This window comes from Humibacillus xanthopallidus, from assembly GCF_006717145.1.
Taxonomy (GTDB): Bacteria; Actinomycetota; Actinomycetes; order Actinomycetales; family Dermatophilaceae; genus Humibacillus; species Humibacillus xanthopallidus.
On record NZ_VFQF01000001.1, the window covers coordinates 572692 to 687059 of the forward strand.

The 114368-nt window shown below is 70.5% G+C and carries 103 protein-coding genes, 1 tRNA gene, 1 other RNA gene and 1 riboswitch (1 of these 106 running past the window's edge); of the genes, 62 read left to right on the plus strand and 43 right to left on the minus strand.

The annotated features are described in order from the left end of the window. Positions 1 to 210 precede the first annotated feature (210 nt). Positions 211 to 2982 carry a pyruvate dehydrogenase (acetyl-transferring), homodimeric type gene (gene aceE / locus FHX52_RS02580; RefSeq protein WP_141819646.1) on the minus strand — a complete coding sequence of 924 codons (2772 nt, stop codon included), beginning with the start codon at positions 2980 to 2982 and terminating at the stop codon, positions 211 to 213. 298 nt (positions 2983 to 3280) lie between these two features. On the opposite strand from aceE, the gene FHX52_RS02585 reads away from it, so the two are divergent. The 8 genes from FHX52_RS02585 to FHX52_RS02620 all read left to right on the plus strand — a co-directional run bounded on the left by FHX52_RS02585 (position 3281) and on the right by FHX52_RS02620 (position 8730). After that, the gene (locus tag FHX52_RS02585) at positions 3281 to 3697 is read left to right on the plus strand and encodes a DUF3052 domain-containing protein (protein ID WP_141819648.1); all 417 of its coding nucleotides are present in this window, start codon (positions 3281 to 3283) and stop codon (positions 3695 to 3697) included. 77 nt (positions 3698 to 3774) lie between these two features. Continuing rightward, on the plus strand, positions 3775 to 4236 hold the full coding sequence (locus tag FHX52_RS02590; RefSeq protein WP_141819650.1) for a peroxiredoxin: 462 nt from the start codon (positions 3775 to 3777) through the stop codon (positions 4234 to 4236). 108 nt (positions 4237 to 4344) lie between these two features. Further along, positions 4345 to 4417, plus strand: a tRNA-Val gene (locus tag FHX52_RS02595). 1 nt (position 4418) lies between these two features. Next, positions 4419 to 5372, plus strand: a complete 954-nt coding sequence (locus FHX52_RS02600) for a Nif3-like dinuclear metal center hexameric protein (protein ID WP_141819652.1) — start codon at positions 4419 to 4421, stop codon at positions 5370 to 5372. A gap of 44 nt (positions 5373 to 5416) precedes the next feature. Beyond that, on the plus strand, positions 5417 to 6109 hold the full coding sequence (locus FHX52_RS02605; protein ID WP_425460099.1) for a zinc ribbon domain-containing protein: 693 nt from the start codon (positions 5417 to 5419) through the stop codon (positions 6107 to 6109). Next, complete coding sequence (locus FHX52_RS02610; protein WP_141819655.1) at positions 6106 to 7113, plus strand: reverse transcriptase-like protein; 1008 nt, start codon at positions 6106 to 6108, stop codon at positions 7111 to 7113. Before FHX52_RS02605 ends, FHX52_RS02610 begins: the two co-directional genes overlap by 4 nt. Positions 7114 to 7138: 25 nt before the next feature. Continuing rightward, positions 7139 to 7552 (plus strand): rhodanese-like domain-containing protein, encoded by a 414-nt coding sequence (locus FHX52_RS02615; protein WP_141819657.1) that lies wholly within the window; start codon positions 7139 to 7141, stop codon positions 7550 to 7552. Beyond that, the gene (locus tag FHX52_RS02620; RefSeq protein ID WP_185747045.1) at positions 7549 to 8730 is read left to right on the plus strand and encodes an O-succinylhomoserine sulfhydrylase; all 1182 of its coding nucleotides are present in this window, start codon (positions 7549 to 7551) and stop codon (positions 8728 to 8730) included. The genes FHX52_RS02615 and FHX52_RS02620 overlap by 4 nt, the downstream gene beginning before the upstream one ends. Positions 8731 to 8897: 167 nt before the next feature. Here FHX52_RS02620 and FHX52_RS02625 read toward each other — a convergent pair whose 3' ends face one another. The 3 genes from FHX52_RS02625 to FHX52_RS02635 form a co-directional block, all read right to left on the minus strand. Continuing rightward, a complete protein-coding gene (locus FHX52_RS02625) occupies positions 8898 to 9989 on the minus strand; it encodes an SLC13 family permease (RefSeq protein WP_141819659.1) in 1092 nt (363 codons plus the stop codon). Next, a complete protein-coding gene (locus tag FHX52_RS02630; RefSeq protein WP_141819661.1) occupies positions 9986 to 10783 on the minus strand; it encodes a YaaA family protein in 798 nt (265 codons plus the stop codon). Before FHX52_RS02630 ends, FHX52_RS02625 begins: the two co-directional genes overlap by 4 nt. An 86-nt stretch (positions 10784 to 10869) precedes the next feature. Continuing rightward, on the minus strand, positions 10870 to 11880 hold the full coding sequence (locus FHX52_RS02635; RefSeq protein WP_185747046.1) for a polysaccharide deacetylase family protein: 1011 nt from the start codon (positions 11878 to 11880) through the stop codon (positions 10870 to 10872). A gap of 117 nt (positions 11881 to 11997) precedes the next feature. Here FHX52_RS02635 and FHX52_RS02640 point away from each other — a divergent pair, with 117 nt between their 5' ends. Continuing rightward, positions 11998 to 13434, plus strand: coding sequence for an RNB domain-containing ribonuclease (locus FHX52_RS02640; protein ID WP_141819665.1), 1437 nt, complete (start codon positions 11998 to 12000; stop codon positions 13432 to 13434). 57 nt (positions 13435 to 13491) lie between these two features. Here the strand turns inward: FHX52_RS02640 and FHX52_RS02645 are convergent, their stop codons facing one another. Further along, positions 13492 to 14298: a hypothetical protein gene (locus FHX52_RS02645; RefSeq protein WP_141819667.1), complete on the minus strand. Its 807-nt coding sequence runs from the start codon at positions 14296 to 14298 to the stop codon at positions 13492 to 13494. Positions 14299 to 14448: 150 nt separating this feature from the next. Here FHX52_RS02645 and FHX52_RS02650 point away from each other — a divergent pair, with 150 nt between their 5' ends. Then, entirely contained in the window at positions 14449 to 15618 is a 1170-nt protein-coding gene (locus FHX52_RS02650; RefSeq protein WP_141819669.1) for an RtcB family protein, read from the plus strand. Positions 15619 to 15657: 39 nt separating this feature from the next. On the opposite strand, the gene ppc is transcribed toward FHX52_RS02650, so the two are convergent. Next, complete coding sequence (ppc, locus tag FHX52_RS02655) at positions 15658 to 18339, minus strand: phosphoenolpyruvate carboxylase (RefSeq protein WP_141819671.1); 2682 nt, start codon at positions 18337 to 18339, stop codon at positions 15658 to 15660. Positions 18340 to 18498: 159 nt separating this feature from the next. Here ppc and FHX52_RS02660 point away from each other — a divergent pair, with 159 nt between their 5' ends. The 3 genes from FHX52_RS02660 to rnpB all read left to right on the plus strand — a co-directional run bounded on the left by FHX52_RS02660 (position 18499) and on the right by rnpB (position 21336). Continuing rightward, a complete protein-coding gene (locus tag FHX52_RS02660; protein WP_141819673.1) occupies positions 18499 to 20139 on the plus strand; it encodes a peptide chain release factor 3 in 1641 nt (546 codons plus the stop codon). Between the two features lie 4 nt (positions 20140 to 20143). Then, the gene (locus FHX52_RS02665) at positions 20144 to 20872 is read left to right on the plus strand and encodes a polyamine aminopropyltransferase (protein WP_141819675.1); all 729 of its coding nucleotides are present in this window, start codon (positions 20144 to 20146) and stop codon (positions 20870 to 20872) included. A 68-nt stretch (positions 20873 to 20940) separates the two neighbouring features. Continuing rightward, positions 20941 to 21336: RNase P RNA component class A (gene rnpB, locus FHX52_RS02670), an RNA gene on the plus strand. Between the two features lie 299 nt (positions 21337 to 21635). On the opposite strand, the gene FHX52_RS02680 is transcribed toward rnpB, so the two are convergent. From FHX52_RS02680 to FHX52_RS02700, 5 genes are all read right to left on the minus strand, one after another. Next, positions 21636 to 22298: a Type 1 glutamine amidotransferase-like domain-containing protein gene (locus FHX52_RS02680; protein WP_141819676.1), complete on the minus strand. Its 663-nt coding sequence runs from the start codon at positions 22296 to 22298 to the stop codon at positions 21636 to 21638. Positions 22299 to 22603: 305 nt separating this feature from the next. Beyond that, the gene (locus FHX52_RS02685) at positions 22604 to 22846 is read right to left on the minus strand and encodes a toxin (RefSeq protein WP_141819678.1); all 243 of its coding nucleotides are present in this window, start codon (positions 22844 to 22846) and stop codon (positions 22604 to 22606) included. Then, on the minus strand, positions 22843 to 23091 hold the full coding sequence (locus tag FHX52_RS02690; protein WP_030201809.1) for a ribbon-helix-helix protein, CopG family: 249 nt from the start codon (positions 23089 to 23091) through the stop codon (positions 22843 to 22845). The genes FHX52_RS02685 and FHX52_RS02690 overlap by 4 nt, the downstream gene beginning before the upstream one ends. Before the next feature lie 68 nt (positions 23092 to 23159). Further along, positions 23160 to 24080: a tyrosine-type recombinase/integrase gene (locus FHX52_RS02695; protein WP_141819680.1), complete on the minus strand. Its 921-nt coding sequence runs from the start codon at positions 24078 to 24080 to the stop codon at positions 23160 to 23162. A 322-nt stretch (positions 24081 to 24402) separates the two neighbouring features. Next, on the minus strand, positions 24403 to 25413 hold the full coding sequence (locus tag FHX52_RS02700; protein WP_185747047.1) for a serine hydrolase domain-containing protein: 1011 nt from the start codon (positions 25411 to 25413) through the stop codon (positions 24403 to 24405). A gap of 453 nt (positions 25414 to 25866) precedes the next feature. Between FHX52_RS02700 and FHX52_RS02705 the strand changes: the two genes are divergently transcribed. From FHX52_RS02705 to FHX52_RS02725, 6 genes are all read left to right on the plus strand, one after another. Then, the gene (locus tag FHX52_RS02705) at positions 25867 to 26100 is read left to right on the plus strand and encodes a ribbon-helix-helix domain-containing protein (protein WP_141819684.1); all 234 of its coding nucleotides are present in this window, start codon (positions 25867 to 25869) and stop codon (positions 26098 to 26100) included. Beyond that, positions 26009 to 26419, plus strand: a complete 411-nt coding sequence (locus FHX52_RS02710) for a type II toxin-antitoxin system PemK/MazF family toxin (RefSeq protein WP_281287861.1) — start codon at positions 26009 to 26011, stop codon at positions 26417 to 26419. Before FHX52_RS02705 ends, FHX52_RS02710 begins: the two co-directional genes overlap by 92 nt. A 217-nt stretch (positions 26420 to 26636) precedes the next feature. Further along, positions 26637 to 26807: a hypothetical protein gene (locus FHX52_RS23705; RefSeq protein WP_185747048.1), complete on the plus strand. Its 171-nt coding sequence runs from the start codon at positions 26637 to 26639 to the stop codon at positions 26805 to 26807. A 32-nt stretch (positions 26808 to 26839) separates the two neighbouring features. Then, entirely contained in the window at positions 26840 to 27934 is a 1095-nt protein-coding gene (locus tag FHX52_RS02715; protein ID WP_141819687.1) for a transposase, read from the plus strand. A 336-nt stretch (positions 27935 to 28270) separates the two neighbouring features. After that, the gene (locus tag FHX52_RS02720; protein WP_141819689.1) at positions 28271 to 28663 is read left to right on the plus strand and encodes a tautomerase family protein; all 393 of its coding nucleotides are present in this window, start codon (positions 28271 to 28273) and stop codon (positions 28661 to 28663) included. A gap of 301 nt (positions 28664 to 28964) precedes the next feature. After that, positions 28965 to 30131 carry an IS110 family RNA-guided transposase gene (locus FHX52_RS02725; RefSeq protein ID WP_141821995.1) on the plus strand — a complete coding sequence of 389 codons (1167 nt, stop codon included), beginning with the start codon at positions 28965 to 28967 and terminating at the stop codon, positions 30129 to 30131. Between the two features lie 490 nt (positions 30132 to 30621). Here the strand turns inward: FHX52_RS02725 and FHX52_RS02730 are convergent, their stop codons facing one another. After that, positions 30622 to 31290 carry a hypothetical protein gene (locus FHX52_RS02730; RefSeq protein ID WP_141819691.1) on the minus strand — a complete coding sequence of 223 codons (669 nt, stop codon included), beginning with the start codon at positions 31288 to 31290 and terminating at the stop codon, positions 30622 to 30624. 134 nt (positions 31291 to 31424) lie between these two features. Then, positions 31425 to 31925, minus strand: coding sequence for a hypothetical protein (locus FHX52_RS23710; protein WP_185747050.1), 501 nt, complete (start codon positions 31923 to 31925; stop codon positions 31425 to 31427). On the opposite strand from FHX52_RS23710, the gene FHX52_RS23715 reads away from it, so the two are divergent. Next, entirely contained in the window at positions 31912 to 32214 is a 303-nt protein-coding gene (locus FHX52_RS23715; RefSeq protein ID WP_185747051.1) for a septum formation family protein, read from the plus strand. The genes FHX52_RS23710 and FHX52_RS23715 overlap by 14 nt on opposite strands. 405 nt (positions 32215 to 32619) lie before the next feature. Here FHX52_RS23715 and FHX52_RS02740 read toward each other — a convergent pair whose 3' ends face one another. After that, positions 32620 to 33414: a trypsin-like serine protease gene (locus FHX52_RS02740; RefSeq protein WP_141819695.1), complete on the minus strand. Its 795-nt coding sequence runs from the start codon at positions 33412 to 33414 to the stop codon at positions 32620 to 32622. Between FHX52_RS02740 and FHX52_RS02745 the strand changes: the two genes are divergently transcribed. The 3 genes from FHX52_RS02745 (at position 33413) to FHX52_RS23725 (ending at position 35704) form a co-directional block, all read left to right on the plus strand. Then, on the plus strand, positions 33413 to 34339 hold the full coding sequence (locus FHX52_RS02745; protein WP_141819697.1) for a TIGR01458 family HAD-type hydrolase: 927 nt from the start codon (positions 33413 to 33415) through the stop codon (positions 34337 to 34339). The two genes, FHX52_RS02740 and FHX52_RS02745, sit on opposite strands and share 2 nt — an antisense overlap. A 187-nt stretch (positions 34340 to 34526) precedes the next feature. Continuing rightward, positions 34527 to 34970 (plus strand): hypothetical protein, encoded by a 444-nt coding sequence (locus FHX52_RS23720; RefSeq protein WP_185747052.1) that lies wholly within the window; start codon positions 34527 to 34529, stop codon positions 34968 to 34970. Continuing rightward, complete coding sequence (locus tag FHX52_RS23725; RefSeq protein WP_185747053.1) at positions 34967 to 35704, plus strand: DUF4386 domain-containing protein; 738 nt, start codon at positions 34967 to 34969, stop codon at positions 35702 to 35704. Before FHX52_RS23720 ends, FHX52_RS23725 begins: the two co-directional genes overlap by 4 nt. Before the next feature lie 63 nt (positions 35705 to 35767). Here the strand turns inward: FHX52_RS23725 and FHX52_RS02755 are convergent, their stop codons facing one another. From FHX52_RS02755 to FHX52_RS02765, 3 genes are all read right to left on the minus strand, one after another. Further along, entirely contained in the window at positions 35768 to 37828 is a 2061-nt protein-coding gene (locus FHX52_RS02755; protein ID WP_185747054.1) for an ATP-binding protein, read from the minus strand. 203 nt (positions 37829 to 38031) lie between these two features. Continuing rightward, complete coding sequence (locus FHX52_RS02760; protein WP_141819703.1) at positions 38032 to 38412, minus strand: hypothetical protein; 381 nt, start codon at positions 38410 to 38412, stop codon at positions 38032 to 38034. A 231-nt stretch (positions 38413 to 38643) separates the two neighbouring features. Continuing rightward, the gene (locus tag FHX52_RS02765; RefSeq protein ID WP_246069583.1) at positions 38644 to 39225 is read right to left on the minus strand and encodes a YdeI/OmpD-associated family protein; all 582 of its coding nucleotides are present in this window, start codon (positions 39223 to 39225) and stop codon (positions 38644 to 38646) included. Positions 39226 to 39370: 145 nt separating this feature from the next. Here FHX52_RS02765 and FHX52_RS02770 point away from each other — a divergent pair, with 145 nt between their 5' ends. After that, positions 39371 to 40270 carry an alkaline phosphatase family protein gene (locus FHX52_RS02770; protein ID WP_221630442.1) on the plus strand — a complete coding sequence of 300 codons (900 nt, stop codon included), beginning with the start codon at positions 39371 to 39373 and terminating at the stop codon, positions 40268 to 40270. Positions 40271 to 40349: 79 nt separating this feature from the next. Here the strand turns inward: FHX52_RS02770 and FHX52_RS24065 are convergent, their stop codons facing one another. Next, entirely contained in the window at positions 40350 to 41108 is a 759-nt protein-coding gene (locus FHX52_RS24065) for a L,D-transpeptidase family protein (protein WP_281287995.1), read from the minus strand. On the opposite strand from FHX52_RS24065, the gene FHX52_RS24070 reads away from it, so the two are divergent. Next, positions 41020 to 41286, plus strand: coding sequence for a hypothetical protein (locus FHX52_RS24070; RefSeq protein WP_221630451.1), 267 nt, complete (start codon positions 41020 to 41022; stop codon positions 41284 to 41286). The two genes, FHX52_RS24065 and FHX52_RS24070, sit on opposite strands and share 89 nt — an antisense overlap. Positions 41287 to 41382: 96 nt before the next feature. Here FHX52_RS24070 and FHX52_RS02780 read toward each other — a convergent pair whose 3' ends face one another. Together FHX52_RS02780 and FHX52_RS02785 are read right to left on the minus strand one after the other, a co-directional pair. Continuing rightward, a complete protein-coding gene (locus FHX52_RS02780; protein ID WP_141819707.1) occupies positions 41383 to 42090 on the minus strand; it encodes a VOC family protein in 708 nt (235 codons plus the stop codon). 117 nt (positions 42091 to 42207) lie between these two features. Beyond that, positions 42208 to 42798, minus strand: a complete 591-nt coding sequence (locus FHX52_RS02785; protein WP_141819709.1) for a GNAT family N-acetyltransferase — start codon at positions 42796 to 42798, stop codon at positions 42208 to 42210. 60 nt (positions 42799 to 42858) lie between these two features. Between FHX52_RS02785 and FHX52_RS02790 the strand changes: the two genes are divergently transcribed. The 3 genes from FHX52_RS02790 (at position 42859) to FHX52_RS02800 (ending at position 46896) form a co-directional block, all read left to right on the plus strand. Continuing rightward, positions 42859 to 43983, plus strand: coding sequence for an NAD(P)-dependent oxidoreductase (locus FHX52_RS02790; RefSeq protein WP_141819711.1), 1125 nt, complete (start codon positions 42859 to 42861; stop codon positions 43981 to 43983). A gap of 192 nt (positions 43984 to 44175) precedes the next feature. Next, complete coding sequence (locus tag FHX52_RS02795) at positions 44176 to 45993, plus strand: amino acid permease (protein WP_141819713.1); 1818 nt, start codon at positions 44176 to 44178, stop codon at positions 45991 to 45993. Positions 45994 to 45996: 3 nt separating this feature from the next. Next, positions 45997 to 46896, plus strand: coding sequence for a universal stress protein (locus FHX52_RS02800; protein ID WP_141819715.1), 900 nt, complete (start codon positions 45997 to 45999; stop codon positions 46894 to 46896). Positions 46897 to 47051: 155 nt separating this feature from the next. Here the strand turns inward: FHX52_RS02800 and FHX52_RS02805 are convergent, their stop codons facing one another. The 3 genes from FHX52_RS02805 to FHX52_RS02815 form a co-directional block, all read right to left on the minus strand. After that, positions 47052 to 47378, minus strand: a complete 327-nt coding sequence (locus tag FHX52_RS02805) for a hypothetical protein (protein WP_141819717.1) — start codon at positions 47376 to 47378, stop codon at positions 47052 to 47054. A 196-nt stretch (positions 47379 to 47574) separates the two neighbouring features. Beyond that, positions 47575 to 48288 (minus strand): VOC family protein, encoded by a 714-nt coding sequence (locus FHX52_RS02810; RefSeq protein WP_141819719.1) that lies wholly within the window; start codon positions 48286 to 48288, stop codon positions 47575 to 47577. An 84-nt stretch (positions 48289 to 48372) separates the two neighbouring features. Beyond that, positions 48373 to 49395, minus strand: coding sequence for a LacI family DNA-binding transcriptional regulator (locus FHX52_RS02815; protein ID WP_141819721.1), 1023 nt, complete (start codon positions 49393 to 49395; stop codon positions 48373 to 48375). A gap of 128 nt (positions 49396 to 49523) precedes the next feature. On the opposite strand from FHX52_RS02815, the gene FHX52_RS02820 reads away from it, so the two are divergent. From FHX52_RS02820 to FHX52_RS02855, 8 genes are all read left to right on the plus strand, one after another. Beyond that, positions 49524 to 51050 (plus strand): sugar ABC transporter ATP-binding protein, encoded by a 1527-nt coding sequence (locus FHX52_RS02820; RefSeq protein ID WP_141819722.1) that lies wholly within the window; start codon positions 49524 to 49526, stop codon positions 51048 to 51050. A gap of 80 nt (positions 51051 to 51130) precedes the next feature. Continuing rightward, on the plus strand, positions 51131 to 52132 hold the full coding sequence (locus FHX52_RS02825) for an ABC transporter permease (protein WP_141821998.1): 1002 nt from the start codon (positions 51131 to 51133) through the stop codon (positions 52130 to 52132). Further along, complete coding sequence (locus FHX52_RS02830) at positions 52129 to 53169, plus strand: ABC transporter permease (RefSeq protein ID WP_141819724.1); 1041 nt, start codon at positions 52129 to 52131, stop codon at positions 53167 to 53169. Before FHX52_RS02825 ends, FHX52_RS02830 begins: the two co-directional genes overlap by 4 nt. Before the next feature lie 11 nt (positions 53170 to 53180). After that, a complete protein-coding gene (gene rhaS / locus FHX52_RS02835; protein WP_141819726.1) occupies positions 53181 to 54224 on the plus strand; it encodes a rhamnose ABC transporter substrate-binding protein in 1044 nt (347 codons plus the stop codon). Between the two features lie 140 nt (positions 54225 to 54364). Next, positions 54365 to 54760, plus strand: a complete 396-nt coding sequence (locus tag FHX52_RS02840) for an L-rhamnose mutarotase (protein ID WP_221630550.1) — start codon at positions 54365 to 54367, stop codon at positions 54758 to 54760. Beyond that, positions 54757 to 55920, plus strand: a complete 1164-nt coding sequence (gene rhaI, locus FHX52_RS02845; protein WP_141819728.1) for an L-rhamnose isomerase — start codon at positions 54757 to 54759, stop codon at positions 55918 to 55920. Before FHX52_RS02840 ends, rhaI begins: the two co-directional genes overlap by 4 nt. A 3-nt stretch (positions 55921 to 55923) precedes the next feature. Beyond that, entirely contained in the window at positions 55924 to 57981 is a 2058-nt protein-coding gene (locus FHX52_RS02850) for a bifunctional aldolase/short-chain dehydrogenase (protein WP_141819730.1), read from the plus strand. Next, complete coding sequence (locus tag FHX52_RS02855) at positions 57978 to 59468, plus strand: rhamnulokinase (protein WP_141819732.1); 1491 nt, start codon at positions 57978 to 57980, stop codon at positions 59466 to 59468. Before FHX52_RS02850 ends, FHX52_RS02855 begins: the two co-directional genes overlap by 4 nt. Before the next feature lie 93 nt (positions 59469 to 59561). On the opposite strand, the gene FHX52_RS02860 is transcribed toward FHX52_RS02855, so the two are convergent. Further along, positions 59562 to 59858 (minus strand): hypothetical protein, encoded by a 297-nt coding sequence (locus FHX52_RS02860; RefSeq protein ID WP_221630453.1) that lies wholly within the window; start codon positions 59856 to 59858, stop codon positions 59562 to 59564. Between the two features lie 252 nt (positions 59859 to 60110). Here FHX52_RS02860 and FHX52_RS02865 point away from each other — a divergent pair, with 252 nt between their 5' ends. Beyond that, positions 60111 to 60782 (plus strand): hypothetical protein, encoded by a 672-nt coding sequence (locus FHX52_RS02865; protein ID WP_141819734.1) that lies wholly within the window; start codon positions 60111 to 60113, stop codon positions 60780 to 60782. Next, entirely contained in the window at positions 60779 to 61279 is a 501-nt protein-coding gene (locus tag FHX52_RS02870) for an SMI1/KNR4 family protein (RefSeq protein WP_141819736.1), read from the plus strand. The genes FHX52_RS02865 and FHX52_RS02870 overlap by 4 nt, the downstream gene beginning before the upstream one ends. Before the next feature lie 60 nt (positions 61280 to 61339). Here FHX52_RS02870 and FHX52_RS02875 read toward each other — a convergent pair whose 3' ends face one another. Then, complete coding sequence (locus FHX52_RS02875; protein WP_141819738.1) at positions 61340 to 63784, minus strand: M14 family metallopeptidase; 2445 nt, start codon at positions 63782 to 63784, stop codon at positions 61340 to 61342. 256 nt (positions 63785 to 64040) lie between these two features. On the opposite strand from FHX52_RS02875, the gene FHX52_RS02880 reads away from it, so the two are divergent. Further along, the gene (locus FHX52_RS02880) at positions 64041 to 65738 is read left to right on the plus strand and encodes an MFS transporter (RefSeq protein WP_141819740.1); all 1698 of its coding nucleotides are present in this window, start codon (positions 64041 to 64043) and stop codon (positions 65736 to 65738) included. Positions 65739 to 65786: 48 nt separating this feature from the next. Then, complete coding sequence (locus tag FHX52_RS02885) at positions 65787 to 66293, plus strand: hypothetical protein (protein ID WP_141819742.1); 507 nt, start codon at positions 65787 to 65789, stop codon at positions 66291 to 66293. A 66-nt stretch (positions 66294 to 66359) separates the two neighbouring features. On the opposite strand, the gene FHX52_RS02890 is transcribed toward FHX52_RS02885, so the two are convergent. Beyond that, positions 66360 to 67754, minus strand: a complete 1395-nt coding sequence (locus FHX52_RS02890) for an ATP-binding protein (protein ID WP_141819744.1) — start codon at positions 67752 to 67754, stop codon at positions 66360 to 66362. 171 nt (positions 67755 to 67925) lie between these two features. Between FHX52_RS02890 and FHX52_RS02895 the strand changes: the two genes are divergently transcribed. The 5 genes from FHX52_RS02895 to FHX52_RS02915 all read left to right on the plus strand — a co-directional run bounded on the left by FHX52_RS02895 (position 67926) and on the right by FHX52_RS02915 (position 73498). Further along, complete coding sequence (locus FHX52_RS02895) at positions 67926 to 69911, plus strand: alpha/beta-hydrolase family protein (RefSeq protein ID WP_185747055.1); 1986 nt, start codon at positions 67926 to 67928, stop codon at positions 69909 to 69911. 45 nt (positions 69912 to 69956) lie between these two features. Beyond that, the gene (locus tag FHX52_RS02900; protein ID WP_141819748.1) at positions 69957 to 70499 is read left to right on the plus strand and encodes a phosphatase PAP2 family protein; all 543 of its coding nucleotides are present in this window, start codon (positions 69957 to 69959) and stop codon (positions 70497 to 70499) included. Positions 70500 to 70698: 199 nt separating this feature from the next. Next, positions 70699 to 71910, plus strand: a complete 1212-nt coding sequence (locus FHX52_RS02905; protein ID WP_141819750.1) for an FUSC family protein — start codon at positions 70699 to 70701, stop codon at positions 71908 to 71910. A gap of 38 nt (positions 71911 to 71948) precedes the next feature. Continuing rightward, positions 71949 to 72344 (plus strand): MerR family transcriptional regulator, encoded by a 396-nt coding sequence (locus FHX52_RS02910; RefSeq protein WP_141819752.1) that lies wholly within the window; start codon positions 71949 to 71951, stop codon positions 72342 to 72344. A 128-nt stretch (positions 72345 to 72472) separates the two neighbouring features. Next, a complete protein-coding gene (locus FHX52_RS02915) occupies positions 72473 to 73498 on the plus strand; it encodes an aldo/keto reductase (RefSeq protein WP_141819754.1) in 1026 nt (341 codons plus the stop codon). A gap of 60 nt (positions 73499 to 73558) precedes the next feature. Here FHX52_RS02915 and FHX52_RS02920 read toward each other — a convergent pair whose 3' ends face one another. Next, positions 73559 to 75340, minus strand: coding sequence for a hypothetical protein (locus FHX52_RS02920; RefSeq protein ID WP_141819756.1), 1782 nt, complete (start codon positions 75338 to 75340; stop codon positions 73559 to 73561). 144 nt (positions 75341 to 75484) lie between these two features. Here FHX52_RS02920 and FHX52_RS02925 point away from each other — a divergent pair, with 144 nt between their 5' ends. The 3 genes from FHX52_RS02925 to FHX52_RS02935 are packed head-to-tail and all read left to right on the plus strand — an operon-like array spanning position 75485 to position 78538. Next, positions 75485 to 76138 carry an MBL fold metallo-hydrolase gene (locus FHX52_RS02925; RefSeq protein ID WP_141819758.1) on the plus strand — a complete coding sequence of 218 codons (654 nt, stop codon included), beginning with the start codon at positions 75485 to 75487 and terminating at the stop codon, positions 76136 to 76138. A gap of 13 nt (positions 76139 to 76151) precedes the next feature. Further along, positions 76152 to 76991 (plus strand): ABC transporter ATP-binding protein, encoded by an 840-nt coding sequence (locus FHX52_RS02930; RefSeq protein WP_141819759.1) that lies wholly within the window; start codon positions 76152 to 76154, stop codon positions 76989 to 76991. After that, positions 76967 to 78538 carry a hypothetical protein gene (locus FHX52_RS02935; RefSeq protein WP_141819761.1) on the plus strand — a complete coding sequence of 524 codons (1572 nt, stop codon included), beginning with the start codon at positions 76967 to 76969 and terminating at the stop codon, positions 78536 to 78538. The genes FHX52_RS02930 and FHX52_RS02935 overlap by 25 nt, the downstream gene beginning before the upstream one ends. Before the next feature lie 14 nt (positions 78539 to 78552). Here the strand turns inward: FHX52_RS02935 and ppgK are convergent, their stop codons facing one another. Both ppgK and map read right to left on the minus strand, forming a co-directional pair. After that, complete coding sequence (gene ppgK / locus FHX52_RS02940) at positions 78553 to 79329, minus strand: polyphosphate--glucose phosphotransferase (protein ID WP_141819763.1); 777 nt, start codon at positions 79327 to 79329, stop codon at positions 78553 to 78555. Positions 79330 to 79407: 78 nt separating this feature from the next. Then, positions 79408 to 80271 (minus strand): type I methionyl aminopeptidase, encoded by an 864-nt coding sequence (gene map / locus FHX52_RS02945; RefSeq protein ID WP_141819765.1) that lies wholly within the window; start codon positions 80269 to 80271, stop codon positions 79408 to 79410. Positions 80272 to 80364: 93 nt separating this feature from the next. Between map and FHX52_RS02950 the strand changes: the two genes are divergently transcribed. Next, entirely contained in the window at positions 80365 to 80571 is a 207-nt protein-coding gene (locus FHX52_RS02950) for a methionine aminopeptidase (protein WP_141819767.1), read from the plus strand. A 24-nt stretch (positions 80572 to 80595) separates the two neighbouring features. On the opposite strand, the gene panB is transcribed toward FHX52_RS02950, so the two are convergent. Further along, entirely contained in the window at positions 80596 to 81510 is a 915-nt protein-coding gene (gene panB, locus FHX52_RS02955; RefSeq protein ID WP_141819768.1) for a 3-methyl-2-oxobutanoate hydroxymethyltransferase, read from the minus strand. Positions 81511 to 81788: 278 nt separating this feature from the next. Between panB and FHX52_RS02960 the strand changes: the two genes are divergently transcribed. The 4 genes from FHX52_RS02960 (at position 81789) to FHX52_RS02975 (ending at position 90254) form a co-directional block, all read left to right on the plus strand. After that, positions 81789 to 84122, plus strand: coding sequence for an immune inhibitor A domain-containing protein (locus FHX52_RS02960; RefSeq protein WP_246069585.1), 2334 nt, complete (start codon positions 81789 to 81791; stop codon positions 84120 to 84122). Between the two features lie 337 nt (positions 84123 to 84459). Next, complete coding sequence (locus FHX52_RS02965) at positions 84460 to 85797, plus strand: glutamine synthetase family protein (RefSeq protein ID WP_141819770.1); 1338 nt, start codon at positions 84460 to 84462, stop codon at positions 85795 to 85797. 81 nt (positions 85798 to 85878) lie between these two features. Continuing rightward, on the plus strand, positions 85879 to 88911 hold the full coding sequence (locus FHX52_RS02970; protein ID WP_141819772.1) for a bifunctional [glutamine synthetase] adenylyltransferase/[glutamine synthetase]-adenylyl-L-tyrosine phosphorylase: 3033 nt from the start codon (positions 85879 to 85881) through the stop codon (positions 88909 to 88911). Then, positions 88908 to 90254 (plus strand): MFS transporter, encoded by a 1347-nt coding sequence (locus FHX52_RS02975; protein WP_141819774.1) that lies wholly within the window; start codon positions 88908 to 88910, stop codon positions 90252 to 90254. Before FHX52_RS02970 ends, FHX52_RS02975 begins: the two co-directional genes overlap by 4 nt. Here FHX52_RS02975 and FHX52_RS02980 read toward each other — a convergent pair. Together FHX52_RS02980 and FHX52_RS24640 are read right to left on the minus strand one after the other, a co-directional pair. Continuing rightward, a complete protein-coding gene (locus tag FHX52_RS02980) occupies positions 90158 to 91714 on the minus strand; it encodes an MFS transporter (protein ID WP_246069586.1) in 1557 nt (518 codons plus the stop codon). The two genes, FHX52_RS02975 and FHX52_RS02980, sit on opposite strands and share 97 nt — an antisense overlap. Further along, complete coding sequence (locus FHX52_RS24640) at positions 91711 to 92304, minus strand: DUF1810 domain-containing protein (protein WP_141819776.1); 594 nt, start codon at positions 92302 to 92304, stop codon at positions 91711 to 91713. The genes FHX52_RS02980 and FHX52_RS24640 overlap by 4 nt, the downstream gene beginning before the upstream one ends. Before the next feature lie 169 nt (positions 92305 to 92473). Beyond that, positions 92474 to 92637, plus strand: a riboswitch (cyclic di-AMP (ydaO/yuaA leader). On the opposite strand from FHX52_RS24640, the gene FHX52_RS02990 reads away from it, so the two are divergent. The 3 genes from FHX52_RS02990 (at position 92637) to FHX52_RS03000 (ending at position 95092) form a co-directional block, all read left to right on the plus strand. Further along, positions 92637 to 93224 (plus strand): C40 family peptidase, encoded by a 588-nt coding sequence (locus FHX52_RS02990; protein WP_141819778.1) that lies wholly within the window; start codon positions 92637 to 92639, stop codon positions 93222 to 93224. It overlaps the preceding riboswitch by 1 nt. 132 nt (positions 93225 to 93356) lie before the next feature. Continuing rightward, complete coding sequence (locus tag FHX52_RS02995) at positions 93357 to 93779, plus strand: DUF7144 family membrane protein (RefSeq protein WP_141819780.1); 423 nt, start codon at positions 93357 to 93359, stop codon at positions 93777 to 93779. Positions 93780 to 93919: 140 nt separating this feature from the next. Continuing rightward, the gene (locus FHX52_RS03000) at positions 93920 to 95092 is read left to right on the plus strand and encodes an amidohydrolase family protein (RefSeq protein WP_141819782.1); all 1173 of its coding nucleotides are present in this window, start codon (positions 93920 to 93922) and stop codon (positions 95090 to 95092) included. A gap of 147 nt (positions 95093 to 95239) precedes the next feature. Here the strand turns inward: FHX52_RS03000 and glnA are convergent, their stop codons facing one another. Further along, positions 95240 to 96664, minus strand: coding sequence for a type I glutamate--ammonia ligase (gene glnA / locus FHX52_RS03005; RefSeq protein ID WP_141819784.1), 1425 nt, complete (start codon positions 96662 to 96664; stop codon positions 95240 to 95242). 203 nt (positions 96665 to 96867) lie between these two features. On the opposite strand from glnA, the gene FHX52_RS03010 reads away from it, so the two are divergent. Then, complete coding sequence (locus FHX52_RS03010) at positions 96868 to 97347, plus strand: RDD family protein (protein WP_141819786.1); 480 nt, start codon at positions 96868 to 96870, stop codon at positions 97345 to 97347. 109 nt (positions 97348 to 97456) lie between these two features. On the opposite strand, the gene FHX52_RS03015 is transcribed toward FHX52_RS03010, so the two are convergent. From FHX52_RS03015 to lipB, 6 genes are all read right to left on the minus strand, one after another. Then, positions 97457 to 98200, minus strand: coding sequence for a DUF4191 domain-containing protein (locus FHX52_RS03015; RefSeq protein WP_141819789.1), 744 nt, complete (start codon positions 98198 to 98200; stop codon positions 97457 to 97459). A gap of 4 nt (positions 98201 to 98204) precedes the next feature. Continuing rightward, entirely contained in the window at positions 98205 to 99230 is a 1026-nt protein-coding gene (gene lipA / locus FHX52_RS03020) for a lipoyl synthase (RefSeq protein ID WP_141819792.1), read from the minus strand. A 128-nt stretch (positions 99231 to 99358) separates the two neighbouring features. Further along, complete coding sequence (locus FHX52_RS03025) at positions 99359 to 100450, minus strand: hypothetical protein (RefSeq protein WP_141819794.1); 1092 nt, start codon at positions 100448 to 100450, stop codon at positions 99359 to 99361. Next, on the minus strand, positions 100447 to 101409 hold the full coding sequence (locus tag FHX52_RS03030; protein WP_141819796.1) for an ABC transporter ATP-binding protein: 963 nt from the start codon (positions 101407 to 101409) through the stop codon (positions 100447 to 100449). The genes FHX52_RS03025 and FHX52_RS03030 overlap by 4 nt, the downstream gene beginning before the upstream one ends. 184 nt (positions 101410 to 101593) lie before the next feature. Then, complete coding sequence (locus FHX52_RS03035) at positions 101594 to 103366, minus strand: sialidase family protein (protein WP_141819798.1); 1773 nt, start codon at positions 103364 to 103366, stop codon at positions 101594 to 101596. Between the two features lie 133 nt (positions 103367 to 103499). Further along, positions 103500 to 104165: a lipoyl(octanoyl) transferase LipB gene (gene lipB / locus FHX52_RS03040; protein WP_141819800.1), complete on the minus strand. Its 666-nt coding sequence runs from the start codon at positions 104163 to 104165 to the stop codon at positions 103500 to 103502. A gap of 80 nt (positions 104166 to 104245) precedes the next feature. On the opposite strand from lipB, the gene FHX52_RS03045 reads away from it, so the two are divergent. Both FHX52_RS03045 and FHX52_RS03050 read left to right on the plus strand, forming a co-directional pair. Next, positions 104246 to 105304: a Gfo/Idh/MocA family protein gene (locus FHX52_RS03045; protein WP_141819802.1), complete on the plus strand. Its 1059-nt coding sequence runs from the start codon at positions 104246 to 104248 to the stop codon at positions 105302 to 105304. A gap of 90 nt (positions 105305 to 105394) precedes the next feature. After that, a complete protein-coding gene (locus FHX52_RS03050) occupies positions 105395 to 107158 on the plus strand; it encodes a serine/threonine-protein kinase (protein ID WP_141819804.1) in 1764 nt (587 codons plus the stop codon). Here the strand turns inward: FHX52_RS03050 and FHX52_RS03055 are convergent. From FHX52_RS03055 to lpdA, 3 genes are read right to left on the minus strand one after another with little or no spacing between them, the layout of a single operon-like run. Then, complete coding sequence (locus tag FHX52_RS03055; RefSeq protein WP_141819806.1) at positions 107139 to 108044, minus strand: TIGR01777 family oxidoreductase; 906 nt, start codon at positions 108042 to 108044, stop codon at positions 107139 to 107141. The two genes, FHX52_RS03050 and FHX52_RS03055, sit on opposite strands and share 20 nt — an antisense overlap. A 28-nt stretch (positions 108045 to 108072) precedes the next feature. After that, complete coding sequence (gene sucB / locus FHX52_RS03060; RefSeq protein ID WP_141819808.1) at positions 108073 to 109887, minus strand: 2-oxoglutarate dehydrogenase, E2 component, dihydrolipoamide succinyltransferase; 1815 nt, start codon at positions 109885 to 109887, stop codon at positions 108073 to 108075. 31 nt (positions 109888 to 109918) lie between these two features. Further along, positions 109919 to 111298, minus strand: a complete 1380-nt coding sequence (lpdA, locus tag FHX52_RS03065; protein WP_141819810.1) for a dihydrolipoyl dehydrogenase — start codon at positions 111296 to 111298, stop codon at positions 109919 to 109921. A 153-nt stretch (positions 111299 to 111451) separates the two neighbouring features. Here lpdA and FHX52_RS03070 point away from each other — a divergent pair, with 153 nt between their 5' ends. Further along, positions 111452 to 111799, plus strand: a complete 348-nt coding sequence (locus FHX52_RS03070) for a hypothetical protein (protein ID WP_185747056.1) — start codon at positions 111452 to 111454, stop codon at positions 111797 to 111799. A gap of 92 nt (positions 111800 to 111891) precedes the next feature. Further along, positions 111892 to 112116, plus strand: a complete 225-nt coding sequence (locus FHX52_RS03075) for a DUF5302 domain-containing protein (RefSeq protein ID WP_141819812.1) — start codon at positions 111892 to 111894, stop codon at positions 112114 to 112116. Positions 112117 to 112282: 166 nt separating this feature from the next. On the opposite strand, the gene FHX52_RS03080 is transcribed toward FHX52_RS03075, so the two are convergent. Beyond that, entirely contained in the window at positions 112283 to 113761 is a 1479-nt protein-coding gene (locus tag FHX52_RS03080) for a leucyl aminopeptidase (RefSeq protein WP_141819814.1), read from the minus strand. 166 nt (positions 113762 to 113927) lie between these two features. On the opposite strand from FHX52_RS03080, the gene gcvT reads away from it, so the two are divergent. Beyond that, on the plus strand, positions 113928 to 114368 hold the 5' portion of the coding sequence (gene gcvT, locus FHX52_RS03085; protein WP_185747057.1) for a glycine cleavage system aminomethyltransferase GcvT. 678 nt of this gene lie beyond the right edge of the window; the window shows 441 of its 1119 coding nt (coding positions 1–441); the start codon lies at positions 113928 to 113930; its stop codon lies beyond the right edge, outside the window.

The window sequence follows — 114368 nt, forward strand, 5'->3', positions numbered from 1 at the left end:
TGCCCGGCTCCCGCTCCGTGGTCTCCCGACCGGCCGACGACCGTTGCTCGCCGGTGGGCCGCGGCGCCCGCACGACACGCTGGTGCGGAGGCGATCAGCCGCAGCAATGGTCGTCTGACGGCGGCGGCCGAGCCGCCGGTCCGGGCAGGGTATGCGTGTGGCCCGGCCCCTGGGCAGGGACCGGGCCACACGGCATACGTCAGCGGGGCGTCAGCTCTCGCCGCCTGCGTTGCCCGACGTGCCGGCGGTGACGTCGTCGAGGCGGTACTTGGCGGCGGCCTTGGCGGGCACGTCGGCGTCGACCTTGCCCTCCTTGGCGAGCAGCTGCAGCGTCCGCACGGCGACCGAGGGGCCGTCGATGTGGAAGAAGCGGCGGGCGGCCGCGCGCGTGTCGCTGAAGCCGAAGCCGTCGGCGCCGAGCGAGGCGTACGTGCCCGGGACCCACTCGCGGATCTGGTCCTGGACGGCGCGCATGTAGTCGCTCACCGCGACGACGGGACCTTCGGTGCCCTCGAGGCACTGGGTGACCCACGGCTTGATCGGGGGACCCTCGGGCCTGAGGAACTCCTGCTGGTCGGCCTTGAGGCCGTCACGGCGCAGCTCGTTCCACGAGGTCACCGACCACACGTCGGCGGCCACGCCCCAGTCGTCGGCGAGCAGCTGCTGCGCCTCCAAGGCCCACGGCACACCGACGCCCGAGCCCAGGATCTGCGCCCGCGGCGGCTCGTGCGTCCAGCCCTCGGTGTTCGCGACCGAGATGCGGTGCATGCCGCGCAGGATGCCCTCGACGTCGACGTCCTCGGGCTCCTTGGGCTGCTGGAGCGGCTCGTTGTAGACGGTGAGGTAGTAGATGACGTTGGACTCCTCGGGAGTCCGGCCCTCGCCGTACATCCGGTCGAGACCGTCCTGCATGATGTGCGCGATCTCGTAGGCGTAGGCCGGGTCGTAGTGCACGACCGCCGGGTTGGTCGCCGCGAGGAGCGGGCTGTGACCGTCGGCGTGCTGCAGGCCCTCTCCGGTCAGCGTCGTACGACCGGCCGTGGCCCCGATGAGGAAGCCGCGGGACATCTGGTCGGCGGCCGCCCAGATCGAGTCGCCGGTGCGCTGGAAGCCGAACATCGAGTAGAAGACGTAGATCGGGACCATCGGCTTGCCGTGCGTCGCGTAGGACGTCGCGGCCGCCGTGAACGCCGCGAGCGAGCCGGCCTCGTTGATGCCGAGGTGGAGGATCTGCCCTGTGGTGCTCTCGCGGTAGGCGAGCATCAGCTCGGCGTCGACCGGCGTGTAGTTCTGCCCGTTGGGGTTGTAGATCTTGATCGTCGGGAAGAACGCGTCCATGCCGAACGTGCGCGCCTCGTCGGGGATGATCGGCACGATGCGCGGGCCGAACTCCTTGTCGCGCAGGAGGTCCTTGAGCAGGCGGACGAACGCCATCGTCGTGGCGACCTCCTGCTTGCCCGAGCCCTTCTTGACCTGGGCGTAGGCCTCGTCACCGGGCAGCTTGAGCGGCTCGAAGTCGACGCGCCGACTCGGCAGCGTGCCGCCGAGCTTCTGGCGACGGTCGATGGAGTACTTGATGACCTCGTTGTCGGGCCCCGGGTGGTAGTACGGCGGCTGGTAGGGGTTGGCCTCGAGCTGCTCGTCGGTGATCGGGATGCGGAGGCTGTCGCGGAAGGCCTTGAGGTCGTCCAGCGTCATCTTCTTCATCTGGTGCGTGGCGTTGCGGCCGGCGAAGTGCGAGCCGAGGCCGTAGCCCTTGATCGTCTTGGCGAGGATGACGGTCGGCTGGCCGGTGTGCTCACGCGCCGCCTTGTAGGCCGCGTAGACCTTGCGGTAGTCGTGGCCGCCGCGCCGGAGGTCCCACCAGACCTTCTCGTCGCTCCAGCCCTCGACCATCTTGGCCGTGCGCGGGTCACGCCCGAAGAAGTGGTCGCGGACGTACTTGCCGTCGTTGGCGCGGAAGGTCTGGTAGTCGCCGTCGCTCGTCTGGTTCATGATGTGCACGAGCGCGCCGTCGCGGTCGGCGGCGAGGAGCGGGTCCCACCCGCGGCCCCAGACGACCTTGATGACGTTCCAGCCGGCGCCGCGGAAGAACGCCTCGAGCTCCTGGATGATCTTGCCGTTGCCGCGCACCGGGCCGTCGAGCCGCTGCAGGTTGCAGTTGATGACGAAGTTGAGGTTGTCGAGCTCCTCGTTGGCGGCGAGCTGCAGCAGGCCGCGCGACTCGGGCTCGTCCATCTCCCCGTCACCGAGGAAGGCCCAGACGTCCTGCTGGCTCGTGTCTTTGATGCCGCGGTTGTGGAGGTACTTGTTGAACTGCGCCTGGTAGATCGCGTTCATCGGGCCGATGCCCATCGACACCGTCGGGAACTCCCAGTAGCTGGGCAGCAGCCGCGGGTGCGGGTAGGACGGGATGGCCTCGAGCTTGCCGTCGACGATGTGGCTCTTCTCCTGGCGGAACCCGTCGAGCTGGGTCTCCGTGAGGTGGCCCTCGAGGAAGCTGCGGGCGTACATGCCGGGGGAGGCGTGGCCCTGGAAGTAGATCTGGTCGCCGCCGCCGGGGTGGTCCTTGCCGCGGAAGAAGTGGTTCATGCCCACCTCGTAGAGCGTCGCGGCCGACGCATACGTCGAGATGTGCCCGCCGACGCCGATGCCGGGCCGCTGGGCGCGGTGCACCATGATCGCGGCGTTCCAGCGGATGTAGCGGCGCATCTCGCGCTCGACGTCCTCGTCGCCGGGGAACCACGGCTCGCGCTCCGGCGGGATCGTGTTGATGTAGTCGGTCGCCGTCAGCGACGGCACTCCGACCTGCTGCTGGCGCGCCCGCTCGATGAGCTTGAGCATGATGTACCGCGCTCGGGTGCGGCCCTTCTCGTCGAGCACGGCATCGAGGGAGTCGATCCACTCCTGCGTCTCGTCGGGGTCGATGTCCGGGAGCTGACTGGGGATGCCATTGAGGATCGGGCCGGCCTCGGGTGCCACGTCGGGTCCTTTCTCGTCGCGTCGCAGGCGCCCGCGACCGGTCGGCCCCGGCGCTGCTCCACCCATCCTCTACCAAATGGTGGTCACCGTCACAGTCGGGTCCAGCAGGGGGATCGCGGGGGGTGTGCTGTCGGCGCCGCCGACCATCCCGACGGCCCCGAGCAGCCGGTATGCCGTCCGCGACGTGGGCGCCCACGGTGAGCCCTGCTTGCACTTGCGGCCCAGACCCGGTGCACTTGTCACACACGAGAGTTCAGACCTACCGGGCAACGGCCCGTGATCGAGAGGATCGGTGACAGTGAGCGCGACCGCGGGAGCGGCGTCCCTCAGCAAGCTCGGGTTTGCCCCAGGGCAGACCGTCCAGGAGTTCGGCTATGACGACGACGTCGACGACGACCTGCGGTTCGGCATCGAGGACGTCATCGGTAGTGAGCTCGAGGACGAGGAGTTCAAAGACGGCGCCGACGGTGTCATCGTCTGGTATCGCGACGGCGACGAGGATCTCGTCGACCTGCTCGTCGACGCCCTGACGAAGCTCTTCGACCAGGGCTACGTCGTGCTGTTGACGCCCAAGGCCGGTCGCCCCGGTCACGTCCAGGCGAGTGACGTCGAGGAGGCCGCCTCGACGGCGGGCCTGACGACCGGTGGCCAGGTCAACGTGGCGTCGGAGTGGGCTGCGAGCCGCCTCATGCCGCCGAAGGGGCCGCGCCGTTGAACGGGGCGGCGACGGCGCCACCGCCGGGGATCGAGTCGCCAGCGACGGCATCGCCGGGAGGGTCGCTCGCGGTCGGCGTGCCCGCGCCCGACTTCACCCTCGTCGACCAGTACGGCGTCGACGTGAGCCTCTCGTCGGCGCGGGGCAGGCGCAACGCGGTCGTCGTCTTCTACCCGGCGGCGTTCTCCGGCATCTGCCGCGGTGAGCTGCGGGCGATCCGCGACGGGCTCGAGGACTTCCAGACCGACGACATCCAGGTGTTCGCGGTCTCGTGCGACTCGATGTACACCCTGCGCGCCTGGGCCGACGCGGAGGGCCACTTCTTCCCGTTGCTCTCCGACTTCTGGCCCCACGGCGAGGTCGCCCGCCGCTACGGCGTCTTCGACGAGGAGGAGGGCTACGCCCTGCGTGGCACCTTCCTGCTCGACCGCGACGGTCGGCTCGTCTGGTCCGAGGTGCTCGGCATCGGGCAGGGACGCGACTTCACGGCATACCGCGTGGCGCTCGCGGGCCTGCGCGAGCAGCAGGCGACGGACTGACCCAGCCGGCTCACCTCCGGCTCGGTGCGACCCAGTCGGCGGGAGAGGGCCCGGAGCGCGGCGCGGGCTGACACAATGGCCGCCGGGTGGGCTGACCGCGCGCCCCAGGGGCCTGTAGCTCAGTTGGTAGAGCACCGCGTTTACACCGCGGGTGTCGTCGGTTCGAGCCCGGCCGGGCCCACGTGCACCACCACGACGACGACGCCGACCCCGGGACCGGCCCTGAGACGGGCCGCGACACCGGCCGGGCGCCGGACCTCACGCTCCGTGACATCGTCGGTGCCCTCGAGCGGCTGTGGCCCGTGTCGAGCGCGGCCGAGTGGGACCGGGTCGGTCTCGTCACGGGCGAGCTCGACCAGCCGGTGCGCCGCATCCTCTTCGCGCTCGACCCGACCCTCGCGGTCATCGAGGAGGCTCGCGACTGGGGTGCCGACCTGCTCGTCACGCACCATCCGCTCCTGCTGCGTGGGGTGCACTCGGTGGCGACGACGAGCGCCAAGGGGGCGTCGGTGACCGGTCTCGTGCGCGCCGGGTGCGCGCTCTACGTCGCCCACACCAACGCCGACGTCGCCGACCCCGGCGTGTCCACGGTCATCGCCGACGCCCTCGGGCTGACGGAGCAACGCCCGCTCAGCGACCTCGGGGGGTATGCCGCCGGGCGGGTCGGCGTGCTCGCCGAGCCCCTGTCGCTGGCCGACTTCGCAGACCTGCTCGTCGACGCCCTGCCCGCGACGGCGGGGGGTGTGCGGGTGAGCGGACCGCCGGCCGCGACCGTGCGCACCGTCGCCGTCATGGGCGGCTCGGGCGACGACCAGTTCGACGCGGCCCGGGCCAGCGGGGCCGACGTCTACGTCACTGCGGACCTGCGCCACCACCCCGTCCTCGAGGCCCGCGAGGAGGCCCGCGACGGCACGCCCTTCATCATCGACGCGGGGCACTGGGCCATGGAGTCGCTCTGGCTCGCCACCGCACGCAAGCAGCTGCTGGCCACGCTCGGGGAGGACGCGGGGGAGGGGCCGTCCGCCGGCGCTGAACCGACTAGGGTCGAGGGCAGACTGTCCGGACTCCGAACCGAGCCCTGGACCTTCGTCGCCGGAGCCAACCGCGCCCGGCCCGAGCCCGGAGGTGTGTCCTGAAAGCCGATCCGTCCCGTCAGTGGCGCCTGCTCGACCTGCAGGCGATCGACACGCGCCTCGACCAGATCGCGCACGCTCGGACCCACCTGCCGCAGCTGCCCGCGATCGAGGCGGCCCGTCGCGAGCTCTCGGCCCTCGACACCGACATCGTCAACGCCCGCACGACCGCCGGCGACGTACGCCGCGAGGTCGCCAAGTCCGAGCAGGACGTCCAGCTCGTGCGTGACCGGGCGGCTCGCAACCAGTCCCGGCTCGACGCCGGGCAGGGCAGCGCGAAGGACCTCCAGGCCCTCCAGCACGAGCTGGCCTCGCTCGCCCGCCGCCAGTCCGAGCTCGAGGACCTCGAGCTCGAGGTGATGGAGCGCTCCGAGACCCTCGACGCGCGAGTCGTGCAGCTCGACGCCGACCGTGAGCAGCTCGCGGCACGGCTCGCCGCGCTCGAGTCGGAGCGCGACGCGGCTCTCGCCGACCTCGCGGCCGAGGAGGCCAAGGTCGGCTCCGGCCGCGCCGACATCGTCGCCGGCATCGGCGAGGAGCTCGCCGCCCTCTACGAGAAGATCCGCGCGAGCAGCGGGGGTCTCGCTGCGGCCGAGCTGAAGCACCGTCGCTGCGGCGGCTGCCGGCTCGAGCTAAACAACGTCGACCTCTCGCGCATCCGCTCTGCCGCGCAGGACGAGGTCGTGCGGTGCGAGGAGTGCCGCCGCATCATGATCCGCACCGCCGAGTCCGGTCTGTGAGCCCTGCGACGACACGCGCGAAGCAGCCGGGCAGCCGTCGTCGCCTCGTCATCGAGGCAGACGGCGGGTCGCGCGGCAACCCCGGGGTCGCGGGCTACGGCGCCCTCGTGCGCGACCCCGCGAGCGGGCGCGTGCTCATCGAGATGGCCGAGCCGCTCGGCAAGCAGAGCAACAACGTCGCCGAGTACTCCGGGCTCCTCGCCGGCCTGCGTGCCGTCGTCGACCTCGACCCATCTGCCGATGTCGTGGCGCGCATGGACTCCAAGCTCGTCGTCGAGCAGATGTCGGGCCGCTGGAAGATCAAGCACGAGGACATGCGTCGCCTCGCGCTCGAGGCGCGCGACCTGTGTGCCGAGATCGGTGACGCGGGAGGGTCCGTGTCGTTCGAGTGGATCCCGCGTGAGAAGAACAAGGCCGCGGACGCGCTGAGCAACGACGCGATGGACGGCAAGTCGATCCACCGGGTCCTGCACGACGTCGACGCGAATGATGCTGCAGCACAGGCGGACTCGGCGGTCTCGCCGGGCTCCCAGGAGCGCGCAGACGTCGTCGCCCACCACAAGCCCCTGCGACTGCTGCTCGTGCAGGTGCCGCTCGTCGAGGCCGCAGTGCCCCTGGTCGTGGGCGCCGTGCTCCGCCTCGTGGGGTCCGGCGCTGAGGTCGTCACGTGCGACGAGCCCCTGGCGCTCGAGGTCGCGCGGGCGGTCGGCGCCGAGGTGGGCGCCGAGCCGACCGTGTCGGGCCTGTGGGCCGGCCGGGCACCCGGTGAGGACGCCGACGAGACGGTGCGCACGGCATACCGCTCGCTCGCGGCGCGCGGCGGCACGGTCGTTGCCGTGACGAGCCGTCGCGGCGTGCTCTCGGTGCTGACCGACGTGCTCGAGACTCCAGGGCCACGCTTCTGGGCCATCGCGACGGCGCCCGGCAGCCTGACCGCGGTCGAGGTCTGGGAGGACGGGTCGTCCGCGGTCGCTTTCACCAATCGGACCGAGCATCTCGCCTGACGGACGCTGTGCGATATTCGCTTGCATGAGCTATGCCGGTGACGTGACACCCGCCGAGGCCTGGGAGGCCCTCTCCGACGACCCCGCCGCCGTCCTCGTCGACGTGCGCACGGCCGCCGAGTGGTCCTACGTCGGGCTGCCCGACCTGCGCGGTCTGGGCAAGGACATCGTGCGGGTCGAGTGGCAGACCTACCCCACCGGCGCGATCAACCCCGACTTCGTCGCGGAGCTCGAGGGCGCCGGTGTGGACCGTTCTGCGACCGTCTACTTCCTCTGCCGCTCCGGCGTGCGGTCCGTCGCGGCCGCCGAGGCTGCCACAGCCGCCGGATGGTCGCGGTCGCTCAACGTGCTCGAGGGGTTCGAGGGCCCGCACGACGCCAAGCACCACCGCACCGTGGCGGGCTGGAAGGTCGCGGGCCTGCCGTGGGTGCAGGGATGAGCGACGACGTGCAGCAGTGGCGGCCCGACACCCTCGCAGTGCGAGCAGGCTTGTCGCGCAGTGGTTTCGAGGAAACGGCGGAGGCCATCTACCTCACCTCCGGCTTCGTCTACGAGACCGCGGAGGAGGCGGAGGCGGCCTTCAAGGGCGACGTCGACCGCTTCGTCTACTCCCGCTACGGCAACCCCACCGTCACGATGTTCGAGGAGCGGCTGCGCCAGCTCGACGGGGCCGAGGCGTGCTTCGCGACCGGCTCCGGCATGTCGGCCGTCTTCGTCGCGCTCGCCGCGCTGCTCGGCAAGGGCGACCGCGTCGTGTCGTCGCGCGCCCTCTTCGGCTCCTGCTTCGTCATCCTCGACGAGATCCTCCCGCGGTGGGGTGTCGAGAGCGTCTTCGTCGACGGCACCGACCTCGACCAGTGGCGCGAGGCGCTCTCCGAGCCGACGACCGCCGTCTTCTTCGAGACCCCGAGCAACCCGATGCAGGAGCTCGTCGACATCGCCGCCGTGAGCGAGCTCGCCCACGCGGCGGGCGCCAAGGTCGTCGTCGACAACGTCTTCGGCACCCCGGTCTTCTCCAAGCCCTTCGAGCACGGCGCCGACATCGTCGTCTACTCGGCCACGAAGCACATCGACGGCCAGGGCCGCGTGCTCGGCGGTGCGGTGCTCGGGCCCAAGGAGTTCATCGACGGCCCGGTGCAGAACCTCATGCGTCACACGGGCCCGTCGATGTCGCCCTTCAACGCCTGGGTGCTCGTCAAGGGGCTCGAGACGATGTCGCTCCGGGTCGAGCGGATGGCGGCGAGCGCCCTCGAGGTGGCGCGCTTCCTCGAGTCGCACCCCAAGGTCGCCAAGGTCGTGCACCCCTTCCTGCCCTCGCACCCCCAGCACGAGCTCGCGAAGCGGCAGATGCTCGCGGCCGGCACGGTCGTGACGTTCGAGCTCGACGGCGGCAAGGACGAGGCCTTCGCGCTGATGAACGCGCTCGAGGTCATCGACATCTCCAACAACCTCGGCGACTCGAAGTCGCTCATCACCCACCCGGCGACGACGACTCACCGCAGACTGGCGCCCGAGGCGCGGGCTGCGGTCGGCATCACCGACGGCGTGCTGCGGGTCTCGATCGGCCTCGAGGACGTGCGCGACCTCATCGACGACCTCACCCGAGCCCTCGCCTGAAACAAGTCGAGAGGCCACACCTGGTCGCCCAGACTCAGTCGAGAGGCCACTCCTGGTCGCCCGGACCGAGTCGAGAGGCCACTCCTGGTCGCCCGGACCGAGTCGAGAGGCCACTCTTGGTCGCCCGGACCGAGTCGAGAGGCCAAACCTGGTCGCTCGATCCTCGCTCAGGCGGTGAGGGCCAGGGCGAGCGTGGCACCCGTGACAACGACCACGGCGCAGGTCAGGCCGGTGGCGCCGAGCCGGCGCCACGAGACCGTCACCCCGGCGGCCCGGCACCGCTGGGCCCAGAGGATCGTCGCGAGCGAGCCCCAGACCGTGACGAGCGGTCCGGCGTTGACCCCGACGAGCAGCGCAGCGAGGCGAACGGGGGAGTGCTCGGCGGTCACCTCGAGCGCGAGGTAGGCGGGGAGGTTGTTGATGGCGTTGGCGGAAACAGCCCCGGTCGAGCTGAGGCGCAGCAGGTCGGCGGCGGTCGTGCCGCCACCGACGACCTCCGTCAGCCACGGGCCGAGCCCCGCTCCGAGAGCGAGGTCGACGACGACGAAGAGCACGGCGACGCCGAGCGCCGCCTTCCAGGGCACGCTGATGCGCTTCAGCAGCGTCGGGGCGCGCAGGGCCGTGACGGCGAGCAGGACGAGCGCTGCCGCGATGGCCGGCCACGCCGGCGTGATGCCGGAGACGAAGGCGGGTGCGAGCAGCGCTGCGACGACCGCCGAGACGACCATGAGGGTGCGGTCGTGCGGCTCGGCCTTCGGCGGCTTCTCGTAGCGGCCGCGCAGGTCGCGCCGGTGGAGCAGCCACAGCACGATGACCGTGAGGAGGATAGCGACGAGAGCCGGTGGCCACATGAGGGCGACGTACTCGTTGACCGACAGACCTAGTGCTGTGAAGTGGTGCAGCGCAAGCAGATTCGTGAGGTTCGAGACCGGTAGCAGCAGCGATGCCGTGTTGGCCAGCCACAGGGTGGTCATTGCAAAGGCGAGCGGCGGCACTCCCACCTGAGTTGCCACGGTGACCGCCACGGGGGTGAGCAGCACCGCTGTCGTGTCGAGACTGAGCAGGATCGTGCTCACGCAGGCGAGTACGACGACGAGCAGCCACAGCACGACGACCCGGCCGCGCGCAGCACGAGCGGCGAGGTGTGCGGCTTCGTCGAAGACTCCCGCGAGGTCGCAGATCTCGGCGACGACGGTGATGGCGATGAGGAAGGCCAGGACGGGCAGGACCCGATCCGCGAGGACCGCAAGGTCGGTCACCGCACGCCCTGCTGCGCCTCATCGGTACTCACGCCCCGCAGGCCCGGGCGCTGCTCCTGCACGGCGAGGGTCCACGGCCGACCGGCCCGAGGGGGAGCCGTCAGCTCGACGTCGAAGTGCGCGGACAGTCGCTCCGCCAGGGCGGCGGGACTGCGAGGCGCCTCGGCCTGCACGAGCTCGCGGGTGACGAGACCTCGTGTGTGCTTGGCGTTGTGCGACGCGCCCGGCACGGTGACGTGCACCCACCGCTCGGCGCGCTCGGCCGTGGGACGCCACATGGCGGCATACGTCGTCGACCGGCAGTCGACGACCAGCTCGCGCGGCTTGACGGCGGCGTCGAGCGCCCCGGCCAGCAGACCACGCCACTCCCGGTCGAGCACCCCGACCCCCGGCACCCGGGCGCTCACGTGCACCCGGTAGGCCGGCACCCGGTCGGTGAGACGCAGCGCCCCGAACATCGCGGAGATGACGACGATGCTGCGGTTGGCGCGCCGCTTCGAGGCGGCGTCGAGCGAGGCGTGGTCGAGCGCCTGGTAGAGCACCCCGCTGTAGACCTGAACCGCAGCGGCGGTCGGCGCGGTGCGCAGGTCGACGTTGCGCAGCACCTGGTCGACGAGCCCGGCGCTGACCCCCAGCACCTCGGTGGCTCCGGGCTGCGCGCTGACGGCGGCCACTGCGTCGACGACGGACTCGCGCAGCGGGTTCAGGTCGGGGAAGGAGAGCGTCGTGAGGTCGAGCGGGCGTCCTCGTCGCGCGGGGGTCTTGCCCTCGGACGGGGGAAGCAGGATCAGCACGGGGTCAGCCTAGGTCGACCCGCCGGCCCGAGGTCCGCGGGTCCGGGTTGCTGGACGGACGGCCCGACCCGCAGCCGCGGGGCTGCTCAGCGCAGCGGCTCGAGCGACAGCCCCTTGGCGCGCAGGCCGCGGATGAGCCCGGGCAGGGCACTCGGGGTGTTCGCTCCCGACATGTGCATGAGCACGACCCCACCGGCACGGGCGGGCGCGGTGACGGCGTCGCCGTAGAGGACCTTGTTGATGATCGTCGTGGCCGAGACCCCGGCGTAGTCGGAGGTGTCCGTCGTCCAGTGGCACACGCGGTAACCGAGCGCTGCGGCGTCGGTGGTGACGCGCTGAGAGTAGGCGCCGGCGCCGTAGGGAGGACGGATGAGCTTCGGCGAGGAGGTGGCGCCCACGCCGTGGCTGATCTGCCACCGGACCGACGAGCTGGAGAGGCTTGAGAGGGCGGGGTGCGAGTAGGTGTGGTTGCCCAGCAGGTGGCCGGCGTTGCGGATGGCCGCCATCTTCGACGGGTTGGCGGCGGCCCACTCACCGGTCGGCAGGAAGCGCCCGCGCACGTTGTACGCCTTGAGCGTGGCCAGCATCGAGTTGAGGTTGGTCCACCCGACGTTGCCATCGTCGAAGGTCAGCTGCACCCGCGAGCTCGTGTTCCAGCACCGCTCGATGCTGTCACGCGTGGCTGCGCTCACCGGGGCCGATGCGTAGCCCTTGGTCGCGATGGACTTGTAGCCGTAGGCCGAGTACTGCGTCGCATAGCCGGAACGGGTGAAGATCGCGCGACCGGAGATGCTCCAGGTGCCGGTGCGCGCCGGCAACGTCACCCAGCAGCGTTGCGACCACGCCGTGCCGTGCTTCCACTGCCCACCGTTGCAGACCCCGGCGACCCCGCCGACCGAGACCCGGAAGCTCAGGGCGTAGCCGCTCGGCCGTGAGCTCGTCGTGACGACGACGGCGACGGTCGAGCCGGGGGAGTCGTAGCCCGGGCCCGTGACCCGCACGCTCGGCGCTGCCTGCGCCGGCGCCGACAGCGCGACGACGGGCACGAGGAGCCCGGCCGCAGCGCCCGCGATGAGCGTCCTGATGCACCGTCGCATGACCGTCCCCTGTCGCCGTGGTCGTCGTGCTCGTCGTGGTTGCCTTGCTCGCATTGTGGCCGGGTTCGGCGAGTGCGTCCCGCTTTTGGACGACGTGCGGTGCGTAGGGTGATCGCCATGGCGCAGCGACACATCGTGTTCCGCCCGGCGACGGAGCCGAGCGACACCTCTCAGGCCCTGCTCGACCGGTTCGAGGCGGTGCGCCGCGAGTTCGAGGTTGCCGACAGCTTCCCGCCCGAGGTCATCGCGGAGGCGCAGCGCGCGGCGGCCGAGGCCGACCTGCCGCAGCGCGACGAGACCGCGGTGCCGTTCATCACGATCGACCCGCCGACGTCGAAGGACCTCGACCAGGCGATGTCGATCGACCGCGACGGCGCGGGCTACCGGGTGCGCTACGCCATCGCCGACGTGCCCGCCTTCGTGCGCGCCGGCGGCGCCGTCGACGCGGAGGCGCGCCGCCGCGGGCAGACGGTCTACTGCCCCGACGAGCGGGTCCAGCTGCACCCGAGCGAGCTCAGCGAGGGCGCCGCGAGCCTGCTGCCCGACCAGGTGCGGCCGGCCTTCGTGTGGGACATGCGCCTCGCGGCCGACGGCGAGGGCATCGCTGTCGAGGTCTACCGCGCCATGGTGCGCAGCGTGCGCCGCTACGACTACGAGCAGGTGCAGCGTGCCGTCGACGACGGCAGCGCCGACGAGTGCCTCGTGCTGCTCAAGGAGGTCGGCGAGAAGCGCGTGCTGCTCGAGCGCGAGCGCGGTGGCGCGACGCTGCCGATGCCGGAGCAGGAGGTCGAGGAGGACGGCCACGGCGGCTTTCGCATCTCCTTCCGACCGCTCCTCGCCTCGGAGGACTGGAACGCCCAGATCTCGCTGCTCACCGGCATGGGCGCGGCCGACCTGATGCTCAAGGGCAAGGTCGGCATCCTGCGCACCATGCCGCCGCCCGACCCGCGTGACCTCAAGCGCTTCCGTCGCCAGGCGGCCGCGGCCGGGGTGCCGTGGCCAGACGGCCTCGCCTACGGCGAGTTCCTGCGGACGCTCGACCACTCGAACCCGCGTCACCTCGCCCTCATCCACGAGGCGACGACGCTCTTCCGTGGCGCCGGCTACACGCCGTTCGAGGGCGACGTGCCGGAGCGGCCGATCCATGCCGCGGTCGCGAACCCGTATGCGCACGTCACGGCGCCGCTGCGACGGCTCGTCGACCGCTTCGGTCTCGTCGTGTGCGAGGCGCTCTCGTCGGGCACGGAGGTGCCTGCTTGGGTACGTGAGGCGCTGCCGTCGCTGCCCGAGATCATGGCCGCCTCCGACCGGCGCACGAACGGCGTCGAGCGCGCGTGCACCGACGCTGTCGAGGCGGCCGAGCTCGTGCCGCTCGTCGGCGACACGCTTCCTGCCGTCGTCGTCGACGAGAACGGCAAGGGCGTCGTCGTGCAGCTCATCGACTTCGCCGTCGTGGCCAAGGCCAGCGGCACCGCCCGGCCGGGTGACTCGGTGAAGGTGCGGGTCGACGCCGCCGACGTGTCGACGGGCTCGATCACGCTCTCCGTCGTCTGACGCCGGGTCCTCGAGCGCGGGTGCCCCCGCGTCCAGGGCTCGTCCCAGCGGCTCGACTCAGGGGCTCGTCGCCGTGGCTGAGGGCGTCGCGCCCCCCGTCGGTATGCCGCCCGCTGGGCTGCCGCTCGACGCCGGCGCCGTCTGGGTGGTGGCCGGAGCCGTGGTCGGGGATGCACCGGACGTGGCCCCCGTGGTGGCGGACCCGTCGGTGGCCTGCCCGGTCTGGGCTGCGCCCGCCGATGCGCTCGCCCCACCCGTCGCGCCCGCACCCGGCACGGTCGGGGTGCCCGTCGCGCCGTTCGTGGGGGAGGTGACGGCGCCTCCGGAGCGGTCCGTGGAGGTGTCCGCGCCCGAGGCCGCCGACACCCGCCCGCCGATGGAGGTGCCGGTGACCTGCGCGCCGGTCGCGAGCTGGAGGCCGGTGAGAAAGGCCGCGGCGATGGCGAAGAGGGCGCCGGTCGTGACGAGCACGCGTCGCGTCGACGCCCGGTCGACGCGACGCCACCACGCGGGGGAGCGGGGTGGGTGCGGGTCAGCAGCCGGCCCGACGGCCACGTCGGTGTCGATTTCGGGTGGCTCCACCGCATACAGGGGCACCTCCTCGAGGTCACCGCGGCGCGACCGCACGAGCACGACGGCATCGCGCGCACGAGTCATCGACGCCGTGTAGAGGCTGGCCGCCACGGCCGAGATGAGGCTCAGCACGGCCGCGCCGGCGATGGTGCCGACGACGCCGAGGCGTGAGCCGAGGGCTGCCGCCGTCGCGGCGGCCGCGGAGCCGCCGAGCAGCTGGGTGAGGGAGAGATCGAGCACCTTTGCTCTGGTCTTCGTCGGGTTCTGGTCAGGTGTCGTCTGGTGCGTCATGGTCCTGGCATCGGTTGCGATCGTCGTCCGACTCCCCAGCGAACGGCGCCCCGAGATGGTTCCGCGCGTGCGAGCCGCGCGCACAAATCCCGGTGCGAGGCCGTGCGGGCGGCGCCTAGGGTCGCAGTCCCACCACCAGAGGAAGGAATCATGGAGAAGATCTCGTCGACGCTCATCAGCTGGGCGTCGATCCTCGAGCCCGCGACACCCGCCCAGGCGGAGACGACGGCGACGATGCCGTTCATCCACCCGCACGTGGCGCTCATGCCTGACGCGCACCTCGGTCTGGGTGCGACCGTCGGGTCGGTCATCCCGGCCCTCGGTGCCATCATGCCCGCGGCGGTCGGTGTCGACATCGGCTGCGGCATGATCGCGGTCCGCACCCAGTTCACGCGGCAGGAGCTGCCGGGGTATGCCGCCCCGCTGAGGGAGTCGATCGAGCGTGCGGTGCCGTTGTCGGCCGGGGTCTACAACACCACCGTCACGCTCGACCACACGGTCGAGCGGGTGGTCGACCTCGAGAGCCGAGCGGCAGAGGCGGACTTCGACCCGGCGGCATACGCGGGGAACTGGCGGCTGCAGCTGGGGACGCTGGGATCGGGCAACCACTTCATCGAGGTGACGGTCGACGAGCTCGAGCGGGTCTGGCTGTTCCTCCACTCGGGGTCGCGCGGGGTCGGCAACAAGATCGCCCAGCACCACATCAAGGTCGCCCAGCGGCTCAATGAGCGGTGGTGGATTCCGTTGCCGCACAAGGACCTTGCCTACCTCGTGGAGGGCACCGACGAGTTCTGGGCCTACATCCGCCAGATGCGGTGGGCGCAGCACTTCGCCCTGCTCAACCGCGAGGAGATGATGGACCGGGTGGTCACGGCCTTCGAGCAGTGGGTCGGCGCGGACGTGGAGCGGCACGAGGAGATCAACTGCCACCACAACTACACCGAGCAGGAGAAGCACTTCGGCAAGCAGGTGTGGCTCTCGCGCAAGGGCGCCATCTCTGCACGCAAGGGTGAGGCGGGTCTCGTGCCCGGGTCGATGGGCACGGCGTCCTACGTCGTCACGGGTCGGGGCAACCCGGTCGGCCTGCACTCGTCGCCGCACGGCGCAGGTCGGGCGCACTCGAGGTCGGCGGCTCGGCGGCTGTTCACGCGGGAGCAGCTGCGTGCGTCGATGGCCGGCATCGAGTACCGCGACACTGACGCCTTCATCGACGAGATCCCGATGGCCTACAAGGACATCGACCAGGTCATGCTCGACGCGGCCGAGCTCGTCGAGGTCCGTCACACGCTGCGGCAGATCGTCAACGTCAAGGGCGACTGACGCGGGTCCGAGAACGGGGCACCGGCTGACGCAGGCGCGTCAGCCGGTGTTGCGCAGCCCGGCGGCGATGCCGTTCATCGTCAGGAGCAGGGCGCGGCGCAGCTCGGGGTCGGCGGCCTGGCCTGAGCGGGTGCGCTGGAGCAGCGCGATCTGCAGCTCGTGCACCGCGTGGAGCCGGCCGTGGCGCACCGCGAAGGTGCGCCGCAGCACCGGCTCGTCGGAGAGCAGCGCGTCCTTGCCGGTGACGGCCAGCAGGTGCTGGACGGTGCGGGTGTGCTCGTCGGTCACGGCCCCGAAGAACCGCTGGAGCGAGGGGTCGACGAGCTGCTCGACGTAGCGCCGGCTGATCGCGAGGTCGGTCTTGCTCAGTGTCATCTCCACGTTGGAGAGGAACATCCGCAGGAAGCGCCACCGCCGGACCGCCTCCTCGAGCTGGTCGGAGTAGCCGGCGTCGATGGCGGCGGCGAGGCCCGAGCCGACCCCGAACCAGCCGGGGATGAGCTGGCGCGACTGCGTCCACCCGAAGACCCAGGGGATGGCGCGGAGGTCCTCGAGCCGGCCCCCGCCACCTCGGCGCGCGGGCCGCGAGCCGAGGTTGAGGTCGGCGAGCTCGTCGACGGGGGTCGACTGGCGGAAGTACTCGGGGAACGCCTCGTCGCCGACGAGGTCGAGGTATGCCGCGTGCGACGCCTCCGAGATGACGTCCATGAGGCTGTCCCACCGTCGACGGACCTCGATGGTGTTCTGCGCCTCGCGGCGCAGGGTCGCCGCTCGCAGGGTCGCCGCGAGCGACAGCTCCATGTTGTGGTGGGCGAGGGAGCGCACGAGGTACTTGTCGGAGATGACCTCGCCCTGCTCGGTGAACTTGATCCGCCCGCTGACGGTGCCAGCCGGCTGGGCGACGATGGCCTCGTGGGTCGGGCCTCCGCCTCGTCCGACGCTGCCTCCGCGGCCATGGAACATCACGAGGCTCACCCCGTGCGTGCGAGCGACCTCGACGAGCTCGCGCTGGGCGCGGTGCAGGCCCCAGCGCGAGACGGTGATGCCGCCGAGCTTGGACGAGTCGGAGTAGCCGAGCATGACCTCCTGGCTGTCACCACGGAGGCGTACGAGCTCGCGGTAGGGGGCGCACGAGAGGAGCCGGTCGAGGAAGTCACCGGCGATGGCGAGCGAGGAGGGGGTCTCGAGCAGGGGTACGAAGCCGATGCGGGCGACGCCTGCGTTGACATCGACGAGTCCGGCCTGGCGGGCGAGGACCGCGGCGGCGAGCACGTCGTCGACGTCCTCGCTCATCGAGACGATGTAGGACTCGATGGCGCCCGGGTCGCGGTCGAGGGCGCGGCGCACCGTGTGGAAGGTCTCCATCGTGCGCTCCGGCACGCCCTCGAGCCGGGTCGTGGGGCTGAGCAGCGGCCGGGGTTCAGCGAGCTCGCGGGCGAGCAGGTCGGTGCGCTCCTGGGGGCTGAGCGTCGCGTAGGCGGGGTCCTGCCCGACGAGGTCGTAGAGCTGCGCGAGCGTCGTGTGGTGGTGCGCCGCGTGCTCGCGGATGTCGAGGACCGCGAGGTGGAAGCCGATGAGCGACACCGTGCGCATGACGCGGGAGACCGGGCCGCGAGCGGTCAGCTCCCCCCGGTGGTCGACGAGCGAGCGGTGGATCGTGGCGAGGTCGGCGAGGAGCTCGTCGGCGTCGGCGTAGGAGCGCTCGCTGTGCTGACCGTCGAGCAGTCGACCGGAGGTGGCGGCCAGCCGGTCGAGCATGGTCTGCAGGGCCGCGCGGTAGGGCTCCTCGGTCTGCGCGCCCTCGGTGAGGGCGAGCACCTCGTCGCTCGGCGGGACGACGCGGGAGGACTCCGACATCTCCACCTGGAGCGCCTGGAGGTTGCGTTCGAGCACCCTCAGCGCGGTCCTCGTCTGCTGGAGGAGCACCTCCTCCGTGACGGCAGGGGTGACGAGGGGGTTGCCGTCGCGGTCGCCGCCCACCCAGGAGCCGAGCCGCACTGGCACCGCCGTGGGGGAGAGGTCGACCCCGAGCCCGGCGAGACCCGCCGCGAGCTCGTCGACGACCTCCGGGAGCACCTGGTCGGCGAGCTCCTCGAGGTAGAAGAGGGCCGATCGGGCCTCTTCGATGACGCGGGGCCGGTCGACGCGCAGCTCGTCGGTCTGCCAGAGCCGCTCGATGACCTCGGCCAACCGCCGCTCGACCCGTGCGCCGTCGCCCGGCTGCGACCGGGGGTCGGCCCGCTCCTCGAGGAGGTCGGCGACCTGACGGATCTTGGTGAGGACCGACCTGCGGGAGGCCTCGGTCGGGTGCGCGGTGAACACGGGGCGCACCTCCACCTGTTCGACGGTCCGGGAGAGGTCGGCGGTGTCGAGACCGGCCGCGCGCACCGCGTCCATCGTGTCGGCGAGGGAGGCCCCGTCGTGCAGGGCGGACTCGTCGAGCCGGTGCACCTGCTCGGCGACGTTGATGAGGTGGAAGTAGACGGTGAAGGCGCGCGCCAGCTTGGCGCTGCGATCCGGGTCCAGGGCGCTGAGGGCCTGGGTGATGCGTGCGTCGTCGGCCGGGGAGCCCGAGGCGTGTGCCGCCGACGCCCACCGCTCGACGTCCTGCATCTGCGTGACGACCTCGGCGCTGTCGTGTCTCTCGACGGTTTCGTAGAGCAGGCGCGTGAGCAGCTGGACGTCGGCATCAAGGCGGGTGTCTTCGGTGCTCGGAGTCACGGTCCAACCCTAGGGGCGCTGCTTGGGTGGCGTCAGGCGTTGTGCCCGACGCTGGGGCGGGCACACCTGACAGGACCCGCTGCGCGCTCCGCGTGGGTGGGCGCCGATGCCGTGGATCGGGCCCAGCGATGGGAGACTCGACCCGATCACTGGAGGACCATGCACACGACCGCGTCGCCTACCGAGCGCGACCTCGAGACCACCCGCCACACCGCCACCGGGGGCAATGCCTCCCCGGAGGTTGCCGAGCAGGCGGCCCGGCGCCGCACCTTCGCCGTCATCTCGCACCCCGACGCGGGCAAGTCGACGCTGACCGAGGCGCTGGCGCTGCATGCCCACGCCATCGGCGAGGCGGGCGCCGTGCACGGCAAGGGCAACCGTCGTGGGGTCGTGTCCGACTGGATGGAGATGGAGCGCGACCGCGGCATCTCCATCACGTCCGCGGTGCTTCAGTTCGCCTACGCCGAGACGGTGATCAACCTGCTCGACACCCCCGGGCACGCCGACTTCTCGGAGGACACCTACCGCGTCCTCGCTGCCGTGGACGCGGCCGTCATGCTCGTCGACGCCGCCAAGGGCATCGAGCCGCAGACGCACAAGCTCTTCGAGGTATGCCGTGCCCGTGGCGTCCCCGTCATCACGGTCGTCAACAAGTGGGACCGCCCCGGTCTCGATGCGCTCGCGATCATGGACGAGCTGACGACGCGTCTCGACCTGCACCCCATGCCGCTGACCTGGCCGGTCGGGGTGGCCGGCGACTTCCGTGGTGTGCTCGACTGTGCCACAGGCGATTTCGTCGAGTTCACCCGCACTCCCGGTGGCGCGACCGAGGCCATCGCCACGCGGTGGTCCGCCGAGGAGGCCCGGGCGACCGTGGGTGAGGTCTTCACCCAGGCGGAGGAGGAGTACGACCTCCTGAACGCCTCCGGTCACGGCTTCGACCTCGAGCTCTTCCTGTCCGGTGCTGCGACGCCGGTCCTCTTCGGCTCGGCGGTGCTGAACTTCGGCGTGCGCCAGCTGCTCGACACCCTCGTAGCGCTGGCGCCCGCGCCGGGTGCGCGCGCCGACGCGTCCGGCGGTGCGCGTGCGGTCTCGGCCCCCTTCTCCGGGTTCGTCTTCAAGATCCAGGCGGGCATGGACAAGGCCCACCGCGACCGGCTCGCCTTCGTGCGCGTGTGCTCCGGCCACTTCACCCGCGGCATGGTCGTCACCCATGCCGACACGGGGCGTCCCTTCGCGACGAAGTATGCGCAGAGCGTCTTCGGACGCGACCGGTCGACTCTCGACGAGGCCTTCCCCGGCGACGTCATCGGGCTCGTCAACGCGAACGCGCTGCGCGTCGGTGACACGCTCTTCGCCGAGGAGAAGGTCGCCTTCCCGCGGATCCCGCTCTTCGCTCCCGAGCACTTCGCCGTGGCCCGGGCCGCGGTCAGCGGCAAGCAGAAGCAGTTCCGCCGTGGCATCGAGCAGCTGGGGGAGGAGGGCGTCGTGCAGGTGCTGCACTCCGACCGGCGTGGCGCGCAGGCGCCGGTGCTCGCCGCCGTCGGCCCCATGCAGTTCGACGTCGCGAAGCACCGGATGGAGCACGAGTTCGGCTCGCCCATCCGGCTCGAGCAGCTGCCCTACTCCGTCGCGCGGGCGGTCATACCGGCTGCGCTGCCCCAGCTGGAGAACCGTGGGGGAGCCGAGGCGCTCACCCGCGCCGACGGCGTGCACCTGGCGGTCTTCGCCGACAAGTGGCGCATGGCGTCGGTCGAGCGCGACCTCCCGGCAGGGGCCCTCAGCCCCGTCTTCGGCTGATCCCGTGAGCAAGCGTCTCGAGGAGATCGACTGGCAGCACACGTCGCTCGGCACGATCAGCCTGCGCCGCAGACTCGAGCCGACACTGCAGGTCGACGTCTACGAGGTGAAGCTCGGCGACGAGTTCCTCATGTCGAGCCTCTTCACCGTGGCGGAGATCGAGCTGGCCCGACTGGGGCTCGCGGCCGTGGGCGGTGCGGCTCTTGACGTGCTCGTCGGTGGTCTCGGTCTCGGCTACACGGCTGCCGCCGCCCTCGAGGACGACCGCGTACGGTCGGTGACCGTCGTCGAGGCACTGGCGCCGGTCATCTCGTGGCACCGCCGGCAGCTGCTGCCCGACACGGCGGAACTGACGACCGACCCCCGCACCGTGCTCGTCGAGGGCGACTTCTTCGCGTTGTCGCGCGGGTCCACAGGGTTCGGCCCCGATGCGCCGGCGCGATTCCACGCCGTGCTTCTCGACATCGACCACACGCCCCACCACGTGCTGCACCCGAGCCACGCGTCGTTCTACACCGGCGACGGACTGCGCGAACTGGCAGCGCGCCTCCATCCGGGCGGCGTCTTCGCCCTGTGGTCGGACGACCCACCGGACGAGCCCTTCACGGCGCTGCTCGCCGAGGTCTTCGACACCGCCACGGCCCACCTCGTCACCTTCCCCAACCCCCTGACGGGCGGAACCTCGTCCAACTCGGTCTACGTCGCGACGCGGGGTGCGCAGGTGCCGGACTGACGAACCACCTGCGGCGCGGTGACCGCGGTCGGGGCGGACGGCATACGGGCTCTATGCTGGGTGGCGGATGAGTCGGCCAGACGGTCGCGTCAGGGCCTCGGCCCTGCCGAGGAACGTCCGGGCTCCACAGGGCAGGGTGGTGGCCAACAGCCACCCGGGGTGACCCGCGGGACAGTGCCACAGAGAACAGACCGCCGGCCGCTTCGGCAGCCGGTAAGGGTGAAACGGTGGTGTAAGAGACCACCAGCGTTCCAGGTGACTGGAGCGGCTCGGTAAACCCCACCCGGAGCAAGTCCAGACAGTGCATGCACGGCGCCCTCGGGCGCCGAGGAGACCGGCCCGGTCGAGTGTGCGGGTAGGACGCTCGAGCCGGCCAGCAATGGTCGGCCCAGATGGATGGCCGTCGCCTCGTCACCGGTAACGGGGGCGAGGAACAGAACCCGGCGTATCGGCCGACTCATCCACCCCCGCCGAGGATGCACGGGCAGTCGGACCAGGATTCGGCACGGGCCCGGTGCCGACGTCCTTCGGGTCGTCACGTGCCGGAGGCCATGTAGGCGACGAGGATGTAGTTGGGGTGGGGGTCGAGGTTCTTGCGGGCTCGGCCGTAGCGCATGGTGGTGCGGGGGTCGGCGGGCTTGGCGGCGATCTGGACGAGCGGATACTCCGGGGAGTGTGTCCGTGGGCCTCGCTCTGCGCGGTGGCCCTAGAGGCTGTCTCGGGGGCGTGGTTGCTGCACCGAGAAGAGCGTGCGCGTGTTGAGCTACTGCCCGAAGGTGTGCCACTCGCCTTCGGAAACCACCTCGACAGAGTCGCCGACGACCTTGATGGCGGTCTGCTCGTCGATGGCGTAGGCCGGGCCGGCGATCTCAGCGGCCCAGCGCTCCGCGTCCGCAAGGGTGTTCGTCGGGAACGCGTTCAAGTGAGGGAAGATCGCAAATTCCACGAGCCCCAAGGTCCGATCGTCACGGGCAGCAGGCCAGCTGACGAAGTCCGAACCGATTCGGGGTGCCATGACCATGCTCCCGGCGCTCACTCCGACCCAGGTCGTATCGGTCAGGGAGGACAGGTGGTCGACCAGGCCGGACTGCCGAAGCCAGTGGCACAGGTACGTGGCATCGCCGCCGTCAACGAGCAGAACGTCGGCCTCATGGATCCATTCAACCCATCGCTCCGTGCCGATGGTGGGCAGGGCAGTGAGCTCGAGGACACCCACGGACTTCCACCCCAGCGACGTCATGGCGTCACCCGGATCTCCGCCACTGACGAAGCTGTGCACCGATCGCGGCCCGCACATGGCATGCCCCCATTGCGCGGTCGGGATGCAGAGCGCGTCGCACTCGGAGATCGGCTTGCCCAACATGCCGACGAGCGCATCGCGGATGCTGGTGTTCCTGACGCCGCCCGAGGTGAGAAGCAGCTTCATCGTCGGGGCTCCTTGGCGTAGCTGGGACAGAGTGGCAACCGACGGGCCGGGGGAGGCTCCACGAGTATTGACCTTCGTCGACCGTTGCCAACGGGTGTTGACACCGTACACACAGACATCCTCGCCTGGGTGAATGGGAACGCACAGGTTTGGCTTGGCGACGGCGTCTTCGAGGACGACCAGATCCCAAGCCGTCGCCGTCGCTCAGAGGCAGGACGGATGGCCATTTCTCAGGAGTCCTTAAAGTTCCTGCACGTCCGCTCATCGGCGGAATCGCCAGCGTCGCGGCAGATCCGCGCGTTGCGTCAGGGCAGAAGATCCCAGTACTGCCGCCGGGCCAGCATCGCGTGGATGACCATCTCCTCGCCACTCTGGAAGATCAGCACAACGATCTCCAGGAGCCGCGCTTGAGTGTCGAACCCGAGCCGCAGCTCGCGGCGTGGCCACTCCTCTTCCTCCAGGGGCTCGATCCACAGCGACAGGTCGGCCGCGTGGACCGCGTCCTCGGGCAGGACCGCGTGCTTGAGTGCACTGCGGTGGACCTTCACGCGGCGTAGCCGGCCAAGGCCCGTCGGATCGCCTCGGAGCGCGACAGGTGCTCCCGCGCCGCGTAGTCATCGAGCGCCGCGATCTCCTCGGCGGTAAGCCGCACGGCGATGACTTGCGTTGGTTCGGCCCCCCGCCCCGGGCGCCCTCGCCCGCGGCGCTTCAGCTGCTCGACGTCATAACCAGCCTCGGCTTCGTCCGCCCACTTCTGGATCTGCTCGTCCGTCACTTGGTCATCACCCGGCATGACAAAATCGTATAACGAAAACCGATCGTCGGGGAAGGCCGCGTCCGATCATTGTCAGGATCAGTCTTCTAAGTGCCGGCGGCCATGTATGCGGCGAGGATGTAGTTGGGGTGTCGGTCGAGGTTCTTGCGGGCTCGGTCGTAGCGCATCGTCGTGCGCGGGTCGGCGTGTCTGGCAGCGATCTGGACGTCGCGGAGGTCGACGCCGGCGTCGAGCATGGTGGTGACGAAGGTGTGGCGCAGCATGTGGGGGTGCATGCGGGCGACGTGGACGCCGCCGGCCTCGGCGAGGCGATGCAGTCGTCGGGTGGCGCAGTGGCGGTCCATCCGGGTACCGCGGCTGGTGCGCAGGATCGGGCCTGAGGTTCGGCCATCAACGGCGCGGTCGATCGCGCGGGCGACGGCCGGCGGAAGGGGCGTGAGGACGACTTTGCCGCCTTTGCCGGTGACGCGCAGGACGCGGTGCCCGTGTTCCTCACCGAGGTCGGCGATGCTCGCAACGCAGGCTTCGAAGATCCGCAGCCCGAGCAGGCCGAGCATCGCGACGAGGGCGAAGTCGTTGACGTTGCTGGAGGTGCGACCACTCGCGAGCATGGCTTCGAACTGCAGGTGGGTCAGCGCGAGGGTGGGTGACTCGGCGGGCACGTTCGGGCGGCGGACGTGCTCGGCCGGTGAGTGTGCGAGGACGGCGTCGATGACGCAGGTCCAATAGAACCCGGCGACGACGGCGATGCGTCGGCTCACGGTGGAGGGCTTGTAGCGGCGGGTCTCCTGCATCCAGCGGATGTAGAGCTCGAGGTGGGGTCGCTGCGCGCTCAGCGGGTCCAGGCCGTGGCTACTGCACCAGGTCAGGAAGGCGCGCAGGTCGGACTCGGTGTGGACCCGGGACTGGCCCTTGAACCGGGCCAGGTAGGCCGCGACAGCGCGTCTGAGCGTGTCGGACTCGGTCGGGAGCGGCGTTGGCATCAGGACGTTCTCGTAGGTGCTCATCTGCAAGCGTGACCCCGCTCCGACACTCGGGGAAACGTCCGCTACCGCGCCATGCGCGGCAGATGAGTGCGTTGGGTGCCCTTGCTGTCGATGACGACGATGACTTCGCGGCCGGTGAGGTCATGGTCCGCGGGGTTCCGGGGGGAGCCCTTCGACCGTCACAGCGGGACCGCCGTCGGTGCGCCACTAGGTTTGGGACCCGATGGCAGGGCTGAGGTCGCCCGCCTCCGCCTGCGCCCCTGCGCATCGCGGAGGATAGGGGTACCAGTCGCACTGGGCTCAGTCGCGTTCAAGCTGCGGTCCAGCGCGTCATCCGCGCTGATCATGGCAGCGTTGGCACCAGCGCGCCGGACACCACGTTTTGGTAGAAGTGCAGGCTAGGTCCCTGTGCGACGCTGGCCAGGGTGTCCACGTGGGTGGCGAACACGACCACAAGGGCCTTGTCGGGGACCACTTCGACGAGCTGCCCGCCGAAGCCGAGGGCTGCGTACGCGGGGTGGCCGCCCGCAGTGGTGACCCACCACTGGTAGCCGTAGCGGTCTGCTCCTTGGGCTCCCACGTCCACGTGCCCGGTGGTGGCGTCCTGCACCCAGCTTTGCGGCACGATCTGCTTGCCCTGCCACGTGCCGTGGTCGAGATAGACCTGTCCCAGTTTGGCCATGTCCTGGGGCCGCAGCTTCAGCCAGCCGGCTCCGTAGTTGATGCCTTGGTGGTCGACGGGCCAAGCGAAGCGGGCCTTGTCGTACGCCGCTGCCGAGGCCTTGACCAGCAGAGGCTGCGCGGCGCCGGTCATCTTGATGCCCAATGGCTCGAACAGCTTCTCGGTCGCATAGTCCAGCACGGACCGGTGGGTGGCTCTGGCCACAATGGCCGACAGCAGGTGCGAGCTCGCCGAGGAGTAGGCGAAGGTGCCGGGATTCCCAACAACACCCTGCCGCAGGATGCCCTCGACGAAGTGGTCGCTCTGGATCCACGCCCCGACCGAGCTGTCGGGTAGGTCGGCGTCCAGGCCCGCTGTCATGGTCAGCAGCTGACGGAGCCTGATGCTCGCCACCGCCGGACTCATCACCGCCCGGTGCTCGGGAAGCAGCTCGCCCAAGGTCTGCTCGAGGCTCTTCAGGGAACCGTCGGCCAGAGCGATCCCGACCAAGGTCCCGATGACGCTCTTGGTGACCGACGCGACGTTGTGGGTCTCCTGCGCCGTCGAGGACCGGTACTCCTCGTGGACGGGGACACCGCAGACGTGGACCAGCACGGCCCGGACTTCGCGGAGCGAATAGTCGCTCAGCACGCCCAGCTGCTCGGTCAGGACGGCCGAGACTTTCGCCCCCATCGCTTGACGCTGGGCCTCCCCAAGAGGGCACCGCGACAAGGTGGCCGTGGGCTGCGCTGGGGAGCCGCCTGAACAGCCAGCGGCAAGCAACAGCACCGACGCCAAAGCGGCGAGCCCACAGGCACGCCACCACCGAACGCGATGGACTTTTCGCGCCCCGGCCGAGTCAGGCATCGTGCAGCGAAGGGAGGCTGCCTTCCTACCGGTGGTCATACTCCAAAGTGTCCTCACCCACGTGAGCGCCGTCTGTCGTCCGGGACACACAGGACGACCCTGACTGGACCTGCACGCTCAAAAGCCCGGTCGCGCGGTGAGCGGCAATGTCGGACGTCCCGTCCTCCGAGCGGCAATGTCCGACGTCCCGTCCTCCGAGCGGCAAGATCGGACGTCCCGTCCTCCGAGCGGCATGAGCGTGCATCCCACTTTGGGATTCAATGGAGTATCCTCGTCTACATGAGCACCCAGATTGCGGTCCGCCTGCCCGACGAGATGGTGGCCTTCCTCGACCGTGCTGTGGCCGCGGGCGAGGCACCGAGCAGGGCAGCCCTCGTCACGTCGGCGCTGGAACGGGAGATGCGCCGGCTGGTCGCGGAGCATGACGCGCGGATCCTTGGCGCCAAGGGCGCGGCGGACGATCTTGACGAGCTCGTGGCCTGGACCAGCACCCACATTCGGGTCGAGGACTGACCGGGTGCGAGTGATCTGCTTGGTCCGCCTCGACAAGACGCGACCAGCGCTGGTCCTGACCCGGGAAGCTGCTCGGGGTGCGATGACCAAGGTGACCGTGGCCCCCATCACCGGCACCATCAAGGGGTTGTCAAGCGAGGTGGCGGTGGGACCCGGCAACGGACTGGACCACGACTGCGTGGTCTCGTTGGACAACGTCCTCACCGTTCCGGTGGGCGCGCTGGGGCGTACCGTCGGCTATCTCAGCCCCGCACAGGAAAGGCAGTTGGCGCGAGCTGTAGTGCTGTCATACGACCTCGACGTGCCACTTCTCGAGTAGCTCGCGGCGGCAATGTCGGACGTCCCGTCCTCCGAGCGGCATAGGAAGGCGTTGAGCGTCTTCGGTCTGGCGTTGGGAACGTCCTCCTGATGCGCTTGTCGGGCTTGGTGTCCCATCGCATCGAAGGAGGACGTTCATGTCTCACGGTAGTGGCGTTTCGCGTGGTGATCGCAACCGCAACGCTCGGCTCTCGAGGCTGCGGGCGGCGGTCCCGACCGTGAACGCGGTCGTGGGGATCGACCTGGCCGACCGCAAGCAGATGCTTGTGGTGACCGACCACGACTCGAAGGTGCTGGCGCGGCGGACGTTCCGGTGCAAGGCGTGGGACCTCGGGTCGGCGCTGGACTGGGCCGCGGAACGAGCCGAGGCGAAGGGCTTCGCCGGGTGACGGTGGCGTGTGAGCCGACCGGGCACCGGTGGATGGTCTTGGCGCAGCTCGCGGCCGAACGCGGGATGTCGTTCGTGTGCGTGCAGCCGGCGGCGTCGTCCTGGGCCCGTAAAAGCGAGGACCTCACGACGGACAAGACCGACGACAAGGACGCCGTGCTCATCGCCCGGCTGACCGGGCAGCTGCGCTGCTACCTGCCCGAACCGGTTGACGAAGCGAACGCAGCCTGGACCCGGTTGCGGCACCTCGGGTCCCGACGTGAGGAGCTGCTCGGGCAGCACGTCGCGGCCGTGCAGACCGTCCGGGACCTGCTCGAGTGCGTGTGGCCCGCCGCGCTCGAGACAGCGAAGCAGCCGTTCCGATCGGCCACGTGGGTCGCCGCCCTGACCGTCGTCGTCGGGCAGGGCCGCGGTCGTGACGCCGGTGACCTGGACCGGACCCGACGGCTCGGGCTGGCACGGTTCGAACGGGCTGTCCGCGCGGAGGTGGCCCGTCGTGGCGGGATCCGGTCGTGCCTGCGGATCGCGCGAGGCCTCTTTGCGGCACTGACCGATACCGCCGGCGTGATCGCACACCGACCCGCGGTGTTCGAACGCATCGAGTGGACCCTGGCCGACTGGGACGACGCGCGGGCCAAGCTCGCGAACGTCGAGGACCGAATGACCGCAGCGCTCGACGAGCTTGGCCTCACCCCGCTGGTGAGCAGCATCGACGGGCTCTCCCCGGTCGGGGCCGCAGCGATCCTCGCCCAGACCGGCGACCTGACCCGGTTCACCTCCGCGCGGGCCGTGGTCAAACACGCCGGGCTCGCGCCGCGGGAACGCAAGTCGGGCACGTTCACCGGCAAGGCTCGGGTCACTGGCGCCGGACGGCCGCAGCTGCGGGTCGCGGCCTGGCGGGCGGTGTGGGGATGCCTGCAAACGAACCGGGTGTACGCCGCCCGCTACCGACACCTCACCAGCCGCGAGACCAACCGGCTCACCCCGACCCAAGCCCAAACGGCCGTCGCCGGTGCGATCCTGCGTCAGCTGTACGCCGTCGTCACCCAGCAGCGGGCGTGGGACCCGGTCATCGCCGCCCATGGCACCACCACGTCGAAGGAGAACGCGAGAACCGCTGCCGCATAAAGACATTCAGCACGAAGAGCCCAAGGACCAAGCCACAAGCACGAGGCGCTGACCGCCCATGAGCTGGGGCGGGGTGAGCCTTCCGCGGCATTGAGAACCCCAGGGGTATCTCGTCGCTCATCGCAGGCCGCCCCGTCCCGTCGTCGACACAACCCGATCACACGCTGCCGAGCACGAACTCGATTAGCTATGCAGGGACCGACGACGAGACGCCGGCACCCGCCCAGCCCTTGACGCTAAACACCTCACGCTGATGAGCGGAAGGTGGGACGCCGCGCGCAGGTCACTGGTGAGAGCATGAGCTTCCCTGCTCCCGCCCGCTTGCAAGGTCCCCGAATGCCGAGCACCTTGATCGAGGTTCGCCGCACGTACACGGCTGAAGAGCAGGTCCAGCTGATGAACGCCGTCCACGACGCCCTCGTCGCCGCGTTCAAGATCCCGGTCGAGGACCGCTTCATCCGCCTGGCCGAGTTCGCACCACACGCTATGGTCAACGGGCTGCACGACGGCGTGTCAGACACCTACGTGCGCGTCACGATCGACTGCTTCTCCGGGCGCTCTATCGCGGCCAAGCGAGAGCTGTACCGCGAGATCGTGGACCGGCTTGGCGAGCATGGAGTCCCCCGTGAGCATGTCTCGATCCTCTTGCGCGAGGGCCCGCCCGAGAACGGGGGCGCGGGCGGCGTGGCGGCCAGTGACTACGACCTCGGTTTCGAGATCAACGTCTAGGCATCAGGTCCGTCATGCCAGCGCGAACGTCCGACGAGCGGCTACTTGTTTCATTGACGTTAGGACCGGTGCCTGCGCAGGCTCTGGTTTAGGTGCCCGGGTTCGTCGCTCTCATCCGCGGCTGCCCACGATGATCGTGTGGCTCTCACATGGACTGCGCCGCCCGGGCACCGCCGGGCAGGAGAGGCTCAAGAAGGGATTGCTCTGCTCGAAGTAGCGGTGCCCTCCACGCCCAACCATCTACAGGTTTGAGGCAACGGAGGACGCGGTGAACGAAGACATCTCGCGGGTCGTGATCGGCATGGACCCGCACAAGCGCACGGTGACGATCGAGGTCATGACCGCCGACGAGACGGTGCTCGACGGTGGCCGGTTCGACACCACCGTCGAGGGCTACCGGGCGATGCTGGCCTTCGTGTCGGCGTGGCCGGTCCGGGTCTGGGCGATCGAGGGTTGTGAGGGTATCGGGCGGCACATCGCGCACAGGCTCCTCGCGGACGGGCAGGAGATCGTCGACGTGCCGGCGAAGCTGTCCGCGCGGGCCCGGGTGTTCGCGACCGGGCAGGGCCGCAAGACCGATGCGACCGACGCGCACTCGGTCGCCCTGGTCGGCACGCGGATGGCGGGGCTGCGCCCGGTCGTGTCCGATGCCCAGCTCGAGGTGTTGCAGCTGCTCGTCGACCGGCGCCGCTCGATCGGTGAAGAACACACCCGCAAGGTCAGCCAGCTACACCGAATCCTGTTGGAAATGCTGCCTGGTGGCGCGAAGAAGCACCTCTCGGCCGCCCAGGCCAGGGCGCTGCTGACAGGCATACGACCGCGCGATGACGTCGGCAAGACCCGGAAGCGGGTCGCGATGGAGCTGGTCGTCGACCTCGAGCGGATCTACGCCCGGAAGAAGGCCGCCGACAAGGAGCTGCGGCAGCTCGTCGCGGCGACCGGGACCTCGCTGCTGGGCCTGTACGGTGTCGGCCCGTCCGGTGCGGCGCGGCTGCTCGTCGAGGTCGGAGACCTGTCCCGGTTCCCGGACCGCAACCACTTCGCCTCCTGGACCGGGACGGCGCCGGTCGACGCGTCCTCCGGTGAGCACGTGCGCCATCGCCTGTCCCGGGGTGGGAACCGTCAGATCAACCGGGTCCTGCACATCATGGCCACCGTGCAGCTGCGGACCCCGACCGAGGGCCGCGCCTACTTCGACCGGAAGAAGGCCGCAGGGAAGACTTCGATGGAAGCGATGCGCTGCCTCAAACGACGCCTGTCCGACCTGGTCTTCCGCACGATGCTCGGCGACTACGTCGCCGGCAGGATCACCACGGCGACGGGCCAGGCGACAGGCCCGGGAGGGCATCGGGGCAACGACTCTGACTCCAGCGCGACCGGCTCACAACCCCACACCGGCTCTTCGGACAAGCCACTTCCCGGACCCGTCACCACCCAGCGTAGAACCCCACTCCCGACGGCGTCTTGACACAGAAGGGAGCCATGATCGGACCACGGGAGTGGCCGTCGGGGCGGCCGCCCCCATCGATTCCGCCGATAGTGAGACCGCGATGCCGGAAACACGATGCGTTGGGCTGATCCGGAGGACCATCGAACGATGGCCCACCGCAACTGGATCTGCACCCTTACTCGGCACAGGTGGTCGCGACAGCGGCTACCGGACCGAACCGTCCGACGCACCTGCACGCGATGCGGCGAGACCGACCTCATCGAGCGCGATATGCCCGGCCCTCAGCGGGGAACGACGCCCGGCTACTAGGGCTTGTGATTGAACCCGTGCGGGTGTCACTGTCGGGAGGACCCGGAATTGGGGCATCGCACCGAGGATGCTGGCCAAACGCACGGGCGGCCCTCTGGTGGCGACGACGTCGCCGGCGACTCATCGGGCGTTAAGGCTGTACCGCTCGGCAGATTCGGACGAGCGCAGCCGTCCTTAGTGCGGCAAATCCGGATGTTGCTTACGACGCGGAAAGCCCCATCGCACGCAGCTGTGCACGGACGTTCTCGTAGTCGGCGTGGGGGTTGAGCGCGGCGAGGATCGCGGGGTCGAGTGGCTTTGACCTGTAGACGGCGTTGACCGCCGCGTCGTCGGGGCGCACATCGAAGTAGTCCTCGGCGAAACGGGCGAACGTCTGGGGGTTGTCGTCAAGGATCAGTTCGAAGAGCTCCTCGGCGCCATCAGGGTCCGGCTCGCCGGCAGGCGGGATGACCGACCCGGTGTGCCACCGCCGTCCGCCCTGGGACCAGAAGGCCGCCGTTGCCATGAAGGTGTCGGCCAGCTGGAAACGGGCGTCCCGAGTCAGGGGTTCGAACGCAGCCGGCATGTCGTGGAGGAGACCGGGCCACACCGCGACCGGTGTCCGTGCGAAGGGGTTCATCGGATACTCGTGCGAGAACCCCCACCCGAACACCGTGTCCTCGGTGAAGGCGATGAAGTACCGATCGCCTGAACCGTTGTCCATGCTCGCCAACGCCACCCCGGAGGAGTCGCGCGGATCGAAGCGGAAGTAGCGATCGTCCGGGTCGTCTTCAGGGCTCATCGCGACGTCAAGGATGGCGAGAGCGATGGACAGTTCGCGCAGGCGGTGTGGAGAAGGAAGTCGTTCGAGCAGGTCGGCCATTGTCACGACCGGCAGCGTGGCACACGACGGTGCTCAGACGAACATAGCGGCAATCCTTGGCGCGGCATGTGCGGACATGGGCCGGGTGGCGTCAGGGACAGGCAAAGGGCTGCCAAGTCGCGGTCCCCTGTCCCGCCGTGTCATAGCGCTTGTGTCAGCACCGGCACAGACAAGGCCGGGTCAGGGCCAGATCCTTTGTGCATGGCAACGACACACAGCAGCCGGGGCGCGGCTCGAGCATCGAATGAATCCTGGGTGGCATGGGAGGGCGCGATGTCCAAGGGAGTGCGATCTCGCCGCACCGTTCGGAACGCAGAAACGATGGCGTATGTCGTGGTGACGTTGGCGGCGGCTGCCGCGGTCACAATCCTGGCTGGCTGCCAGAAGGTCGAGCCGCTAGCCGTGGCCGGCAAGGCGGCCTCGAGCGCCTCCGTGACGACGTCCAGCTCGTCCGCTAGCTCCCAGCCCACTTCAGAAGCGTCAACGTCCTCGCCTCCGCCGCCGACGTCCACGCGGCCACCGACCCAGCCGTCGACGCGGCCCCCCGCTCCTCCCGTCAAGGCCAAGCGGATCTTCTGGCAGAACCTCAAGCCCGGTATGTGCGTCCGGAATCCGTCGAACGCCTCCGTGCTGTACATCACCGTCGTGGACTGCAGCGCAACCCACGACGCAGAGGTCACGCTCCGGGCCCTCCTGACGGGAACGAGGAAGTGGCCGGGAGACGATGCGGTGGACGCGGCGGCGGAGGCGAGGTGTAACGCAGCCTTCGCATCGTACGTCGGTGTCCCGTTCGAGCAGTCACGGCTCGAGACCGACTTCTACACCACGGATCGGACGGGCTGGTCGGCCGGCGACCGCCGGCTCATCTGCCTCGTGTACGACCCCGACAACACCTCGCTGACCCGGTCCCTTCGCGGCAGTCATCTGTAGCCGGCGGTTCGAGTCGTGACACGGTGCGCTAGGGACTATTACGAAAGTCGTAGGCGGCTGTCCGCTCATCGGCAGATCCGGACGACTTCGACCCTCGCATTCGGCTTGGAGACTCGAAGGAGGGAGCGCCACCTCAGATGGTTGGCCCCTGCCATGACTGCGCCTGTTGCCTTGGATGTGACTACGTCAGACGGCTTGGCGCGAGGTAGCTCCGGGGGAGAGCTATGCGTCATGAAGTCCGCAAAGAGTCCGCAACACCCCAGAGACGAGCCGCGAAATGGCCGTCGTGCTCCACATGGTCAGCTTGGTTTGCGCCTAGCAGCTGGAGGCACGACCGCCTGCAGGAAGGCGACCGAGGCTTTCCTCCCCATCAGGCATTGAGCCAATCATCGACGTCCCGCCGGGTCAGGGGAGCGGGTAGCCGACCTGGGTGGCGAGGAACCCACGCGCAGATGGCGTGTCGAGCCGGAGTGCGACGTTGGTGGCGCGGCAGACCATGTCTCCGGTGATCGTTGTGGAGACGATGACGTGGGTTCCACGGAGGTAGTTGGGGCCACCGGAGTCTCCGCCACAGGCGCCGCCCCAGCCGGCTGACCAGTTCTGGTCCTCGTGCACCCAGCCGGGCGTGACACTGGCCAGCCCGAGGAGGGCGGCCTGTCGCTCGCCGGTGGGCGGGTAGGCGTGAGCCCCGTCTCCGAAGGTGACGGTGGAGCCGTAGCCGATGACATCGAAGGTCTGGTCGCGGGTGACGGCGCCGAGCTCGTTCGCGCTCGGTAGCGACGCCGGGGCGAGGCCGGGATCGGTAGCCAGATGGACGACGGCGATGTCGTTGGTGTCGTTGGCGTAGACGTTCTGGCGTGAGGTCAGCTTCGGCACGAAGGCCGGGTCGATGGCGATCGTTCCGCCGTAGAAGGTGCTCGTCTCGGTCGGCTTCTGGTCGAACGTCGCCCACGCATACGGCAGGCGACCGTTGGCGCGGTAGTAGTCCGCGAAGCAGTGGGCTGCCGTCAGGAACGCGGTGTGGTCGATGAGGGCTCCGCTGCACGCGAACTGCCTTGGGCCGTCGGGGGTATCGCTGAAGTAGAGCGCGCCCGCCTCGGGGTGGGAGTAGTCGGGCGATCCGTTGACCATCGCCGTGGCGACCGAGGGGATGAACGCGAGTGCGGCGCCGAGAACGGCGGCGGGGATGAATCGCCTCATGCGTCAGCACATTCCTCGCCGGGAGCTGGGCCTGTCAAGGCGTCGAGGTGGCCCCAGACGCCACGGCGAGGCTGGCACGAGCCGTGATGAGTTCGACCCTGACGACAGCCCCCGCCGTCGAGGTGCAAGGCGAGATGATGAAGACGTGCGTGGGGTGTTGCTCGACCTCGATGGGGTCGTCTACGTGGGCGACCAGCCGGTGCCGGGCGCCCCCGAAACCATCCACTGGCTGGCACGTGAGGGCATCCCGCACGCCTTCCTGACCAACACCACCTCTCGTCCACGGCAGGCGGTGATCGCCAAGCTGGCCGGTCTGGGTGTCGCGGCCGGAGCGGAGCAGATCCTGACACCGGCGGTGTCAGCGGTGGCTTGGATGCGGCGGCACTCCATCACCGGGCCTGCGGTGTTCGTCCCGGAGGCCACCGCAGAGGAGTTCGCAGAGCTGGCGCCGCTCGCGGGCGATGCCGAGCGCGGCGCGGGCGCTGTCGTCATCGGCGACCTGGGCGACGGGTGGACGTTCGCGACGCTCAACCGCGCTCTTCGTCTGCTCATGAGCGACCCGGCGATCCCGCTCGTCGCCCTGGGGATGACGCGCTACTGGCGCGCCGAGGACGGACTCCGGCTCGACGCGGGTGCCTTCGTGCGTGCACTGGAGTATGCCGCGAGCCGCGCCGCCGTCGTCGTCGGGAAGCCCGACCCGACGTTCTACGGCGCCGCGGTCGATGCCCTGGACCTTCGGGCCGACCAGGTCGTCATGATCGGCGACGACATCCACACCGACATCGAGGGCGCGCAGCGCGCGGGCCTGGCGGGCGTGCTCGTGCGGACGGGCAAGTTCTCTCCGTCGGATATCGGCTGCGGTGTGGTCCCCGACGCGGTGCTCGACTCGCTCGCCGACCTGCCACGACGGTGGACCGACCTCTGAGTGCACGGTTGGCATGCGGCCGCGCCGCCGCTATGACGTTCGAGACATCGTGGCGAGACTGCACGTGATCAGCGGGATGCTGGGGATGGGCCCGGCAGTCGTCGGGCCGCACGGAGCAGTCATGGATGTGGTTGAAGCCCCTGGATCTGGGACCACGAGCCCAGTACGGTCGCCGTGGACGGGATGGTTGGCGCCCTCGCTCGCGGGAGCCGGCGCGTTCTGGTTGGCCAACCTCGTCATCTCGCTGACACCGGTGGCTTCCGACTACCGTTCTGCCCTGTCGATCGAGTACGGGTCGATGCTCCTGGAGGCAGCCGTAGGAGGACTGGTCGTCTCGGTCGCAGTGACATTAGTGCTCGTCCGCTTCCCGAGGCGGATCCGTGGCGATGGTCCGGTGCGCAAGGCGCTGACTGTCGCCGCATGCGCGCTTGCCGTCGTCACAGTGTTCGTCGAGGTGCCTTCGAAGCTCCTTGCTGGCGTGGACGATCCGCTCAAGTGGCTCATTGTCGCCACGGCGATCAACGCGGTTCGGGTGCTGGCCATGGGACTGGCCATCGGTGTGGTGATGTGGGTGCGCCGAGAGCGAAGCGAGCACCGCCCGATGCGGGCGGGAAAGGAGCGGAAGCCTTGACCATCACCACGAGGACAGCCACGTCCAGCATGCCGAGCTCGTGGCAGCCCAACACGACCGCGCGGTGGGCCGGCGGCCTCTACCTCGCCTACATCGTCGCCAACGTGGTCGCCAGCGTGACGGGTCGCATCGGGCTCAGCGACGCCCAGACCCTGCGCCAGACAATCGCGGACAACGAGTCGATGTTCCGGATCGGGCTCGTCGCTGCCCTCGCGTCGGCCTTGCTGTTCGTCGTCACTGCGTGGGCGCTCTATACCCTGCTCCGCCCGGTTGACGACACCATGGCACTCCTGCTGCTCGTCCTCAATGCCGTCGGGGTCGCCGTCCAGTGCGCCAGCTACCTGCCCCTCCTTGCCGTCCTCGCACAAGGGGACAGCAGCGTCGACCTGCAGGCACTCACCGGCACGCAGCTCGGCGGTCTGGCGATGCTGTCGATCACGACCTACCAGGTGGGGTTCGTCACCGCGCAGCTCTTCTTCTCAGCCTGGCTGTTCCCCCTCGGCTGGCTCGTGCTCCGCTCCGGATTCCTGCCCCGAGTGCTCGGATGGATCCTTCTCCTGGACGGTGTCGCGGTCCTCATCTGGTTCCTCCAGACCCTGCTCGCGCCGGCGTACCGAGCGATCAGCTACCCCGCGTGGGTCGTCGGCTTCGTCGCCGAGGTCGGCCTCGCACTGTGGCTCCTCATCAAAGGCGTGCACGCCGACACGTCTCCGCAACACCCGGCCCAGGCGTGAGAGCACCCTCCTACGGCATGCTGCCGGGCGCACCCGCGGCCGACGTCTTCGGCGGGAGGGGCTTTACAGGGCGGGGGAGTCAGACCCGATCTCCTGGTTCCACAGGATCTCGGTGAGACGGTCGACGGCGGCAGTCAGGTGCCGTCGGAAGGTGCTGGAAGGGAGCCCGAGGGCCTCGGCGGCCCGTTCAAGCGTCGGCGCGGGCTGGACGTAGGTCCGGTGGAGCATTCGATACGCTCGCCGATCGTTCTGGTTGGTAGAGGTCTTGAGGTTCTCCTCGACGGCCTCGAGGACGACCTGTTGCAGAGCGGTGACCAGGTCGCGCGGCGAGGCCGAGGCGGGAGCCCGGGCGGTCACCACCCGGGTCCCGAGCAGTGCGCTGGCTCGGAGCCGATCCGGTCTGGTCAGCTCGCGCAGGGCATTCCGCACCCCAAGGGCGAAGTCCTCGCGCGGCATGACGTGGAGGTGGGCGGACGGTGGGACCTCCGGGTGACTGCCTACTTCGCGCTGGGCCAGCACGGACAGCCACTGGGTCGGCGTGACGACCCGCCAGTCATGCCCGTGGACGGCATACCATCGGCCACCGACCTCGAAGTCTGCGTCGGGCATGGGCGTCTGGTCGGCATACGCGGCGAACTCGGCCCACGCATCCTGGTTGGCGAACGGAAGCAGGGTCAGGGCGGGCCCGGGAACGCTGAGGTAGTGACGCCCCAGCTGGACGGCGATGAGGCTCTGCACGGGCGACACGTCCTGGTAGGTGTCGCGGGCCATCCAGAAGCGAATGAGGGTTGCCTCCTCACCGGTCCGTAGAGGTGGGTGGTTGGTGAGCTCGCGGCGCGCGCTGGCCATGGCTGGGTCTCCGCCGTCATCAGGTTGAACGCGAAGCAGGCACAGCGCTCCGACCACCAGGTCCGTGGCGTCGCTGACCACCTGCCAGGCCTGCGGTGCCGTCTCGAGCCAGTGGAGCGCGTGATCGGCTGACTCGGGGCCTTCGTGGCGGCGCACCATCTCGACGATGGGCTCTCTGTCGGACGGGTTCGCGGGCCGTGTGCTCAGAGCGCCGGCCGCAGTCGCATCCGCGGGGCGCAGGAACGGGCGCAGCTCAGGGTGGAGGAACATCAGATCCATCAGGAGGGCTGCGTGGTCGCTCGTGCTCGCAACTGCCAGCCTGTCCAGGTAGTACTGCCGAGCGAGGCGATGCATCTCGGTGAACAGGTCCGGGTCGCGCCATTGCAGGTCCGCCGCGATGACAGCCTTGGCCAGGTCGTTGAGGTAGAGGCCGGCTCGCCCGTGGTCGACGCAGGGTAGTCGGCGCAGCCAGTCGAACTGAGCAGCGGCTTCCGCGCCGTCGGCGGGTTCGCCGAGCAGAGCGGCGAGGAGCGGCTCGGTGAGCTGGCGAACGAGGGCGCACGCCTCGAGGGCGCGTCGGTGTCGGGGTGAGGGGACCACTTGGACGAACTGTTCGACCAGTGTCCCGATGACGTCGGGTGAGCCGGACGGGTCGAAGTCGCCCCGGTTGAGCAATGTCTCGGCGACCAGCGCCAGCGCGAGCGGGTGCCCACCCGTGAACCGCACGACCGGGGCGCGGCGGTCATCCGGTATGCCGCGGGCTGCAAGGAAGGCGTTGCTCTCGGCCGGAGACAGGTTGCCGAGCGCAAAGACGGAGATCAGCTGCGACCACCCGGGGTCGGCCAGCCAGCCCGGGCCGGGCGGGCGCTGACTCGCGAGGACGACCAAGGAATCGGCGGGCAGGGCGGGCAGGAGCTGGTCTCTCAGGACACCCTCCAGAGGGGCCATCAGCTCGAAGCTGTCGACCAGGATCACTGACCTCGAGCCGGGCGCGGGCAGACCGTCCGGGGACAGGGCGGATGCCAACGCCTCGGCGACCGGCGGGAGCTCGCGAGCGTCGACCGACGTCACGGTAGCGCCGGCGGTGCGGCTCACGTGCGCGAACTGTCGCAGCAGGGCGGTCTTGCCGCAGCCGCCGGGTCCGTGCACGAAGACCACCACGACCGGCATGTCGGTGGCGGTGACGATGTCGGTGAACCGGGCCAGCTCGTCTGCACGCCCGACGAAGCCCTTGCGCTGCGCCGCAGCGATCCTGTCACCCAGCGTTGAGCTCATCCTCGACCACCCACTCGAGCCAGCGTGCCGAAAGGCCAGCCAGGTGCTGGCGCCGCGGGCATGGCGCCATGGTCCTGCAGCAGCGGTCCGACTGGCAACCGTCATGGTGTTGTCGGGAGCTCATCTCGTTGAGCGGTGCCGGGGCTCCTCACGCTCCAGCAGCCGTGCCGGAGTCGTGAGGAGCAGCCTGTCCAGCTGGGCTGTCAGATCTCGCCGTCCGTGCGCACCTGCAGGGTGACGATGGTGTTCGTCGTACCGGTGTTGGTGGCGCAGAGCGAGTAGTAGCCGGGGCCGGGGAAGTTCCCCCAGACCGAGCGGAACTCCGCCGCGTACTGGTTGGCACGCGAGGGGGTGCTGTTGATGACGGTCCCGCTCCGCAGCACCTTGAACTTCGCTCCGGCGGCGGTCGCGGTCCCGTCGGCCCGGGCCTGGTAGGCGGCGTACTGCTGCACGCAGGCGGTCTGGCCGGGTGCCAGGCCGACCGTGTTGAACGTGCTGGCGGAGGCCGAGGTGGCGCCGGCGATGGCGGATGCCGCGGCAACGGACACGGCTGCGAGGCTGGCAAGGCGGGTGAATGTGGACATGGGAACTCTCCTTCTCGAAGCCCGAGTGGTGTCGACGGGCTGGTCTCGTCCTGGTGTCGGGATCTGGTCCCGGTGACGTGCTCGAAAGGTAGGTCCGCGGTCCGCTCACCAGACAGGCCACATCGCGCCCAGATGGCTACCACCTGCCGCCATTCCGCCGAGGTCGGCAATGAGTGCAGGCCGCCGCGCCAGTAGTCCGATCTTGCGGTTCGGGATGCCTGGTCGGTCCGGTCAGCTGGGGTGGAGGGTCTCTCCTCGCGCGAGCATGGCGACGAACTGCTCGATGCGTCGCCGTCGGGTCTCGGCACGCTTCGCGGTCTCGATGCGGTAGAGGATCGAGTAGCGGTTTCGGCTGTTGAGGTTCTCGAACGTCGCCCGCGCAGCGGGGGTGGCGTCGAGGGCTGCGGCAAGATCGTTCGGCACCATGATGCTCGCCGGTCCGGCGTATGCCGCCTGCCAACGGCCGTCGGCCCTGGCGCGCTCCACTGCGGCGAGTCCCCAAGCCCTCATGCGCCCTTCCGCCATCAGCCGCTCGGCGATCGCGACGTTCCGCTTCGACCATCCGCTTCGCGCAGTGCGAGGCGTGAATCGCTGTTGGTAGCAGTACTCGTCGCCGCCGCGGATCTGCCCGTCGATCCATCCGTGGCACAGCGCTTCCTCGAGCGCCTCGGTGTAGGTGAGGCTCGTGGGGGTGGAAGCGCCCTTCTTGGCCAAGGTCAGCCACACACCGCGGTCGTCGCCGTGGTGCTCCTGGAGCCACGCGCTCCACGCGCCTGCGTCCGGCACCGTCACGGTGAACAGCTCGTCACTCACGCGTCCAACCATGGCACGGGCGCCACAGGCGCAGGTGTGGTCGACCCCGCCCGACACGGCCCGGCTCACGCACGCGCTCTCAGCGGACATTCACAGCCCCGGAGTACCGTCTGCCCGGCAAGCAGCGAGGGACCGTGGAGGACACGTGTCGAACAGACTGGCCGGATGGGTCATCGCCTCCGCCCTCGTGCTGCTCAGCGGGTGCGGGGCGGCAGAGCCGTCGGCGCCTGTCGCACCTGTCACCTTCGCCAGTGTTACGCCTGCGACGGTGACCAAGCTGCTCGTGTTCGTCGTCGAGAACCACTCGCTGGACCAGATGCGTGCAACCATGCCCTACACGGCGGCGTTGGGCAAGGAGTTCGCTGTCGCGACGAACTACCGGGCGGTGGCCCACCCCTCGCTGCCGAACTACCTGGCGATGACGGGGGGCAGCACGTTCGGTGTGACTGACGACGGCCCGCCGTCCAGCCACACGACCGACCAGCCATCCGTCTTCGGTCAGGCGTTGTCGCTGGGGAGGACGGCGAAGGTATACGCCGAGGGAATGCCCGGCAACTGCGCCACGGAGAACTCCGGAGAGTACGCCGTGAAGCACAATCCATGGGCCTACTACCTGAACGAGCGCTCCTCCTGCGCCCAGTTCGACGTGCCGATCACCGAGCTGAGCAAGGATGTCACCGCCGCAAGGCTGCCCAACGCCGGCATGGTGATCCCCGATCTGTGCAACGACGCCCACAACTGCGATCTCTCGGTCGCCGACCGCTGGCTGCGGACCCAGATCGAGATGGTCACGTCCGGTCCGGACTGGCGGGCCGGTCATCTCGCGATCGTGGTGACCGCCGACGAGGATGACCACCAGCAGGACAACCTCGTCCTGACTGCCGTGGCGCACCCGTCGATGCACGGAGCCATCGTCACCGCGCCGCTGACCCACTACTCGCTCGCGCGCCTCTACAGCGAGGTCCTCGCTGCACCGCCACTCGGTGAGGCGGCCACTGCCACATCGATGGCCACGGCCTTCGGACTGGATCTGTCAGGCCGCTGAGGCGTCCGACCGCCGCTCCCGACATGTTCCGCACGAACAGATCCCTGTCGTGACGGAGCTGCCTCTGCCGCCGGGTGCGTCACCAGTGGACGACGACTTTGGTGCCGACCGGAGCCGTGTTGTAGAGCGTCTTGAGCAGGGTGAGGTTGCGGACGTTGACGCACCCGTGCGACGAGCCGTTGTAGCCGTTGAGGGCGAAGTCCGCTGAGTAGTGGATCGCCTGGCCACCGCTGAAGAACATCGAGTACGGCATGGCGGTGTGGTAGATGTTCGACACGACGTCGATCTTCTTGAAGGTGATGGCGAAGACACCCTCACGGGTCGGCTGGGCCTCGTTGCCGAAGCGGACGTCCATCGAGTACTGCGGTGTGCCGTCGATGACCCAGGTGAGCGAACGGGTCGACTTGCTGATGCAGATGACCCGCCCCGTCATGCAGCGTTGGTCGACGTCCCAGCTCGAGACACCGGGCTCCGCCGGTGTCGGGTCGATGTTCGCGAGCTCGTCACGAGTCGGAGGCCGGGTCATGGACAGGAGCCGGTCGTAGGTGCGCTGGTCGGCGATACCCGTCACCGGGAAGCCGCGCTTGGCCTGGAAGCCGCGGACAGCCTCGGTGGTGCGCGAGCCGTAGTAGTCGGTGACGTCGCCGTGGAACCAGCCGATCTGCCTCAGTCGTGCCTGCATCGCCCGGACCTTCGCGCCGGAGTCGCCGGGTCGCAGGACGACGGTCTGAGTCGGTGCCTCAGGCTCCGTGGGCGTGCTCGTGGGCGTCGAAGGCGTTCTCGTCGGCGCGCTGGGCGTCGTCGGCGAGGTCGGCGAGGTCGGCGAGGTCGAGGGCACTGACGTCGTGGGGGCAGCGGTGGTCGGGGGTGGCACGGTCGACGAGGTCGTGGCCGGGGCACTGGTCTGGTTGCCACTCGGTTCCGAAGGTGCACAGCCGCCCGCCATCACGACTGCGAGTGCAACGAGGCCCGCGACGCTGCGACGCCGCCCGGAGCGAAACACGCCGTCCGCGTGAGCCCTCATCGTCGACCCTCCTGCCTCCGCTTCCATCGTGTGGCACGCAGCCACACGCATACAGGGGCGAAGGTCCCCGCCGGCCAGCCGAGCGGTCCTACTCCTTCTTCACCGCGGACGCGTCGGCGCAGAGAACTCCTTTGTTGCCGTCCTGGTCGGCCAGCACGGTGAGTGCGGGGGAGTCGCTGTCATCGACGACGGTCCCGCCTGCGGCGACGACCGCAGCGATGCGTTGCTCGACCACCTCGGAGGCCACGTACACCTCGATGTGGAACCGCTGACGCGGGGGCTCGTGCTCGTCGGCGTCACCGAACCACAGGTTGGGCACGCGCACCGTCCGGTCACGCACCTCGTCGCTGGGCGAGCCGCGTCCCTGCGACTGGGCGCTCCCGGTGAGCAGGGCAGCCCACACCGGGGCGATGGTCGACGAGCCCGCAGTGTCGAGGCCGAGCTCCATCTCGCTGACGGAGGCCGGGTCGGCCTCGAGGCCCTTCTCGGCGGCGATCTCGGTGACCCGGCGCGCGAGGTCGACGTCCTGCTGGGTCACCCACTCCACGACGTACTCGGTGCCGTCGTCGTCGCGGTAGATGGCGTCGTCGCTGACCAGCTCGAGGTCGACGTGCCCGTGACCCAGTGACACGCGCGGGTGGTGGCCGACCGCGTCACCCGCCTCGCCCACCGCGGCGAGGAACCGCACTGCCGTGCCGAAGTCGTCGACCAGATAGCGGGCGTGCAGCCCCTGGGCGAGCTTGCGCCAGTCGTTCAGTCCGGCCTCGGCGATCTGTGCGCCCCTGAGCATGTCCATGCTCGGCGACCCTAGCCCTGTTGGAGCCTCGGAAACGTGATCTCAGGGCGCGGACCTCGGTGGAGCCAGCGCTGGTTCGAGCCCTGTCGACCCGGTCACGTCGGTCGCGACTGGGTCTCACGCCGGCTCGACCAGCTTCACCATGACGCAGTTCTTCAGCCCCTTGGGCCGGTCGTAGGTGAAGCCGAGCCGCTCGTAGAGCCGGCGCGTGCCGTTGTAGAGGAACGACGACGACATCTTCTTGGTCTGGTCGGTCAGGTCGTGCGGGTAGCTCTCCACCAGCCCGCCGCCGGCCTGCGCGATGAGGTCGAGTGCGCCGGTGATCGCCAGCTCGGTCACGCCGTGCCGCCGGTGGCGCTTGTCGACGAAGACGCACGTGATCCGGTAGTCGGGGTCCGCGGTCTTGGTGGCGTCGTACTCCTTGCGGTGGTGCACGCTGGGCAGCTCCACGGGAGTGCCGAACTCGGCCCACGCGATGGCCTCGTCACCGTCCATCACCAGCGCGGCATGCGCCTCGCCCTTCTCGACGTAGGCCTTCTTCAGCGCTCGGTTGGCCTCGGGTCCCTGGCCGCGCTCGGGCCCGGCCGGGTGGAACCAGATGCACCAGCAGCCACCGAAGATGCCGTTGTGCCGCTGCACCAGCGCATCGAAGGCGGGCCAGGTCTCCGAGCTGAGCGGCGCGATGGTGTAGTGCGACTCGGTGGCCATGTCGCACCATATCGCCGTCAGTCGCCGTGGCCGGTGCCCGTCAACTGGTGTACTTGTCGGATGGACGCCGCCGAGCTCGAGTGGATCGGGTGGACGACACCGATCACCACCTCGCTGGGTGCAGCGGTGGCGGCCTCGGACTTCGGCGGTGCCACCGTGGCCTGCCGACAGCACATCCTGGCTGACACGATCCCGATCTTCACGCCGTTCGTCGAGGCAGGTGCCCGGGTGCGGCTGGCGCCGTGCAACCCCGACAGCACCGATGACCGGACCGTCGCCCACCTGCGGTCGATCGGCGTCGAGGTGCAGGCCCGATCAGGGATGAGCGTCGGCGAGATGGAGGAGTCGCTCGCGTGGCTCGTCAGCGAACCGTCAGATGCCTTGTGCGACATGGGCGGTGACCTGATCGCCGCAGCCGCTGCCGCCGGCCACCGGCCCACAGGGGCACTCGAGGCGACGACCACCGGGCTGCATCGGCTCGACGGGCTGGAGCTCCCGTTCCCCGTGCTCGACTGGAACGGCATCGCGCTCAAGAACCTGATCCACAACCGTCACCACGTCGGTGTCGAGACGTGGCCCGCCTTCACCTCCATCACCGGTCTGGCACTCTACGGCCGCGAGGTCGTCGTGGTCGGGTTCGGACCGGTGGGTCAGGGCGTCGCCGCTCGCGCCCGCGATCTCGGAGCCGTCGTGACCGTCGTGGATCTCGATCCGGTCCGCCTCGTCCAGGCGCGGCACGACGGATGTCGTGTGGCCGAGATGTCCACGGCGCTGCGCACGGCAAGCGTGGTCGTCACAGCCACGGGTTTCGACGGCGTGCTGGGGGAGCAGCAGCTGTCGCAGGTCGCCGAGGGTGCGATCCTCGTCAACGTCGGCCACAGTGACCGTGAGATCGACGTCGACTGGCTCGACCGTCATCCGATCACCCCGATCCGACGGCATCTCGATCGTTACGAGATCGACGGTGGCCCGGTCTACCTGCTCAACCGCGGCAGCCTGGTCAACCTCGCGACCGGTCTCGGGATCGCTGCTCCCCAGCTGTTCGACCCGTTCGCGGCCGTCATGCTGCTCGGGCTCGATGCCATCCTCAGCGGGCAGGCGGACAACCTGCCGAACGGCCTGCAGCCCTACCCGCAACATCTGGAGGCGCGCATCGCGCGAGCCCTCGCCAGCGGCACCACGTGACCACGTCGCTGGAGTTCTCGAGGGACCGTTCGGGGCCTCTCGATCTCGCGTGGACAGAACATCACCCTCTGGCTAGTTTGGGCTGATCGTCGTGCGGGGGCGCGCTGCCCCCTCGGACCGATCGAGAGGGTTTCGCCATGCCTCGTTGCCTGCACCTGAACCTGCTTGCCAGCCCGTCTCGGAGGGCCTGACGTGTCCGGCGGCGGCCCGGAGCTGAAGAAGGCCCTCAGCCAGCGTCAGCTGACGATGATCGCCATGGGCGGCGTCATCGGGGCGGGCCTGTTCGTCGGGTCCGGCACGGTCATCAAGGCCACCGGCCCGGCAGCCTTCCTCACCTACGCCCTGTGCGGCGTCCTCATCATCATGGTGATGCGGATGCTCGCCGAGATGGCGGTGGCGAACCCCTCGACCGGCTCCTTCGCCGACTACTCGCGCAAGGCGCTCGGGGACTGGGCAGGCTTCTCCGTCGGCTGGCTCTACTGGTACTTCTGGGTCATCGTCGTCGGCTTCGAAGCCGTCGCGGGGGCCAAGGTCATCAACTTCTGGTTCCCCGGCGTGCCGACATGGGTGCTCAGCCTCGTCCTCATGCTCCTCATGACGGGCACCAACCTCATCTCGGTCTCCTCGTTCGGTGAGTTCGAGTTCTGGTTCGCCGGCATCAAGGTGGCGGCGATCATCGTCTTCCTCGTCTGCGGAGGACTCTTCGTCTTCGGCATCTGGCCCAACGCCGACCTCGACTTCAGCAACCTCACCGCCCACGGTGGCTTCTTCCCCAACGGCGGCATCGCGGTGACAGCAGGGGTCGTCACGGTGATCTTCTCGATGGTCGGGGCCGAGATCGCGACCATCGCGGCCGCCGAGTCCAACGACCCCGAGCGGGCCGTCTCCAAGGCCGCCAACTCGGTCATCACGCGCATCGCGATCTTCTTCGTCGGCTCGATCTTCCTGCTCACGGTCATCCTGCCGTGGAACTCCTCCACGCTGGAGGCGTCACCGTACGTCGCCGCCTTCGAGCAGATGGGCATCCCCTATGCCGCTGACGTCATGAACGCGGTCGTGCTCACCGCGGTCCTGTCGTGCCTCAACTCCGGCCTCTACACGGCGTCGCGGATGCTGTTCGTGCTGTCCGCGCGCCGTGAGGCTCCCGCCTCGATGGTGTCGGTCAACTCCCGCGGCGTGCCCGTCGTCGCGATCCTCGCCTCGTCGGTCGTCGGCTTCCTCGCGGTCATCATGGCGGCCGTCTCGCCCGACACCGTCTTCTCGTTCCTGCTCAACTCCTCCGGCGCGGTCATCCTCTTCGTCTACCTGCTCATCGCCATCTCGCAGATCATCCTGCGGTACCGCACCGACGCGTCGACGCTCAAGGTGAAGATGTGGCTCTTCCCGGTGCTCTCGATCGTCACGGCTCTGGGCATCGTGCTCGTGCTGGTCCAGATGGGCCTCACCGAGGACGTGCGCATCCAGCTCGTCCTCAGCCTGCTGTCCTTCGGGGTGGTGCTCGTCCTGTTCTTCATCAACAAGGCCCGCATCGCCCGGCTCCCGGAGCGGGTCGCGCCGCAGCACACGGGCGATGCCCGGCGTGTGCTCGTGCTCGCCAACCAGACCCTGGAGTCCGACGAGCTCATCGCCGAGCTCCAGCGCATCGACGCCCAGGGCGCCGCCACCTACTACGTATGCGTGCCGGCCAGTCCCGTCGAGACGGGCACCGCCGCGACCCATGGCGCCGTCTCCGTCAGGGACGCGACGACCGAGGCTGCGCAGCGACGGCTGGACCGGACGCTCGAGTCCCTCACGGCTCACCATCTCGAGGCGACCGGCGGTGTCGGAGACCAGCGACCGCTGCGGGCTCTGCGGGCGGCGGTGACGGAGTTCGACCCCGACCAGATCGTCATCGTGACGCTCCCTGCCGCCGACTCGATCTGGCAGCGCTTCGAGGTCGTCGACCGCGCAGCCGAGCTCGGCCTGCCGGTCACGCACGTCGAGGCCGCCTCCCTCGTGCCCGCGGTGTGAGTGATGACGATCGTCGTCGCCTACACGGCCCAGGACAGCGGTAGGTCCGCCCTCGAGCTGGCGAGCGTCCTGTCGCGCTCGACCGGCGAACCGCTCCTCGTCGCAGTCGTCGTCACGACGCCCCACGCGGCAGGGGCCCCGGAGTTCGTCGACGGCAACTACCTCGGCCCGATGACCGACTGGGGGAGCTCCGTGCTCGACCAGGCCCGGGCCAACCTGCCGGGGGACATCGCTGCGACCTTCGTGGTGCGCCAGGCGTCGTCCATCCCCCGAGGGCTGCTCGAGCTCGCGGAGGAGAGCGGGGCCTCGGCCGTCGTCCTCGGCTCGTCGAGCAAGGGGTCGCTCGGCCGGATCTCCCTCGGCAGCGTCACGGACCGGCTCGTCCACTCGGCCCCGCTGCCCGTGGTCCTCGCTCCGCTCGGCTACCGCGCCGGGCCGGCCTCGCGCATCCGCCGGGTCAGCATCGGCTACGGAGGGTCGAAGGACCTCGCCCACACCGCCGAGGCCGGGGCGGGGCTCGCCGAGACGGTCGGCGCGAGCCTTCGGGTCGTGTCCTTCGCCGTCCGGCCGCCCAAGAGGCTCTACGGAGGCGTCGAGGAGTCCGCCGACGAGCTGGTCGTCGACCGCTGGGTGGTCCGCATGAAGGAGGAGCTCGTCACACAGCTGACGGCAGCGGACGCCGGCCGGCTCGGTGACCGGCTCGCGCGGTCGCTCGTCGTGGCTGAAGGGGCGACGTGGAGCCAGGCGGTCTGGGGCGTCGACTGGAACGACGGTGACCTCCTCGTCGTCGGTCCCAGCTCGTCAGCTCCCGCCGCGCGCCTGTTCCTCGGCTCCCGGGCCTCCAAGATCGTCCGGTCGGCGCCGGTTCCCGTCTATCTGGTCCCTTCCTCCAGGTCCCACTGATCCCCACCGGGTCCTCCGGAGCCAAGCCACGTTCTGCTGAGATCCGTTGCAGCACAGTGGGCTCCGCCGACGCGTCCTCCGCGGGGCACGCGGACCGGGCCCGACGGCATACGCCATCGGAGCCCGGGTCAGCGCGGCGCCGCGACCGAGGCGGCTCAGGGCTGAGCGGGCGGCAGGAGCGGGACGAGGGCGTCGAACATCCGGTCCCGCGCCGCTCCGTCGGGTCCGCCGAACGTCAGTCCGAACTGCAGGTCGGACGACAGGGTCACCTGCACGACCCCCGGCGCGACCTCACGGACGATCGCCGTGACCTTCTCGCCCGTGGCGAGCACCAGTCTGCCCGCCGTGAAGACGTAGATCCCGGTCGCGTGGTCCGCCGAGAGGTGCTGCATCCCCGTGCGCCGCGCGGCCTCCTCGAGCGCGGCGACCGCCTGCGCCGGGCTTGCCGCGAAGGCCGCCGACCGGTCGTCAGTCGTGTTCATCCGACCACTTCCTCGGGCTCCGGGGAGCGTCTACGAGCTCACTGCTGGACACCTCGAGACTAGCGAGCGGTCCTGGCCCGCGGAGCACTTCCGCGTGGGCGCAGACGCAAACCGGGCGGCATGCCCCGTCGCCACTGCTCCTTCGAGGGGCCGTATGCCGTGTGGCCGGGTGTGCCGTCGGGCTCGCCTCGCGAGGTCAGCGCGGGTGGTCGACGAGGCAGAGCTCGTTGCCGTCAGGGTCGGCGAGCACCACCCACGGCACGTCGCCCTGGCCGATGTCGACCCTCGTTGCGCCGCGGGCGAGGAGCCGGTCGACCTCCAGCTCGAGGCTCGTGCCGGCTGGCGCGAGGTGCAGGTGCATCCGGTTCTTGCCCGTCTTCGGTCGCACGGGTGGACCGCCCCAGGCGATCTTGGTGCCGCCGGCGGGAGACTGGACCGCCGTCTCCTCGTCCTGGTCCCACAACAGCGGCCAGCCCAGGGCGTCGCTCCAGAAGAGGCCGACCTCGCGCGTGCCGTCGCAGGCCAGCTCGCCCAGGAAGCCGCAACCCGCGAGGAAGGCGTTGCCCGGCTCGATGACGCAGAGCTCGTTGCCCTCTGGGTCGGCGAGGACGACGTGCCCCTCCTCCGGACGCTGTCCGACATCGAGGTGCCGGCCACCCAGCTCGAGGGCGCGTGACACCGTCGCCCGCTGGTCGTCCGCGGAGCTGCTCGTCAGGTGGAGATGCATCTGGTTGGGGCCAGCCTTCGGCGTCGACGTCGGGCGGAACACGATGTCGAACTCCACGCCGGTGCTCGGCTTGATCGTCACACCGTCATCGCCGATCTCACGCCGTAGCAGGCCCGCCCAGAACTCGGTGAGCCGTCGGGGGTCGTTCGCGTCGATGCAGAGGGCGCCCAGTCGAAGCGACATCGGGGCATCTCCGTTCGGTCTGGTGGGCGGGGTGGCCTGCCGTGCGGCAGCTGGAATTCGGGGGCGTTCTGCGCTGCCCCCGGCTCACCCGAGGGTCGAGGTCCTGGCGACGAGCTCGGGGGTGAAGGTGACCTGGGTGTGGACGTGCTTCGGGTTCGTCGCTTCGTCGATCACCAGCTCGGTGGCAGTGCGACCGAGCTCCTGACGTGGCTGGCGCACCGAGGTCAGGGGAACCGCTGCAGCAGAGGCGAACTCGATGTCGTCGTAGCCGACGATGGCGAGGTCCTCCGGCACCAGTCGCCCGCTCCCGATGGTCTGCTGGAGCAGCCCCAGTGCGAGCAGGTCGTTCGCGCAGAAGGCGGCAGTCGGACGGCGCCTCTTGGGCAGTCCGGCGAGGCGCTCGCCGGCTCCCCGGCCCTCGACCACCGTGAGCGCCGCCGTCGAGATCAGGTGCAGCGACTCGGCCGGGAGGCCGGCGTCCGACCACGCCTCCTGAGCTCCCTGCCAACGGTCACGCACCTGCCCGATGCTGAGGGGGCCGCCGATGAAGGCGACCTGCGTGTGTCCCCGGTCGATGAGGTGCTCGACGGCCAGGCGCCCGCCCAGCACGTCGTCGACCGCGACGGAGCACAGGTCGAGACCCTGCTGGGTGCGGTCGACGACGACGAGGGGAGTGCCGCGTCCGACCACGTCGCGCAGGTGCTCGGCGTCGGGGTCGACCGGAGTGATGAGGATGCCCTGCACCCGCTGCTGCTGGAGCAGATCGAGGTAGGCACGCTCACGGTCGGCGTTGTTGCTGCTGTTGCAGATGAAGAGCCAGAGGTCGGCGAGCCCGGCCGACAGCTCGACGCCCTGGGCGACGTCGGTGAAGAAGGGGTTCGCGGCGTCGAGCACGACGTAGGCGACGACGCGGCTGTGCCCGGCGCGCAGCTGGCGCGCCGACTCGTTGCGCACGAACCCCAGCTCGCGCATCGCGGTCTCGACCTTGACCCGCGTCGGCTCGCTGACGCGGTCGGGGCGGTTCAGCACGTTGGACACGGTTCCGAGCGACACGCCCGCACGGGCCGCCACGTCCTTGACGCCGACGGAGCGCGACGACGGGTTCACCGTCGCCTCCCTGGCCTGTGATTGAAACGAGACACAACCGGATTCTATCCACGGTCAAAGGGTTGACAGCCGTCACGACGCTCCCTAGATTATCGCCAGTTGAAACCTTTCAAAGATGCAAGGAAGCCATGGACACCGTCTCACCGGAGAGCGCAGCGCCTCCGACCCTGACGTTGCGTGACGTCGCCAAGTCCTTCGGGCAGGTGGTCGCCCTGCGGTCGGCCACGCTCGTGGCCCACCCCGGCTCCATCCACGCCCTCGTCGGCGAGAACGGCGCGGGCAAGTCGACCCTCATCAAGATCGTCGCGGGAGTGCACCGCCGCGACGGAGGCGACTTCCTCCTCGCCGGAGAGCCTGCCGACTTCGGCTCCACCGCCGAGTCGAAGGCCGCGGGCGTCGCCGTCATCTACCAGGAGCCCACGCTCTTCCCCGACCTGTCGGTGACGGAGAACATCTTCATGGGCCGCCAGATCCTCGGCGCCGGTCGCCGGATCGACCGGGCGGCCATGCACGCCGAGGCCGCCCGGCTCTTCGCGGGCCTCGGGGTGCACATCGACCCCCGTCGTCCCGCGCTCGGCCTGTCGATCGCGGACCAGCAGATCATCGAGATCGCCAAGGCGATCTCGCTCGACGCCCGCCTGCTCATCATGGACGAGCCCACCGCGGCCCTCAGCGGGGTCGAGGTGGAGCGGCTCTTCGCCGTCGCTCGCCGGCTGCGCGACGAGGGTCGGGCCATCGTCTTCATCTCGCACCGCTTCGACGAGGTCTTCGACCTCTGCGACACCGTGACCGTCATGCGCGACGGTGAGTACGTCGCTACCCGGCCGATCGCCGGCACGAGCGTCGAGGAGATGGTGGGCCTCATGGTCGGCCGAGAGGTCTCCGACCTCTTCCCCAAGACCCCGGCCGAGATCGGCGACCCGGTGCTCGAGGTCTCGGGCCTGACCGCCAGGGGCGTCTTCCACGACGTGTCCTTCACCGTGCGGTCCGGCGAGATCGTCGGGCTCGCAGGCCTCGTCGGGGCCGGACGCAGCGAGATCGCACGCGCCGTGTTCGGCGTCGACGGCTACGAGTCGGGCTCTGTGCGCATGAAGGGCCGGGCCGTCTCGCCGCGCGACCCCGGCGCCGCCATCCGGGCCGGGATGGCCTTCGTGCCCGAGGACCGTCGCAAGCAGGGACTCGTCACCGACGCCTCGGTGACCGACAACATCGCGGGCGTCATCCGGGGGAGCCTCGCGAAGCTCGGCCTGCTGACCAAGGGCATGGAGAACCGGGCCGTCGCCCCCTGGGCCGACCGGCTCGAGGTCAAGACGAGCTCGCTCGACATGTTCGCCAAGACGATGAGCGGCGGCAACCAGCAGAAGGTCGTCATCGCCAAGTGGCTCGCGACGAAGCCCACGCTCCTCATCATCGACGAGCCCACCCGTGGCATCGACGTCGGCACCAAGGCCGAGGTGCACCGGCTCCTCTCCGAGCTCGCCGGGCAGGGCATGGCCATCCTCATGATCTCCTCCGAGCTGCCCGAGGTGCTCGGCATGGCCGACCGGGTTCTCGTCGTGTGCGAGGGCCGGCTCACCGCCGACCTGCCGCGTGAGAGCGCCACCCCGCAGGCCGTCATGCACGCCGCAACCCAGACGAGGGAGGTCGCGTCATGACGCCCGCACCGACCCAGGAGCCGACCGTGAGCGTTCCCGACACCCCGACCGAGACGCAGCTGCTCGTCGAGCCCAGCAGCATGTCGCCGCGCCGTCGCGTGCTCGAGGGGCTGCTGCGCTCCCGCGAGTTCTCCATCCTCGTCGTGCTCCTGCTCGTCATTGCCGCAGCGACGATCAAGAACCCCAGCTTCCTGCTGAGCAGCAGCGGGTGGCGCGACCTGCTCCTCACCCCGTCGATGCTCATCCTGCTCGCCGTGGGCCAGGCGGCCGTCATCATCACCCGCAACGTCGACCTGTCTGTGGGCTCGGTGCTCGGCCTCACGGCATACCTCACGGGGCGGTTGTTCATCGACCATCCCGAGCTGCCGATGGTCGCGGTCTTCGTCGCGGCGATCGTCGTCGGAGGGCTGCTCGGCCTCATAAACGGCCTGCTCGTGGCGCTCGCCCGCGTCCCCGCCCTCGTCATCACCCTCGGCACGCTCTACATCTACCGGGGCATCGTGCTCTCGTGGGCGGGCAGCAGCCGCATCAACGCCTCCGACCTGCCCTCCGGCTTCCTCTCCCTCGGCACGGCGCAGGTGCTCACCATCCCGGTGCTCTTCATCGTGGCGGTCGCCGTCCTCGTGGCCGTCGGCTACTACCTCTACACGGCTCGCAGCGGCCGTGAGTTCTACGCGATCGGCTCAGACCCCGACGCGGCCGTGCTCTACGGGCTCAACGTCAGGCGGCGGGTGGTCGGTGCCTTCGTGCTCTCCGGTGCACTCGCCGGACTGGCGGGCGTCGTCTTCGCCGCGCGCTACGGCTCGGTCAGCTCCGACGCGGGCACCGGCATCGAGCTGCAGGCGGTCGCCGCCGTCGTCATCGGCGGCGTCGCGATCTTCGGCGGCAGCGGCACCGTCTGGGGGGCCGCCCTCGGCGCGGTGCTCCTCGTCACCATCAACCGGGCGCTACCGATGCTCGGCATCCCGGACTTCTGGCAGCAGGCGCTCGTGGGCGCGCTCATCCTCAGCGCCATCGTGCTCGACCGGGTGCTCGCAGCCCGCCAGTCACGCCGACTCGTCGAAGCGAGGGACCCGTCATGACCCGCACGTATGCCGCCTACGCCCATCCGCTGTGGCGCCGGCTCCTGCTCAGCCGAGAGGCCGCCGTCGTCGCCCTCGTCATCGGCGTCTCGATGTGGGCCTACGGCAACGTGCCCTACTTCGGCGAGCAGCTGACCCTCAACTACCTCCTGCTCGACGTGACACCGATCCTGCTCATCGCACTGCCGATGACCCTCGTCATCGTCACGGGAGAGATCGACCTCTCGGTCGCGAGCGTCGTCGGCCTCAGCAGCGTGCTCGTCGGGGTGCTGCACGAGGGTGGCTTCTCGATCCCCGTGGCTGCCGCCGTCGCGCTCGTCGTCGGTGCCGTCTGCGGGGCGCTCAACGGCTATCTCGTCGCCCACGTCGGCCTCCCGTCGCTCGCTGTCACGATCGGCACGCTGGCGCTCTACCGCGGCCTGGCGGTCGGGATCCTCGGCACCAAGGCGGTCACCGACTTCCCGGCGGACTGGACGCAGCGCGCGTCCGAGACGATCGGGGACACCGGCATCCCGACCGTCATGCTCCTCTTCCTCGTGCTGGCCGTCGGCTTCGCCCTGCTGCTCCACTTCTCGGCCTTCGGCCGGGGGGTCTACGACATCGGCCTGGGCAGCGAGGCGGCCCTCTTCACCGGCGTCAAGGTGCAGCGGACCAAGTTCATCCTCTTCGTCCTCACCGGCGCGGTCTCCGCCCTCGCCGGCATCTTCTACACGCTGCGCTTCGGCAGCGCCCGCGGAGACAACGCCGCCGGCCTGGAGCTCCAGGTCATCGCGGCCGTGCTCCTCGGGGGAGTGTCCATCTTCGGTGGCCGAGGCAAGCTCGTCGGCGTCATCGCCGGTGTGCTGCTCATCGGCGTGATCTCGAGCGCCCTACGGCTGCAAGGGATCACGGTCAACGTCATCAACATCATCATCGGCCTGCTGCTGGTGGTGTCGGTGGTCTCAACACCTGTCCTGGCGTGGGTCTCCGACGTCGCTGCCAGGCGTAACCGGGGCACCCGCCCCACCAAGACGCCCGCTGGCGTCGGAACCCCTTGAAAGGAAATCGCATGACCTCGATCTCGCGTCGCTCCGCCGTCCTCGGCGTCGCCGCCCTCACCGCAGGCCTCGCCCTCACGGGGTGCACGAAGGCCGCCACCGACTCCGGCACCGCCGGCACCGGTGCGGCCACCGCAGCGGGCAAGCTGAGTGTCGTCTTCATCCCGAAGAACCTCGGCAACCCCTACTTCGACACGAGTGACGCCGGCGGCAAGAAGGCCGTCGAGGCGCTCGGTGGCACCTACTCCGAGGTCGGTCCCCAGCAGGCCAGCCCCGACGGTCAGGTGCAGTACATCAACACCGCCGCACAGCAGCACGTCAGCGCCCTCGTCGTCTCGGCGAACGACCCCAAGGCCATCGGTGATGCCCTCAACCAGGCGCGCAAGGGTGGAACGAAGGTCGTCACCTTCGACTCAGACACCGACGCGCAGTACCGCGACCTCTTCATCAACCAGGCGTCTCCCGAGGGCCTCGCCAAGGTCGAGGTCGACGGCATCACCAAGCAGATCGGCGACTCGGGCGAGATCGCGATCCTGTCGGCGAGCGCCAACGCGACGAACCAGAACGCGTGGATCGACCTCATGAAGAAGGACCTCGCGGCCAACCACCCCAACGTCAAGCTCGTCGACGTCGTCTACGGCAACGACGACGACCAGACCTCCTTCGACAAGACCGCGGCCCTCCTCCAGACCCACCCCAACCTCAAGGGCATCATCTCGCCCACGACGGTCGGGGTCGCCGCTGCCGCCCGCTACCTGTCCACCTCGGACAAGAAGGTCAAGGTCGCCCTCACCGGTCTCGGCACGCCGAACCAGATGCGCGAGTACGTCAAGAACGGCACCGTCAACGAGTTCTACCTCTGGAACCCCGCGGACCTCGGCGCCCTCGCGGCCTACGCGGCCGACGCGCTCGTCAAGGGCAAGATCACGGGCAAGGAGGGCGACACCTTCACCGCAGGCTCGCTCGGCGACTTCAAGGTCGGCGCGAACCAGACCGTCCTGCTCGGCGACCCGTTCGCCTTCAACGCCGGCAACATCGACCAGTTCAAGTTCTGAGCGGTGACCGTCCGGCCGGCGCGCACGTGGCGCCGGCCGGGCGGGACCGGCCATCTGGCCCGGCCCGGCCCGGCCCTGCCCGCCCGCCCGCCCGCCGGACGGCATACCCCCTCACCCACCACACCACCTCGGGAGTGATCGTGCGCGCCTGCTTCCAGCTGCAGGTCCGGCCCGACCGGATCGACGAGTACCGCGCTCGGCACGCCGCGGTCTGGCCCGAGATGCTGCGGGCGCTGGCCGACACCGGCTGGCACAACTACTCCCTCTTCCTCAGGGCCGACGGGCTGCTCATCGGCTACGTCGAGACTCCCTCTCTCGAGGCGGCTGTCGCGGGCATGGCCCGCACCGAGGTCAACGCCCGGTGGCAGGCCGAGATGGCTCCGTTCTTCGAGGAGCTGGACGGGGTGCCGCCCGACCAGGGCTTCCTCCTGCTCGACGAGGTCTTCCACCTCGAGGACCAGCTCGACCCGCTCGACCAGCTTTCGTCCGACCAGCTCCCCTCCGACCCGACGCACACCAGAAGTGATGAGACATGACGACATTCAGCGACATCGCCCCCCAGCTCGAGGGTCAGGCCATCGAGGTCCCGTCGTGGGCCTACGGCAACTCCGGCACCCGCTTCCGCGTGTTCGGCTCGCCGGGCACGCCGCGCACGGTCGAGGAGAAGGTCGCCGACGCCGCCACGGTCCACCGCTTCACGGGGCTCGCGCCGCTGGTCTCGCTGCACATCCCGTGGGACCGCGTCGATGACTTCGGGGCGCTGCGGCGGTATGCGGAGGACCTCGGGATCGGCCTGGGCACGATCAACTCCAACACGTTCCAGGATGAGGACTACAAGCTCGGCGCGCTCACCCACACCGACGCGCGGATCCGTCGCAAGGCGATCGACCACCACTTCGAGTGCATCGACGTCATGGACGCGACGGGCTCGCGCGACCTCAAGATCTGGCTGGCGGAGGGTACGAACTATCCGGGCCAGGGCGACATCCGCGGCCGTCAGGAGCGTCTCGCTGAGAGCCTGCGCACGATCTACGACCGGCTCGGCGACGAGCAGCGGCTCGTGCTCGAGTACAAGTTCTTCGAGCCGGCGTTCTACCACACCGACGTGCCGGACTGGGGCACCTCCTACGCCCACGTCGCGGCGCTGGGGGAGCGGGCGCTCGTGTGTCTCGACACCGGGCACCACGCCCCCGGCACGAACATCGAGTTCATCGTGGCGCAGCTGCTGCGCCTCGGGAAGCTCGGCTCCTTCGACTTCAACAGCCGGTTCTACGCCGACGACGACCTCATCGTCGGGGCGGCCGACCCCTACCAGCTCTTCCGGATCCTCTTCGAGGTCATCCGGGGCGGCGGCTTCGGCCCGGACAGCCCGGTCGCGTTCATGCTCGACCAGTGCCACAACATCGAGGCGAAGATCCCGGGCCAGATCCGCTCGGTGCTCAACGTCCAGGAGATGACGGCGCGGGCGCTGCTCGTCGACACCGACGCGCTGCGCGTCGCGCAGGAGGCGGGCGACGTCCTCGCGGCCAACGAGATCTTCATGGACGCCTTCTACACCGACGTGCGGGCCGACCTCGCGGCCTGGCGTGAGAGCCGCGGGCTGCCGGCCCGCCCCGTGCAGGCCTACCTCAGCAGTGGCTACCAGCAGCAGATCGAAGCGGACCGCGCAGGCGGCACGCAGGCAGGATGGAACTGACCCATGAGCACGTCCCCCAACGACACGACCCCGAACCCGGCGGCCGAGCTGATCGCCCGGTCCAACCGACTCGGAGCCGACCCCAAGAACACCAACTACGCCGGGGGCAACACCTCCGCGAAGGGCACCGTCACCGACCCCGTCACCGGCCGGCCGGTCGAGCTCGTCTGGGTCAAGGGCTCCGGCGGAGACCTCGGCACCCTGACCGAGAGCGGCCTCGCGGTGCTCCGGCTCGACCGGATGCGTGCCCTCGTCGACGTCTACCCCGGAGTCGATCGCGAGGACGAGATGGTCGCCGCGTTCGACTACTGCCTGCATGGCAAGGGCGGCGCCGCCCCCTCGATCGACACGGCGATGCACGGCCTCGTCGACGCCGCGCACGTCGACCACCTGCACCCCGACAGCGGCATCGCCATCGCGACCGCTGCCGACGGGGAGGCCCTGACCGGGGCGATCTTCGGCGACAAGGTGGCCTGGGTGCCGTGGCGCCGCCCGGGCTTCCAGCTCGGTCTCGACATCGCCGCGATCAAGGAGGCGAACCCGCAGGCCGTCGGCTGCATCCTCGGCGGGCACGGCATCACCGCGTGGGGTGACACGAGCGAGGAGGCCGAGGCCAACTCGCTCTGGATCATCGACACGGCAGCCGCCCACATCGCCGAGCACAGCCGCCCCGAGCCCTTCGGCCCCGCCCTGCAGGGGTATGCCGCCCTGCCGCAGCAGGAGCGCCGCGCGCGGGCCGCCGTGCTCGCCCCGACGATCCGCGGCATCGCCTCGCACGACCGGCCCATGGTCGGGCACTTCACCGACTCCGACGTCGTCCTCGACTTCCTCGCCTCGGCCGAGCACCCCCGCCTGGCCGCGCTGGGCACCTCGTGCCCGGACCACTTCCTGCGCACCAAGGTCAAGCCGCTCGTGCTCGACCTGCCGCCGAGCGCCCCGGTCGAAGACTCCGTCGCGCGCCTGCAGGAGCTCGCCGTCGCCTACCGCGAGGACTACCAGGGCTACTACGACCGCAACGCGACCCCTGACTCCCCGGCGATCCGGGGCGCCGACCCGCTCATCGTGCTCGTGCCGGGCGTCGGGATGTTCAGCTACGGCAAGGACAAGCAGACCGCCCGCGTGGCAGGCGAGTTCTACGTCAACGCCATCAACGTCATGCGCGGCGCCGAGGGCCTGTCGACCTACGCGCCGATCGACGAGGAGGAGAAGTTCCGCATCGAGTACTGGGCGCTCGAGGAGGCCAAGCTCCAGCGGATGCCGAAGCCCAAGCCTCTCGCGACCCGCATCGCCCTCGTGACCGGCGCCGCCAGCGGCATCGGCAAGGCCATCGCGACCAAGCTCGCCGCCGAGGGCGCCTGCGTCGTCGTCGCCGACCTCGACCTCGCCAAGGCGCAGGCCGCGGCGGCCGAGATCGGCGGCCCCGACGTCGCGATCGGCGTGCAGGCCGACGTCTCCGACGAGGCCCAGGTCCAGGCCATGGTCGACGCAGCGGTCCTCGCCTTCGGCGGCGTCGACCTCGTCGTCAACAACGCCGGACTCTCGCTCTCGAAGTCGCTGCTCGACACCACGGTCGCCGACTGGGACCTCCAGCACGACGTCATGGCCAAGGGCTCCTTCCTCGTGTCCCGCACTGCCGCAAGGGTGCTCATCGACCAGGGCCTCGGCGGCGACATCATCTACATCTCCTCGAAGAACTCTGTCTTCGCCGGGCCGAACAACATCGCCTACTCCGCGGTCAAGGCCGACCAGGCCCACCAGGTGCGCCTGCTCGCCGCCGAGCTCGGTCAGCACGGAATCAAGGTCAACGGCGTGAACCCCGACGGCGTCGTGCGAGGCTCCGGCATCTTCTCCAGCGGCTGGGGCGCCAACCGCGCGGCCGTCTACGGCGTCGAGGAGGACAAGCTCGGCGAGTTCTACGCCCAACGCACCCTGCTCAAGCGCGAGGTGCTGCCCGAGCACTGCGCCAACGCCGTCTTCGCGCTGTGCGGCCCGGACATGACCCACACCACCGGACTGCACATCCCCGTCGACGCCGGCGTGGCCGCCGCCTTCTTGCGATGACCGAGCTGCGGGTCGCCGCCGTCGACCTGGGCGCCACCAGCGGCCGGGTCATGGCGGCGACCGTGGCGGTCGGCGACGGTGACGACCGACTCGAGATCTCCGAGGTCCACCGCTTCCCCAATGCGCCTGTGTCCGTGGGCGGTTCGTTGCGCTGGGACGTCGTCGGCATCTACCGGGAGGTTCTTGCCGGGTTGAGGGAGGTGGTTCGCACCGGGCCGCTGGACTCCATCGGGATTGACTCGTGGGCCATCGACTACGGCCTGCTCGACCGCGACGGCGAGCTGCTCGGCACTCCCTACAGCTACCGGGACCGTCGCACCGACGGTGTGCTCGAGGAGGTCGCGAAGATCGTGCCGGCCGAGGAGGCCTATGCGATCACCGGTCTCCAGCAGCTGCCCTTCACGACGATCTACCAGCTCGTGGCAGCGCGCGGCTCGGCGGCGCTCGAGGCCGCGACGACGGTGCTGCTGCTGCCTGACCTCCTCGGCTACTGGCTCACCGGGGTGGCCGGCGCCGAGCGCACCAACGCGTCGACGACGGGGCTCTATGACGTCGTCGAACGGGAGTGGTCGGTCGCGCTGGCCGAGCGGGTCGGCATACCGCCGCGGCTGCTGCCGCCGCTGCGCGAGCCGGGCGACAGCATCGGCGAAGTGGCTCCGCAGGTCGCCTCCGAGCTTGCTCTCGATGCGAGCGTGCCTGTCATCGCGGTGGGCTCGCACGACACCGCCTCGGCCGTCGTAGGCGTGCCCGCGGAGGGGGCGTCCTTCGCCTACATCTCCTCCGGCACGTGGTCGCTCGTGGGGCTGGAGCTCGGCGAGCCGGTCCTCACGGCGGCCGCCAGGGCTGCGGACTTCACCAACGAGACCGGCGTCGACGGCACGGTCCGCTTCCTCAAGAACGTCATGGGTCTCTGGGTGCTCTCCGAGTGCCTCCGCGCCTGGCAGACCGAGGGTGAGGTCGCCGATCTCTCGACGGTGCTCGACGGTGCGGCGCAGTCGCCGGGCCTTCGGACAGTGATCGACATCGACGACGACGTCCTGCTCCAACCGAGCACGCAGGCCGACCCGATGCCCCAGCGCGTCGTGGCGCTCGCGCGGCGTGCGGGGGAGCCGGTGCCGGAGAGCCCCGCCGCGCTGACCCGCTGCATCCTCGACTCCTTGGCACTGGCCTACCGTCGCCACGTCCGCACCGCTGGCGAGCTCGCGGACAGCAGCGTCGATGTCGTGCACGTGGTCGGGGGAGGTTCGCAGAACGAGCTGCTCTGCCAGCTCACGGCCGACGCGTGCGGGCTGCCTGTGCTCGCAGGGCCGGCCGAGGCGGCCGCGCTGGGCAACGTCCTCGTCCAGGCCCGGGCGCTCGGGGCAGACCTGCCGGACCTCGCTGCCATGCGGGCACTCGTTCGACGCACGCACGAGCTGCGGCGTCACGAGCCCCGCCACGGCCTCGACTGGGCCGCGGCCGAGGCACGCCTGCACCTCGCGCGCTGAGAGGTCGACCAACCGGGCCCACCTCTCCTCGCTCGGTCGATGTATCCGAGCGGGCCCTGGCCCGCGGGGATACATCGAACCGGGGTGGGGTGGCTACCGAGGGTCGTTCTCGCTCACGCCGATCCGGATCTTGCCCTTGCTGGGGCAGTCGTCCTGGTGGGCGATGGCGTCCTTGCGGGCCTTGTCGCGGGCCCTGCGCGCCGGGCCGGTCCAGTCGCAGCTCTTGCAGTAGCCGAAGGCGAACGGTCCGTCGTCATGGGTGCCGTGCCGGTCGGACGGCTGGTCGACGGGCTGCAAGGTCGCGTGGTGCTTGACGCCCTCGCTGTCCTTGACGGTGAGGTCGTGCCCCTTGCGCTTGAAGAACCTCGGACCAGCGTGCTGCTTCGCCATGGGCCCATCGTCCCCTGCGCCGCCCCCGTCTCAGCGACCGGCTCGCCCGTTGGGACCCGGCCGGCCGGCTCGTCGCGCTCATGATCCTCCACCCCTCGATGCGCCGGGAGGAGGACCTTCGCCTCTGCCACCCGTCGGATCTGTGTCGTTAGCGTCCGAGACGAGGCGGGACGCACCATGCGTGCCACCCGGACCACGGGAGTGGAGGCGGACGTCGTGAGATCACAGGCGAGACGAATGCGGAGGCTCGGGATGCTTGCGGTGGCGGGGCTGCTCGCCACACTCGCGGTGCCGGTCAGTGCGAGCAGCGCCCCCGGGGTCGCCCGCGAGGCCTTCACCATGAGCGGGACGATGGCTGATGCCACGTGGTTCGCGCCCGAGAGTGCAGAGCCCGAGGTGGGAGCGCCACGGGTGCTCTACGTCCAGGGTGCTGACGCGAGCACGGTGCGCCGCGTTGCAGGGTCGAAGGCCGTGCGCGGTCCGCAGCCGGCCCTCCTCGCGATCGGTCTGACGATGCCGGCCGACGCGACCAGTGCGGAGCCCTACCCGGCCGAGCTGTGGTGTGAGGCCTCGGCCTTCGACTTCACTGTCGCCGACGACCTGTCAAGTGCCCAGCTCGAGATCCCGACCTGCGAGGCTCAGGTCGTCGTCTTCGACGAGAACACGGGCAAGGAGGGGCCCAACGGCGTGACCGTCACGATCACCGCAACGGCGGACTGGACCGCGACGGGTCCGCTCGAGCGGCAGAGGTCGCACTCCCGCTACAGCGTCGGCGGCTCCTGGACGATGGACATGGTGAGCACGGCCATGCGTCCGGCATCGACCGACATCACGGTGACCGGTCTGCCCGCCGGCACCTTCTCCGGCAGCACGGAGGAGGCGTCCATCCAGGACGTCAAGGTGGCGAACCTGGTCCGCTGGTGACCGAGAAGGTCACCCGGCCAGCTGTCGCGGTGCACCGTGAGCCCGGCCCCCTTGGGGACCGGGCCCGCCACCTGCTCGGGCTGGGTGGGCGACCGCGTGAGGCGCCGCTGGATCCGGAGGCATGGTCCGAGGTCGGCGTCGACGACGGCACCGCGCCGGGCGAGCTCCTCCACTGGCTCGTCGAGCGCTTCGGCGGGTCGTCCTTCGGCTCGAGCGCGTCGTACCGCGACCCCGACACCGGCCGCGACGTGCTCCTCGGTTGGGTCCTCGACGTGTCGGAGGTGACCGAGGCTCAGCAAGACCTCGACGGTGTCGTGCCGCGCGAGCTCGTCCCGTTCGAGAACGACGGAGCAGACAACTTCCTGCTCGTCCGGGTCGACGGCGAGGGCGCGGGCGCCGTCGTGCGGCGCCTGCACGATGCACCGCTTGATCGTCGGTTCGACGTGGTCGACGACTCCCTCGAGCACTTCCTGGCTGCTCTGCACCCAGGCGAGTGAGCCCGGCCCCCAAGGGGACCGGGCCCACGCACTGATGGTCAGAACGTCAGCGGAGAGACGTCACTGCACGGTGACCACCTGGCGCCGGTAGTTCTGCCCGTTGCCGTCGGGCCGGTAGCGCGACTCCGTGTTGCCGGCTATGTCGACGGAGAACCAGCGGACCTCGGTGCGGTCGGTCACGGTGACGGAGCCGGCTCCCTCTCGCAGACCCGCAGGAGCAAGCTTCGGTGAGGCGAGGGTTGGGCGGCTGCCGTCGAGCGTGTAGTAGACCGTCGCCGGCTCGCTCGTCGCGAAGGTGAACGAGGTGCTGCCGGGCTGCTGCTTCTCCACCGACAGGGTCGAGCTCGGCGGCTTCGAGTCGGTCTCGTGCGCGAGAGCCACCTCGAGGATGCCGATCTGACCGCCTGCGAACTCCATGGCCTCCTCGTGACCCTCGGCGAAGGGTGGCTGGAAGCCCACGGCCTCGAACCTCTTGGCGGTCGGGTTCCAGATGTCGGCGCCGACCTCGAAGTCCCAGCCGATGATGCCGTGGTTGTACCAGAGCTCGTCGGCGGAGTTGCCCGCTGCGGAGTAGAGGACGTCGGTCACGGGACCGGTCTGGCCGGGCCAGATCGCGGTGCCACGCCACTCCTTGACCGCCGAGAGGATGTGGTCGGACGCAGCCCAGAAGAACTCCTCGGTGCCGAGCTCGACCGGCGGCAGCAGCTCGCGGCCCGCGGCCTTGTAGGCACCCGGAGGCCACATGAAGTAGCCGCCGTAGGAGTGGGTGTTCATCGCGAACTTGATGTTGGGAAACTGCTTGACGAGCCACACCTCGTTGCGTGCCTCCGGCTCCGACAGCTCGGCCGGCCCGGCGAAGGTGCCCGAGAGGCAGTTGGTGGCCGACGCGCCGGTGAAGCCGTCGAAGACCGACCCGACCGAGAAGTTGCGGTTGATGTCGACCCCCCACGAGGTGCGCCGTGCGGGGTCGGAGTCGTTCGGCCCGCAGTGGTTCGTCATGTTCTTCCGCTGGCTCGCGAAGTCGTAGAAGCTGTAGTGCGCCCCGTCGGGGTTGATCGACGGCACGATGAAGATGTCGAGCTTGTCGACGAGCTTCCGCGTCGTCGGGTCCTTCTGGTAGTTGCGGAGCAGCCGCTCGGCCGTCTCGACGCACACGAGCGGGGTGACCCACTCGCGAGCGTGCTCCTGGCAGTAGAGGAAGACACCCGTGCGCGAGCCGTCCCGTGCCTTGCCGATGCGCAGTGCCTGCACCTGGAAGGGCTCACGCGAGACCGAGGCGGGCGCGTTGAGGTTGTCGCTGAGCCGCGTGCTCGCCGCAGCGGCCACGATGCCCGCACCGGCATTGCCGCGGTAGGTGCTCGCGCTGAGCACTGCCGAGCTCGCGGGTGACGCGTTGAGCGCCGCCACGACCTGGGCAGCGGTGGAGGTCACGGCGCCTGACGAGCTCGTCGCGAGCGTGACGGTGATCGCCGAGCCGGCGACGGCCACGCTGAGGGCACTGCTCGGGGTCCCGGGGTTGACGAGGGCGACGCTCAGGTCGTTGCCGCCCTCGTGGCCCCACGCCTTGGACGTGACGTAGAGCGTGCTCGCCGCGGCCGTGCCGAAGGTGGCCTGGGCCGCCCGACGGTAGCCGTTGGTCTTGTTCGGCAGGTCGACGAGCTGGGTCAGCGACGGGAACTCCTTCGCGAGGGACGCGAACCGGCCGTAGATCTCGGTCGGGTCCATGTAGTGGTCGACGAAGTCCGACACATAGTGCGGGCTCGGTGCCTTGCGTGGCGTGCCGAGCCACTCCGAGACATCCGTGGTGACGCTGCCGCCGACGGTGCTGGTGATGGTGACCTTCGAGGGTGCGGAGGTCACTGGGACCGGTGCGTTGAAGCGGTGGTACATGTACTGCCCGGCGTCGACGAAGCGCGACATCGTGGCACTTCCCCCAGAGCCCATCGCGGTGCCCGGGCCCGAATCCCATTGCACCGTCAGGATGTTCGTGGCCACCGGTGCATCGGTCTTCACCTCGACGGACAGGAAGCGCTGGTCGTCGGTCGAGGTGAACCACTCGGCCCGCAGCACCGTGAGCGAGTCGGCCGCAGCCAGGGCGCTCGCGTCGGCCGCGATCGTGGCGGACCGCTCGGCGCGGTTGCGGGCCACGTCGGAGGGGCTCGTGACGGCATCGCCGACGCGGTAGCCCATGGCGGTGATCGCCGTGGTGTCCGCGGCGTCCGCGACCACGTGGATCTCCACCCCGCCGTCGACGGGGCGGGTGTACTCCGCGACGTCGAAGCCGAGCGAGGTGAGACGGTCGACCGCGGCCCGGTCCGGCACGACGACCTTGACGAGCGAGACCCCGGGCGGCGAGCTGCTCACGCTGCCTCCCGGTGGACTCCCCGGCGGCTCGGCGCCGGCGGAGCTCGCAGCAAAGGCGGGCGCGAGCCCGATGACGAGGGCGCCCGTGGTGAGCAGCGCGACGAGGCGCGGGCGGCGGGGGACGGGTCGGCGACGAGACATGAACCACTCCTTCTGCAAAAGGACAGCACGTGGACCTGATCTTGGCCCCGTGCCGCCGCGGTGCGCTCCCCGCATTCCGTATGGACATGGTCTGGACTCGGCAAAGTCGTGCCGGCACCCGACCGATGTCGTGCCGCTCCTGTTCACCTTCCCGGGGTGATGACGCCCCCCGCGGGCTCCCGGTCGACTGGTGTCCATCAACGTCGGGAGACTCTCGCCCGTCGCGACCGTGGAAGACCCTTGAAGGGAGCGGGCCGTGGCCACCACCACGCCGGTGCGGACCGGGGCGGGCATCGTGCTCGCCCTGCTCGCCGCAGGACAGTTCGTGATGACGCTCGACAGCTCTGTCATGAACGTCTCGATGGCCGTCGTCGCCAGCGACCTCGGCACGACGATCAGCGGCATCCAGACCGCCATCACCCTCTACACGCTCGTCATGGCGACGATGATGATCACGGGCGGCAAGATCGGCTCGATCATCGGGCGACGCCGGGCGTTCGGCATCGGTCTCGTCATCTACGCGGCCGGCTCCCTCACCACGGCGCTCGCCCCGAACCTCGAGGTGCTCCTACTCGGCTGGTCGCTGCTCGAGGGGCTCGGTGCCTCGCTCATCATGCCGGCGATCGTGGCGCTCGTGGCGGCGAACTTCCCAGCGGAACGGCGCGCTGCGGCATACGGACTCATCGCGGCGGCCGGTGCGATGGCGGTGGCCGCAGGCCCGCTCATCGGCGGCGCCGTCACGACGTTCTTCTCCTGGCGCTACGTCTTCGCGGGCGAGGTCGTCATCGTCCTCGTCATCCTCGCCTTCCTCCGCAAGATGGCCGACGTCCCTCCCACACCCGCCAAGATCGACTACGTCGGGTCGCTGCTGTCGGTCGTCGGCCTCGGCGCCTTCGTCTACGGCGTCCTTCGCACGAGCGAGTGGGGCTGGGTCGTCCCGAAGCCGGGCGCGCCCTCGATCCTCGGGGCCTCGCCGTCGATCTGGCTCATGGTGCTCGGCCTGCTCGTCGTCTTCGCCTTCATGCGCTGGGAGAACCACCTCGTCCGCACCGGCAGGGAGCCCCTGCTGCGTCCGATGCTGCTGCGCAACCGGGGCCTCGTCGGCGGCCTCACGATGTTCTTCTCGCAGTACATCATCCAGGCCGGCGTCTTCTTCGCCGTGCCGCTCTTCCTCTCCGTCGTGCTCCAGCTCGACGCCCTCCAGACCGGGCTCCGCATCCTCCCGCTCTCCTTCGCGCTGCTGCTGGCGGCCGCGGGGGTGCCCAAGGCCTGGCCGCAGGCCAACCCGCGACGCGTCGTCCGGCTCGGCCTGCTGTCGATGCTCGCCGGCATCCTCGTGCTCGTCGGCGGCATGAACCCCGGAGCCAACGCCGCCGTGGTGGCCGTCCCCATGCTCCTCATCGGCCTGGGCCTCGGCGCGCTCGCCTCTCAGCTCGGCAGCGTCACGGTCTCGTCCGTCCCCGACTCCGAGGCCGCCGAGGTGGGCGGCCTGCAGAACACCGGCACCAACCTCGGTGCCTCGCTCGGAACGGCCCTCGTCGGCTCGGTCCTGCTGTCGACACTGACCGCCTCCGTCGTGAGTGGCATCCTCGCCAACCCGGACGTGCCGGCCCAGGTGAAGGAGCAGGCTGCCACCCCGATCGTCGGCGGCGTCCCGTTCATCTCGGACAAGCAGCTGAGCGACGCACTGACGACTGCCGGCGTCACCGGCACCGAGGCGCAGGCCATCATCGACGTCAACGCCGCCGCTCGCCTCGACGCCCTCAAGGAGGCATTCGGGGTGACCGCCCTGCTGACCGTGGGCGCCCTCTTCTTCACCGGACGCATCCCGCGTCGAGCCCCCGGCTCGGGCGACGACGAGGGGGACGGTGACGATGACGGTGACGAGGGGGTCGGCCGTGACAAGACTGCTGACTCTTCGTCCGGCACCGTGGACGGGTCGCGCGCGGTCTGACACCGTGAGGGTGGTGCAGCACCGACACGCAGAGTGGGGGAGAGAGCCGTGGAGCTGAGGGACGCACGCCACCGGACGGGCCTGTGGGTCGCCTCACGGCACCCGGCGGGCATCCTCTACGGCGTCATCATCACCGGCGCCGTGATCAGCGCGACCGCGGGCCACGAGACGTCAGCGAGGCGGATCGTCGCCACGACGCTCTTCGTCCTCGGTGTCTACTGGCTCGCCGACGTCTACGTCCGCGCCTTCGCCCACCAGTTCCGTGAGGGCCGCGACACGCTCACCCACCGCCTCGCGGCGGCCAGCCGCCACGAGTCGGGAGTCCTCCTCGGAGGTGTGCCGGCACTCGGCGCCTTCACCATCGCCACGGCCCTCGGGATGTCGCCCAACACGGCCGCCGACCTCGCCCTCTGGCTCACGGTTCTCGTGCTGGGCTCACTCGCCTACCTCGCGGCCCGGTATGCCGGCGCGCCCGTTCGCGAGTCGGCCATCGAGGCCGCTCTGGCCGGGATGCTCGGCATCCTCATGATCGTCTCGAAGTCGTTGTTGCACTGAGCTCCCGCAGCAACCGCCCCGACGACGGCGACGGCGCAGGAGCGAGTTCCGCAGACCCCGCGAGGGTCAGGGCATCGGCACCGGAACGTCGATGCCGCCCTCCGGCGTGACCCGGCCCCGCACCCGCACGATGCTCGGCATCGGCACGAAGCCTCCCGCGACGAGGGCCTCGCCCTGCCGGAACCTCGCGGCCTGGGCGAGCAGGCCACGCGGCACGAAGCCGAAGATCGAGCCGAGCTGGTCGAGGTCGTCGCGCGAGTTCATCCGCATGAGGGTGAGGTTGTCGCACTGCGACACGATGCCGGGGTGCACCTTCGAGGGGCGCTGCGTCGACAGGAGCAGCCAGAGGCCGTACTTCCGGCCCTCCGCCGCGATCTGGATGATCCGGTCACGCACGGCCACTCCGAGCGGCGTCTCGGGGTCGGGCGGGCAGAGGTTGTGCGCCTCGTCGATGACGAGCAGCAGCGGGCGACGCTCAGCCCGACGGGCCCACAGGTCGTCGAGGACGGCGAGGGTGATCGTCAGCTGCTCCTCGTTGCGGTCGTAGCCACCGAGGTCGAGCACGGTGGCGGCCGGGCGACGGGCGATGACGGAGGTCGCGCTCTCGGCGCCGTAGGCCCACGTCGTCTTCCACTCGAGCACCCCGAGGTTCTGGAGTCGCTGGGCGAGTGCCGTGGCGTCCGGGTCGCCGAGCGAGAGCAGGTGCCCGACGATGTCAGGCGTCTCGACGGCGTCGAGGTCCTCCATGAGGCCGAGCAGCGCGTTGTACTCGGCGCGGTCGACGACCGGGTCGAGGCGCAGCACCGCAGCGCGAGCCCGTGGTGTCATCTCCTTGAAGAGGACGTGCAGGGGCGACGCCTCGTCTCCCGGGCGCAGCACCACGACCTCCCGATCGGCCAGTGCCGCAACGGACTCCGCGTCCGCACCCGACATCGTCTCGCCGAGGCGCACGAAGTCGCTGTTGGGGTCGAAGACCACCATGGGCAGTCGGGTGGTGAGCAGGATCCGCTCGAGGAGCACACCCAAGGCATACGTCTTGCCTGAGCCGCTCTGACCGCACCAGAAGGTGTGGCGGTTGAGCCGCTTCGGGATGAGGGCGACGCCCACCTCGGTATGGTCGGCGAGCTGGCCGAGGTGCAGCTGCTCGTCCGGCGCCGACAGGAGGCGCTGCACGGCGGAGGCCTCGGTCGGCCGGACCGGTGTCTGCGACCACCTCGCCCGCCCGTCCGCATCGCTCGAGGTGTCGCCGACGAGCGAGCCCCCCGCCACGAAGCCCCCACCGGCGGGGTCGGTCGCGACCTCCTCGACGAAGGCGAGCGGTGCGTCCGCACCGTCGATCGCGAGGTACTCGCCGACGCGGGGGCACTCGCTCGCGGGCCCTCGCACGGTGAAGGACCTGCCGTCCGGGGACTCGAGGCGCAGCGCAGCAGGTGAGAGGTCGACGTCGTCGTTCGCAGCCATGCGACCACTATGGCGGTCCGGGTCCGCGACGGGGCCGGGATCCGGCAGTCAAAGGCGGGTGAGGGGCCGGTTTCATCCTGTTCGGATGACGGAAGGCAGACGGACCGGCGCGATGCTCGAGGAAAGAGCGAGGCGAGGACCTCGCGACACCGGCCCGCCTGGGAGGACGCCGTGCAGCCGAAGGACACCGCGCACACCGGCCAACGGGTCGGGCTCGTCATGGCGGCGGCCATGACACCTCCGACGCTCGCGCCCTCCCTGTCGAAGCGGACCTGGCAGGACCAGGGCATCATCACGGGACTCTCGACGGGCTCGCACTACCTGCTCACCCTCGCTGCACAGGACCTCATCGACGTCGCCGCGACGTTCGCGGCACGGTCCGCCCCCTTCCCTGCAGGCTGGTCGGAGTCGCAGCGCCGGTCCGTGGCCGCCCTGACCAGCGAGGTCGGCGGCATCCCCGTGGGGCTCGGCCTCGCGGCATACCTCGACCGCGGCGGGGTCTCCACCCCGGCGCGGGGGGCGGTGCGTCAGGCAGGGTGGCGGCTGGGCGCGACGGCTCTGTGCGGGAGCGTGCTGCTCGCTGCGACGGCCGGCGCCAAGGCCCTCGACCGAGCCGTCGGGGCGGACGGTCGGATCGCCTCGCTTCCGCTGTCGATCCCGGTCGGCCTGCTCACCGCCGCCGTCATCGAACGCGCGCGAGCCGTCGCGCCCGAGCCGACCACCGACGGCGCCGACCTCGCTGCCCGACCGACGGACGAGGTGCCGACGCTGCCGGGCCTGGGCGCCGGCGCGGCCGTCATCGCCGTGCTCTGGGGCGCGGGCTGGGTCGAGCGGTGGACCGCCGAGCAGGTGCGGCGGCTCGCGCCCGGACCGACCCCCGGAACCGGTCTGGTCTGGAGGCTCACGTCGCACGCGGCCTTCGCCGCTGTCGCCGGGGCTGGACTCAACGTCCTGTGGACGCGGGCCATGCAGAAGGTCGAGGCCGGCAGCACGACGGTGGACCCGTGGATGCAGGCGGCTCCCGGCGTGTGGACCCACCCGTTGATCAGTGGCGACCCCGCGAGCCTCGTCGCGTGGGACTCGCTCGGCCGCGAGGGCCGGCGGCACGCCGTCACCTACGTGCGCCCGGAGGCCGTCGTCGACCCGCCGCCCCTGCCGGACGGGCGGGTGCCGGAGGACCTGTCGATCCCGACCGTCATGGGGGAGCCGGCCCGGGCGCAACCGGTGCAGGTCTACGTCGGCCTCGACAGCGCGGAGAGCCCGGTCGAGCGGGTCGAGCTGGCGATCGCCGAGATGGACCGCACCGACGCCTGGTCGCGCTCGACGCTCATGCTCGTCTCGCCGACCGGCACCGGCTACGTCAACTACGTCGCGGTCGCGGCGGCGCAGTACCTCACGCGCGGTGACGTCGCGAGCGTCACCATGCAGTACTCCAAGCGGCCGTCGCCGCTCTCGCTGGGCAAGGTCCGGGCGGCGCGCGAGCAGAACCGGCTGCTCTGGCTGCGCATCCTCGAGCGGGTGCGCGGGATGCCGCCGGACCGTCGGCCCGAGGTCGTCCTCTTCGGTGAGTCGCTCGGAGCGCACACGAGCCAGGACGTCCTCCTCGGCTGGGGCACGCTGGGACCGCAGGCCCTCGGCATCGACCGCGCGCTCTGGATCGGCACACCGGCAGGCAGCAAGTGGATGCACGAGATCACCGGGCCGGCACGACCCGACGTCGACCCGGCCCTCATCGCCGTCGTGAACGACCACGAGCAGTTCGTCGCGCTCGGCGAGGAGGCGCGCGCCAAGGTGCGCTACGTGCTCCTCAGCCACGACAACGACGGGGTCACGCGCTTCGGCCTCGACCTGCTGAACCGCCGCCCCGACTGGCTGGGACCCGACCGCCCGCGTACCGAGCACGTGCCGGGACGCTCGCCACGCGGCATACCGGCGACGATGCGGTGGCGGCCGGTGACGACGTTCTTCCAGACGCTCGTCGACATGAAGAACGCGCAGGTCGCGGGGTCCTACGCCCCGTGGGGCCACGACTACCGGGCCGACCTGCCGGAGTTCGTGCGCGACGTCTACGGCCTCGAGTGCACCGACGAGCAGATGGCGCGCGTGCGCGACGCCGTGCGGCGCCGGGAGGAGTTCCGCGAGGGCGCCTTCGACTGAGAGGTCTCCCAGAAACCACTGAGAATCAGAGGGCACCATGATCCGGTGCAGACTCTCTCGATCCTGGTGACCGACTACGGCATCTACCTCATCGCGCTCGTGGCGGCGATCGTCTGGCTGGTTGCCGACCGCCCCACGAAGGTGTCGATGGCGGTGGCCGGCGCCATCACCCTCGCCGTGGTCGGGATCCTCCTGGTCGTCAGTGGTGCAGCGTGGTTCGACCCGCGGCCCTTCGTCGTCGACGGCCAGGCACCGCTCGTGCCGCACGGCGCCGACAACGGCTTCCCGTCCGACCACACGACGATGGCGGCGGCGATCGCCGGCGTCGTGTTCGCCTTCCGGCGTCGGATCGGTGTGGCGTTGCTGCTCGGGGCAGCCCTCGTCGGAGTCTCTCGCGTGACCGTGCACGTTCACCACGTGCCCGACGTCCTCGGCGGTTTCGTGCTCGGTCTCCTCGCCGCAGCGGTGGGCGTGTGGCTCGGCCGCATCGTCGTCGCGCGCTACGAGGCCTGGCGCGCGGAGCGCTCGCGACCGGGCGAGCTACTGCACCCGCTGGACGCGACCATCGCAGACGCCCGCCGACCCTGAGGCCTCCCCAGCCGAGGTATGCCGTGGCGCCCGGTCTCGGTGGTCGTCACGGCCCGCTGTGGTGGCGTCGCGGGCGGTGTCGGCGGGGGCACGCCGGACGGCATACCGCGACGGCTGCGCCGGGTCCTAGAGTGTGGCGCGTGGGACGACGACGGACCGGGTCGCCCCGTCTGAGGGGGCAGCACGGAGGTCGGCCCCGATGAGCCAGTGGCGCGAGGACACACGCACCCGAGTGCGTGCCCTCGGCACTGCGGTGCGCCAGCCGGGACCCGAGCGCGACGCGCTCATGCTGCTCGTCAAGGCCGCACTCGCAACGGTTCTCGCCTGGCAGTTCGCGGTGCGGGTGCTGCACAGTCCGGTGCCCTTCTATGCCCCGATGGCGGCGCTGCTCGTCGTCGACCGCACGATGGTGCGGTCGATCTCGGCGAGCGCCCAGCGCATCGCGGCCGTCGTGCTCGGCCTCGGCGTCGCCTGGGTGGCCGCGACGTTCGTCGGCGTCAACGTGTGGACGATGTTCGTCGTCATCCTCGTCGCCCTCGTCATCGGTCGCTGGTCGCGGCTCGGTGACCACGGCATCCAGGTGCCGGCGATGGTGCTGCTCTCGCTCATCACGGCCGGTGGCGTCGACGAGGAGTTCACCTCGCTCACCATCGTCGAGACGATCGCCGGAGGAGTCATCGGCGTCGCGGTCAACGCGCTCGTCTTCGCGCCGCTGCACCTGACCAAGCCTCGCCAGCGGGTGGCGGCCCTCACGGACCAGGTGCGCGACCTGCTCCTCGAGCTGGCCGACGGGCTGCGCCGCGGCTTCGACGCGGAGACGGCGCGGGGGTGGTACCGCCGGGGCGGCGACATCGCCGACCGCACCCGCTACATCGTCGACGACATCCGGACGGGTCGCGAGAGCACGCGCTTCAACCCGCGCGAGGGCATCCGGCCGGCCGACGTGCACTGGGAGGGCTACGAGCGCACGGTCAAGACGCTGCGCCACGTGCTCTGGCAGGTGACCGGCATCGGGCGCACCCTCGTCGACGCCACCGACGAGCGCCACCCTGCTCCGTCGCCCGACTTCCTGTCGCGGTTCGCTGACGCGCTCGGCTCGCTCGCGGAGGCGGTGCAGCAGCTGGGCCTGCACGACGAGGACGCGACCGCGGCTTTCGACCGCAGCATCGAGCACGCCCGCGACGTGCTGACCGAGCTGCGCGAGGAGGTGCGCGTGACCCCGCTCGAGGACCCCGAGCAGTGGCCCGTCTACGGCTCGCTCATCAGCGATGCGACGCGCGCGGTCCACGACCTGGAATCGGCGCGCGACGAGGCGTCGCGTCCGACCGAGACCGACCCCCTGAGGGTCACCCCCCAGACCGGTCTGTGGGCGCGGATGACCCGTCGTGGCGCGGCAGCGCCCGAGGGCTGACTTGACGTGGAGTGCACTCGAAGGCGCAGGCTGGGCCGATGACGACCATAGCCCCCACCGCGGGACTGTCGATCGCGGAGGCCGCCGAGCGCACGGGCCTCACGACGCACACCCTGCGCTACTACGAGCGCGACGGCCTCATGCTGCACGGGGTCGGCCGCTCGAGCTCGGGCCACCGGGTCTACACCGACGTCGACCTCGCGTGGATCACGATGCTGACGCGCCTGCGGGCGACGGGCATGCCCATCCGCGAGGTGCGGTCGTATGCCGTCCTGTGCCGTGAGGGTGACGGCAACGAGTCCGAGCGGCTGGCCCTCCTCCAGGCCCATCGGGCCCGGGTGCTCGCGCAGCTCGCCGAGGTCACCGAGCACCTCGGGGCCATCGACAACAAGATCGGCATCTACCAGTCCCGTCTCGAGACCGCGGGGGTCTGAAGCCTGCAGCTCGTCACGGCCCGACTCGTGGCTTGACGGGTGCTTGACGGGTGCTTGACGGGTGGCTTGAGGGGTGACGTCACGGGTGGCTTGACGTGGAGTGCGCTCGAAGGTCTTGACTCGACACCATGACCACCAACGACACCTCCACCCCATTCCCGTCGACACCCCGACGCACTCTGGGCACCGCCTCACCGCTCACCGTCTCGGCCCTGGGGCTCGGCTGCATGGGCATGTCGGAGTTCTACGGCACCGGCCAGGAGGCCGACGGCATCGCGACCATCCAGCGCGCCCTCGACCTCGGCGTCAGCTTCCTCGACACGGCCGACATGTACGGTCCGTTCACGAACGAGCGCCTCGTCGGCAAGGCCGTCGCGGGCCGCCGGGACAAGGTCGTGCTCGCCACGAAGTTCGGCAACGAGCGGGCCGAGGACGGCACGCGGCTCGGCATCAACGGGCGCCCCGACTACGTGCGCGCCGCTGCCGAGGCCTCCCTCCAGCGCCTCGGCGTCGACCACATCGACCTCTACTACCAGCACCGCGTCGACAAGACGGTGCCGATCGAGGAGACCGTCGGCGCGATGGCCGAGCTCGTGACGGCGGGCAAGGTGCGTCACCTCGGCCTTTCGGAGGCGTCGGTCGACACCATCCGCCGGGCGCACGCCGTGCACCCCATCACGGCGCTGCAGACCGAGTACTCCCTCTTCACCCGCCACGTCGAGGACGAGATCCTGCCGACCCTGCGCGAGCTCGGCATCGGGCTCGTGCCCTACTCGCCGCTCGGCCGCGGCATCCTCACCGGGGCGATCACCTCGGCGGACGACCTCGAGGCGGGCGACTCCCGCCGCACGCCCTACTTCCCGCGGTTCCAGGGCGAGGCCCTCGAGGCCAACCTCGCGCTCGTCGGCAAGATCCGCGAGATCGCGGCTGCCCACAGCGTGACCCCGGGCCAGCTCGCCCTCGCCTGGGTGCTTGCGCAGGGCGACGACGTCGTGCCGATCCCGGGCACCAAGCGGGTGCGCTACCTCGAGGAGAACGTCGGAGCGCTGGGCGTCGACCTCACCGCCGACGACCTCGCTGCCATCGAGTCGGCCGTGCCGCGCGACGCGGTCGTGGGGGAGCGCTACGGCGACCTCTCCTCGATCGACGCCTGACGACGTCAGGTCCGATCAGGGGATCGCCGCGCAGACGCTGACGGGTGGCAGGACCACCCGTCAGCGTCTCACCACGTCGCGCAGGTTGACGAGCAGGACGACGACGGCGGCCGAGAGGAGCACCCAGGAGGTGACGACCTGCCAGTTCTCGGCGACGTCGACGAGCAGGGTCAAGAGAACGGTCAGAGCGACGAGGCGCAGCAGGTAGGAGCCGAGGTAGCCGCGGGCGAAGGCCTCGACGCCGAGTACGAAGGTGATGACGAGCACGGTCGCGACCGGCCGGTCCGTCATGTCCGGCGCGACGAGGCCGGAGAGCAGGTAGAGGACGATCGGCGTGCTGACGACCGACCAGAACCCGAGCACCCGGTCGCGGGTGCGATCACTGCTGGTGATCGGGGTGCGACGGTGCGACAGGTGGGCGTGGGGCGAGGCGACCGGAAGCCCGTCGCGTGCGGCGCGCTCGAGGCGCCCCCGCTCGTCGCGCAGGTGCACGGCCTGCATGCGCAGCGTGCTGAGGGTCAGCTCGTCGGGGGCGAGGGCGCGAACGGCGGGGCTGTCCGGGCCCAGCCCCGCGGATCTCGAGGTCAGTGTGTGGTGCAGCTGTGTGGCCTCGGTCTCGAGGCCCAACACCTGGGTGTCGATGTCGTCGATGCGCTCCGCGAGGAGCCGTGCCTCGGCGCCGGGGCCCGGCGCCACCTTCGCGAGGCCCGCCCATCCGACGGGGTCACCCCACGAGGCCCGCACCGTGGCGTCCCGCTCGTAGCGGGGACCCGCCGGGCCCCGCTCGCCGCCCAGCCGGTCCTGGGTGTCGTGGCCCCAGAGGCCGCGGTAGTCGCGCACCCACGGCGTGTCCTCGCCGATGACGACGGGGTTCCAGGCCTGCTCCTGCTGCGGCCCGATCGCCGATCCGTCGCCGCGGGCGTAGTCGACGTAGGGGATGCCGAGCCCTTCGCTCTGAGCCGCGCGCACCCAAGGCGCGAAGATCTTGGCGATGCGCCGGACTGCCGGCACGACGCCTCCGAGCGACGGCGGAGCGATGGTGATGAGGTAGTCGCCGGGCAGGTAGGCGCCGGAGTGGGATCCGGCGCCGGCGAAGACGACGGGGTGACGTCCGTCGACGATCGACAGGTCGGGGTCGTCCCACCGGCGGCGGAGGTCGTCGCCGACCTCGTCGTGGGCCGAGAAGACGACCCAGCGTGCCGGCGGCAGCCCGTCGGCGTCGATCGCGCCCGTGCCGTCGAGGTAGATCGTCACCTGCTCCCAGTCGGCCTCGTGCTCGTTGACTCCCGAGAAACCGGAGCGCCAGTTGTTGAAGGAGTAGAAGAACCAGTACTGGCACACGATCCAGTCGTCGCTGCGCACGACGCGGCCGTAGTACGTCGGGCGGTCGGGTGACAGGCGCTCGCGCTGCACGGCATACGCCGTCGCGGCACTGCCGCCGGGCACCGAGCCGCGCAGCAGCAGGGAGGCGCGGCTCACGGTGTCGATGGTGCGCCCGAGCAGGCCCACCTGAGCCAGCCGGCTGCCGGGCCGGAAGCTCGGCCTCCGGCCCGGGAGCAGACGCCGCACGCGGCCCCACCACGAGTCCGGCTCGGTGAGGCCGCTGAGCGACAACCCCGGACCGTCGTGGGCGGCGCCTCGACGGGCGAGCTCGTCGAGGGTGAGGGACCCCGGCACGGCGAGCACCTCGCTCGTGCCGGCCTCGTTGCCGACGAGGGACGCACCGGCGACGTAGGCGTCGACGGCGACCGGCACGAAGTACTCGCCCTGGGTCAGGCGCAGCACCGGCTCGTGGGCACGCAGCAGCGCCAGGTCGTCTGCGAGCCCAGCCGCCTCCGTCACGCAGTGCCACCTCGTCGTCCTCGCGCCGGCCCCCGACAGGCCCACGCCGCTGACGCGAGTGTGCCACTGGTCCGCGTCGCCACGTGGACCTTTGACCGCCAGCAGGTATGCCGCGTCGCGCGGTGCGCGTGATTAGGTGGGGTCATGCGCGTGACTCACCTCGGACATGCCTGCCTGCTCGTTGAGTCGGCTGACCGCCGGATCCTCATCGACCCCGGCAACTTCTCCGCAGGCTTCGACCAGCTGACGGGTCTCGACGCCATCATCGTCACCCACAACCACCCCGACCACTTCGACCCCGAGCGCGCCCCGCAGCTCGTGCGGGCCAACCCCGGCACGCCGGTGCACACCGACCCGCTGACCGCCGAGGCACTCCGCGCCGAGGGTCTGGCCGCCCTGCCCACGAAGCAGGGGGAACCGTTCGCCGTCGGCGACGTGACGGTGGAGCCCGTCGGCGAGCTGCACGCCTTCAACCACGCCGCGATGCCGCGCATCCCCAACATCGGGGTCGTCCTGCGCGCCGACGGCGAGCCCACGCTCTTCCACCCCGGTGACGCCTACGACGCCGACCCGGGGCCGGTCGACGTGCTCGCGCACCCGCTCAACGCCCCCTGGGCCGCGAGCCGTGACTCCATCGCGTTCGTCGCCCGCATCGCGCCCAAGGTCTTCGTCCCGATCCACGACGCGCTGCTCTCGACGGCCGGTCGGCGGATGTACTCCGGCCACATCGTGCAGTTCTCGGGCGTCGACGGGCTCGACTACGTTGACCTGCGTGACGACGAGTCCGCGACCTTCTGAGCGTGACCGACCCATGACAGACCTCGGGGGAGTGTCGTTGAACGATCCTGGTGTTCTCGCGAACCTACCTGCGCCGCAAGGTGTTCCGACCGAGGGGCCAGCCATCGCCATGCGGGCCCTCGGCAAGCGCTTCGGTGACCTCATCGCCGTCAAGGGCATCGACCTCGACGTGCCCCGCGGGTCGTTCTTCGGTCTCGTCGGGCCCAACGGAGCCGGCAAGACGACGACGCTCTCCATGGTCACGGGCCTGCTGCGGCCCGACAGCGGACAGGCCTTCGTGCTGGGCCACGACGTCTGGGCCGACCCCGTCGCGGCGAAGCGACTGCTCGGGGTGCTTCCCGACGGGCTCAAGCTCTTCGACCGGCTGACCGGTCTCCAGCTCATCACGTATGCCGGCCTCCTCCGCGGCATGCCACGCGACCTCGCGACGTCGCGGGCGACCGAGCTCATCGCCGCGCTCGGTCTCTCCGAGGCCCAGGGCAAGCTCGTCGTCGACTACTCGGCCGGCATGACGAAGAAGACGACGCTGGCCTGCGCGCTCGTGCACGCCCCGCGGGTGCTCGTGCTCGACGAGCCGTTCGAGGCCGTCGACCCGGTCTCGGCCGCCACGATCCGACGCATCCTCGAGGACTACGTGGCAGCCGGAGGCACGGTCGTGCTCTCGAGCCACGTCATGGATCTCGTGCAGCGACTGTGCAGCCACGTCGCCGTCATCGCCGACGGGCAGGTGCTGGCCGTCGGGCAGACCGACGACGTGCGCAGCGGCCGCTCCCTCGAGGAGCGCTTCGTCGAGCTGGTCGGGGGCAGCGTCGAGGTGGAGGGCCTGTCGTGGTTGCGCACCTCCTCCGACTGAAGCTCCTCCTTCTCCGAAACCTCTTCCGGCGCAGCCGGGCCCAGACGATCGGCCTCATCGCCGGCATCGTCTACTTCTCCTTCGCGGTGGTCGGGGTGGCCGTTCTGCTGGGGTCGTTGCGCACCTCGCTCGACGACGCTCGCATCGTCATCCCGCTCGTCGGGGCCGGCACGATCGTGCTCTGGACGATCGTGCCGCTCTTCACCTTCGGCTCGGACCCGACGCTCGACCCTGCGCGGTTCGCGACCTTCGCCGTGCCGACCCGTGACCTCGCCATCGGTCTTGCGCTCTCGGCCCTCATCGGCCTGCCGGCGATCGCGACGTGCGTCGTCATGGCCGGTGTCTTCGTCGCGTGGACGATGACGCCGGGGTCCGCGGTCGTCGGGCTCATGTGTGTCGTCATCGGGGTCCTGACCGCCGTGACGACGAGCCGCTGGGTCTCGGCGCGCGCGACCGGCGCTCTGCAGTCACGGCGCGGCCGTGACGGGCTGGCCATCGCGGGGCTGCTGCTGCTCCTCGTCGCGGGTCCGCTCGTGGCCTTCATCGGCAGCTCCGGCTCCGATGCGAAGTCCACCGCCGCGCTGCTGTCCGACGTCATCGGGTGGACCCCCCTCGGCTGGGTGTGGGCCGCGCCCACCGACATCGCCGCCGGCAACGTCGTGATCGGCCTTCTACGTCTGCTGCTCGGCGCGCTGACGCTCTACGTCGTCGGGCGGCTGTGGGCCCGGGCCGTGGCCGACCAGGTGGAGAACCCCCGCGCCGTCGCGCGCTCCGACGCCGGTGTCGCCGCCGACGGCGACCTCGGCCTCCTGGCCCGCACGGCCGACACCCCGGGTGGAGCGGTGGCGGGCCGGGTGCTCACCTACTACCGGCGCGACCCCCGCTTCCAGGTCGCGCTCATCACGACCCCGCTCGTGCCGCTGCTGCTCCTCGTGCCCTTCACCGTCGGCGACGTGCTCTGGGCGCCCCTGCTCATGGGCCCCCTCGTCGCCTTCCTGCTCGGCTTCGGCGAGCACAACGCGGTGGCCTACGACTCCGACGCGGTCTGGCTCCACCTCGTCACGGCCACCCCGGGCGTGGCCGACCGTCGGGGGCGCCTCATCTCCTCAGCGCTGCTCGCGCTCCTGCTCGTGCCGGCATACACGCTCGTCGGTGCGGGGCTCGGCCAGCGCCTCGACCTCGTCGGTGGGCTGCTCGGCCTGTCGGTGGCGCTGCTCGGGGCCGGCTACGGCCTCTCGAGCGTCATGAACGTCGTGCTGCCCTACCCCGTGCCCGAGTCGGGGGAGAGCCCCTTCGCCTCACCCCCCGGCGCGGCCGGCGCCACCCTGCTCGCCCAGACCGTCGCGAGCATCGGCACGACCGTCGTCGCGGCTCCGGTGCTGGTGCTCGCGTGGCTCGGCTGGCAGGGGCAGGTGTGGGCGGTGTGGGCCACCGCAGTGCTCGGGATGGCGCTGGGGGTCGGAGCGGCGCTCGTCGGCATCTGCATCGGCGCCCGCCTCTTCGAACGACGCGGGCCCGAGCTGCTCGCCGCTCTGCGACGCACCTGACCGACGCGGTGGTGTCAGTCCCTGCCCTTGCCCTCGGCGCGGTCGACCGCGAGGTGCGCGGCGCCGATGATGCCGGCCTGGTTGCGCAGGAGGGCGGGCACGATCGGGCAGCGCAGCCGTAGCTGCGGCAGGAACTTCTCGCTGTCCTTGGAGATGCCGCCGCCGACGACGATGAGGTCCGGCGAGAAGAGCTTCTCGATGGTGTCGTAGTAGACCTGCAGCCGCTCGACGTACTCGCTCCACGACAGGCCCTCGGCGTCCTTGACGGACGAGGCGGCGCGGTCCTCGGCGTCGTAACCGTCGATCTCGAGGTGCCCGAGCTCGGAGTTGGGCACGAGCACGCCGTCGTGGATGATGGCCGTGCCGATGCCGGTGCCGAGCGTCGTGAGGATGACGAGGCCCTGCACACCCTTGGCGGCGCCGTAGTGCAGCTCGGCGATGCCGGCCGCATCTGCGTCGTTGAGCACCGTGACGTCGCGGCCGGTGTGCTCCTTGATGAGCGCCTCCGCGTCGGTGCCCCGCCAGGAGGGGTCGATGTTGGCGGCCGACAGCACGGTGCCGCGGATGACCACGGCCGGCACGGTCACGCCGATGGGGGAGCCACCGGTCTGCTCGGCGAAGTGGTCGACGATCTGGTCGACGACCTCGGCCACGGCGTCGGGTGTCGCCGGCTTCGGCGTGAGGATCTTGAGGCGGGCCTCGGCGAGGTCGCCGACCTCGAGGTCGACGGGCGCACCCTTGATGCCGCTGCCGCCGATGTCGATGCCGAGTGGCTTGCCCTTCTTGCCCATGAGCTGCAACTTCCTTGTCGAGGTGTGGGTGCGCTGAGACCGCCGGCGACCGGCGTCTCGGGGTGTGGCGACAGGAGCCTACGGCAGCGTGAGGATCTCGTTGCCGGTGTCCGTCACGAGGATGGTGTGCTCGAACTGCGCCGAGCGCCGGCCGTCGCGGGTGACGACGGTCCAGCCGTCGTCCCACATCTGCCACTCGTGAGTGCCGAGGTTGAGCATCGGCTCGATCGTGAAGGTCATGCCGGCCTGGATGACGGTGCCGTAGTTCGGCGCGGCGTCGTAGTGCGGCACGATGAGGCCGGAGTGGAACTCCGTGCCGATGCCGTGGCCGGTGAAGTCGCGCACGACGCCGTAGCCGAAGCGCTTCGCGTAGCTCTCGATGACCCGGCCGATGACGTTGATCTGGCGACCCGGACGGGCCGCGCGGATGCCGCGCATCATCGCCTCGTGGGTGCGCTCGACGAGCAGCCGCGACTCCTCGTCGACATCGCCGACGAGGTAGGTCGCGTCGGTGTCTCCGTGGACCCCGCCGACGAATGCCGTGACGTCGATGTTGACGATGTCGCCGTCCTCGAGCGCCCGGCCGTCGGGGATGCCGTGACAGATGACCTCGTTGACGCTCGTGCAGACCGACTTCGGGAATCCCTTGTAGCCCAAGGGAGACGGGTAGGCGCCGTGGTCGAGCATGAACTCGTGGGCCACCGCGTCGAGCTCGTCGGTCGTCACACCGGGGGCGATGCGCTCCGCAGCGGCGGCCATCGCCTGCGCGGCGATCCGTCCGGCGACGCGCATCAGCTCGACCGTCTCGGCGTCCTTGATGCGAGCGTCGCCGTCCTCGCGCGGGTTGGGCACGTCGACATAGTGCGGCCGGGCGATCGAGGAGGGCACGGACCGGCGCGGGCTGAGTGGGTGCGGAGACACCGGGGCGTGGAGCAACGGCATACGGTGGAGTCTAGGTCGTCGCGACCGCGCCCCGGCGCAGCGAGCCCACGACCCGGACCCGTCAGGACGTCAGCGCAGATGTGAGGAGTCGCAGTGAGCTTCTGGTACAACGTCGACACCGGCCAGGTGGAGACCGACGACAACCGCAGCCGTGGCGAGCAGGTGCTCGGCCCCTACGCCACCGAGGCGGAGGCGAGAGCGGCGCTCGACACCGCCCACAAGAAGACGGAGGCGTGGGACGCCGCAGACCGCGCCTGGCGTGACGGATCCGCCCGCGACGAGGACGAGCTGGACGACTGACGGCCTACCCCGACCGGCCGGGCGCTACGACTCGAACGAGTGCTCGGCCGCGGGGAAGGCACCCGACTCGACGTCGGCGGCATACGCCTGCGCGGCGTCGATGAGCGTGGTGCGCAGGTCGGCGTACTTCTTGACGAAGCGGGGAGACTTGCCGCTGCGCAGCCCGGCGAAGTCGCTCCAGACGAGCACCTGCGCGTCGGTGCCCGCCCCGGCACCGATGCCGATGGTCGGGATCGAGAGCGTCTCGGTGACGCGGGCGGCGACGGGTGCGGGCACCATCTCGAGGACGACCGAGAAGGCGCCGGCGTCCTGCACGGCACGGGCTTCGGCGATGAGCTCGTCGGCGGCGTCGCCCCGGCCCTGCACGCGGTAGCCGCCGAGCTGGTGCTCGCTCTGCGGCGTGAAGCCCAGGTGCGCCATGACGGGGATGCCGGCGTCGGTGAGGGCCCGGATGAGCGGCACCATCGGGCTGCCGCCCTCCAGCTTGACCGCCTGGGCGAGCCCCTCCTTCATGAGGCGCACGGCGCTGGCGAAACCCTGCTCGACGGAGGCGCCGTAGGAGCCGAAGGGGAGGTCCGCGACGACGAGCGCGCGGTGCGCAGCGGAGGAGACGGCACGCACGAGCGGCACCATCTCGTCGAGCGTCACCGGCACCGTCGTCTCGTAGCCGTAGACGTTGTTGCCCGCGGAGTCACCGACGAGCAGCACCGGGATGCCGGCCTCGTCGAAGATCTGGGCGGCATACATGTCGTAGGCCGTGAGCATCGCCCACTTCCGGCCCTCGGCCTTCATGGCCTGAAGATGGGGGATGCGCACCCGCCGGGGGAGTGGCACGGTGCCGGCGTCGCTCGCCGAGGCGCCCTCCGAGGCCGGACGGTCACCGGGCGGCCGGCTCGCGGATCCGTAGGGGTTGGGCTCTTCGGGTGCCTGAGCGCTCATGGAGCCGATGCTAGCGGTGGCCCCCCTCCGTGCCGCTCCAGTGGTTCGGCGGAGCGGGAAAGAGCCCTACCCGTGGATTGCGGGCTCAGACGCGACGGCTGCAAGAATTTACCCCGTCTTTAAGGTTCTTCGGCCGAAAAGGCTTGTGTCACAAGTTTTTACATCGCATTCACACGCAATCCTCATTTTGTCGTGCATCTGTGCTGTCATACCTGAGGCGCCGATCGGCGCCGGATTCATCAGGAGGACAGATCTTGAACAAGCGTCACTGTAGCGCTGTGTCCGGGCTGGCCGTGGGGGCGCTCGTCGTCACCGGCCTCACCGCCCCGATGCAGGCTCAGGCAACGCCGGCGGCACCGGCCCCGGTCAGCGGAGACCCCGCTGCCGCGCAGGCCTCGCGCCCCGACAACCTGCCCAACCCCCTGGCCGATGCGCAGGCCGCCAAGACCAAGGATGCCGTCACCAAGCTCATCAAGGGCGAGGCGACGACGAAGACGATCAACGGCAACCGCGTCATCGAGGTCAAGACGACCGCCAAGAACGGCAAGGCGGGCAAGTCGAAGTACGTCAACTACCCCGTGAACCGTGAGGAGGACATCTTCACGATCCTCACCGACTTCGGCACGCAGACGATGCCGACCCAGGGCGGCACGCCCGGACCGGTGCACAACCAGATCGCGCAGCCCGACCGCGTCTGGGACGGCAGCAAGACCGACGACAACTCGACGTACTGGGTCAAGGACTTCAACCGCGACCACTACCTCGACATGATGTTCGGCCCGGGAGAGTCGTTCCGCGACTTCTACCAGAAGCAGAGCAACGGCCGTTTCCTCGCCAAGGGCGACGTCTCCAACTGGGTGACCGTGCCCTACAACGAGGCGCGCTACGGCCACAACCCGGCGACCGACGACGAGGGCAATCCCACCGACGGCACGAGCGAGTCCGACGGCTACTGGAGCTACATCCAGGACACTGCCACGGCCTGGTACACGTCCCAGAAGGCCGCGGGCAAGAGCGACGCCGACATCAAGGCCTACCTCGCACAGTTCGACAAGGTCGACCGCTACGACTACGACGGCGACGGCAACTTCAACGAGCCCGACGGCTACATCGACCACTTCCAGGCGATCCACGCCGGTGAGGGCGAGGAGGCCGGTGGCGGCAACGAAGGCGAGGACGCCATCTGGTCGCACCGCTGGTACGCCTACTCCACCGACGCCGGCAAGACCGGCCCGTCGAACAACAAGCTCGGTGGCGTGCAGCTCGGCGACTCCGGCATGTGGATCGGTGACTACACGACCGAGCCCGAGAACGGCGGCCTCGGCGTGTTCGCGCACGAGTTCGGTCACGACCTCGGCCTGCCCGACCTGTACGACACCGCCGGCGGCGACAACAGCACCGCCTTCTGGACGCTCATGAGCGGCGGCTCGTGGCTCAACCACGGCACCGACTCGATCGGCTCGACGCCCGGCTACATGGGCGCGTGGGAGAAGCTGCAGCTCGGCTGGCTCGACTACAAGGTCGTGCCCCACGGCACCGACATGACGGTCAAGCTGAGCCAGGCCGACAAGGCCACGAAGAGCGGGTCCGTCCAGGCTCTCGTCGTCCCGCTGCCGGAGCGCACCGTGACCGCCAAGCGCAACACCCCGCACGCGGGCACGGGCGAGTGGTGGAGCGGCTTCGGCGACAACCTCAACTCGACGCTGGGTCGCACCGTCGACCTCACCGGCGCCAAGACGTCGGCCTCGGTCGACGCCTGGGTGCAGGGCAACCTCGAGAAGGGCTACGACTTCCTCTACGGCGAGGTCTCGACCGACAACGGCGCGAGCTGGACTCAGGTCGGGACGCCGGTCAGCGGCAAGTTCGACTGGGCGCAGACCTCGTGGGACCTCTCGGCCTTCGCCGGCAAGTCGGTGCAGTTCCGCTTCCGCGTTGCCACGGACGGTGGTGTCTCGAGCGAGGCCTTCATCGACGACGTGTCGGTCAAGACCGACGGTGTCGCCGGTGCGGTCGACGGTGTCGAGAGTGGCGCCGGGTCTTGGGCGGCCAAGGGATTCTCGATCATCAACGGGACGACGACCAAGCAGGTCCAGGACGTCTACTACGCCGAGAACCGCGTCTACAGCGGCTATGACGCGACCCTCAAGACGGGTCCGTACAACTTCGGCTTCAGCGACCGGCCCGACTGGGTGGAGCGCTTCCCGTACCAGAACGGTCTGCTCGTCTGGTTCAGCAACGGTGAGTACACGAACAACAACACCAAGGCTCACCCTGGAGGCGGCCTCGTCCTGCCGGTCGACGCACGCCCCGCGCCGATCATGCTGAACAACGCCGACGGCACGCAGACGATGCTGGGCAACCGCCGCCAGCCGTTCGACGCCACCTTCGGCCAGGAGGCCACCGACGCGGTGACCTTCCACCGCAAGGGCGTCGCGACCAAGGTCGCGTCGTCGCCGGCGATCCCGACGTTCGACGACTCGGTCCAGGACCGCTACTGGTCCGCCGCAAACCCGTGGGCGTCCACCAAGGTGGCCGGCTCGGGCACGCGGATGGCGGTCACGAAGACGGCCGACGGCGGCAACGAGCTGCAGGTCAAGGTCACGTTCAAGTGACCTGACGGTCGACTGGACGAGAGGGCTCCCGAGATCATCTCGGGGGCCCTCTCGCGTCCGGCGCGTCGAACCCGATGGGCTCGACCAAGGTCGCCCGCGCAGGTGTCCGGATGACCGTCACCTCGACGTCGAACCACGCCGAGAACATGAAGGTCCGGGTCGTCAACCCGGCGCCGTGACACGGCGGATCGCCTGACCCCAGCAGTGCAACGAACGGCCCCCGGGACCAAGGTCACCCGGGGGTCGTTCGCGTGCCGGACGGCATACGGCAGGGGTGTCGTCCCAAAACAACGGGTGTCGTCACATGCGCGAAACAGCGATGCGGCAGGATCGACACATGAACCGTCAGGAAGAGTTCGTGCTGCGCACGATCGAAGAGCGCGACATCCGCTTCGTCCGTCTCTGGTTCACCGACGTGCTCGGCACGCTCAAGTCCGTGGCAGTGGCGCCGGCGGAGCTCGAGGGTGCCTTCGCCGAGGGGATCGGCTTCGACGGCTCGGCCATCGAGGGCCTCACCCGGGTCTACGAGGCCGACATGCTCGCCAAGCCCGACCCCGCGACCTTCCAGATCCTGCCCTGGCGCGGAGACCCGCCCGGCACTGCCCGCATGTTCTGCGACCTCCAGCTGCCCGACGGCGCGCCGAGCTTCGCCGACCCGAGGCACGTGCTCCAGCGGGCCCTTACCAAGGCGGCCGACCTCGGGTTCACGTTCTACACGCACCCGGAGATCGAGTTCTTCCTCCTCGAGCAGGAGCGCGGCCCGCTCGGGCGGCCGGTGCCCGTCGACGACGCCGGCTACTTCGACCACGTGCCCCACGGCACCGGCCACGACTTCCGGCGCGCAGCGATCACGATGCTCGAGAACATGGGCATCTCGGTCGAGTTCAGCCACCACGAGGGCGCGCCCGGGCAGAACGAGATCGACCTGCGCTACGCCGACGCCCTCAGCACGGCCGACAACATCATGACCTTCCGCACGGTCGTCAAGGAGGTCGCGCTCACGCAGGGCATCTATGCGACCTTCATGCCGAAGCCCTTCTCGGAGCACCCCGGCTCCGGCATGCACACGCACCTCTCCCTCTTCGAGGGCGACGCCAACGCGTTCTACGAGGCGGGCGCGCCCTACCAGCTGAGCAAGGTCGGGCGGCAGTTCATCGCCGGGCTGCTGCGCCACGGCGCCGAGACCACCGCCATCACCAACCAGTGGGTCAACTCCTACAAGCGCCTCTGGGGCGGGGGAGAGGCTCCTGCACACCTGACGTGGGGGCACAACAACCGCTCCGCGCTCGTGCGCGTGCCGATGCACAAGCCGAACAAGGGCCAGTCGACGCGCATCGAGGTGCGCTCGCTCGACGCCGCGTGCAACCCCTACCTCGCCTTCGCGGTGCTGCTCGGCTCCGGCCTCAAGGGCATCGAGGAGGGCTACGAGCTGCCTCCCGAGACCGAGGACGACGTCTGGAGCCTCACCGACGGCGAGCGCCGGGCGATGGGGATCAAGCCGCTGCCCAGCTCGCTCGGGCGCGCGCTCGAGGTGATGGAGGAGAGCGAGCTCGTCGCCGACATCCTCGGTGAGCACGTCTTCGACTTCTTCCTGCGCAACAAGCGGCAGGAGTGGCAGGACTACCGGCACGAGGTCAGCCAGTTCGAGCTCGACCGCTACCTCCCGCGTCTCTGAGTCACAGTGAGTCACTCTGAGTCACTCTGAGGCGCTCCGGCGCAGCGGTCTGACTCCCGACGACGGCAGGACGTGACACCGATGTCATCGCGCACGACGACCACGACCGGCGCCCTCGCCCGTCTCGGCTTCGCCGACGCCGAGCGGGCGGTCGGGCTCCTCGCCGACGCGGCACTCCTGCCGCTGCGCTCGGTCATCCCCGACGGGCAGGTCGACGAGGTCGTCGGGGCCATCGGTGACACGGCCGACCCCGACGAGGCGCTGCTCGCCCTCGTGCGCGTGCTCGAGTCGCTCGCGCGTCGCGACGACGACCCCGAGTGGGGCATCACCGCCCTTTGCCAGGACCTGGTCACCCCCGGCCAGTCGCGCGACCGCGTGCTCGCCGTCCTCGGCGGGTCCACGGCCCTGGTCGACCACCTCGTGCGGCACCCGGAGCACTGGCTCGACGCGTCACGGGCCACGCGGCATACGGGAGAGCGCGTGCGCGAGGAGCTCGTGCGGGCCGTCACGACCGAGCGGGGCGACGTGCGACCCTACGACGCGCTGCGCGTCGCCTACCGCCGCGGCCTCATGCGCATCGCGGCGCTCGACCTGACGGCGCCCGACCCGATCGCGTCGATGCCCGCGGTCGGCGAGGCGCTGGCCGAGCTCGCCGAGGGCGCGCTCGAGGCGGGCCTCGCGATCGCGCGCGAGGAGCACGGACCCGGGCACGAGCAGTGCCGCCTCGCGATCATCGGAATGGGCAAGACGGGCGGCGGTGAGCTCAACTACGTCAGCGACGTCGACGTCATCTTCGTCGCGGAACCCGCCGACGGGGTCGACGAGGACACCGCCCTGCGCATCGGCACGTCGCTCGCGACGGCGACGATGCGGGCCTGCTCGACCCCGACGTCGGAGGGCACCCTGTGGCCCGTCGACCCTGCCCTGCGGCCTGAGGGCAAGAACGGCCCGCTCGTGCGCACCATCAGCAGCCACAAGGCGTACTACGAGCGCTGGGCCAAGACGTGGGAGTTCCAGGCGCTGCTCAAGGCGTGGGTCTCCGCAGGCGACAAGGAGATCGGGCTGCGCTACAAGGCCGAGATCTCGCCCATGGTGTGGGCGGCGGCCAGCCGCGAGAACTTCGTCGAGGACGTGCAGGCGATGCGGCGGCGCGTCGAGCAGCACGTGCCCGCGGGCGAGGCGGCGCGCCAGCTCAAGCTCGGGCCCGGCGGCCTGCGCGACGTCGAGTTCAGTGTGCAGCTGCTCCAGCTCGTCCACGGGCGCAGCGACGAGTCGCTGCGCTCGGCGACGACCCTCGAGGCACTGAGCGCCCTGGCCCGCAACGGCTACGTCGGGCGCGACGATGCCGCGATCCTCGACCACGCCTACCGTCACCTTCGCTGCCTCGAGCACCGCATCCAGCTGCACCGGCTGCGCCGCACCCACCTCATGCCCGTGGCGGAGCCGGAGCTGCGTCGGCTCGGGCGCGCGATGGGGCACCGCACGAAGCCGCAGGAGGCCGTCGTCGCCGACCGCCAGGCATCGGCGCGTGAGGTGCGCCGCCTCCACGAGCGCCTCTTCTACCGGCCGCTGCTCGCCGCCGCCGCGAAGCTCACACCGAGCGAGGTACGACTGTCGCCCGACGCGGCCCGGCAGCGGTTGCTCGCCCTCGGCTTCCGTGACCCCGCCGGCGCGCTGCGCCACATCGAGGCCCTGACGACCGGGGTCAGCCGCCGCGCCGCCATCCAGCGCACCCTGCTGCCCGTCATGCTCGGCTGGTTCGCCGACGAGGCCGACCCCGACGCGGGCCTGCTGTCCTTCCGCCGGGTCTCCGACGAGCTGGGCTCGACGCACTGGTACCTCAAGATGCTGCGCGACGAGGGCCGCGCGGCCGAGCGTCTCGCACACGCGCTGGCGCGCAGCCGGTATGCCGCCGACCTCCTCGCGCGGTCACCCGAGAGCGTCTCGATGCTGGGTGACCCCAACGGGCTGAAGCCCCGCAGCCGCGAGGCGCTCGTGTCGACGATGCGGTCGGCCGCCGGCCGGCGCGACACCGTGGCCGAGGCGATCGCGGCCGTGCGCACGATCCGCCGGCACGAGCTGCTGCGCGTGACGCTGGCCGACCTGCTCGGCACGATCGACCTCAAGGGAGTGGGGTCGGCCCTCACCGACCTCACGGCTGCAACGATCGAGGCATCGCTGGGCGCCGCCATCGCCGACCTCGAGCGGCGCGAGGAGCGACCGCTCGGTGGCGAGGTGCTCGTCGTCGGGATGGGGAGCCTCGGTGGCGGTGAGCTCGGCTACGCCTCCGACGCCGACGTGCTCTTCGTCCACCGGCCACACCCGGGCGAGCCCGAGGCCGAGGTGCAGGCCCGGGTCACCGCCGTCGTGCAGGAGCTGACCCGACAGCTGTCGAGCACCGGGCCCGACCCGGCTGTCAGCCTCGACGCCGACCTGCGGCCGGAGGGCAAGAACGGCCCGCTGGTGCGCAGCCTCGACTCCTACCGCACGTACTACGAGCGGTGGGCCCTGACGTGGGAGTTCCAGGCCCTGCTGCGTGCCGCGCCCGTCGCGGGCTCGGAGGCGCTCGCGCGCGACTTCACGGACCTCATCGACCCGCTCCGCTACCGAGCGGACGGGCTCACGCCCACGCAGGTGCGCGACATCCGCACGCTCAAGGCGAGGGTCGAGGCCGAGCGGCTGCCCCGCGGCGCCGACCCGCACACGCACCTCAAGCTCGGCCGTGGGGGGCTCACCGACGTGGAGTGGACCGTGCAGCTGCTCCAGCTCGAGCACGCCCATGCCAAGCCCGCGTTGCGGGTGACCGGCACCATGGCGGCCCTCGAGGCCCTGGGCAGCGCGGGCCTGCTGGCGCCCGACGACGTCCGCGCCCTGCGCGAGGCGTGGCGCTTCGGCTCCCTCATGCGCAACGCCGGTGTGCTGTGGCGCGGACGCCCCGTCGAGAGCGTGCCGACCGACCTTCGCGATGCCGAGGGGATCGGCCGGATCATGGGTCGCCCGGCCGGTGAGGCGTCCGCTCTCGGCGAGCTCTGGCGGCGCGTGGCCCGGCGTGCGAGGCAGGCCACAGATTTCAACTTTTACGACTCGCCACCTGGGGGTAGCGTCAACACGTGATTCCGAGCCAAGGGCGAAGCGGCACCGCTCCGACGTATGCCGCCGTCCTCCGGGCTCCGCACTACCTCCCCATCTTCATCGCGAACGCGCTGTCGCTCTGGGGCGACTACATCGCGCGTGTCACCGTCGCGGCCGTCGTCTACGAGCGCACCAGGTCCCCTCTCGCGACAGCGGCGACGCTGGCCGTCAGCCTCGTGCCGACCTTCTTCGGCCGCAGTCTCGTCGGGCCGATCGTCGACCGCTTCCCGTACAAGTGGGTGCTCATCTGGTCGCACCTGCTCCGGGCGCTCTGCGTGCTCGGTCTCATCGGCCTCACGGTGACGCACTCGCCGATCTGGGGCCTGTTCATCGTGCTCTTCGCGCTGGAGGCGATCGGGGGCGCCTCGACGGCGTCCAACATGGTGCTGCTCACCGACCTCTTCGAGGACCGTCACCTCTACGCGCGGGCCGTGGGTCTGGGCGCCATGTCGGAGCAGTTCAACCAGGCGATCGGCCTCGCCATCGGTGGTGGGCTCGTCGCCCTCGTGGGGTCGGGGGTGGGCCTCGTCTTCGACCTCGTCACCTTCCTCGTCGCTGCGAGCGTCATCTTCGTCGTCGCGCCGCTCGTGCCGGTGTCCGGGGTTCGCGGGCGGGGGCTGCGCGGCTTCGCCCGTGACCTGCAGACCGCGGCGCGCGACCTGGCGGGCCACCCGGTGCTCGCCCGCCTCGTCGCACTCAGCGCTGTCGCCGGCCTCGCCATCTCCGCCCCGGAGGCCCTGGCCATCCCGATCGCCAACGAGAACGGCTGGGGCGGCTTCGGCGGCGTGCTCATGGCCGCACCGATCGTCGGCGCCTTCCTCGGCATCGTGCTCATCGGGCGGCTGCACGTGCAGCGACAGAACCAGCTCATCGTGCCGCTCGCGCTGGCGATGCCGGTGCCGTTGCTGGCTCTCGCGCTGCACCCGCCGATCTGGCTCGTCGTGGCGCTCTTCGTCGTCAGCGGCCTCCTGCAGGCCTTCATGGTGCCCTTGCAGGCGACCTTCACCCTGGTGACCCAGCCGGAGCTGCGCGGCAGGATCTTCAGCCTCGCCGGCTCGGTGTCGGTCGCCGCAGCCGGCATCTCGTTCCTCGTGGCCGGCTGGTTCGGCCGGCACACCGGCAACCCCTACTTCGCCGTCGCCATCTGCGCTGCCATCACAGTCGTGCTCGTCGGTCTGCTCGCCCTCACGTGGCCCCACCACCGGGTCAGCAGGGCCGTCGACCGTGCCTACGCGCCGGTCACGACCTCCGTGTCGTCACCCTCACCGGCTGCCTCCTCGTCGGCCTCGTCTGCGTCGTCTGCGTCGTCGTCGCGGGTGGGGTGAACCGGGCCCCGACGCGCGCGCAGGTCGAGCCCGCTCGCGAGCAGGGCGACGGCGACGAGCCCCGCAGCCACGCGCAGGGCCCAGACGGCACCTCTCGTGCTGTCGTGCGTCGCCGACACGGCGAAGTAGACCGCTCCGATGAGGGCGATGCCCGCGGCGGTGCCGATGCGCTGACCGGTCTGGAGCAGGCCACCTGCCGTGCCCGCCCTCGGCACAGGGACGGCGGCCAGGGTCAGCGTGACGTTGGGTGAGATGACGAGACCGCTGCCGATGCCGGCGATGAGCAGCGGCACGGCAAGCGCCCACCCGAGCCGAGGACCGGTGACGTGCGCGAGCACGAGGTCGACGACGACGAGGCCGGCGAGCACGGTCGTGAGCCCGACCGTGACGAGCAGGCGGCCGAATCGGCCCACGAGGTAGCCGCCGACCGCGGCGGCCACGGCTGAGCCGGCTGCGAACGGAGTGACCGCGAGCCCCGCCAGCAGGGGCGTGTAGCCGAGCGCTTCCTGGAAGTAGATCGTCAGGACGAAGAAGATGCCGGTGAAGCCGCCGAAGTAGATGAGCCCGACGATCGCCCCGGAGCTGTAGCCCGGCACGCGGAAAAGATCGAGGTCGACGAGGGGGCTGCGTCCACGCCGGGTGTAGCTGCGCTCCCAGGCGACGAAGACGACGGCCAGCGCGCCGCCGATCAGCGCCACCCACCAGGGGATGGCGACGGACCCGGACCCCGACGCGCCAGAGCCGCGGCCCGTCTCGACGAGCGGGAGCAGCAGGGCCAGGACCGTGGCGCCGAGTAGGACGACGCCCACCGGGTCGAGGTCGAGACGCGCTGACGAGGCCCGGCGTGGCGCGGGGAGCCAGCGCCTGGCCAGCACCACGGCGACGACCGCGATGGGGAGGTTGACGAAGAAGATCCAGCGCCACCCGGCCTCGGCTCCGAGGGCGCTGATGATGAGCCCACCGACGATAGGCCCGACTGCCGTCGAGATGCCGATGGTCGCGCCGAGCATGCCGAAGGCACGGCCGCGCTCGCGGCCCGAGAACATCTGCTGGATGAGGCCGGAGACCTGCGGGTTGAGGATGCCACCCGCCGCGCCCTGCACGAGCCGGGCCGCGACGAGCACCGCACTGCTGGAAGCGAGTCCGCACGCGAGGCTGGCGACGCCGAAGAGCACGACGCCGGCGATGAAGACGGGGCGTCTGCCGACGACATCGCCCACCCGCCCGGCGCCGACGAGCGTGAGCCCGAAGGCCAGGGCATACCCCGAGACGATCCACTGGAGGTCGCTCGGCGAGGCGCCCACACCCTGCTGGATCGAGGGCAGCGCGACGTTGACGATGCTGACGTCGAGCAGCGTCATGAAGCCCGCCACGAGGCAGACGGTGAGGGCCCGCCACCGGCGGGGGTCAGGCGCCTCGGCCTCGGGCTGCCGGACTCGGGTCGGCTGGTCGTCCGTCACGACGCCCGGCCCAGGATGGCGAGGGTGGCATCGTCGCGCCGGCCGCCGAAGTAGTGGTCGAGCACCCGCCCGAAGAGCTCGGCGACGGGGCGATCGTTCTCGGCTTGGTTTGCGTCGTCCGCGTCGTCCGCGTCGTCCGCGTCGTCCGCGTCGTCCGCGTCGTCCGCGTCGTCCGCGTCGTCCGCGTCGTCCGCGTCGTCCGCGTCGTCCGCGCCGTCACCGGCCGCGACGTCGGCGCCGTCGGCGGCAGCGCGCTCGAAGAGGGTCATGCTCGAGCGGAGCTTCACCGCGTCGATGTCACCGAGCACCTGCTGTGGGTCGCGCTCGCCGAGGTCGTCGAGGGCCTGCGCGCACTCCACGAGGCGTCGTCCCAGCACCGGGTGGACCAGATAGGCGCGGGCCTCGGGGAGGCCGGAGACGGCATACCTCTGGGCGGTGGCGCTGCGACCGAGCCCGGCGACCTGCGGGAAGACGAACCACATCCAGTGGCTGAGCTTGCGGCCGGCGCGCAGCTCGGCGAGGGCTCTCTCGTAGGTGCCCGACGCCTCCTGGGCTCGGACGAATCGCTCGAGGTCGAAGGGGTCCGTCATGAGTTGTTCCTACCCCTCCGAGCCTCTCGAGGCGAGGGCGGGGGCGCGACGCGGGTCAACTGCGCCCAGATGTGAAGATTGCCGTTTTCAGGACTGAGCCGTGATCATGTCGTTACCGTCGATGGGTAGTTCTCGTGCGGGGTCCACCCCGCGCGGCGCGTCGGGCGCCGAATCCTGCTCGCCGGCGCTGCAGCACCGAGATAGATCGAGCAGGAGTGGGGGACCCACATCCGGGCCGGGACACACCGGTCCTCGGGGTGAAGCCGCGACAGCGGCCGGGCAGCTTCCGTCCGAACCCGACAGCTCACCTCACAGGCGTGGGAAGGAACCCCATGTCCACCTCGACACGTTCACGCAGCACCTGCACCACCACTCGCACCACCACTCGCACCACCACTCGCACCGTCTCTCGCACGGTCACCCGGACCCCGTCACGGGTCCTCGCGCCGCTCCTCGCGGCAGGGCTGCTGGCTGCCACCGGCAGCGCCGTCGCTCCCACCGCCGCCACCGCGGCCAGCACCGCCGCACCGTCCGTCGCGACCGCGGCCCCCAGCCTCGTCACCGCCACCTTCGGCCTGCAGGCCACGCGGATCGCCGCGGCACAGAAGGGTGACCCCTACCGTTGGGGCGCCTCAGGACCGAGCGCCTTCGACTGCTCGGGCCTGGTCTACTACGTCTACAAGAAGCGCCTCGGCAAGAACCTGCCGCGCACCGCGAGCGCGCAACGGCTCGCCACCGTGCGCATCGCGAAGTCCAGCATCCGTCCGGGCGACCTCGTCTTCTTCACCTCTTACGGACGCGTCTACCACGTCGGGGTGTATGCAGGCGGCAACAAGATCTGGCACTCACCGCGACCCGGCCAGCGCGTGCAGCTCTCGACCATCTGGACGAGGGCCTGGGTCGCCGGGCGCGTCCGGTGAGCAGCTGAGGACGCGAGAGCCCGAGGGGCAGGCGGCTGGGGCGCGAAAGTCATCTTTTTCGGGTGTCGTGGCCGAGCTGTCGCGCGCCTAGCGTCGAGAGCATCACCACCCCACCCCCTCAGGAGGACTGTCATGACCGACTCAACGTCACGTCGATCCGGGAAGCCGGCGACCGGCACGGCCTGGGCTGTCGGAGCCAGCACCTTTGCCGCCTGCCTCATGCTCATGGTCGGCATCTTCCAGGCGGTGGAGGGTCTCGCCGCCATCGTCAACGGCACCGACTTCCTCATCAAGGGCCCCACCTACGTCTTCACCTTCAACGCGTCGACGTGGGGATGGATCCACCTCATCCTCGGTGTCATCATCGCCGTCGCCGGCGCCGCCATCCTGACCGGCAACATCGTGGCCAGGTCCGTCGGCATCGGGCTGGCGGTGCTCTCGGCGATCGCGAACTTCCTGTGGTTGCCGTACTACCCGATCTGGGCGCTCGTCATCATCGCGCTCAACGTCTTCATCATCTGGGGTCTGGCCAAGGCCGACCTCGGCCGCGACTGAGCGGAACCGACCGCGATCAGGGCGCGAATGCCTCTGCACCACAGAGGCATTCGCGCCCTGTGTGCGTCATCCATCGTGTTCTTGACCCCTCGGTCGGCCCCGGAGGACACTCGACCCAGCGACGGTGAGCGGGAGGCCCCATGCGTGCGCTGCGAGCGAGCCAGGCGTTCGACGGCGAGCGCTTCATCGGGCCCGTGGACGTCGTGCTCGACGACGACGGGCGCATCGCCGAGGTGTCGTTGTGCCGCGAGCACGGGTCCGCGGTGCCCGTGGAGGACCTCGGTGAGGCGACGCTCCTGCCCGGGCTCATCGACGCCCATCAGCACCTCAGCTGGAGCTGCTCACCCGACCCGCTGGGATGGCACGAGGCCAGCGACGACGCGACGCTGCTCGAGACAGGAAGCACCAACGCAAATCGCGCCCTCGCCGCCGGCATCACCACGGTGCGTGACCTCGGGGCCCGGGGGAGGGTGGCCCTCGACCTGCGCGACAAGTTCGCGGGCGACCCCTCGTCGGGGCCGCGCGTCCTCGCCGCGGGTGCTGCGCTGACGACGGTCGGTGGGCACTGTCACTTCCTCGGCGGCGAGTGCTCCGACCTGGACGAGCTCGTCGCCGCGGTCGGTCGCCTCGCCGACTCGGGCGTCGATGTCATCAAGGTGATGGCCACCGGAGGCAACGTCACGCCGGGGTCACTGCCCCACGAGTCGCAGTTCGGTGCCGCCGAGCTGCGTGCCGTCGTCGAGGCGGCCCGTGCCAGAGGGCTCCCCGTGGCCGCGCACGCGCACGGCACCGGTGGGGTCGTCGATGCCCTCGACGCCGGCGTCGACACAATCGAGCACTGCACGTTCATGACCGCTGAGGGGATCGCGCAGGATCCGGCCCTCATCGAGAGGCTCGCTGCATCCGGAACGCCGGTCGTGCTGACGGCCGGATCGCTGCCCGGGCCCATGGTTCCGGCCATCGCAGCTCGGATGCCGGCGCTGCTCGCTCACGTCGGGGCGATGCTGGGCGGGGGTGTGCGCTGCGTGCTTGCGACCGATGCCGGCATCGGCCCACCGAAGCCACACGACGTGCTCGTTCTTGCGGTGCTGCAGGTGGGGGAGATGGTCGGGGTGCCGACGGCGCAGGCGCTCACGATGTGCACGTCGCGCGCAGCCGACGCCCTCGCGATCGGCGACGAGGCAGGAAGGCTGCTGCCCGGTCGCGCGGCCGACCTGCTCGCCGTCGATGGCCGGCTCGACGTGGACCCCGGTGCGCTGTCGAGGCCCGTGCGGGTCCTCCGGCGCGGCATCGACGTGCTCGTCGGCGCCTGACGCCTGACCCCTGGCGGCCGCGGGCCGGAGGGGATTCGGGCCGGGAGCGTGAAACGGCGGCTGACGCCGCGCGGTGTCCGAGGACACCGTGCAGGCCAGCCGCCGCTTCAGGGTCGTGCTCCGATGGCGCAGGACGCCGACGGTCGATCAGATGTCGTAGTACATCTCGAACTCGTGCGGGTGCGGACGGAAGCGGATCGGGTCGACCTCGTTCTTGCGCTTGTAGTCGATCCACGTCGCGATGAGGTCCTCGGTGAAGACGTCACCCTCGAGCAGGTAGGCGTGGTCGGCCTCGAGGGCGTCGAGGACCTCCGGCAGCGAGCCGGGAACCTGCTGGATGGCGGCGTGCTCCTCGGGCGGCAGCTCGTAGAGGTCCTTGTCGACCGGCTCCGGCGGCTCGATGCGGTTCTTGATGCCGTCGAGGCCGGCCATCAGCTGGGCGGCGAAGCAGAGGTACGGGTTCGCCGACGGGTCGGGAACGCGGAACTCGATGCGCTTGGCCTTCGCCGAGGTGCCCGTGATCGGGATGCGGACGCAGGCCGAACGGTTGCGGGCGGAGTAGACGAGGTTGACCGGCGCCTCGTAGCCCGGGACCAGGCGGTGGTAGGAGTTCACCGTCGGGTTCGTGAAGGCGAGCAGCGACGGGGCGTGCTTGAGCAGGCCGCCGATGTACCAGCGCGCGAGGTCGGACAGACCGCCGTAGCCACGCTCGTCGTAGAAGAGGGGCTCGCCGTCCTTCCAGAGCGACTGGTGCGTGTGCATGCCCGAGCCGTTGTCACCGAAGAGCGGCTTCGGCATGAAGGTCGCGGTGTGACCCTGCGCCCAGGCGGAGTTCTTGACGACGTACTTGAACTTCATGAGGTCGTCGCCCGAGTGGAGCAGCGTGTTGAAGCGGTAGTTGATCTCCATCTGACCCGCGGTGCCGACCTCGTGGTGGCTGCGCTCGACGTTGAGACCGACCTCCTTGAGCTCGAGGCAGATCTTGTCGCGGAAGTCGGCGAAGTGGTCGACCGGCGAGACGGGGAAGTAGCCACCCTTGTAACGGGTCTTGTAGCCCTTGTTGCCGCCCTCCTCCTCGCGACCGGTGTTCCACGCGGCCTCGATGGAGTCGATGTAGTAGTACCCGGCGTTGGACTTGGTCTCGAAGCGCACGTCGTCGAACACGTAGAACTCCGCCTCGGCACCGAAGTAGGCGGTGTCGGCGATGCCGGTGGACTTGAGGTACTCCTCGGCCTTCGTCGCGATGTTGCGCGGGTCGCGGCTGTAGCGCTCGTCGGTGAAGGGGTCGAGGATCGAGAAGTTCATGACCAGCGTCTTCTCGGCCCGGTAGGGGTCGATGAACGCGGTGGCGGGGTCGGGGACGAGCTTCATGTCGGACTCGTGGATCGCCTGGAAGCCGCGGATCGAGGATCCGTCGAACATCTGGCCAACACTGAAGAAGTCCTCGTCGACCGACTCTGCCGGCACGTTGAAGTGCTGCATGACTCCGGGCAGATCGCAGAACCGAATGTCGACGAACTTGACGTCTTCGTCCTTGATGAATGCAAGGACCTCGTCGGCTGAGCTGAACATCCAACCTCCTGAATGTGAGTCGAGGTCGTCGGTGGGGTTCCGCCGCGCGTCACATCGCGCGGGGGAGTGACCGACGGCCTCGTGCTGTCAGGGATGACCCTAGCGAGGCCCGATTACTCGGCCATGACTCGGATGTTTCGGCGGTGTTACGGATGGACAGGGGCTGGTCAAGCGCGCGGGGCTCGTCTCGTTAGGCTGGTGCCGTGGTGGACCGCAGAGATTTCGGGTCGTGGCTCAGTGGGCCCGGCGAGCGCACGGCCGACGGGCAGTGGCGAGGTCAGCGCCTCGGGCTGCCGCAGAGCGGTCCGGGCTCGATCGCGCCGTTCGGGGCGCGCCTCGTCGGCATCCTCATCGACTGGGCCATCGCGGTCGTCATCGCGCGTGGCCTCTTCGGGGTGCCGCTGCCCTTCGCCGACCCGCCCGCCACAGGCGGTCAGGGGTTCATCGTGCTCGGGGTGCTCGGCGTCATGCACGTCCTGCTCGTCGGCACCGTGGGCACGTCGTTCGGTCACCGCATCATGGGGCTGCGCGTGCAGGCCGTGATGGGCGGCCGGGCCACCTTCGTCCAGGCGCTGGTCCGGACGATCCTCCTGTGCCTCTTCGTGCCCGCCATCATCTGGGACCGAGACGGACGTGGCCTGCACGACAAGGTGCCCAACACCGTCGTCATCCGCACCCGCTGACTCCTCGACAGAGCAGCCCGCCCGACGCCCACATCGACAGAGCAGCCCGCCCGATCCGGGCGAGCTGCTCTGTCGACTGGCCGAGGTGCGCCGTGGCCGGCGCCCGCACTCACTTGCCGCGCAGTGCCTTCCGGTCCATGCGGGCCTTCATCGGGTCGACGCCCGGCGGCAGGGGAGCGCGGATGCCGCCGAGGGACTTGAGGCGCTTGTTCACGAGGGACATCTCGTCCTTGGTGATGGTCGCCTTGAGGCGCTGCACCTTGCTCGCGAGCTTGGGCAGGGGCACCTCGCCCTCGCCGTTGCCGACGCGGATCGTCGTGACCGGCACGCCCGGAGCGACGCGCTCGACGCGCTTCTTCTCGGCGGCGAGCAGCTTCTGCACGCGGCCCGAGGGGCCCTCGCCGACGAGGACGACACCCGGACGCCCGAGCGCGCGGTAGACCATCGCGGCCGACCGGATGTCGCCGGGACGGGCGACGTCGGCAGCGACCGGCTCGCGCTCGGTGTACCACCCGCGGCGGATCGACGTGAGCGCGGCGCCGACGGCGCCGGCCTGACCGTCGATGCGGGCATAGGCGGCCCGCTCGGCGCGGCGGCTCATGACGATGGTGGCCGCGAGGATGCCGAAGAGGACACCGAAGATGCCGAAGATCCACGGCAGCTTGAGCAGGATCCCGACGACGAGCAGCAGGGCGAAGGTGCCGAGGAAGGCCAGCAGCATCCACCACCCGATGACCGGGTCGGACTCCTTGGAGACGCGGTAGACATCGATGATCTGGGACAGGCGTCCCTGCTTCTTCTCGGCGGGCGCGCTGTCGCCGCCCTTGTTGCGTGCGAAGGGGTTGCGTGGCATGGGGTCAGGATACGGCGCCGGCGGCGCGGGCCACCAATGACGCCGCCTCCTGGCGGGCGGGCGCGGCAGCGGCCTCGGCGAGGTGCGACAGGTGCTCGGGGATCGGGCGGCCCCACTTGCCCATCGCGGTGGCCCAGAGCCGCCCGGCCCGGTAGGACGAGCGCACGAGCGGGCCGGCCATGACGCCCTTGAAGCCCATCTCCTCGGCGACGTCGGACCAGTGCACGAACTCCTCGGGCTTGACCCACCGGTCGATCGGGTGGTGCAGCTTCGAGGGGCGGAGGTACTGCGTGATCGTGAGGATGTCGCACCCGGCCTCGTGCAGGTCGCGGATCGCCTCCTCGATCTCGGTGTCGGTCTCGCCCATGCCGAGGATGAGGTTGGACTTCGTGACGAGCTCGGCCTCGCGAGCCATCGTCAGCACCTGGAGCGACTTCTCGTAGGTGAAGGCCGGGCGGATCCGCTTGAAGATGCGCGGCACCGTCTCGAGGTTGTGGGCGAAGACCTCGGGTCGCGCGTCGAAGACCTGGCTGACGAGCTCGGGCTTCGCGCCGAAGTCGGGCGGCAGGATCTCGACGCCGGTGGTGGGGTTGAGCAGGTGGATCTGGCGGATCGTCTCGGCGTAGAGGCCGGCGGCGCCGTCGGGCTGGTCGTCACGCGCGACGCCCGTCACGGTCGAGTAACGCAGGCCCATCTGGCGCACCGACTCGGCCACGCGGCGCGGCTCGTCGAGATCGAGGGTGGTCGGTCGCCCCGTCGCGATGTCGCAGAAGTCGCAGCGCCGGGTGCAGACGTCACCGCCGATGAGGAAGGTGGCCTCGCGGTCCTCCCAGCACTCGAAGATGTTGGGGCAGCCGGCCTCCTGGCACACCGTGTGCAGGCCCTCGCTCTTGACCATCGAGTGCAGGGCGGTGAACTCCGGCCCCATCTTGGCGGTCGTGCGGATCCACGACGGCTTGCGCTCGATGGGGGTCTCGGCGTTGCGCGCCTCGACGCGCAGCAGACGACGGCCGTCGGGAACGACAGACACGGGGGCTCCTTGGTCGGGATTTGCTGCTCCGGACAGGTTACGCCCCCGCGGCGACAACCCTTGACGGCGCCGTCACGCCACCACGCCACCGCGACAACCGGGGTATGCCGTCCGGCCGGCTCATGCGGTCAGGTCACGTCGCGGGCGCGGAAGGTGGCGAGGGCCGCGGCGACCCCCAGCACGGTGACGACGATCAGGTAGGTCCACGAGGCGGTGTAGGAGTGCGGCATCGACACGGACTGGCACCCGTCGGCGCCGCACCGGGTCGCGAAGTAGGTGGTTCCGTCGCTCACGAACCCCTGGATGTTGGTGCGCAGGAACCACGGCTGGAGCCGGCCCTCGGCGAACGCGTTGGCGATGAAGCCCTCGACGAGGACGAGCCAGCCGACGACGAGCCCGATGACGCCGGCCGTCGAGCGCAGGAGCAGACCGATGACCGCACCACCCAGGCCGCCGAGCGCGACGATCACCACGACCCGCAGCAAGGACTGGCCCGCGGTGTCTCCGGGCACGATCGGAGCCTCCGCGATCGGGAGGTCGGCACCCGGCCGGTTGACGGTCGTCACGAGGGTGGCTCCGAGCGCAGCGAGGCCGACGCCGAGCGCCCCGACCGCGAGACCGCCGATGCCTGCGGCCACGAGCTTGGAGGTGCCGACCCGCAGACGCCGGGGCTCGAACGTCAGCCAGTTGCCCATCGAGCCGGCTGCGAACTCGGCGGCGACGAAGCTCGCACCGAGGATGAACGCGAGGAAGCCGAAGATCCAGACGCCGCTCTCGACGATCGACGAGGTGATGGCGGTGCGCTCGGCGGCCACGATGCCGAACGCCGCAGGAGACGGGGGGTCGAACATCTGCTCGCACCGGAAGTCGCCGGGCCCGCCGCCGGAGGCGTCTGCGCCGCTGGCAGCCTGGTCGCGCTGGCAGGCCTCGATCTGGGCGGCCTTCTCGTCGGCTGGGATCGAGGCGTTCTGTCGCGTCGTCTCGGCGACGATCGAGGAGTAGTCGTCGATACGCTCGGCGAGCGCCTCGGGTCGGGTCTGCTGGTAGGCGGCATAGGCCGAGACCCCGACGAAGGCGACGACGGCGACGAGCACGACCTTGGCCATCCGACGCCACCACAGGCGCCGCAGCTCGACGCCGACGAGGCCGACGAAGGACGTGCCGGTGGGTCTCACCCCGGCGCGGGGGCGTGAGTCAGGAGTGAGGAGCGTGCCACTCACGACACGCCTCCGACCGCACGACCGCCGGCCAACCGGTCGGACTCGCTGCCGAGCCCCTCGTCGGCCGTGAGCGCGAGGAACGCCGACTCGAGGTCGGGACGCACCGGCACGAGCTCGGCGACATAGAGGCCGTGGCCGGCGAGCGCCCGGGTGACTGCAGACGGGTCGTCGGCGGCGACGAGCAGGTGCTGCCCGTCGCGCGTGAGGCTGAACCCCGCGGTCTCGAGCAGCTGCTGCGCCCGGTCGGGGGAGGCCACGCCGACGCGCACCTGGGAGACACCGGAGCCACCGAGGATGTCGCGCACGTAGCCCTCCGCGAGCAGCGACCCGTGCCCGATGATCGAGACGGTGTCGGCGACCTGCTCGACCTCGGCGAGGATGTGCGAGCTGACGAGGACGGTCTTGCCTTGTGCGCCAAGCGATCTCATCGTGTCGCGCACCTCGCGGATGCCGGCCGGGTCGAGCCCGTTGGTGGGCTCGTCGAAGATGAGCAGGTCGGGGTCCTTGAGGAGGGTCGCCGCGATCGCGAGGCGCTGCTTCATGCCGAGGGAGAAGCCGGCATACCGGTCGCGCCCGCGGTCACGCAGGTGGGTGGCCTCGAGCACCTCGTCGACGCGTGCCCGAGGGCTGCCGATGGCGCCCGCGAGGAGCGTGAGGTTCTGCCTGGCGGTGAAGGTCGGGAAGAACTTGGGGGACTCGACGATGGCCCCGACGCGGTCGATGACGTGCGGCAGCCGCTGCGGCACCTCCTCGCCGAAGACCTCGGCCGTGCCGGAGTCGGCGCGGATGAGCCCGAGCAGCATGCGGATCGTCGTCGTCTTGCCCGAGCCGTTGGGCCCGAGGAAGCCGTGCACCCCGCCGCGGGGCACGCTCATCGTCAGGCCGCTGACGGCGACGCGCCGCGAGCCGCGGCTAAGATAGGTCTTGCGAAGGTTGACGGTGCGGACGGCGACGTCCATGAACCCCCCTGTCGTCCCCGGTATCTGTGAGCGACACCCTAGGGGTCGGCGCGGACAGCCGGGGGGTCCGCGCCCCGTGTCGCGGCGTACGAGACCGAGGGGGCACTCTCCCAGCCATCCCGAGACGCACGTATGCCGCCCGGCCGGGCCGGGCGGCATACGTGATGGTGGTCGTGCGGTCCGGTCAGAGCTGGCCTGAGCGGATCACGACGTCCTGCTGGTGGATCGATGTCGGGACGAACTCCGTGCCGTAGAACCACACGACGTCCTGGACGTTGTTGCTGTCGGTCCAGAGGGCGTGAGCCTGCTTGTCAGAGCCCACGGTGAGGTCGGTGTAGTCGCCGAAGAAGGCGCCCCCGAAGCCGTAGCGCGTGTTGATCGGGTGGGTGCTCATGACCCGGGTGTGGGTGAGGTCGGTGACGACGTAGTCGAGCCGGGTGTTGTGCACGTAGGGACCGAGCGTGTCGCAGCTGATGCGCCCGACGGGCGGCGCCTGTGCGCTCGCGCACGTCTGCCACGGCGACACGACGTCGCCGCGGTAGGCGCCGAGGTAGACGTGGCCGTCAGGGCCCACGCCGACCGCAGGGAAGATGTCCTCGATCGGAGACGGGGACGGCGCGTTGAGCGCACCACCACCGGGCTGGCTGACGGGGTAGCCGACGGCGACCCGGTCGCCCGGCGCGAAGACGGCGCTGGGGGCCGACCACGTGGCCCCGCCGTCGGTCGACGTGCTGTAGACCGCCGTCGAGGCGCCGCTGCTCGCTGTCGTCCACGTCGCGTAGAGGCTCCCGTCGGGAGCGACGGCCGCGGCCGGGAAGCTGTTGACGCGGAAGACGGTGTCCTTGAGCGAGTCGCTGTCGGTGAGCTGCGCGATCGCGACGGGCTTGCCCCAGCTCGCCCCGCCGTCGGTCGACTTCACGACGTAGGTCGAGCTGTGCGTGGCGAGCCGGGTGGAGCCCTCGAAGAAGACGTAGAGGGAGCCGTCCGGACCGACGACGGGCCGCGAGCCCTGGTCGTAGAGGACGTTGCCCGAGATCGACGTCGGCGTGGTGAACGTGTGCCCGTGGTCGCTCGAGGAGGCGAAGAAGATCGGCGACTGGACGAAGGCGCCGTTGTGCGCGTTGAAGATGTAGCGCGTCCACGTCACGTACACGCGGTCGCGGTAGGGGCTGCTCGCGTGGGAGTCGGCGGCGATCCACTCCTTGTCGTTGAAGATCGCGGGGGAGGTCGTCGGGTTGATGAAGGTCGGGGCGCCCCACGTGAGGGCGCCGGCTCCGCTGAAGGTGCCTCGGTTGACGGTCACGGTGTTCGGCGGCGCGTCGCGGTCGAAGCCGAGGCCGGCGAAGTAGGCCGCCCCCCGGCTGTCGAAGGTGAGGGCCGGGTCTCCGCCGGCGTCGTACCGGCCGCCGGTCAGGCGGGTGACGCCCGGGATGAGCGTGCCGATGTCCGACGGGCTGGAGGATGAGGCCTGCCACGTCGAGCCGCCGTCGTTGGAGTAGTAGGTGCCGGAGTAGGCGTCACCGAGGGCGCTGCACGGTGTGCCGGAGATCGTGCACGACCACGTGCGCGCCACGTAGTCGTTGGCGCCCGCCACGACCCGCTGCGGGTTGTTGGGGTCGACGGCGATCGCCGTCTCGTTCTGGGGCGCCGCTGCCGTGTCGCGGTTGACGGTCACGGCCGGGCCCTGCACGGACGTGCCGTCGAGCGGGCTCGAGAGCACGAAGCCCGGCGTGATGGCTGGGGTTGCCGGGCCGGTGTAGGGGCCGTCGACGGCCTCCTCCTCGACGTAGGAGGAGAACCGGATCTGCAGCCCGGCCGTGCCGTTCAGCGACGCCACCTTGCCCGCCAGGGTGGTGATGTCGTAGGTGGGAGTCACGGCCGAGGCCGCGCCCCCGGTCAACATCCCTGCGGCCGCGACGCTTGCCGCCACCGCGAGTGGAACCACGAACTTGCGCACCGTCGCCTCCTGGGGAAAGAAGAGACCGGCCGACCACGGGTGTGGCGCAGCAGGCGGCGACGCATCTCGACGGTAGACCCGCCTCAGGAGACCGGTCAACGAACCGGTCGCCCCCTCCGGCGCGGCGGCGGGGCTACGCCTGCTCGAGGACCCGGCGGTTGGGCTGGAGCGTCGGCAGGATGTCGGCGAGGTGCTTCTCGACGTGGGGGAGCACCTCGGTCACCGGCACGTCGCGGCCGAGCTCGAAGGAGAGCGAGGTGACGCCGGCGCCGACGATGCCGCACGGGATGATGACCTCACCCCAGGACAGGTCGGGGTTGCAGTTGAAGGCGAAGCCGTGCATGGCGACCTGCCGGCTGACGCGGATGCCGATGGCACCGATCTTGCGCCGCGGGCCGCGGTCGTCCTGCGCGATCCACGTGCCGCTCTCGCCGTGGACGCGACCGGCGTCGACACCGAAGTCGGCGCACACGCGGATCATCATCTCCTCGAGGTGGCGCACGTAGCCGACGACGTCGATCGGCGCGGGCAGCCGCACGATCGGGTAGCCGGTGATCTGGCCCGGCCCGTGCCAGGTGATCTTGCCGCCGCGGTCCACGTCGACGACGGGCGTGCCGTCGGTGGGTCGCTCCTGCGGCTCGGTGCGCTTGCCGGCCGTGTAGACGGGGGAGTGCTCGAGCAGGAACACGGTGTCGGGCTCCTCGCCGCCCACGACCTTGGCGTGCATGTCGCGCTGGATCTGCCAGGCCTGCTCGTAGTCGACGAAGTCGGGGTCGAGGCCGAGGTGCACGAAGCGCATGGCGCCAGCCTACGGCGTGATGCGTGAGCCGACGGTCGGCCGGGTTGCGCTGGACGGCATACGCCCCCTAGGAAGGCGGTATGCCGTCCGCGACCTCTCAGTCCCGCCCACCCGTCCGCGTCGGCCTCGTGGGCTACGGCTCCGCCGGGCGCGGCATCCATGCGCGCCTCATCGCGAGCGCCGGGCTCGAGGTGGCCGTCGTCGTCACGGGCAACCCGGAGCGCGTGGCACAGGTGCACGAGGACCACCCGGAGGCGCGAGTCGTCGGCGACCTGGAGGCGCTGCTCGCGGGCGGAGGCGTCGACGTCGTCGTGCTCGCGTCGCCCAGCGGGGTGCACCGGGAGCAGGCCGAGACCGTCATCCGTGCGGGGCTGCCGCTCGTCGTCGACAAGCCTCTGGCGACCGATGCCCGGCTCGCGCTCGAGGTCGTGCAGCTCGCGGAGCGGGCGGGCGTGCCGCTGACCGTCTTCAACAACCGGCGCTTCGACCCCGAGCTGCCGGCGCTGCTCCGGGTGCGCGACGAAGGTCTCGTCGGTGAGATCTGGCGAGCCGAATACCGTTGGGATCGTTGGCGACCCGTGCCCAAACAGCGGTGGCGCGAGAAGGTCACGGCTCTGGAAGGGGGCGGCCTGCTCCTCGACCTGCACACGCACCTCGTCGACCAGGCGGTCATCCTCCACGGTCCCGTGCTCTCCGTCTATGCGGAGATCGACGCGCGCACCACCGTCGCCGAGGACGACACCTTCGTCGCGCTGCGGCACGAGTCCGGCGTCGTCAGCCACGTGTGGTCGAGCTCGGTCAACGGCGCGCCGGGGCCGCGGGCTCGGGTCAACGGCTCGGAGGGTGCCTACGTCATCGGCAAGCAGTTCGACGACGTCAGCGCCTTCATGGAGTTCGCCAACGAGGGCGATGCCGTCGGCTGGATCGTGCGCGGCGACGAGAGGGAGCCGGGCCCGGTCGTGACCGACGCCGACGAGGCCGACTTCTACCGTGCGGTGGCTGCGGCGCTGGCGTCGGAGGACCCCCGGTCGGCGATGCCGGTCGACCCCCGCGACGCGGTGCACGTGCTCGCCGTCATCGACGCCGCCCGGGTCAGTGCCGGCGAGGGGCGCATCGTCGAGGTCGTCACGCCGCGCTGACCCGGCGACTCGCGGCCGTCGTCGGGGGCTGACCCTCGGGCCTGTGGATGACGCCAGCGACGGAGCCGGCCGCCCTGTGACGATGAACGGGTGAGCGACAGGAACCCTGCCCGTCCCGAGGTGCCCGGGCACCGCGTCGAGTCCGTGCTCGGCCGTGGTGCCTCCGGCACGGTGTGGCAGGGCCGCGACGCGATGGGTCGGGCCGTGGCGATCAAGGTGCCGCACGACGCGGGCTGGCTGGCAGACGAGGAGGCGACCCGCACCGAGGCCCACGTGCTCATGGCGGTGCGCCACGACCACCTCGTCACCCTCCGCGACGTCGTGGCCATGGCTGACGGTCGCGTGGCCCTCGTCTTCGACCTCGTGATCGGGGCCTCCGTGCGCAGCACGGTGGACGCGAGAGGACGGCTCCGGCCGGGCGAGGCCGTCACGGTCGTCACGCCGATGTGCGAGGCCGTCGAGGCACTGCACGGTGCCGGCGGGCTGCATGGAGACATCTCCCCGTCCAACGTCATGCTCACCGCCGGGGGCAAGCCGCTCCTGCTCGACCTCGGCGCGGCCCGGCTCGCCGGGGCCTCGCCGGACCTGCCGGTCCACGGCACCGAGGGCTTCATCGCACCCGAGGTGCGGCAGGGGTTCGCCCCGACCGAGGCCAGCGACGTCTTCTCGCTCGGTGCGCTCGCGTGGTTCTGCCTCACCGGCAACGGCGCTCCCGACACCATGCTGCGCCTCGACCCGGAGGTCATCCGCAGCCATGTCGGCGCCCAGCTCGCCGAGGTCATCGGCGCGTGCATCGACCCCGATCCCGCTCGGCGGCCCTCCTCGCCCGAGGTCGCGCGGCTCTTCTACGAGACAGTCCCGGCCGAGGCGGTCGAGGTCGTCGTGGGCGCCGACGAGGCCTCCGCGCTCACGCACCGGATCCGCGCCGAGGCGCGCGACGAGGCCGCCGCCGCTGCGCCCGAGGCGGCCCCGCCGTGGTGGCGGATGTCGAGCGCCCGTGGATGGTGGCCACGTCGGTCGTCGTCCCGGGACCGGTGGTGGCGCCGCGATCGCCCGGGGCGCGCTGGGGTCGCCGGCGGCGCTGGGGGCACTGGGGTCGGCGGGGGCACTGGGTTCAGTGGGCGCGCTGGGGTCACCGGGCGCCCCGGTCGCACCTGGCGCTCCACGAGGGCGGCTGTCGGGTTCGCGGTCCTGGCCGGGGTGGTCGCCGTGGCGCTCGCGGTGGGGATGGTGTCGGCGCGATCGAGGGCAGCGGCCAGCGAGACCTCCCGACCGGGAGGGTCCGAGGTCTCGTCGGGGCCTTCGGTGGTCGTGAGCCCGGTGGCTCCCGCACCGACCGCTCCCACCCTCGCCTCCACGACGTCAACCGCGAGGCCTACCGCATCGGCCCCCGCGACGGCAGCCACGACTCCGCCCGCGACCTCATCTGCGACAGCAGGTCTCGAAGCGCTGCTGCGCCGGGTCGATGCTCCGCAGACATCCCCGCAAGACCTGGTCCAGGCACTCAGTGACCGCCGGGCGGAGGCGCTGGTCACGCGCGACCCAAGCCGTCTCGGCCGGGTCGACGCGCCGTCATCACCGGCGCACACCGCCGACGCGGCCGTCATCTCTCGCCTTCGTGCCGACGGCGCACGGTGGGAGGGTCTGTCGCTCGAGGTTGCGCAGGCCACCTTGGTGTCGTCCGAGGGCACCAGGGCGGTGGTGCGAGCGCGGGTGGACTGGACGGCATACACCGTCGTCAGCCAAGGCCAGCGGGTCGAGCGGCCGGCGGCGACGGGGGAGGTGCTCGACCTCACCCTCGTGCGCGGCTCCGCGGGGTGGCGGATCGCTGCGGTCAGCGCACCAGCCAGCTGACGGCACTCGTGAGGTCGGCGTGCTCGAAGGCGAAGCCGGCCGAGGTCAGGACCTGCGGCTCGAGGCGCTGGCTGGCGATGATGGAGTCCGCGAACTCGCCGATGACGATGCGCAGGGCAAAGCGCGGTGCCGGCACGAAGGCCGGCCGGTGCAGCGCCCGGCCGAGCTCGCGCGCGATGTCCTTCTGGCGCGCCGGCATCGGAGCGACGAGGTTGACCGGGCCGACGATCTCGTCGTGGTCTATGAGGTGCGTGAGGGCAGCGACTTCATCGACGATCGTGATCCACGGCCACCACTCGCGGCCCGTGCCCATCGGGCCGCCCAGCCCGAGCTTGCCGAGCAGGAGCAGCGGTGAGAACGCGCCGCCGTCGGGCGACATGACGAGCCCGGTGCGGGCCCACGCGACGGACAGCCCGGCGTCGATCGCGGGCTGCGTCGCCTCCTCCCACCGGGTGACGACACCGGCGAGGAAGTCCCGGCCCGGCGCGCTCTCCTCGGTGAGCACCTCGTCACCGCGGTCACCGTAGAAGCCGACGGCGGAGGCGTTGACGAGACGGATCTGCCGACCGGCCTGCTCGGCCACCTGCACGAGGGCCTGCGCCACGGTTCCGGTCGCGTCGGTGCGGCTGCGCTCCACCTCGCGCTTGTGCTCCGGGTTCCAGCGCTTGTCACCGATGCCGACCCCCGCGAGGTTGACGACCGCGTCCACACCCTCGAGGGCAGCCGCGTCGAGCTCGCGGCGTGCAGGGTCCCAGCGGATCTCGTCGGGCCCCTGCGGGTCGCGGCGCACGATGCGCAGCACCGTGTCTCCGCGATCGCTGAGGTGACGGCGAAGCGCGCCGCCGATCAGTCCGGAGGAGCCGGTGACGGCGACGCGCTTGCCCATGCATCTCACCCTACGTGGGGTGCGGCGATCATGCCTCGAAGCGTCCCTCCTCGAGGCGGGCCTTCATCGTGCCGAGGAAGCGAGCCGCGTCGGCCCCGTCGACGATCCGGTGGTCGTAGGACAACGCGAGGTACATCATCGAACGGATCGCGATGGTCTCGCCGCCGTCGGCGTCGGTGACGACGACGGGCCGCTTGACGATCGCGCCGGTGCCGAGGATGGCGACCTGCGGCTGGTTGATGATCGGCGTGTCGAAGAGCGCGCCGCGGCTGCCGGTGTTGGTGATGGTGAACGTGCCACCGGCGAGGTCGTCGGGAGCGATCTTGTTGTTGCGCGTGCGGTCTGCGAGGTCGGCGATGGCACGGGCGAGACCGGCGATGTTGAGGTCGCCGGCGTTCTTGACGACCGGGACGAGCAGGCCCTTCTCCGTGTCGACGGCGATCGCGAGGTTCTCGGTGCCGTGGTAGACGATCTCGTCACCCTCGACGCTCGCGTTGACCATCGGGTGCGCCTTGAGCGCCTCGGTGGCGGCGAGGGCGAGGAAGGGCAGGAAGCTCAGCTTCGTGCCCTCGCGGGCCTCGAAGTCGCTCTTGACCTTCGCACGCAGGCGGGCGACCTTCGTCAGGTCGACCTCGACGACGGTGGTGAGCTGCGCCGAGACCTGCAGCGACTCGACCATGCGCGTGGCGATCACCTTGCGCAGGCGGGTCATCTTCTCGCGCGTGCCGCGCTTGGGCGAGACCGCCGTGGGCGCGGCGGCCGCCGGTGCCGATGCCGCGGGGGCGCTGGGCGCCGCGGCCGGGGCAGCGGGCTCGGGTGCAGGCGCCTTGGCCGCCTCGGCGGCGTCGAGGACGTCCTGCTTGCGGATGCGACCACCGACGCCGGTACCGGTGATGGCGCCGAGGTCGACGCCGTGCTGGGTGGCGAGCTTGCGCACGAGCGGAGTGACGTATGCGGCGGCGTCGTCGCGCTGCTCGGGTGCGGCTGGCGCCTGGGCCGGCTGGGCAGCCGGCGCGGACTCGGCGGGCGCGGCGGGCGCGGCGGCCTCCGGCGACTGCTGGGCCGGCGGGCGCGGCGCGTCTGCGGGGGCGCCGGCCGGCTCCTCGGCCTTGGGCTCCTCTGCCTTGGGCTCCTCTGCCTTGGGCTGCTCTGCGGGCGCGGCCTGCTCGGCCTGGGCCTGCGCCGCGGGAGCGCTGCCCGCGCTTCCGCCGATGACGGCGAGGTCGGCACCGACGGGCACGGTGTCGTCCTCCTGCACGAGGATTTTGGTCAGCTTGCCGGCGACGGGAGAGGGGATCTCCGTGTCGACCTTGTCGGTCGAGACCTCGAGGAGCGGCTCGTCGACTGCGACGTCGTCGCCCTCGGCCTTGAGCCAGCGGGTCACGGTGCCCTCGGTGACCGACTCGCCGAGCGCGGGCATCGTCACCGTCTGGCCACCGCCACCCTCGCTGCCCGTGGCGGCGGCCTGCGGTGCTGCGGCCTGCTCGGCCTCCGGCTCGCTCGTGGCGGGCTGGGGCTCCTGCTCGGTGCTCGGGGCCTCGGGTGCCGGTGCGGCCGCCTGCTCCTGCGCGGGCTCCGGGGCGGACTGCTGCGGGGCGGGCGCGTCGCCGTCGCCGATGACGGCGAGGTCGGCGCCCACGGGCACGGTGTCGTCCTCCTGCGCGAGGATCTCCTGCAGGGTCCCAGCAACGGGAGAGGGGATCTCGGTGTCGACCTTGTCGGTCGAGACCTCGAGCAGGGGCTCGTCGACCTCGACCTTGTCACCGACGTTCTTCAGCCAGCGGGTGACGGTCCCCTCGGTGACTGACTCACCCAGGGCCGGCATGGTCACGCGTTCTGACATGACGTGTTCTCTCCTCTTCCGAGTTACTGGCTCAAGCGTGTGCGTGCAGGGGCTTACCCGCCAAGGCCAAGTGTGCCTCGCCGAGCGCCTCGTTCTGTGTGGGGTGCGCGTGGACGAGACCTGCGACGTCCTCCGGGTGCGCTTCCCAGTTGACGATGAGCTGAGCCTCGCCGATCTGCTCGCCCATCCTTGCGCCGATCATGTGCACGCCGACGATGGGTCCATCCTTTGCGCGCACGAGCTTGACGAACCCCTGCGTGCCGAGGATCTGCGACTTGCCGTTGCCGCCGAGGTTGTACTCGTACGTCTCGACCTCGCCGTGCTGCTCGCGAGCCTGCGCCTCCGTTAGGCCGACGCTCGCGATCTCCGGGTCGCAGTAGGTGACCCGCGGGATGCCCGACTCGACGATGGGGACCGGCGACAGGCCGGCGATCTGCTCGGCGACGAAGATGCCCTGGGCGAAGCCACGGTGGGCGAGCTGGAGACCCGGCACGATGTCGCCGACGGCATAGACGCCGTCGACGTTGGTGCGCAGTCGCTCGTCGGTGGGAACGAAGCCGCGGTCGATGGTGACCCCGGCCTCGGCATACCCGAGGCCGTCGGTGACGGGTCCGCGGCCGACCGCGACGAGCAGCAGGTCGGCCTCGATGGTCTCGCCCGACTCGAGCGAGACGGTGACGACATCGCCGTTCTGGCTGGCGCCGGCAAAGCGCACGCTGGTCTTGAACGCGATCTTGCGCTTGCGGAAGGCGCGCTCCAGCTGCTTGCTCAGCGCCTCGTCCTCGGCGGCGACGAGCCGGGGCAGCGCCTCGACGATGGTGACCCCCGAGCCGAAGCTCCTGAAGACGGAGGCGAACTCGACTCCGATGACGCCGCCACCGAGCACGACGACTCGGGCGGGGACGTGGTCGAGCGATAGGGCCTGCTCGCTCGTCATGATGCGGCCGCCGATCTCGAGCCCCGGCAGCGACTTGGCGTAGCTCCCGGTCGCGAGGACGACGTTCTTGCCCGTGAGGCGGCGGTCGCCGACGACGACGGTGTGCGGTCGGTCGAGGCGACCCGCGCCTTCGACGTACTCGATCGCCGCGGCCTTGACGAGGCCCTGCAGACCTTTGTGGAGCCGGCCGACGACGCCGTCCTTGTAGGCGTTGACGCCGGGCATGTCGACGCCCTCGAGCGTCGTCCGCACGCCGAAGCGCTCGCCCTCGCGGGCCACGTCGGCGACCTCGGCCGCGTGCAGCAGTGCCTTCGTCGGGATGCACCCGACGTGCAGGCACGTGCCGCCCAGCTTGCCCTTCTCGACGAGGGCCACCGAGAGGCCCAGTTCTGCCGATCGCAGGGCGCAGGCGTAGCCGCCTGACCCTCCACCGAGGATGACGACGTCGTAGTCGTCTGCGGCGTCAGCCGACATGAGTTGATGCTCCTTGTGGGGCTCGTGGCGCTGTGCTGGGCATTCGGGGTGGACTGCAAGAGCATCTTGTCATTGATCGAGGGGCGCGTCACAAGCAGGGCGCGCCGACCGGGCACGCCGCGTCGTGACGGGTCGAGCACGTACAGTGCCGCCATGGGCTGGTTCTCTCGCCGCGGCTCCCGGAAGACCGTGAAGTTCCCGGGGCGATCCGACGGGCCTGCGATGGAGATCGACCGCAAGGAGGTCGAGACCCACCTGCAGACCTTCGTCGCGACGAAGCGCGGCGTCGAGGCCTACGTCGAGCCGGCCACGAGCGTCACCAACACGACGATCGTGCTCATCGCCTGGGACGGCGAGTGGACCCGCCGTGCGGTGCCCTCGCCCAAGGAGGCCTTCGAGGTGAGCCGCAAGCTCGGCATCCCCGTCTACGACGTCAACCAGACCGGCTATCCCAACCGCATGCGGGAGTGGAGCAAGCGCAAGCGTCAGGGCGACGCCTGACCCAAAAGCACTGGCGGGTATGCCGGGTGGCTGACACAGTGAATTTCGTTCCGTCCACGCCGGATTCGGCACCAACGAGAAGGAGGTACTCGATGTCCACGAAGGATGGGGACACATCGGCGCAGGAGAAGGGCTCCTCGGAAGGGGGCAAGTCCGGCCCGAGCGAGGACATGAAGGCGAAGTTCCGCGCCGCCCTCGACAAGAAGCACGCGCACGGGGGCAAGGACGTCTCCGACGACGGTGACCGCTCCAAGGTCCACGGCGCCCACGGGCCTGCCAAGTCGCAGCAGATGTTCCGTCGCAAGTCCGGCGGCTGACCCCGCACGACTCCCGACCCGGTCGGCGGCCACGGCCGCCGGGCCACGCATACGTCGAAAGGCCAGAACGCATCGCGCGTTCTGGCCTTTCGACGGTGCCGACCCGACCAGGGGTGGCCACTCGACTCGGGTGAGGCGACCAGGAGTGGCCACTCGACGGGGTCGGTCAGAGGTAGGACTCGGCGAGGCCGACGAGGGTGCGCACGCCGAAGCCGGTGCCGCCCTTGGGCCAGTAGCCCGTCGCCCCCTTGTCGTTGAAGGCCGGTCCGGCGATGTCGAGGTGGCTCCACGGGATGCCCTCGCCGACGAACTCGCTGAGGAAGATGCCGGCCGTCAGCATGCCGCCCTCGGACCCGCCCTTGTGCGCGAGGTCGGCGTTGATCGAATCGAGCACGGGGCGCAGCTCCTTCGGCAGCGGCATCGGCCACATGGCCTCGCCGACCGTCTCGGCGGCGTCGAGCACGCGGGTGCGGAAGGCGTCGTCGTTGCCCATGACCGCGGCCGTGTTGGCGAGGGCGATGACCTGGGCGCCGGTCAGGGTGGCGACGTCGACGATCGCGTCGGGCCTCGTCTCGGAGGCGAGGGCGATGCAGTCGCCGAGGACCATGCGCCCCTCGGCGTCGGTGTTGAGCACCTCGACCGTCTTGCCGCCGCGCATCGTCACGACGTCACTCGGCCGCTGGGCGGTCGAGCTCGGCATGTTCTCGGCGAGGCCGAGGTAGCCGGTGACAGCGATCGGCAGGCCGAGCTCGGCGATGGCGAGCACCGCTCCGGCGACCGCGGCGGCGCCGGCCATGTCGCACTTCATCGTCAGCATGCCCGCGGCGGGCTTGATGCAGAGGCCGCCCGAGTCGAAGGTGATGCCCTTGCCGACGAAGGCGAGCGTCGCCTTGGGCCGGGCGGGGGAGTAGGTGAGCACGGCGATGCGCGGCTCGTTGGCCGAGCCCTGGCCGACACCGACCGTGCCGCCGAAGCCACCCGAACGCAGGGCCTTCATGTCGTAGGACTTGAGCTTGACCTTGCTGCCCTTGATCTTCTCCGCGACCGAGTCGACGAAGCTCTCGGGGTAGAGCAGGTTGGGCGCCAGGTTGACGAGGTCGCGGGTGTAGGCCACGGCCTCGCCCAGCGCGGCGGCGCGCTTGACGGCCTTGCGCGAGACGGCGTCGCCGGGGCCGATGATCGAGACGGACTCGACGGCGTCGGTGCTCGTCGTGTGGGCCTTCGACACGGCATACGCCCCGAGGCTGACGCCCTCGGCGACAGCGGCGACGAGCTCGGCGGAGGTGCCCGGCACGACGACGCCGGCCTTCTTCTTCTTGGCGAGGCCGCGGACCGCGGCGCCGATGCCCTTGCGCACGTCCTCGAGGGCCGCCGCGTCGGGCGTGCCGCTGCCGAGCGCGCCGACGCCGGCGAGCACGACGACGCGCGCCTTGACGTCGGGCACCGCGGCCAGCGTCGTGACCTCGCCGACCTTGCCGGCGAGCTCGAGGTCGCCGATGACGGAGCCGAGGTGTGTCACCGTGCGGCGGGGCAGGCCGTGCCCCGGCGCAAGGGCCGCGCCCTTGTCGCCGGACACGAGGGCGACGACGAGGGCGTCGACCGCGGCATCTCCCGCCGAGCGGGAGGAGAGGGTCAGGGTGGTCACGGAGGTGCTCCTTCTCGGACGTGGCGTCGCGGTGGCGTCGGTGCTCACGCGGCTGCGACCGTCGGCTGGCGACCGGCCCGCAGGCACGTCGCGGCAGCACGACAGGTGTGCGCGCTCGATCGTAACCGGGCCATCGCGCGGACGCCGGAAGGGTAGGTTGACGACCATGACGACAGCGCAGTCGGGGACGACCTCCCCGCTCCTCTCACCCCTGCACGACCGCCACGTCGCCCTCGGGGCGAAGATGGCCGACTTCGGCGGCTGGGACATGCCGATCGAGTACCCCGGCGGTGGTGTCGTCGCCGAGCACACGGCGGTTCGCGAGCGCGTCGGCGTCTTCGACGTCAGCCACCTCGGCAAGGCCTCGGTGGTCGGGCCGGGCGCGGCCGACTTCGTCAACGCGTGCCTCACCAACGACCTCCGGCGCATCCAGCCGGGCTCGGCGCAGTACACCCTGTGCTGCGACGAGTCGGGTGGGGTCGTCGACGACCTCATCGCCTACCTCAAGTCCGACGACGACGTCTTCCTCATCCCCAACGCCGCCAACACAGCGGAGGTCGTGCGGCGCCTCGCGGCGGCCGCCCCGGAGGGGATCACCGTGTCCAAC

Coding starts and splice junctions, on each gene's coding strand:
- FHX52_RS02905 (WP_141819750.1), top strand. CDS start 70,699: ATGAGCCAGTGGCGCGAGGACACACGCACCCGAGTGCGTGCCCTCGGC.
- ppgK (WP_141819763.1), bottom strand. CDS start 79,329: ATGGGCAAGAAGGGCAAGCCACTCGGCATCGACATCGGCGGCAGCGGC.
- FHX52_RS02680 (WP_141819676.1), bottom strand. CDS start 22,298: ATGAAGCTGCTTCTCACCTCGGGCGGCGTCAGGAACACCAGCATCCGC.
- FHX52_RS02690 (WP_030201809.1), bottom strand. CDS start 23,091: ATGCCGGGTGATGACCAAGTGACGGACGAGCAGATCCAGAAGTGGGCG.
- FHX52_RS02760 (WP_141819703.1), bottom strand. CDS start 38,412: ATGTCCACATTCACCCGCCTTGCCAGCCTCGCAGCCGTGTCCGTTGCC.
- FHX52_RS02725 (WP_141821995.1), top strand. CDS start 28,965: ATGGACCCGCACAAGCGCACGGTGACGATCGAGGTCATGACCGCCGAC.
- FHX52_RS03030 (WP_141819796.1), bottom strand. CDS start 101,409: ATGGACGTCGCCGTCCGCACCGTCAACCTTCGCAAGACCTATCTTAGC.
- FHX52_RS24640 (WP_141819776.1), bottom strand. CDS start 92,304: ATGACGGACCCCTTCGACCTCGAGCGATTCGTCCGAGCCCAGGAGGCG.
- FHX52_RS02860 (WP_221630453.1), bottom strand. CDS start 59,858: ATGGCGAAGCAGCACGCTGGTCCGAGGTTCTTCAAGCGCAAGGGGCAC.
- lpdA (WP_141819810.1), bottom strand. CDS start 111,298: ATGTCGGCTGACGCCGCAGACGACTACGACGTCGTCATCCTCGGTGGA.
- FHX52_RS02785 (WP_141819709.1), bottom strand. CDS start 42,798: ATGGCCACCGAGTCGCACTACACCATCGCGCCGCTCAGCTCGGAGACC.
- sucB (WP_141819808.1), bottom strand. CDS start 109,887: ATGTCAGAACGCGTGACCATGCCGGCCCTGGGTGAGTCAGTCACCGAG.
- FHX52_RS02720 (WP_141819689.1), top strand. CDS start 28,271: ATGCCGAGCACCTTGATCGAGGTTCGCCGCACGTACACGGCTGAAGAG.
- FHX52_RS02705 (WP_141819684.1), top strand. CDS start 25,867: ATGAGCACCCAGATTGCGGTCCGCCTGCCCGACGAGATGGTGGCCTTC.
- FHX52_RS02810 (WP_141819719.1), bottom strand. CDS start 48,288: ATGTCGCTTCGACTGGGCGCCCTCTGCATCGACGCGAACGACCCCCGA.
- rhaS (WP_141819726.1), top strand. CDS start 53,181: ATGACCTCGATCTCGCGTCGCTCCGCCGTCCTCGGCGTCGCCGCCCTC.
- FHX52_RS02635 (WP_185747046.1), bottom strand. CDS start 11,880: ATGCGACGGTGCATCAGGACGCTCATCGCGGGCGCTGCGGCCGGGCTC.
- FHX52_RS02695 (WP_141819680.1), bottom strand. CDS start 24,080: ATGAGCACCTACGAGAACGTCCTGATGCCAACGCCGCTCCCGACCGAG.
- FHX52_RS02995 (WP_141819780.1), top strand. CDS start 93,357: ATGACCGACTCAACGTCACGTCGATCCGGGAAGCCGGCGACCGGCACG.
- FHX52_RS02615 (WP_141819657.1), top strand. CDS start 7,139: ATGAGCTATGCCGGTGACGTGACACCCGCCGAGGCCTGGGAGGCCCTC.
- FHX52_RS02850 (WP_141819730.1), top strand. CDS start 55,924: ATGAGCACGTCCCCCAACGACACGACCCCGAACCCGGCGGCCGAGCTG.
- FHX52_RS02800 (WP_141819715.1), top strand. CDS start 45,997: ATGACGATCGTCGTCGCCTACACGGCCCAGGACAGCGGTAGGTCCGCC.
- FHX52_RS02790 (WP_141819711.1), top strand. CDS start 42,859: ATGGACGCCGCCGAGCTCGAGTGGATCGGGTGGACGACACCGATCACC.
- FHX52_RS02645 (WP_141819667.1), bottom strand. CDS start 14,298: ATGACGCACCAGACGACACCTGACCAGAACCCGACGAAGACCAGAGCA.
- FHX52_RS02700 (WP_185747047.1), bottom strand. CDS start 25,413: ATGGGGGCGAAAGTCTCGGCCGTCCTGACCGAGCAGCTGGGCGTGCTG.
- FHX52_RS02820 (WP_141819722.1), top strand. CDS start 49,524: ATGGACACCGTCTCACCGGAGAGCGCAGCGCCTCCGACCCTGACGTTG.
- FHX52_RS02755 (WP_185747054.1), bottom strand. CDS start 37,828: ATGAGCTCAACGCTGGGTGACAGGATCGCTGCGGCGCAGCGCAAGGGC.
- FHX52_RS03070 (WP_185747056.1), top strand. CDS start 111,452: ATGGGCTGGTTCTCTCGCCGCGGCTCCCGGAAGACCGTGAAGTTCCCG.
- FHX52_RS02745 (WP_141819697.1), top strand. CDS start 33,413: ATGCGTCAGCACATTCCTCGCCGGGAGCTGGGCCTGTCAAGGCGTCGA.
- FHX52_RS02740 (WP_141819695.1), bottom strand. CDS start 33,414: ATGAGGCGATTCATCCCCGCCGCCGTTCTCGGCGCCGCACTCGCGTTC.
- FHX52_RS02715 (WP_141819687.1), top strand. CDS start 26,840: ATGGTCTTGGCGCAGCTCGCGGCCGAACGCGGGATGTCGTTCGTGTGC.
- FHX52_RS03000 (WP_141819782.1), top strand. CDS start 93,920: ATGCGTGCGCTGCGAGCGAGCCAGGCGTTCGACGGCGAGCGCTTCATC.
- FHX52_RS02965 (WP_141819770.1), top strand. CDS start 84,460: ATGAACCGTCAGGAAGAGTTCGTGCTGCGCACGATCGAAGAGCGCGAC.
- FHX52_RS02780 (WP_141819707.1), bottom strand. CDS start 42,090: ATGGACATGCTCAGGGGCGCACAGATCGCCGAGGCCGGACTGAACGAC.
- FHX52_RS02640 (WP_141819665.1), top strand. CDS start 11,998: ATGGCGCAGCGACACATCGTGTTCCGCCCGGCGACGGAGCCGAGCGAC.
- FHX52_RS02970 (WP_141819772.1), top strand. CDS start 85,879: ATGTCATCGCGCACGACGACCACGACCGGCGCCCTCGCCCGTCTCGGC.
- map (WP_141819765.1), bottom strand. CDS start 80,271: ATGCCGTTGCTCCACGCCCCGGTGTCTCCGCACCCACTCAGCCCGCGC.
- FHX52_RS03075 (WP_141819812.1), top strand. CDS start 111,892: ATGTCCACGAAGGATGGGGACACATCGGCGCAGGAGAAGGGCTCCTCG.
- FHX52_RS02865 (WP_141819734.1), top strand. CDS start 60,111: ATGCTTGCGGTGGCGGGGCTGCTCGCCACACTCGCGGTGCCGGTCAGT.
- FHX52_RS02825 (WP_141821998.1), top strand. CDS start 51,131: ATGTCGCCGCGCCGTCGCGTGCTCGAGGGGCTGCTGCGCTCCCGCGAG.
- FHX52_RS02830 (WP_141819724.1), top strand. CDS start 52,129: ATGACCCGCACGTATGCCGCCTACGCCCATCCGCTGTGGCGCCGGCTC.
- rhaI (WP_141819728.1), top strand. CDS start 54,757: ATGACGACATTCAGCGACATCGCCCCCCAGCTCGAGGGTCAGGCCATC.
- FHX52_RS02925 (WP_141819758.1), top strand. CDS start 75,485: ATGCGCGTGACTCACCTCGGACATGCCTGCCTGCTCGTTGAGTCGGCT.
- FHX52_RS02890 (WP_141819744.1), bottom strand. CDS start 67,754: ATGGCTGCGAACGACGACGTCGACCTCTCACCTGCTGCGCTGCGCCTC.
- FHX52_RS02875 (WP_141819738.1), bottom strand. CDS start 63,784: ATGTCTCGTCGCCGACCCGTCCCCCGCCGCCCGCGCCTCGTCGCGCTG.
- glnA (WP_141819784.1), bottom strand. CDS start 96,664: ATGTTCAGCTCAGCCGACGAGGTCCTTGCATTCATCAAGGACGAAGAC.
- FHX52_RS02710 (WP_281287861.1), top strand. CDS start 26,009: ATGACGCGCGGATCCTTGGCGCCAAGGGCGCGGCGGACGATCTTGACG.
- lipB (WP_141819800.1), bottom strand. CDS start 104,165: ATGCGCTTCGTGCACCTCGGCCTCGACCCCGACTTCGTCGACTACGAG.
- FHX52_RS02620 (WP_185747045.1), top strand. CDS start 7,549: ATGAGCGACGACGTGCAGCAGTGGCGGCCCGACACCCTCGCAGTGCGA.
- FHX52_RS02855 (WP_141819732.1), top strand. CDS start 57,978: ATGACCGAGCTGCGGGTCGCCGCCGTCGACCTGGGCGCCACCAGCGGC.
- FHX52_RS02990 (WP_141819778.1), top strand. CDS start 92,637: ATGTCCACCTCGACACGTTCACGCAGCACCTGCACCACCACTCGCACC.
- panB (WP_141819768.1), bottom strand. CDS start 81,510: ATGAGCGCTCAGGCACCCGAAGAGCCCAACCCCTACGGATCCGCGAGC.
- FHX52_RS02805 (WP_141819717.1), bottom strand. CDS start 47,378: ATGAACACGACTGACGACCGGTCGGCGGCCTTCGCGGCAAGCCCGGCG.
- FHX52_RS03015 (WP_141819789.1), bottom strand. CDS start 98,200: ATGCCACGCAACCCCTTCGCACGCAACAAGGGCGGCGACAGCGCGCCC.
- FHX52_RS02650 (WP_141819669.1), top strand. CDS start 14,449: ATGGAGAAGATCTCGTCGACGCTCATCAGCTGGGCGTCGATCCTCGAG.
- FHX52_RS02910 (WP_141819752.1), top strand. CDS start 71,949: ATGACGACCATAGCCCCCACCGCGGGACTGTCGATCGCGGAGGCCGCC.
- FHX52_RS02915 (WP_141819754.1), top strand. CDS start 72,473: ATGACCACCAACGACACCTCCACCCCATTCCCGTCGACACCCCGACGC.
- FHX52_RS02660 (WP_141819673.1), top strand. CDS start 18,499: ATGCACACGACCGCGTCGCCTACCGAGCGCGACCTCGAGACCACCCGC.
- FHX52_RS02930 (WP_141819759.1), top strand. CDS start 76,152: ATGACAGACCTCGGGGGAGTGTCGTTGAACGATCCTGGTGTTCTCGCG.
- FHX52_RS03055 (WP_141819806.1), bottom strand. CDS start 108,044: ATGGGCAAGCGCGTCGCCGTCACCGGCTCCTCCGGACTGATCGGCGGC.
- FHX52_RS03045 (WP_141819802.1), top strand. CDS start 104,246: ATGCCGTCCGCGACCTCTCAGTCCCGCCCACCCGTCCGCGTCGGCCTC.